This window comes from Embleya sp. NPDC001921, from assembly GCF_053594475.1.
Window position 1 is genome coordinate 1 of the sequence record NZ_JBSFEO010000020.1, and the last position, 115,343, is coordinate 115,343.

Annotated in this window: 95 protein-coding genes (1 of these 95 running past the window's edge); 49 read left to right on the forward strand and 46 right to left on the reverse strand. The window is 70.2% G+C overall.

Annotated elements, in window-relative coordinates; translation table 11 throughout:
- Positions 1 to 95 (forward strand): PLP-dependent transferase (locus ACWCPW_RS23250; protein ID WP_449763660.1); only part of this gene is annotated, 95 nt, incomplete at its 5' end.
- Positions 96 to 412: 317 nt separating this feature from the next.
- Here ACWCPW_RS23250 and ACWCPW_RS23255 read toward each other — a convergent pair.
- The 3 genes from ACWCPW_RS23255 to ACWCPW_RS23265 all read right to left on the reverse strand — a co-directional run bounded on the left by ACWCPW_RS23255 (position 413) and on the right by ACWCPW_RS23265 (position 2,458).
- Complete coding sequence (locus tag ACWCPW_RS23255; protein WP_449763528.1) at positions 413 to 907, reverse strand: hypothetical protein; 495 nt, start codon at positions 905 to 907, stop codon at positions 413 to 415.
- A 256-nt stretch (positions 908 to 1,163) separates the two neighbouring features.
- Entirely contained in the window at positions 1,164 to 1,856 is a 693-nt protein-coding gene (locus ACWCPW_RS23260) for a hypothetical protein (RefSeq protein ID WP_449763529.1), read from the reverse strand.
- The gene (locus tag ACWCPW_RS23265; protein ID WP_449763530.1) at positions 1,853 to 2,458 is read right to left on the reverse strand and encodes a hypothetical protein; all 606 of its coding nucleotides are present in this window, start codon (positions 2,456 to 2,458) and stop codon (positions 1,853 to 1,855) included. The genes ACWCPW_RS23260 and ACWCPW_RS23265 overlap by 4 nt, the downstream gene beginning before the upstream one ends.
- A 338-nt stretch (positions 2,459 to 2,796) precedes the next feature.
- Here ACWCPW_RS23265 and ACWCPW_RS23270 point away from each other — a divergent pair, with 338 nt between their 5' ends.
- From ACWCPW_RS23270 to ACWCPW_RS23285, 4 genes are all read left to right on the forward strand, one after another.
- Positions 2,797 to 3,294, forward strand: coding sequence for a MarR family winged helix-turn-helix transcriptional regulator (locus tag ACWCPW_RS23270; RefSeq protein ID WP_449763531.1), 498 nt, complete (start codon positions 2,797 to 2,799; stop codon positions 3,292 to 3,294).
- A gap of 163 nt (positions 3,295 to 3,457) precedes the next feature.
- Positions 3,458 to 4,681: a threonine ammonia-lyase gene (gene ilvA / locus ACWCPW_RS23275; RefSeq protein ID WP_449763532.1), complete on the forward strand. Its 1,224-nt coding sequence runs from the start codon at positions 3,458 to 3,460 to the stop codon at positions 4,679 to 4,681.
- 314 nt (positions 4,682 to 4,995) lie between these two features.
- Positions 4,996 to 6,027 carry an ATP-binding cassette domain-containing protein gene (locus ACWCPW_RS23280; protein WP_449763533.1) on the forward strand — a complete coding sequence of 344 codons (1,032 nt, stop codon included), beginning with the start codon at positions 4,996 to 4,998 and terminating at the stop codon, positions 6,025 to 6,027.
- A complete protein-coding gene (locus ACWCPW_RS23285; RefSeq protein WP_449763534.1) occupies positions 6,027 to 6,887 on the forward strand; it encodes an ABC transporter permease in 861 nt (286 codons plus the stop codon). The genes ACWCPW_RS23280 and ACWCPW_RS23285 overlap by 1 nt, the downstream gene beginning before the upstream one ends.
- 120 nt (positions 6,888 to 7,007) lie before the next feature.
- Here the strand turns inward: ACWCPW_RS23285 and greA are convergent, their stop codons facing one another.
- Both greA and ACWCPW_RS23295 read right to left on the reverse strand, forming a co-directional pair.
- Complete coding sequence (greA, locus tag ACWCPW_RS23290; RefSeq protein WP_395873297.1) at positions 7,008 to 7,505, reverse strand: transcription elongation factor GreA; 498 nt, start codon at positions 7,503 to 7,505, stop codon at positions 7,008 to 7,010.
- Positions 7,506 to 7,766: 261 nt separating this feature from the next.
- Positions 7,767 to 8,153 carry a DUF4307 domain-containing protein gene (locus tag ACWCPW_RS23295; protein ID WP_449763535.1) on the reverse strand — a complete coding sequence of 129 codons (387 nt, stop codon included), beginning with the start codon at positions 8,151 to 8,153 and terminating at the stop codon, positions 7,767 to 7,769.
- 170 nt (positions 8,154 to 8,323) lie between these two features.
- On the opposite strand from ACWCPW_RS23295, the gene mca reads away from it, so the two are divergent.
- Positions 8,324 to 9,178, forward strand: coding sequence for a mycothiol conjugate amidase Mca (gene mca / locus ACWCPW_RS23300; RefSeq protein ID WP_449763661.1), 855 nt, complete (start codon positions 8,324 to 8,326; stop codon positions 9,176 to 9,178).
- Between the two features lie 121 nt (positions 9,179 to 9,299).
- A complete protein-coding gene (locus tag ACWCPW_RS23305; protein ID WP_449763536.1) occupies positions 9,300 to 9,539 on the forward strand; it encodes a hypothetical protein in 240 nt (79 codons plus the stop codon).
- A gap of 74 nt (positions 9,540 to 9,613) precedes the next feature.
- Here the strand turns inward: ACWCPW_RS23305 and ACWCPW_RS23310 are convergent, their stop codons facing one another.
- Together ACWCPW_RS23310 and ACWCPW_RS23315 are read right to left on the reverse strand one after the other, a co-directional pair.
- Positions 9,614 to 10,309: a hypothetical protein gene (locus ACWCPW_RS23310; protein ID WP_449763537.1), complete on the reverse strand. Its 696-nt coding sequence runs from the start codon at positions 10,307 to 10,309 to the stop codon at positions 9,614 to 9,616.
- Between the two features lie 44 nt (positions 10,310 to 10,353).
- Entirely contained in the window at positions 10,354 to 10,599 is a 246-nt protein-coding gene (locus tag ACWCPW_RS23315) for a hypothetical protein (protein ID WP_449763538.1), read from the reverse strand.
- A gap of 169 nt (positions 10,600 to 10,768) precedes the next feature.
- Here ACWCPW_RS23315 and ACWCPW_RS23320 point away from each other — a divergent pair, with 169 nt between their 5' ends.
- Positions 10,769 to 11,641 carry a helix-turn-helix domain-containing protein gene (locus ACWCPW_RS23320; protein ID WP_449763539.1) on the forward strand — a complete coding sequence of 291 codons (873 nt, stop codon included), beginning with the start codon at positions 10,769 to 10,771 and terminating at the stop codon, positions 11,639 to 11,641.
- Positions 11,638 to 11,826 (forward strand): DUF397 domain-containing protein, encoded by a 189-nt coding sequence (locus ACWCPW_RS23325; protein WP_449763540.1) that lies wholly within the window; start codon positions 11,638 to 11,640, stop codon positions 11,824 to 11,826. Before ACWCPW_RS23320 ends, ACWCPW_RS23325 begins: the two co-directional genes overlap by 4 nt.
- Before the next feature lie 96 nt (positions 11,827 to 11,922).
- Here ACWCPW_RS23325 and ACWCPW_RS23330 read toward each other — a convergent pair whose 3' ends face one another.
- The gene (locus tag ACWCPW_RS23330) at positions 11,923 to 12,474 is read right to left on the reverse strand and encodes a class IV adenylate cyclase (protein WP_449763541.1); all 552 of its coding nucleotides are present in this window, start codon (positions 12,472 to 12,474) and stop codon (positions 11,923 to 11,925) included.
- A gap of 193 nt (positions 12,475 to 12,667) precedes the next feature.
- Here ACWCPW_RS23330 and ACWCPW_RS23335 point away from each other — a divergent pair, with 193 nt between their 5' ends.
- Positions 12,668 to 14,731: a thioredoxin domain-containing protein gene (locus ACWCPW_RS23335; RefSeq protein ID WP_449763542.1), complete on the forward strand. Its 2,064-nt coding sequence runs from the start codon at positions 12,668 to 12,670 to the stop codon at positions 14,729 to 14,731.
- A gap of 350 nt (positions 14,732 to 15,081) precedes the next feature.
- Here ACWCPW_RS23335 and ACWCPW_RS23340 read toward each other — a convergent pair whose 3' ends face one another.
- From ACWCPW_RS23340 to trhA, 3 genes are all read right to left on the reverse strand, one after another.
- Positions 15,082 to 15,711 (reverse strand): TetR family transcriptional regulator, encoded by a 630-nt coding sequence (locus ACWCPW_RS23340; protein WP_449763543.1) that lies wholly within the window; start codon positions 15,709 to 15,711, stop codon positions 15,082 to 15,084.
- Positions 15,683 to 17,281 carry an MFS transporter gene (locus ACWCPW_RS23345; RefSeq protein ID WP_449763544.1) on the reverse strand — a complete coding sequence of 533 codons (1,599 nt, stop codon included), beginning with the start codon at positions 17,279 to 17,281 and terminating at the stop codon, positions 15,683 to 15,685. The genes ACWCPW_RS23340 and ACWCPW_RS23345 overlap by 29 nt, the downstream gene beginning before the upstream one ends.
- A gap of 173 nt (positions 17,282 to 17,454) precedes the next feature.
- Complete coding sequence (gene trhA / locus ACWCPW_RS23350) at positions 17,455 to 18,120, reverse strand: PAQR family membrane homeostasis protein TrhA (RefSeq protein WP_395870344.1); 666 nt, start codon at positions 18,118 to 18,120, stop codon at positions 17,455 to 17,457.
- Positions 18,121 to 18,365: 245 nt separating this feature from the next.
- On the opposite strand from trhA, the gene ACWCPW_RS23355 reads away from it, so the two are divergent.
- From ACWCPW_RS23355 to ACWCPW_RS23370, 4 genes are all read left to right on the forward strand, one after another.
- Positions 18,366 to 20,174, forward strand: coding sequence for a phosphoenolpyruvate carboxykinase (GTP) (locus tag ACWCPW_RS23355; RefSeq protein ID WP_449763545.1), 1,809 nt, complete (start codon positions 18,366 to 18,368; stop codon positions 20,172 to 20,174).
- 220 nt (positions 20,175 to 20,394) lie between these two features.
- Positions 20,395 to 21,156 (forward strand): isoprenyl transferase, encoded by a 762-nt coding sequence (locus ACWCPW_RS23360; protein WP_360311901.1) that lies wholly within the window; start codon positions 20,395 to 20,397, stop codon positions 21,154 to 21,156.
- A 291-nt stretch (positions 21,157 to 21,447) separates the two neighbouring features.
- On the forward strand, positions 21,448 to 22,764 hold the full coding sequence (locus ACWCPW_RS23365; protein WP_449763546.1) for a PhoH family protein: 1,317 nt from the start codon (positions 21,448 to 21,450) through the stop codon (positions 22,762 to 22,764).
- 412 nt (positions 22,765 to 23,176) lie between these two features.
- Entirely contained in the window at positions 23,177 to 23,899 is a 723-nt protein-coding gene (locus tag ACWCPW_RS23370; RefSeq protein ID WP_449763547.1) for an aggregation-promoting factor C-terminal-like domain-containing protein, read from the forward strand.
- Between the two features lie 97 nt (positions 23,900 to 23,996).
- Here ACWCPW_RS23370 and ACWCPW_RS23375 read toward each other — a convergent pair whose 3' ends face one another.
- Positions 23,997 to 25,157 carry a steroid 3-ketoacyl-CoA thiolase gene (locus ACWCPW_RS23375; protein WP_449763548.1) on the reverse strand — a complete coding sequence of 387 codons (1,161 nt, stop codon included), beginning with the start codon at positions 25,155 to 25,157 and terminating at the stop codon, positions 23,997 to 23,999.
- A gap of 319 nt (positions 25,158 to 25,476) precedes the next feature.
- Here ACWCPW_RS23375 and ACWCPW_RS23380 point away from each other — a divergent pair, with 319 nt between their 5' ends.
- Positions 25,477 to 26,784: a TetR/AcrR family transcriptional regulator gene (locus tag ACWCPW_RS23380; RefSeq protein ID WP_449763549.1), complete on the forward strand. Its 1,308-nt coding sequence runs from the start codon at positions 25,477 to 25,479 to the stop codon at positions 26,782 to 26,784.
- A 317-nt stretch (positions 26,785 to 27,101) separates the two neighbouring features.
- Here the strand turns inward: ACWCPW_RS23380 and ACWCPW_RS23385 are convergent, their stop codons facing one another.
- The 3 genes from ACWCPW_RS23385 to ACWCPW_RS23395 form a co-directional block, all read right to left on the reverse strand.
- On the reverse strand, positions 27,102 to 27,626 hold the full coding sequence (locus tag ACWCPW_RS23385) for an alkyl hydroperoxide reductase (protein WP_449763550.1): 525 nt from the start codon (positions 27,624 to 27,626) through the stop codon (positions 27,102 to 27,104).
- Between the two features lie 3 nt (positions 27,627 to 27,629).
- A complete protein-coding gene (locus ACWCPW_RS23390) occupies positions 27,630 to 28,181 on the reverse strand; it encodes a peroxiredoxin (RefSeq protein WP_078976832.1) in 552 nt (183 codons plus the stop codon).
- A 736-nt stretch (positions 28,182 to 28,917) separates the two neighbouring features.
- On the reverse strand, positions 28,918 to 30,405 hold the full coding sequence (locus ACWCPW_RS23395) for an MDR family MFS transporter (protein WP_449763551.1): 1,488 nt from the start codon (positions 30,403 to 30,405) through the stop codon (positions 28,918 to 28,920).
- Positions 30,406 to 30,496: 91 nt separating this feature from the next.
- On the opposite strand from ACWCPW_RS23395, the gene ACWCPW_RS23400 reads away from it, so the two are divergent.
- Positions 30,497 to 31,057, forward strand: a complete 561-nt coding sequence (locus ACWCPW_RS23400) for a TetR/AcrR family transcriptional regulator (protein ID WP_449763552.1) — start codon at positions 30,497 to 30,499, stop codon at positions 31,055 to 31,057.
- A 244-nt stretch (positions 31,058 to 31,301) separates the two neighbouring features.
- Here the strand turns inward: ACWCPW_RS23400 and ACWCPW_RS23405 are convergent, their stop codons facing one another.
- The 7 genes from ACWCPW_RS23405 to ACWCPW_RS23435 all read right to left on the reverse strand — a co-directional run bounded on the left by ACWCPW_RS23405 (position 31,302) and on the right by ACWCPW_RS23435 (position 38,125).
- A complete protein-coding gene (locus ACWCPW_RS23405) occupies positions 31,302 to 32,177 on the reverse strand; it encodes a hypothetical protein (RefSeq protein ID WP_449763553.1) in 876 nt (291 codons plus the stop codon).
- A 54-nt stretch (positions 32,178 to 32,231) separates the two neighbouring features.
- Positions 32,232 to 32,735 carry a SigE family RNA polymerase sigma factor gene (locus tag ACWCPW_RS23410; RefSeq protein WP_449763554.1) on the reverse strand — a complete coding sequence of 168 codons (504 nt, stop codon included), beginning with the start codon at positions 32,733 to 32,735 and terminating at the stop codon, positions 32,232 to 32,234.
- 124 nt (positions 32,736 to 32,859) lie between these two features.
- A complete protein-coding gene (locus tag ACWCPW_RS23415; protein ID WP_449763555.1) occupies positions 32,860 to 33,546 on the reverse strand; it encodes a DUF402 domain-containing protein in 687 nt (228 codons plus the stop codon).
- Positions 33,547 to 33,675: 129 nt separating this feature from the next.
- Complete coding sequence (locus tag ACWCPW_RS23420) at positions 33,676 to 35,091, reverse strand: class II fumarate hydratase (RefSeq protein WP_449763556.1); 1,416 nt, start codon at positions 35,089 to 35,091, stop codon at positions 33,676 to 33,678.
- Positions 35,092 to 35,175: 84 nt separating this feature from the next.
- Positions 35,176 to 35,823: a LutC/YkgG family protein gene (locus tag ACWCPW_RS23425; RefSeq protein ID WP_449763557.1), complete on the reverse strand. Its 648-nt coding sequence runs from the start codon at positions 35,821 to 35,823 to the stop codon at positions 35,176 to 35,178.
- The gene (locus ACWCPW_RS23430; protein WP_449763558.1) at positions 35,820 to 37,316 is read right to left on the reverse strand and encodes a lactate utilization protein B; all 1,497 of its coding nucleotides are present in this window, start codon (positions 37,314 to 37,316) and stop codon (positions 35,820 to 35,822) included. The genes ACWCPW_RS23425 and ACWCPW_RS23430 overlap by 4 nt, the downstream gene beginning before the upstream one ends.
- A complete protein-coding gene (locus tag ACWCPW_RS23435; protein WP_449763559.1) occupies positions 37,313 to 38,125 on the reverse strand; it encodes a (Fe-S)-binding protein in 813 nt (270 codons plus the stop codon). The genes ACWCPW_RS23430 and ACWCPW_RS23435 overlap by 4 nt, the downstream gene beginning before the upstream one ends.
- A 175-nt stretch (positions 38,126 to 38,300) precedes the next feature.
- Between ACWCPW_RS23435 and ACWCPW_RS23440 the strand changes: the two genes are divergently transcribed.
- Genes ACWCPW_RS23440 through ACWCPW_RS23450 form a run of 3 tightly spaced genes read left to right on the forward strand, consistent with a single transcriptional unit; the run spans position 38,301 to position 43,113 of the window.
- Positions 38,301 to 41,078, forward strand: a complete 2,778-nt coding sequence (locus tag ACWCPW_RS23440; RefSeq protein WP_449763560.1) for an alpha/beta fold hydrolase — start codon at positions 38,301 to 38,303, stop codon at positions 41,076 to 41,078.
- Positions 41,078 to 41,974 (forward strand): ABC transporter permease, encoded by an 897-nt coding sequence (locus tag ACWCPW_RS23445; protein WP_449763561.1) that lies wholly within the window; start codon positions 41,078 to 41,080, stop codon positions 41,972 to 41,974. Before ACWCPW_RS23440 ends, ACWCPW_RS23445 begins: the two co-directional genes overlap by 1 nt.
- Positions 41,971 to 43,113 (forward strand): damage-control phosphatase ARMT1 family protein, encoded by a 1,143-nt coding sequence (locus ACWCPW_RS23450; protein ID WP_449763562.1) that lies wholly within the window; start codon positions 41,971 to 41,973, stop codon positions 43,111 to 43,113. The genes ACWCPW_RS23445 and ACWCPW_RS23450 overlap by 4 nt, the downstream gene beginning before the upstream one ends.
- 98 nt (positions 43,114 to 43,211) lie before the next feature.
- On the opposite strand, the gene ACWCPW_RS23455 is transcribed toward ACWCPW_RS23450, so the two are convergent.
- Complete coding sequence (locus tag ACWCPW_RS23455; protein WP_395870393.1) at positions 43,212 to 44,150, reverse strand: hydrogen peroxide-inducible genes activator; 939 nt, start codon at positions 44,148 to 44,150, stop codon at positions 43,212 to 43,214.
- Between the two features lie 224 nt (positions 44,151 to 44,374).
- Here ACWCPW_RS23455 and ACWCPW_RS23460 point away from each other — a divergent pair, with 224 nt between their 5' ends.
- Positions 44,375 to 46,366 carry a ricin-type beta-trefoil lectin domain protein gene (locus ACWCPW_RS23460; protein ID WP_449763563.1) on the forward strand — a complete coding sequence of 664 codons (1,992 nt, stop codon included), beginning with the start codon at positions 44,375 to 44,377 and terminating at the stop codon, positions 46,364 to 46,366.
- A gap of 111 nt (positions 46,367 to 46,477) precedes the next feature.
- Here ACWCPW_RS23460 and ACWCPW_RS23465 read toward each other — a convergent pair whose 3' ends face one another.
- A complete protein-coding gene (locus ACWCPW_RS23465; RefSeq protein ID WP_449763564.1) occupies positions 46,478 to 47,149 on the reverse strand; it encodes a DUF1707 SHOCT-like domain-containing protein in 672 nt (223 codons plus the stop codon).
- Between the two features lie 9 nt (positions 47,150 to 47,158).
- On the reverse strand, positions 47,159 to 48,550 hold the full coding sequence (pdxR, locus tag ACWCPW_RS23470; RefSeq protein ID WP_449763565.1) for a MocR-like pyridoxine biosynthesis transcription factor PdxR: 1,392 nt from the start codon (positions 48,548 to 48,550) through the stop codon (positions 47,159 to 47,161).
- A gap of 287 nt (positions 48,551 to 48,837) precedes the next feature.
- Here pdxR and ACWCPW_RS23475 point away from each other — a divergent pair, with 287 nt between their 5' ends.
- The 4 genes from ACWCPW_RS23475 to ACWCPW_RS23490 all read left to right on the forward strand — a co-directional run bounded on the left by ACWCPW_RS23475 (position 48,838) and on the right by ACWCPW_RS23490 (position 53,988).
- Complete coding sequence (locus tag ACWCPW_RS23475) at positions 48,838 to 49,791, forward strand: DMT family transporter (RefSeq protein ID WP_449763566.1); 954 nt, start codon at positions 48,838 to 48,840, stop codon at positions 49,789 to 49,791.
- A 69-nt stretch (positions 49,792 to 49,860) separates the two neighbouring features.
- Positions 49,861 to 51,519 (forward strand): fumarate hydratase, encoded by a 1,659-nt coding sequence (locus ACWCPW_RS23480; protein ID WP_449763567.1) that lies wholly within the window; start codon positions 49,861 to 49,863, stop codon positions 51,517 to 51,519.
- A 187-nt stretch (positions 51,520 to 51,706) separates the two neighbouring features.
- A complete protein-coding gene (locus ACWCPW_RS23485; RefSeq protein ID WP_449763568.1) occupies positions 51,707 to 52,504 on the forward strand; it encodes an ABC transporter ATP-binding protein in 798 nt (265 codons plus the stop codon).
- Between the two features lie 128 nt (positions 52,505 to 52,632).
- Positions 52,633 to 53,988 (forward strand): FtsX-like permease family protein, encoded by a 1,356-nt coding sequence (locus ACWCPW_RS23490; protein WP_449763569.1) that lies wholly within the window; start codon positions 52,633 to 52,635, stop codon positions 53,986 to 53,988.
- Between the two features lie 113 nt (positions 53,989 to 54,101).
- Here the strand turns inward: ACWCPW_RS23490 and ACWCPW_RS23495 are convergent, their stop codons facing one another.
- The gene (locus ACWCPW_RS23495; protein WP_449763570.1) at positions 54,102 to 57,488 is read right to left on the reverse strand and encodes an AfsR/SARP family transcriptional regulator; all 3,387 of its coding nucleotides are present in this window, start codon (positions 57,486 to 57,488) and stop codon (positions 54,102 to 54,104) included.
- A gap of 206 nt (positions 57,489 to 57,694) precedes the next feature.
- On the opposite strand from ACWCPW_RS23495, the gene ACWCPW_RS23500 reads away from it, so the two are divergent.
- On the forward strand, positions 57,695 to 57,982 hold the full coding sequence (locus ACWCPW_RS23500) for a WhiB family transcriptional regulator (RefSeq protein ID WP_449763571.1): 288 nt from the start codon (positions 57,695 to 57,697) through the stop codon (positions 57,980 to 57,982).
- Here ACWCPW_RS23500 and ACWCPW_RS23505 read toward each other — a convergent pair.
- Positions 57,976 to 60,063 (reverse strand): MFS transporter, encoded by a 2,088-nt coding sequence (locus ACWCPW_RS23505; RefSeq protein WP_449763572.1) that lies wholly within the window; start codon positions 60,061 to 60,063, stop codon positions 57,976 to 57,978. The genes ACWCPW_RS23500 and ACWCPW_RS23505 overlap by 7 nt on opposite strands.
- A gap of 218 nt (positions 60,064 to 60,281) precedes the next feature.
- Complete coding sequence (glpX, locus tag ACWCPW_RS23510) at positions 60,282 to 61,313, reverse strand: class II fructose-bisphosphatase (RefSeq protein ID WP_020556582.1); 1,032 nt, start codon at positions 61,311 to 61,313, stop codon at positions 60,282 to 60,284.
- Positions 61,314 to 61,527: 214 nt separating this feature from the next.
- Between glpX and ACWCPW_RS23515 the strand changes: the two genes are divergently transcribed.
- Both ACWCPW_RS23515 and ACWCPW_RS23520 read left to right on the forward strand, forming a co-directional pair.
- Positions 61,528 to 62,052 (forward strand): DUF4245 domain-containing protein, encoded by a 525-nt coding sequence (locus tag ACWCPW_RS23515; RefSeq protein ID WP_449763573.1) that lies wholly within the window; start codon positions 61,528 to 61,530, stop codon positions 62,050 to 62,052.
- A 369-nt stretch (positions 62,053 to 62,421) separates the two neighbouring features.
- Complete coding sequence (locus ACWCPW_RS23520; RefSeq protein ID WP_449763574.1) at positions 62,422 to 65,166, forward strand: immune inhibitor A domain-containing protein; 2,745 nt, start codon at positions 62,422 to 62,424, stop codon at positions 65,164 to 65,166.
- A gap of 117 nt (positions 65,167 to 65,283) precedes the next feature.
- Here ACWCPW_RS23520 and ACWCPW_RS23525 read toward each other — a convergent pair whose 3' ends face one another.
- From ACWCPW_RS23525 to xseA, 3 genes are all read right to left on the reverse strand, one after another.
- Complete coding sequence (locus ACWCPW_RS23525) at positions 65,284 to 65,538, reverse strand: exodeoxyribonuclease VII small subunit (RefSeq protein ID WP_449763575.1); 255 nt, start codon at positions 65,536 to 65,538, stop codon at positions 65,284 to 65,286.
- Between the two features lie 20 nt (positions 65,539 to 65,558).
- Positions 65,559 to 68,279, reverse strand: a complete 2,721-nt coding sequence (locus tag ACWCPW_RS23530) for an immune inhibitor A domain-containing protein (protein WP_449763576.1) — start codon at positions 68,277 to 68,279, stop codon at positions 65,559 to 65,561.
- Between the two features lie 255 nt (positions 68,280 to 68,534).
- Complete coding sequence (xseA, locus tag ACWCPW_RS23535; protein WP_449763577.1) at positions 68,535 to 69,746, reverse strand: exodeoxyribonuclease VII large subunit; 1,212 nt, start codon at positions 69,744 to 69,746, stop codon at positions 68,535 to 68,537.
- Positions 69,747 to 69,862: 116 nt separating this feature from the next.
- Here xseA and ACWCPW_RS23540 point away from each other — a divergent pair, with 116 nt between their 5' ends.
- Positions 69,863 to 70,129, forward strand: coding sequence for a type II toxin-antitoxin system Phd/YefM family antitoxin (locus tag ACWCPW_RS23540; RefSeq protein WP_449763578.1), 267 nt, complete (start codon positions 69,863 to 69,865; stop codon positions 70,127 to 70,129).
- Positions 70,122 to 70,385 (forward strand): type II toxin-antitoxin system RelE family toxin, encoded by a 264-nt coding sequence (locus ACWCPW_RS23545; RefSeq protein WP_449763579.1) that lies wholly within the window; start codon positions 70,122 to 70,124, stop codon positions 70,383 to 70,385. Before ACWCPW_RS23540 ends, ACWCPW_RS23545 begins: the two co-directional genes overlap by 8 nt.
- An 80-nt stretch (positions 70,386 to 70,465) precedes the next feature.
- On the opposite strand, the gene ACWCPW_RS23550 is transcribed toward ACWCPW_RS23545, so the two are convergent.
- Positions 70,466 to 72,919: a SpoIIE family protein phosphatase gene (locus ACWCPW_RS23550; RefSeq protein WP_449763580.1), complete on the reverse strand. Its 2,454-nt coding sequence runs from the start codon at positions 72,917 to 72,919 to the stop codon at positions 70,466 to 70,468.
- A gap of 24 nt (positions 72,920 to 72,943) precedes the next feature.
- Positions 72,944 to 73,468 carry a (deoxy)nucleoside triphosphate pyrophosphohydrolase gene (locus ACWCPW_RS23555; protein WP_449763581.1) on the reverse strand — a complete coding sequence of 175 codons (525 nt, stop codon included), beginning with the start codon at positions 73,466 to 73,468 and terminating at the stop codon, positions 72,944 to 72,946.
- A gap of 127 nt (positions 73,469 to 73,595) precedes the next feature.
- On the opposite strand from ACWCPW_RS23555, the gene ACWCPW_RS23560 reads away from it, so the two are divergent.
- Positions 73,596 to 74,639, forward strand: a complete 1,044-nt coding sequence (locus ACWCPW_RS23560) for an alpha/beta hydrolase family esterase (protein WP_449763582.1) — start codon at positions 73,596 to 73,598, stop codon at positions 74,637 to 74,639.
- Positions 74,640 to 74,693: 54 nt separating this feature from the next.
- On the opposite strand, the gene ACWCPW_RS23565 is transcribed toward ACWCPW_RS23560, so the two are convergent.
- Positions 74,694 to 75,785: an acyltransferase family protein gene (locus tag ACWCPW_RS23565; RefSeq protein ID WP_449763583.1), complete on the reverse strand. Its 1,092-nt coding sequence runs from the start codon at positions 75,783 to 75,785 to the stop codon at positions 74,694 to 74,696.
- A gap of 148 nt (positions 75,786 to 75,933) precedes the next feature.
- On the opposite strand from ACWCPW_RS23565, the gene ACWCPW_RS23570 reads away from it, so the two are divergent.
- The gene (locus ACWCPW_RS23570) at positions 75,934 to 76,887 is read left to right on the forward strand and encodes a 4-hydroxy-3-methylbut-2-enyl diphosphate reductase (RefSeq protein ID WP_449763584.1); all 954 of its coding nucleotides are present in this window, start codon (positions 75,934 to 75,936) and stop codon (positions 76,885 to 76,887) included.
- Positions 76,888 to 77,067: 180 nt separating this feature from the next.
- Here ACWCPW_RS23570 and ACWCPW_RS23575 read toward each other — a convergent pair whose 3' ends face one another.
- Together ACWCPW_RS23575 and ACWCPW_RS23580 are read right to left on the reverse strand one after the other, a co-directional pair.
- Complete coding sequence (locus tag ACWCPW_RS23575; RefSeq protein ID WP_449763585.1) at positions 77,068 to 77,604, reverse strand: DUF6542 domain-containing protein; 537 nt, start codon at positions 77,602 to 77,604, stop codon at positions 77,068 to 77,070.
- 319 nt (positions 77,605 to 77,923) lie between these two features.
- Positions 77,924 to 78,466, reverse strand: coding sequence for a hypothetical protein (locus ACWCPW_RS23580; RefSeq protein WP_449763586.1), 543 nt, complete (start codon positions 78,464 to 78,466; stop codon positions 77,924 to 77,926).
- A gap of 135 nt (positions 78,467 to 78,601) precedes the next feature.
- Between ACWCPW_RS23580 and ychF the strand changes: the two genes are divergently transcribed.
- On the forward strand, positions 78,602 to 79,675 hold the full coding sequence (gene ychF / locus ACWCPW_RS23585; RefSeq protein WP_395870423.1) for a redox-regulated ATPase YchF: 1,074 nt from the start codon (positions 78,602 to 78,604) through the stop codon (positions 79,673 to 79,675).
- 343 nt (positions 79,676 to 80,018) lie between these two features.
- On the opposite strand, the gene ACWCPW_RS23590 is transcribed toward ychF, so the two are convergent.
- Genes ACWCPW_RS23590 through ACWCPW_RS23600 form a run of 3 tightly spaced genes read right to left on the reverse strand, consistent with a single transcriptional unit; the run spans position 80,019 to position 85,834 of the window.
- Positions 80,019 to 81,464 carry a hypothetical protein gene (locus ACWCPW_RS23590; protein WP_449763587.1) on the reverse strand — a complete coding sequence of 482 codons (1,446 nt, stop codon included), beginning with the start codon at positions 81,462 to 81,464 and terminating at the stop codon, positions 80,019 to 80,021.
- A gap of 56 nt (positions 81,465 to 81,520) precedes the next feature.
- Positions 81,521 to 85,390 carry a caspase, EACC1-associated type gene (locus ACWCPW_RS23595; RefSeq protein WP_449763588.1) on the reverse strand — a complete coding sequence of 1,290 codons (3,870 nt, stop codon included), beginning with the start codon at positions 85,388 to 85,390 and terminating at the stop codon, positions 81,521 to 81,523.
- 6 nt (positions 85,391 to 85,396) lie between these two features.
- Positions 85,397 to 85,834 carry an effector-associated constant component EACC1 gene (locus ACWCPW_RS23600; RefSeq protein WP_449763589.1) on the reverse strand — a complete coding sequence of 146 codons (438 nt, stop codon included), beginning with the start codon at positions 85,832 to 85,834 and terminating at the stop codon, positions 85,397 to 85,399.
- A 674-nt stretch (positions 85,835 to 86,508) separates the two neighbouring features.
- Here ACWCPW_RS23600 and ACWCPW_RS23605 point away from each other — a divergent pair.
- Positions 86,509 to 86,775, forward strand: coding sequence for a hypothetical protein (locus ACWCPW_RS23605; RefSeq protein WP_449763590.1), 267 nt, complete (start codon positions 86,509 to 86,511; stop codon positions 86,773 to 86,775).
- A 73-nt stretch (positions 86,776 to 86,848) separates the two neighbouring features.
- Here the strand turns inward: ACWCPW_RS23605 and ACWCPW_RS23610 are convergent, their stop codons facing one another.
- The 5 genes from ACWCPW_RS23610 to ACWCPW_RS23630 form a co-directional block, all read right to left on the reverse strand.
- On the reverse strand, positions 86,849 to 87,607 hold the full coding sequence (locus tag ACWCPW_RS23610) for a succinate dehydrogenase/fumarate reductase iron-sulfur subunit (protein WP_449763591.1): 759 nt from the start codon (positions 87,605 to 87,607) through the stop codon (positions 86,849 to 86,851).
- The gene (locus ACWCPW_RS23615) at positions 87,607 to 89,535 is read right to left on the reverse strand and encodes a fumarate reductase/succinate dehydrogenase flavoprotein subunit (protein WP_449763592.1); all 1,929 of its coding nucleotides are present in this window, start codon (positions 89,533 to 89,535) and stop codon (positions 87,607 to 87,609) included. Before ACWCPW_RS23615 ends, ACWCPW_RS23610 begins: the two co-directional genes overlap by 1 nt.
- Positions 89,536 to 89,694: 159 nt before the next feature.
- Positions 89,695 to 90,516: a hypothetical protein gene (locus tag ACWCPW_RS23620; RefSeq protein WP_449763593.1), complete on the reverse strand. Its 822-nt coding sequence runs from the start codon at positions 90,514 to 90,516 to the stop codon at positions 89,695 to 89,697.
- A 4-nt stretch (positions 90,517 to 90,520) separates the two neighbouring features.
- Positions 90,521 to 90,844 (reverse strand): hypothetical protein, encoded by a 324-nt coding sequence (locus tag ACWCPW_RS23625; protein WP_449763594.1) that lies wholly within the window; start codon positions 90,842 to 90,844, stop codon positions 90,521 to 90,523.
- A 292-nt stretch (positions 90,845 to 91,136) separates the two neighbouring features.
- The gene (locus ACWCPW_RS23630; protein ID WP_449763595.1) at positions 91,137 to 91,946 is read right to left on the reverse strand and encodes a hypothetical protein; all 810 of its coding nucleotides are present in this window, start codon (positions 91,944 to 91,946) and stop codon (positions 91,137 to 91,139) included.
- 201 nt (positions 91,947 to 92,147) lie between these two features.
- Here ACWCPW_RS23630 and typA point away from each other — a divergent pair, with 201 nt between their 5' ends.
- From typA to ACWCPW_RS23685, 11 genes are all read left to right on the forward strand, one after another.
- The gene (gene typA / locus ACWCPW_RS23635) at positions 92,148 to 94,013 is read left to right on the forward strand and encodes a translational GTPase TypA (RefSeq protein WP_449763596.1); all 1,866 of its coding nucleotides are present in this window, start codon (positions 92,148 to 92,150) and stop codon (positions 94,011 to 94,013) included.
- A 324-nt stretch (positions 94,014 to 94,337) separates the two neighbouring features.
- A complete protein-coding gene (locus ACWCPW_RS23640; RefSeq protein ID WP_395870455.1) occupies positions 94,338 to 95,381 on the forward strand; it encodes an ABC transporter permease in 1,044 nt (347 codons plus the stop codon).
- Positions 95,382 to 95,515: 134 nt separating this feature from the next.
- Positions 95,516 to 97,279, forward strand: coding sequence for an ABC transporter substrate-binding protein (locus tag ACWCPW_RS23645; RefSeq protein ID WP_449763597.1), 1,764 nt, complete (start codon positions 95,516 to 95,518; stop codon positions 97,277 to 97,279).
- A gap of 130 nt (positions 97,280 to 97,409) precedes the next feature.
- Entirely contained in the window at positions 97,410 to 98,396 is a 987-nt protein-coding gene (locus ACWCPW_RS23650) for an ABC transporter permease (protein WP_395870459.1), read from the forward strand.
- Between the two features lie 133 nt (positions 98,397 to 98,529).
- On the forward strand, positions 98,530 to 99,630 hold the full coding sequence (locus ACWCPW_RS23655) for an ABC transporter ATP-binding protein (RefSeq protein ID WP_449763662.1): 1,101 nt from the start codon (positions 98,530 to 98,532) through the stop codon (positions 99,628 to 99,630).
- 44 nt (positions 99,631 to 99,674) lie between these two features.
- The gene (locus tag ACWCPW_RS23660) at positions 99,675 to 100,808 is read left to right on the forward strand and encodes an ABC transporter ATP-binding protein (protein WP_449763598.1); all 1,134 of its coding nucleotides are present in this window, start codon (positions 99,675 to 99,677) and stop codon (positions 100,806 to 100,808) included.
- Positions 100,809 to 101,302: 494 nt separating this feature from the next.
- Positions 101,303 to 102,946, forward strand: coding sequence for a peptide ABC transporter substrate-binding protein (locus tag ACWCPW_RS23665; RefSeq protein ID WP_449763599.1), 1,644 nt, complete (start codon positions 101,303 to 101,305; stop codon positions 102,944 to 102,946).
- A gap of 158 nt (positions 102,947 to 103,104) precedes the next feature.
- A complete protein-coding gene (locus ACWCPW_RS23670; RefSeq protein ID WP_395870467.1) occupies positions 103,105 to 104,034 on the forward strand; it encodes an ABC transporter permease in 930 nt (309 codons plus the stop codon).
- A complete protein-coding gene (locus tag ACWCPW_RS23675; RefSeq protein ID WP_449763600.1) occupies positions 104,027 to 105,037 on the forward strand; it encodes an ABC transporter permease in 1,011 nt (336 codons plus the stop codon). The genes ACWCPW_RS23670 and ACWCPW_RS23675 overlap by 8 nt, the downstream gene beginning before the upstream one ends.
- A 16-nt stretch (positions 105,038 to 105,053) precedes the next feature.
- Positions 105,054 to 106,097: an ABC transporter ATP-binding protein gene (locus ACWCPW_RS23680; RefSeq protein WP_449763601.1), complete on the forward strand. Its 1,044-nt coding sequence runs from the start codon at positions 105,054 to 105,056 to the stop codon at positions 106,095 to 106,097.
- Complete coding sequence (locus tag ACWCPW_RS23685) at positions 106,090 to 107,172, forward strand: ABC transporter ATP-binding protein (protein WP_449763602.1); 1,083 nt, start codon at positions 106,090 to 106,092, stop codon at positions 107,170 to 107,172. The genes ACWCPW_RS23680 and ACWCPW_RS23685 overlap by 8 nt, the downstream gene beginning before the upstream one ends.
- A 78-nt stretch (positions 107,173 to 107,250) precedes the next feature.
- Here ACWCPW_RS23685 and ACWCPW_RS23690 read toward each other — a convergent pair whose 3' ends face one another.
- Positions 107,251 to 109,392: a prolyl oligopeptidase family serine peptidase gene (locus ACWCPW_RS23690; protein WP_449763603.1), complete on the reverse strand. Its 2,142-nt coding sequence runs from the start codon at positions 109,390 to 109,392 to the stop codon at positions 107,251 to 107,253.
- 206 nt (positions 109,393 to 109,598) lie between these two features.
- Here ACWCPW_RS23690 and ACWCPW_RS23695 point away from each other — a divergent pair, with 206 nt between their 5' ends.
- From ACWCPW_RS23695 to ACWCPW_RS23715, 5 genes are all read left to right on the forward strand, one after another.
- A complete protein-coding gene (locus ACWCPW_RS23695) occupies positions 109,599 to 109,799 on the forward strand; it encodes a DUF2304 domain-containing protein (protein ID WP_449763604.1) in 201 nt (66 codons plus the stop codon).
- Positions 109,800 to 109,927: 128 nt separating this feature from the next.
- On the forward strand, positions 109,928 to 110,548 hold the full coding sequence (locus tag ACWCPW_RS23700) for a class I SAM-dependent methyltransferase (protein ID WP_449763605.1): 621 nt from the start codon (positions 109,928 to 109,930) through the stop codon (positions 110,546 to 110,548).
- Positions 110,549 to 110,607: 59 nt separating this feature from the next.
- Entirely contained in the window at positions 110,608 to 111,507 is a 900-nt protein-coding gene (mshB, locus tag ACWCPW_RS23705; protein ID WP_449763606.1) for an N-acetyl-1-D-myo-inositol-2-amino-2-deoxy-alpha-D-glucopyranoside deacetylase, read from the forward strand.
- 10 nt (positions 111,508 to 111,517) lie between these two features.
- Positions 111,518 to 111,910 (forward strand): DUF6113 family protein, encoded by a 393-nt coding sequence (locus tag ACWCPW_RS23710; RefSeq protein ID WP_395870483.1) that lies wholly within the window; start codon positions 111,518 to 111,520, stop codon positions 111,908 to 111,910.
- Positions 111,911 to 112,265: 355 nt separating this feature from the next.
- Positions 112,266 to 115,085, forward strand: coding sequence for a VanW family protein (locus ACWCPW_RS23715; protein ID WP_449763607.1), 2,820 nt, complete (start codon positions 112,266 to 112,268; stop codon positions 115,083 to 115,085).
- A 212-nt stretch (positions 115,086 to 115,297) separates the two neighbouring features.
- Here the strand turns inward: ACWCPW_RS23715 and ACWCPW_RS23720 are convergent, their stop codons facing one another.
- A protein-coding gene (locus tag ACWCPW_RS23720) for a hypothetical protein (protein ID WP_449763608.1) crosses the window boundary here: on the reverse strand, positions 115,298 to 115,343 show its 3' portion. The gene runs 674 nt beyond the window's last position; 46 of the gene's 720 nt are visible here — the last part of the coding sequence; its start codon lies beyond the right edge, outside the window; it ends in the stop codon at positions 115,298 to 115,300.

Sequence of the window (115,343 nt, forward strand, 5' to 3'; positions counted from 1 at the left end):
CCCCGCTGGAAGTCCCCGGCGACCTGGTCCGCCTCTCCGTCGGCATCGAATCCGCCGACGACCTCCTGGCAGACCTGGAACGAGCACTGGGCTGAGCCCGGCGGCCGTCCTGCGGCCCGCGCGCCCTCGAACACCGGGCGGCCCGACGTGGCCGGGCCGGCCGGCATCAGGGCTCGCGGGCCGCCGAGTCCACCGAGCGGGCACAGTTGCTACTTCGGTGCGGGTTGCACGGCGCTACCGGGACACCAGTTGTTCGCATCGTCCGGACGGGTGTGCTTGTTGGCCTTGCCGTTGCCGTCCACACCGACCCGCTGTTTGCACGTCGTGCATTGCCACTGGGATGCCGCTTGCCTGGGGGCCACGTTTTTGCCTTCCCGACGCAGGTACGTGCAGGGGCGCGCCGTTCCTGGATTCAGATGGTGTCCGGACACTGGTAGGCCGCTCCGGGGCGACCACCAGAGCTGTAGGCGTCCTGGAAGTTCACGCGGATCTTCGCCCCGCTGTGCCAGCGGAGTTCCAGGCCGTAGGGGATCGCACCCACCGGGTTCTCCTGGGAATAGCGCGTACTCACTTGCAGGAGCTCGGGACTTCCGCTGTTGACCACCAGAGCGGCCAGCCACTCCTCGATGTCGGCAACCTCGACCTTGGCCCCATCGATCGTGGGCACCGAGTCGACGTGTGCCGGCGGCTCACCCCGAACCTCGGTCTCCGGTTGGGCGTACTGGTCGCCCTGTGCCGACTCCGCGGTGATGCTCAACTCGACCGTGGCCCCGTTCCGCAGCCGGAACGAGACTCCGTACGGACCCGGACGAGGAGCCTTCTGCTCACCGGCCTCGGTGCGGATCGCAACATCGGTGACCGCGCCGGACTGCCTGAGCAGCTCGGCCAACCAGGGCTCAAATCGCACGGGACGCATGAGTACCTCTCGACGGGGGCGGAATTCAGCAGTCTAGATTGGGGGGCCGACTGCTCGCGGGACGTCGAATACGAGGCGAAGTTCTCCTGTGCTCCGCCGGTCGGTCCGGGCGATGGCCGCTCGCCCGAAATCGACCGGCGGCGGGGCGGTCAGGCCTGGTGAACGTCGGCGATGAACGCGTGCGGAACGGGTCGCGTGCCGAACCGTTCCGGTGTCCGAGCGGGTCGGGTGGAGTTGTCGCAGGCGCTCAGCGCGTCGTGTCTGCGCAGGGGGTGCAGGCGGTGATCAGGTTGCCGGTTTCGTCGTAGACGGTGATCGAGATCGGGATGTCGGTCGTGTAGGTCCACAGGTAGGCGACGCCGGGGAGGCCGGGCGGTCGGCTCAGGCGCATCTGTCGGGCGCCCGTGGGGTCGCGCAGTTCGCCGCGGACCGCCGGGGCGGGCATGCTCTGGCCGACCAGGATCGCGACCACCAGGCGTTGACCGGTGGGCGCGTACACGCCCGGGTCCAGGGTCGCCGTGTCCAGCCGGCCGGGCGTGGGCAGGAATCGGCACGTCGAGGGTTCTTCCTCGGCCGTCCCGCCCAGACACCACGACGAACCCCGCTCCGGGCCCGCGTCGCCGATCCACACCGAGCCGCCCAGGCCGACGTCGGTGCGAACTCGCAGTGGCGCGATGTTCTCGATCGGCCCCACGGGCGTGGGCGTCGGCGCCGGCGGCAGACCACTCCCGCCGCCGGTCCCGGGCGTGGCCAACCACAACCCGCCGGCCACCGCGCCGGCCAGCGCGCACGAACCGATCACGTGCCGCAGCCGTCGGCGGTGCGCCCGCCGTCGCACCCGTCGCGCCAGGTTCGCGGGCAGCGGCCGATACGGGAACTCCGGCGGCTCGGGCACCTCCTCCGCGTCCGCCGACCCGGGCGGCGACACCGTCACGCTCATCGGACCGTCTCCGCTCGGACCGTCTCCGCTCGGACCGTCTCCGCCGGGACCGTCTCGACTCGGACCGTCTCCACCCGCACCATCTGTGCTCCGACCGTCTCCGCTCCGACCGTCTCCGCCCGAACCGTCCCCACGCTCGCCCCCGCCCCGGATCCGTCGCGCGAGAGCGTGCCGCCGGCCAGTACCTCGGCCAGCCCGCGCCGCCACGCGCGGGCCACCGTCTCGATCGGCAGCCCCAACGCCTCCGCCGCGTCGTACTCGTCCAGGCGCGCGTACAACCGCAGCACCACGGTGGCCCGCTCGACCCGGCCGAGCCGGTCCAATGTGGTGAACGGCTCGCCCGCGTCGGGGTGTTCGCCGCGATATCCACGCGGTCCCGGACGCCACGGGTCCAGGTACCCGGCCAGCAGCGCCCGCCACGCGGTGCGTACCGGATCCTGGTCGGGTAGCCGGCTCCAGTTCACACAGGTGTGCGCCAACGCGCGCTCGACCCGGCGTTCGGCGCGCTGGCGGTCACCGGTGAGCAGGTCGGCGGCCCGCAGCAGTTGCGCGCCGACGCTGTGGACGAAGACGTCGAACTCGCGAGCGTCGCGCTTGTGCACGGTTCCTCCCGCAGATCCGCCGAGCGGATGTCCGGCCGGCCCGATGCCGTCGCCGCTCACTGTGAGGCTGCCCCGCCCCCGTTCGGGTAGTCGCGAGTCGCGACATGTCGGTCCTCGAGATCGCGCCGCGCACCGCGCCCCAGCCGACGCCGACCGCGGTTCCGCCCGACATCCGGCCGCGGTCGCACCCGCCGGCGACGGCGACGACACCTCCCGGTATATCGGCGCGGCAAAACCCGGGACGGCAATGCGGGGTGGAATCACCCGGTCGAGGCCCGGTGATCCCGGTCCGCGCAATATCCTTCGGAGCACCACATCCGATCGACGAACGAGCGGCGATGACTCCGGACCAGGCCCATGACGACCCCACCGGCTCTGCCGACCCGCTCTACGACCGCCTGCAGCACGAGGTGGCGCTGTTCGCGCGTCGTGCCGAGCAGACCCGGCTCGGCGCCGTCGGCGAACTGCGCAACTCGATGGACCGCGCGGCCTATCTGCTGCTCGGCCGGCTCGAAGCGGGTGGGCCGATGGGCGTCAAGGCGCTCGCGCAGGCGATGACGATCGATTCGTCCACGGTGACCCGGCAGGTCACCCCGTTGGTCGAACAGGGCCTGGTGGATCGGGTGCCCAATCCCGACGACGGTCGCGCCGTACTGCTCGAACTCTCCGCCGAGGGCCGGGACCGGCTGCACCAGGTGCGGCACGCCCGGCAGCGCCTGATGGCGGAGATCTGCGAAGGCTGGAGCATGGACGACCGCGAGCGGTTCACCGAGCTGCTCACCCTCTTCAACGCCTCGATGGAACGCCGCCAGAGCCGGAACCCGTCCGGCTCCTGAACCGGGCCCCAACCGCCTGAACCGCCTCCCGAACCGGCTCCGGAACCGAGGCCCGCACCACCTCCCCAACCCCGGGCCCGACCCGCCTCCCGAACTCCCGTGACCACCGGGACGGGAGGAGACCCAGCGCATCCGCATGTGCGGTTGGTGCGACACTCGGCGTATGAGCAGTCCTGCCCCGGCCACGGTGACCCTGCACGACATCCGGATCGCGCGAAAGATGCTGGAGAGCGTCGTTCGCGAGACCCCGATGAGGTCGTGTCGGGCGTTGACCGACCGCATCGGCGCGCCCGTCCACCTCAAATGCGAGAACCTCCAGCGCACCGGATCCTTCAAGATCCGCGGCGCATACGTGCGGATCGCGGGCCTGTCCGAGTCCGAGCGCGCGCGGGGCGTGGTGGCGGCGAGCGCCGGCAACCACGCGCAGGGCGTCGCGCTCGCGGCCCGCACCCTGGGCGTCGCGTCCACGGTGTTCATGCCGGCCGGCGCGCCGCTGCCCAAGGTGGCCGCGACCCGCTCGTACGGCGCCGAGGTGATCCTGGGCGGCGAGAACGTCGAGCACGCGCTGGCCGCCGCGCGGGCCCACGCGGACCGGACCGGCGCGGTGTTCATCCACCCGTTCGACCACCAGGACGTGGTGGCCGGCCAGGGCACCGTCGGCCTGGAGATCCTGGAGCAGTGCCCCGAGGTCAAGACCATCCTGGTGGGCACCGGCGGCGGCGGCCTGCTGGCCGGAATCGCGGTCGCGGTCAAGGCACTTCGCCCCGACGTCAAGGTGATCGGCGTACAGGCGGCGTCCGCCGCCGCGTACCCGCCCTCGCTCGCGGCGGGCGCGCCGGTCTCGCTGCCCTCGTTCGGCACGATGGCCGACGGCATCGCGGTCGGGCGCCCCGGCGAGGTGCCCTTCGCGCTGATCCGGGAGCACACGGACGGTATCCGTACGGTCGGTGAGGAATCCCTGTCGCAGGCGCTGCTGCTGTGCATGGAGCGGGCCAAGCTGGTGGTCGAGCCGGCCGGAGCCGCGTCGGTGGCGGCACTGCTGGAGGCCGGCGAGCCGATCGAGGGCCCGGTGGTGGCGGTGTTGTCCGGCGGCAACGTGGACCCGCTGCTGATGCTCCGGGTGCTGCGACACGGTCTGGCCTCGGCCGGCCGCTACCTGTCGTTGCGGGTACGGATCCCGGACAGCCCCGGCGCGCTGGCCACCCTGTTGGGTCGCCTGGCCGAGACCGACGCCAACATCGCCGCGGTGTCGCACGTGCGCACCGACGCGACGCTGCGGGTCGGCGAGGCGGACGTGGACCTGCAATTGGAGACCAAGGGCCGCAGCCACTGCGCGGCGGTGGTGGAGGCGCTGTACAGCGCGGGATACACCGTCGGCAAGAGCTGAGGCGACGGCGACGCGGGGCGCCGCCTCGCGCGGCGGAGGTCGCAACAGGCGGCGGGGTGGGGCGAGTCGGCGATGTCGGCGCCGTGTGCTTGGCTGTTGGGCCAAGCCATGTCCGTCCACGGAGGACGCGGCCGAGAGGTATCCGGGGTTCGCCGACGCACGACCAGGCGATTCCGGTGGGCTGTCATCCGGACACGAAGAGTTACGCTTCCGGAGAAAAGCGGTCGCATGCTCGGTGCGTTGGGCGCATGGTGGAGATCTGAATCGATCGGCCCGCCCCCATGCCCCATCCGCACGAGGAGTGATTCACCGACATGCAGGAAGCGATCGTCGCCGAAGGTCTGGTCAAGACCTTCGGCTCGGTCCGAGCGCTCGACGGCGTGGACGTGAGTGTGCCCACCGGCACCGTCCTGGGCCTACTCGGACCGAACGGCGCAGGCAAGACGACATGTGTGCGAGTGCTGACCACCCTGCTCCAACCCGATTCCGGGCGAGCCGTGGTGGCCGGTCACGATGTGCTCAAGAATCCCAACGCGGTCCGCCGCTCGATCGGCCTGTCCGGCCAGTTCGCGGCCGTGGACGAGTATCTGACCGGCCGCGAGAACCTTCGGATGGTCGGCGAGCTGTATCAGCTCAGCGGTCGTGACGCCAAGCGTCGGGCCGACGAACTGCTGGCCCAGTTCGACCTGTCCGAGGCGAGCGACCGGCCCGCCAAGACCTATTCGGGCGGCATGCGCCGCCGGCTCGACCTGGCGGCGGCACTCGTGGTCAGCCCGCCGGTGATGTTCATGGACGAGCCGACCACCGGGCTCGACCCGCGCAACCGCATGGCGCTGTGGCGGGTGATCGAGGAACTCGTCGCGGGCGGCACCACGTTGCTGCTGACCACGCAGTATCTGGAAGAGGCCGACCACCTCGCGAACGACATCGCCGTGGTCGACCACGGCAAGGTGATCGCGCGCGGCACCGCCGACCAGCTCAAGGCCAAGGTCGGCGGCGAGCGGGTCGAGGTGGTCGTACACGACGCGGAGCGCATGGCCGACGCGAGCGAGATGCTGACCTCGTTCGGCAAGGGCGAGTTGGGCGTGGTCAAGCTCCAGCGGCGGATCACCGTACCGGTGACCGGCGGCGCCAAGCTGCTCGCCGAGATCATCCGCGAACTCGACGCGCGCGGTATCGAGATCGACGACATCGGGCTGCGCCGACCCACCCTGGACGACGTGTTCATCGCGCTCACCGGCCATGCCGCGGAGTCCGAGACCGGCAACGGCGCGGGTGGGGACGACGTCGAAGAGACGACCGAGGACGGCCCGCAGCGCGGCCGCGACAAGGCGGTGAAGCTGTAATGGCCGTGCTGACCAAGACCTCCGTAGCCACGCCCGTGGCCCGCGGCGGCGTGGCCCAGTCGCTCCGCGACTCCCTGGTCATCGCCCGCAGGAACCTGATTCGGATGACCAGGATTCCGGAGATGATCCTTTTCGGGGTCATTCAGCCGGTGATGTTCGTGGTGCTGTTCACGTACGTCTTCGGTGGCTCGATGAAGATCGGCGACAGCACCGACTCGGACGTCTACAAGAACTTTCTGATGGCGGGCATCTTCGCGCAGACCGTCACCTTCGCCACCGCGGGATCGGCCGCCGGTATCGCGGACGACATGCAGAAGGGGCTCATCGACCGGTTCCGCTCGCTGCCCATGGCGCGTGGTGCCGTCCTGACCGGCCGTACGGTCGCCGATCTCGCCCAGACGGCCATCACGATGCTCGTGCTCGCGAGCGTCGCCCTCCTCGTGGGCTGGCGCACCGGCTCCGCCGAGCCGACCACCGCCGGGCGGATCATGGCCGGCTTCGGCCTGCTGCTCCTCCTGGGCTACGCCTTCACCTGGATCGGGGCGCTGATCGGCCTGTCCGTACGCACTCCGGAGGCGGCGACCTCGGGAGGAATCATCTGGCTGTTCCCGGTCACGTTCATTTCGAACGCCTTCGTGGACTCCAGTCAGATGACGCCCTGGGTGCGGCACATCGCCGAGTGGAACCCGTTCAGCGCGACGGTGCAGGCGGCCCGAGTGCTGTTCGGCAATCCGGGTGTCGTGCAGTCCGACGCGTGGCCCATGCAGCACCCCGTGTGGGCGTCGCTGATCTGGTCGGCCGTGATCATCGTCATCTTCCGGGCGCTCGCGGTGCGCAAGTACCTCCGGGCGACCGGCTGATGCCTCGCTGAGGATCGAGCCGAGTTCCGCACTCCAGGCCCCGGGAAAGCAAGCGGCCCGGCCCCCGGAATACCGGGAGCACGGGCCGCTTGGGGTCGGCACTCAGCCTGGGGTCGGTGCTCAGCCCTTGTAGGGCTTGGCCGCCAACACCTCGACGCTGGTGCTCTTGCCGTTGGGCAGCGCGAACGTGGCCTTGTGGCCGACCGTCCGGCCGTTGATCGCCTTGCCCAGCGGCGACTGCGGCGAGTAGACGTCCACGTCGCTCACCGCGTCCTCGCGCGAACCGAGCAGGAAGGTCGTGGGGTCGTCCTTGTCGCCGTTGAAGATGACGGTGACGACCATGCCGGGCTCGACGACGCCGTCGTCCGCGGGGGCCTCGCCCACCTTGGCGTTCTGGAGCAGGCCGATGAGCTGGCGGATCCGCAGCTCCTGCTTGCCCTGTTCCTCCTTGGCCGCGTGGTAGCCCGCGTTCTCCTTGAGGTCGCCTTCCTGGCGGGCCTCTTCGATCTTCACGGCGAGCTCGGAACGGCCGGGACCCGACAGGTGTTCCAGCTCGGCCTTGAGCCGGTCGTACGCCTCCTGGGTGAGCCAGGTGACGCTTTCGCTGGTCTGGGTCACGGGGTGCTCCTCGTAGGTCTGCGACAGGGGTTGCGTACACGGTGCGTACGAATGAGGTACACGCGGTCCGACCGGCCGTCCGGGCGGGCCCGGTCGGCGGAGGGGGTCACATATACCAGCGCCCCCTCACCGTCCGCGGTGTGAACACCTCGGGTCGTGAGGGGACGAAGCTTCGAGAGTAACAATCTCCCGACGTCTCGGGCAGTCACGCACACCCGGGTGACACGGGACACGATCGGCCGACGACATCGGCACCGCCGCTCAGCCGACGGTGTGACAATCCTCCAGCTCGGCGGTGTTGGGCCGGCCCATGGTCTGCAGCGTCTCGATGCGCTCGATGTGCTTGTCGCCCTTGGCGAAACGCAGTTCGCGGCGACCCACCTCGGCGCCGCCCACGTCGCGCGAGCGCAGCACGCAGACGGCTTCCTTGTCGCCGTCCTTGCGGATCTCCACCTGGACCTCCACCGAGGAATCCGAGGTGACCTTGAAGCTCGGAATAGACCCGCGTACGCCGGGGTTCGCCACATCGAGGCCGATCCACACCGTCCCGGCCACGAGCACGACCATGAAGACCGCGAACGCGATCCGCAACTTTCGATCGCTTCGGGTGGCGCCCTTGCCGTAACGGGTGACGGGCGTTGCGCTCACCGGGTCTCCTGCGGGACGGGCCCGGGTTTGCGCCCGAGCGAGATCTATCGGCCACTATATGTCCGGTGCAAGAGCGGCCTTCGACAGGTCCCGGCGGTACGACCCGGCGGCTGGGACACGGGGCACGGATGAGGAGCGACGTTCCGGTGAGTGACGATCGGCTGAGGCTGATGGCGGTGCACGCGCACCCCGACGACGAGTCGAGCAAGGGCGCGGCCACCATGGCGCGCTATGTCGCCGAGGGGGCCGAGGTCCTCGTCGCGACCTGTACCGGCGGCGAACGCGGCTCGGTGCTCAACCCCGCTCTCCAGGGCAACCCGGAGATCGAGGCCAACATCCACGAGGTGCGCCGCAAGGAGATGGACGCGGCGCGCGAGATCCTGGGTGTACAGCAGGCGTGGCTGGGTTGGGAGGACTCGGGACTGCCCGAGGGCGACCCGCTGCCGCCGCTTCCGGACGGTTGCTTCGCGGTGCTGGACGTGGACAAGGCGGCCGAGCCGCTGGTTCGGCTGATCCGCGAGTTCCGTCCGCACGTGATCACCACGTACGACGAGAACGGCGGCTACCCGCACCCCGACCACATCCAGACGCACAAGATCACCATGGTGGCGTTCGACGCCGCGGGTGACCCGGACGCGTATCCGGAGTCCGGCGAACCGTGGCAGCCGCTGAAGCTGTACTACAACCAGGGCATCTCGCGCGCGCGGATCGAGGCGCTGCACGAGGGCATGCTCGGTCGCGGCCTGGAGTCGCCGTACGGCGAGTGGCTCGAGCGCTGGGGCGACCGCGACGAGCGCGACATCACCACGCGCATCCCGTGCGCCGACTGGTTCGAGACGCGCGACCGGGCGCTGATCGCGCACGCCACCCAGGTGGACCCGGACGGCTTCTGGTTCCGGGTGCCGCTCTCGGTGCAGCGCGAGGTGTGGCCGACGGAGGACTACGAGCTGGTCCGTTCGCTGGTGGACACGGATCTGCCGGAGGACGACCTGTTCGCGGGCGTACGGGTGGGCGTGCGGCGCTGACCACCCGCGGATGACCGTACGAGGGCCCGGAGCACGATTCTCCGGGCCCTCGGTGCATACGTCCCGCCGATCGGATGTCACTCTTGTTCACAAGGGGTTCCGATCCAGGAGGTAGTTCGTCATGACACCGCTCGCGCTCCAGCTCGCGGTCGAGGAGAGCAAGGTCACGCCCGGCCTGCTCGGGTTCGTGGTGGTCGCCGCGATCGCGGTCGCCACCTGGCTCCTGCTCAAGTCGATGAACAAGCAGCTCAAGCGGGTGGACTTCGACGAGGACGGCAAGCCGGGCAGCACCGCCGACCGGGCGGCCGAGTCCGAGCGGACCGCCGAGTCCAAGCGGGACAAGGGCGCGCCCGTCGCCTGACCGGCCGAATCACCCGCAATCCTTGCCCCGTACACCGTCGGCGGTCGCAGGCGTGGTGCGCGAGGGCGGGGCGGTCACGGGTGTGCGGACTCGGCCCTGTCCGGGTCCTCGGCGTGGTGCGGGATGAACGGCGGATCGTCCCAGTCGGCCACGGGGCCGGTCGGAAGGTCGCGTTCGAGGTCGGCGAGCAGGGCGAACCAGGCGGGTCCGGTGCGTGGTTGCACGGTCGCGAGCGTGCCGTTGGTGACGGCCCACGTCTCCATGATGTCGCCCGGTGGGCGGTGGGCCGGGTCCTCCTTCCCGACGTAGCGAACCCGCCGGTACAGGCGCGGGGGCGGCAACCGGACGATCACCAGTGTCGGCAGCCGGCAGGTGAACTCGACGCCGTTCATGGCGCGCAGGTAGGCGCTTCGACCGTTGACGGCGGTGAGGGTGCCCTCCCGCCCCGTGCGGCCGTCGCGGCACCAGGCGTCCCGGTAGCGCTCGACGAAGGCGGCGGCCTTGTCGATCTCCTCGCCGGTCGACCAACCCGGTACGCGGTGGGCCGTCGTGTCCGGGTGGAGTCTCGGCCGTGCCTCGCGGTAGGGCGGCTCGGCGCGCACCAGGGCGGTCGATGTACCGAAGGCCCACCAGATGGTGGAGGTGTCCGTCGGCTCGGGCCCACTGCGGGCCGGCTCCGGAATGGGAAGCCGCAGCCGCGCGTCCGGCACCCGTTCGAGTGCCGAAATCCCGGCCGGGCCGGGGCGAATGTCGTCGCGATCATCTGTCATCGGGACGGGTCCTTTCCGTTGGGGGCACGAGGGCCCGTCGGCACTCAACGCGCCTGTCCTTCGGCCGCGTTCGCCGGTATCGCTTCGATGCACGCGACGGGCGCCCGCCACTCCAACGCGGACGGCATCCGCGCGTAGGCCGTGGACCCGATGACGTCGACCAGGACGCCGCACACCCCCGACCGGGTGTCGCACACCTGTTTTCCCACCAGCTCGTCCAACAGCCGACGCCCTTCGGGGCTCGGCTCCAGCGCATCAGATTTCACGCGCTGCTGCCCTTTTGTGGACATGCCTGTACCTCCGTTCGCGACGTTCCGTGTGCACGGGGTCGCTGACAGCAGTTTGACTGGAAACCCAACCGGAACGCAACGTTTCCGTAGGAAACGTGCGTCGTGTTCGGATCGGTACCAGGTGTGCAGGCAGAACGGGCACACTGTCGCTGGAGGGAGAGGGGATCACGTGGCCGCAGAGCAGCCGCCGACCGTCCGACGTCGCAAGCTGGGATCGGACCTGCGTCGACTTCGAACGGCAGCGGGGAAGTCACTGGATGACGCTGCCGCAGTCCTCGAATGCCACAAGACCAAGGTGTCGAGGATCGAGAACGGTCGCCTGGCCGTGCGAGCGCGCGATGTCCGAGATCTGTTGGATCTCTATGAGGTGACCGACCCTCAACTACGGGCCACGCTTGAGAGGCTTGCGCGCGAAGGCAAAAAGCGTGGATGGTGGGAAGAATTCGGTACTCTGCTGCCGCCCAAATCCGTTGGCTACCTCGGGCCGGAATCGGATGCGAATTACATCCGGGCGTTTCAGATGGTTCTGATCCCGGGGCTACTTCAGACCGACGAGTACACGCGCGCTGTCGTCAACGCCAACCCGGACTCGAGTCCGGATGCGGTGGAAGCGTTGTTGCACGTCCGCAAGGAGCGGAAGGCGATTCTGACCAGGGACGACCAGCCCGTCCGCTTCTGGGGAATCGTTGCGGAGTCGGCCCTGCGGCTGCCTGTCGGCGGGCGCGGCACCATGGCCGCTCAGCTCTGGCACCTGTGGGACATGACGCAACTTCCGAATGTCACACTCCAGGTACTCCCCGAGTCCAGGGGCGCACATCCGGGAATGAGTGGATCATTCGTGATTTTCTCATTTCCTCTCGTTGGTGACACGGACGTCGTGTACGTGGAGAATCTGACGAGCGCGCTGTACCTCGAAGAAATGACCGACACGCGAAATTTCACTCTCGTTTTCGACGAGCTGCGGTCGATCTCTCTCACGCCTGCGGAATCGGTAGAGTTCATTGAAAACGCGGCCAAGCTACTAGCCAAGGAATCACCATGATAGAAAGCAACGTCGGGCCGTGGCGAAAGTCGAGCTACAGCGACCACTCCGGCGAATGCGTGGAAGTCGCACCGACTCACACGACCACGGATGTGCGTGACGGCAAGGATCCCGGCGTCGGGCGTCTGGCCTTCCCGCCCGCGTCGTGGTCCGCCCTGACCGACGCTCTGCGGCTCGACGCCTGACGAAGCTCGACCGCCGGTCGATTTCGGGCGGACCGTAGTCGCCCGGACTGACCGGCGGAGCACAAGTCGCGTCCGGTGGGAGCGCCGGCCTCTCCGCTACCCGGCGTTCGGGAAGAGGAGGGTGGGCTCGGCGAGGATGTCGCGTCCGGCCTCGCTCTTGTAGATCTCGTCCACGCTGCCGAACCTGGCCTCGGCGTAGTCGAGTTCCACAAGCGCCGCGCCCCCGCGGACGGATGCCTCGTCGGGGCCCTCGATCTCCACGAAGGTGGGGAGATCCGGCCAGGTGTCGAAGTCGAAGGCGACCTCGCCCAGACGCCACTCCTCGCGATAGTTCTCCTGGTAGCGAACCTCCCGGAGGCCCAGCCCGCAGAGGATCTCCGCCATGGCGTGCAGGTCCGCGACCTCGGTCTCGATCTCCGTCGTGCCGTCGATCCTGGTGGAGTCGGTCACCCGCTTGAGGGTGAGCGTGGACCGGGTGCCCTCGTCCCGCAGACGCAGCCACGCACCGCCGTCGAGCGCCTGGCTCTCGAAGATCCAACGCTTGAGGAGAGTCCGGGGAAACGCCTGGACGGCACCCAGCCCGATCAGCTTGTCCCGGAGGCCGGCGACGTCGACGGCCAGGAACTTCGCCTCGTACTCGTGCTTCATCGATCCTTCTTCCCATAGCGGAGCAGGGTGCGTGCACCGGCCGCGACGAGGGCCGGGCCCGTGCGCCGACCGCCGGCCGCAGGCCCCCCGCACACGCCGACGCGGGTCCCCGTGCGATGCGGACGCCGGACTCGACTCGCTCGACGCGGGCCGGTTGGTGGGTCGGTGGGGTTCGGCGCGCGAGGATGGTTCCATGCCGAATCGTCTCGCTGGGTCCACATCGCCGTACCTCCTCCAACACGTCGACAACCCCGTCGACTGGTGGCCGTGGGGTGAGGAGGCGTTCGCGGAGGCCCGCCGCCGTGATGTCCCGATCCTGCTCAGCGTCGGGTACAGCGCGTGCCACTGGTGCCACGTGATGGCCCACGAGTCCTTCGAGGACGAGGCCACCGCCGCGATCGTCAACGCGAACTTCGTCGCCATCAAGGTGGACCGCGAGGAACGCCCGGACGTGGACGCGGTCTACATGGAGGCCACCGTTGCGATGAACCACGGCCAGGGCGGCTGGCCGATGACCGTGTTCGCGACGCCCGACGGCGAGCCGTTCTACTGCGGCACCTACTACCCGAGCGAGGCGCGCCGGGGCATGCCCTCGTTCCGGCAGGTGATGTACGAGATCAACAAGGCCTGGGTCGACCGCAACGACGAGGTGCGCCGCACCGGCCTGCAGATCGCCACCTCCCTGGCCGCCCCGCGCGACCTGCACACGGGAGACGACGCACCCACCGCCGAGGACCTGGACATCGCGCTGACCCTGCTCGCGCGCGAGTACGACCGCGTGCACGGGGGCTTCGGCGACGCGCCCAAGTTCCCGCCGTCGATGGTGCTGGAGTTCCTGCTGCGCCACCACGCCCGGACCGAATCCGAGGCGGCCCTGGAGATCACCCAGGAGACCTGCGAGGCGATGGCCCGGGGCGGGATCTACGACCAACTCGGCGGCGGCTTCGCGCGCTACTCGGTGGACGCGGCGTGGGTGGTGCCGCACTTCGAGAAGATGCTCTACGACAACGCCCAGTTGATCCGGGTGTACACCCATCTGTGGCGGGCCACCGGGAGCGAGTTCGCCCGCCGGATCGCGCTGGAGACGGCCGACTTCCTGGTTCGCGAACTGCGGACCCCCGAGGGTGCGTTCGCCTCCGCGCTGGACGCGGACAGCCCGGACGCCGAGGGCAGGTCGGTCGAGGGCGCGTTCTACGCCTGGACCCCGGCGCAACTGATCGAGGTGCTGGGCGAGGAGGACGGCACGTGGGCGGCCCGCGTGTTCGCGGTCACCGAGGAGGGCACCTTCGAACACGGCATGTCCGTCCTGCAGTTGCTCGACGACCCCGAGGACGTCGAGCGACTGACCGACGTGCGGGCCAGGTTGCTGGCCGCGCGCGAGGAGCGGGCCCGACCGGGCCGCGACGACAAGGTGGTGGCCGCGTGGAACGGGCTGGCCATCGCGGCACTGGCCGAGGCCGGCACCCTGTTCTCCCGCCCCGACCTGCTCGACGCCGCGCTCGCCGCGGCCGACCTGCTGCTCGCGGTGCACCTGGGCGGCGACGAGGACGACGAACTCGGCGACCGGCTCGTGCGCACCTCGCGCGACGGCCGACCGGGCCCGAACGCGGGCGTCCTGGAGGACTACGCGGACGTCGCCGAGGGCTTCCTCACGCTGTACGCGGTGACCTCGGACGACGCGTGGCTGACCTTCGCCGGCGTGCTCGTGGACGTGGTGCTGGGGCACTTCGTGGACGAGGACGGCGCGTTCTACGACACCGCCGACGACGCCGAGGAACTCTTCCGCCGACCGCAGGACCCCACCGACGGGGTCACCCCGTCCGGCTGGACCGGTGCGGCCGGCGCCCTGCTCGGCTACGCGGCGCACCTGGGCTCGGAGGACCACCGCGAGGCCGCCGGACGCGCGCTCGGCCTGGTACGGATGCTGGCCGCCCGGGCGCCGCGGCAGATCGGCTGGGGCCTGGCGGTCGCCGAGGCGTGGTTGGACGGGCCGCGCGAGATCGCCGTGGTCGGCCCGCGCGACGACGACGCGACCTGGGCGCTCTACCTGACCGCGCTGATGTCCACCGCCCCCGGCGCGGTGGTCGCGATGGGCGACCCGGCCGAGGAGTCGCCGGTACCGCTGCTGCGCGACCGGCCGCTGGTGGACGGCCTGCCGGCGGCGTACGTGTGCCGGCACTTCACCTGCGACGCCCCGGTGACCGACCCGGAGCAGTTGGCCGAACAGGTGCTGGCAAAGGCGGTCGCCCGGGCCTGAGCCCGACGCCCGGCCGCGTTGCTCGTCCGCTACGCGGCCGGACCGGCGCGTCCCCTACGGGTCCGGGTCCGCCGGTCGCTCCGCGCCGGGTTGCTCGGCCCCTACGGGGCGGGTCGCACGTCCGCTGCGCGGCCGGGTCCGGGGTCGGGCCGGGCGCTGCGCGTCGGGTTGGTCGTGTGGTGCGGGGGTGGCGGGCGCGTAGCGGACGTGCATCCCGGGCGCGTAGCGGACGGCCCGACCGTGACCGCATAGCGGGCATGCACCCCGGCGCGCCGACCGCCGGCCAACGCAGCCGCCGCGCCGCCGTGCGCGTCACGCGCCCGCCGCCCACCCCACGCCCGCCGCGCCTCTCACGGGCTGTCCCCCAGCCCCCGTTCCAACAGGCCCAGGGACTCGTCGGCCAGTGCGACCAGGTCCCCCGTGCAGCCGTCGCGGGTCCACCCCACGATCGCCTCCGACAGTGCCGCGCCGATCGCGGCGGCGGCGACCCGCAGTTCGAAATCGTCGGCCGAACGCCCGGTCCCGGCGGCGAACGACTCGGTGATCATCGCCCAGGTCTGCATCTGGTGCTCGTAGTTGCGCCGGCGCAGCGCCGGGACCTCCAGGATCAGGGTCATCCGGGTGACCAGTTCCTCGCGGTCCTCCTCCAGGATCTCGCGCAGCGTGTCCAGGATGACGGTGCGCATCACCCGGAGCAGGCTCATGCCCTCGGGCGCGGTCCGCAGGATCTCCACCATCAGGGGGTCGTACTCGTCGGTGAGCACGATGTCCTCCTTGCTGGGGAAGTAGCGGAAGAAGGTGCTGGGCGAGATCTCCGCCGCCTCGGCGATCTGGTCGACGGTGGTCGCGTCGTAGCCGTGTTCGCGGAAGAGCCGGTAGGCCTCCCGGCGGATCGCCTGGCGGGTCTTGATCTTCTTGCGCTCGCGCAGCCCCACGGGTGAGGCGGCCAGGTCACGGATGGAGGACTCCTTCGCGGTCATGCCTCGATTCTCCCGGTCCGGCCGGGCTCGCCGCCGGCGCCGGTGCGTCGGCGATGCGGCGGGGCAGGAAGGTCGCCACCGCGACGCCGAGAACCAGTGCGCTGACGCCACAGATCAGCAGGCTCAGGTTCATGCCGTGCACGAACGCCTCGCGGGCCGAGTCCAGCAGTGCCGGGTCCGCGCCGTGGGCCGACACCTTGGCCGCGCCGCCGATCGAGTCGCGCGCGGCGTCCGCGACCGGGCCCGGGCGTCCGGCGGTGTCGATCCGGTCGACGTAGGCGGACGCGAGCACGCTGCCCAGGATCGCCACCCCGAGCGCGCCCGCCACCTGCCGCAGGGTCTGCACCAGGGCCGATCCCATCCCGGTGCGCTCCGGCGCGAGGTTGGCCATCACCGCGTCCATCGAGGGCACCAGCGACAGGCCCAGGCCCAGGCCGGTCACGGTGAGCCAGCAGGCGGTCCATCCGTACCCGTCGTGCACCGAGCCGGTCGCGCCCAGCAGCAGCCCGCCGCCGAGCACGAACAGGCCGCTCGGGATGACCACCTTGTAGCCGAACCGCGCCGCGAGCTTGGAGCTCGCCAGCGAGGCCACGAACAGCCCGCCCAGCAGCGGCAGCAGTCGCAGCCCGGTGCCGAACGCGTTGTGGCCGTCCACGCCCTGGAACCGCTGCGGGACCAGGAACAACACGCCGGAGATCGCGAAGGACGGCACCAGGGCGGCGACCGTGGCCCACCGGAAGTTGCGGTCGCGGAAGAGCCCCAGATCGATCATCGGCCGCCGGGCCCTGGCCTCACGCACCACCAGGCTCGCGATGAGCAGCGCCGCCGCGCCGAACAGCGTCAGCACGCGCGCGTCGCCCCAGCCCCACTCGGGCGCCTCGATCAGCGCGAAGATCAGCGTGGTCAGCCCCGCGACCACCAGGACGGTGACCGTGATGTCCACCTTGGGGGCGTCGGCCGAGCGCGACACCGGGAGCAGGAATCCGCACACGAGCAGTGCCAGCCCGACCATCGGGATGTTGATCAGGAACACCGAGCCCCACCAGAAGTGCTCGAGCAGCAGCCCGCCCAGGATCGGGCCGAGCGGGATGCCCAGCGCGGTGCTCGCGGCCCAGACCGAGATCGCCTTGCCGCGCTCGGCGGCCGGGAAGAGCGAGGGCAGGATGGACAACGACAGCGGCATGATGAACGCCCCGCCGATGCCCATCAGCGCGCGCGCCGCGATCACCCCCTCGACCGAGCCGACCAGCGTGCCGACCACCGAGCCGACGCCGAATATCGCGAGGCCCACGAGCAGGAAGCGGCGCCGGCCGTAGCGGTCGCCGATCAGTCCGGCCGGAAGCATCAGCGCCGCGAACACCACGACGTACGAGTCGGCGATCCACTGCAGGTCGCCCGTGCTCGCGCCCAGTTGTTCGCTCATCGTCGGCATCGCCACGTTGATGATCGTGGTGTCCAGGCCGACCACCAGGAGTCCGACCACCAGCGCGCCCAGCGCCCACCACCGCCGGGGGTCGGGCGGCTCGCCGGCCTCGTTCGCCCGACTCGGCTCCTGCTTCGTCGCATCCATGACAGTCCCCATCTATTGAGTGCATCTACCTTATGACAGTAGCTCTCAAAATCTAGTGACAGTCAACTTCCTCGGCAAAGAGCAGACCAAGCTCGGGGGAAAACCCGGAAAAGCCCGAAGGCCCACAACTCCGAGCGGAGTCGCGGGCCTTCGGGCCGATGAGTGGAAAGCGATCAGTCGAGCGCCACCAGGGCGACGGCGACGAAGTGGCTCGCGAACGCGAGCAGCGTGAAGGCGTGGAAGACCTCGTGGAAGCCGAACCACTGCGGTGAGGGGTTGGGTCGCTTGATCCCGTAGACCACCGCGCCCAGGCTGTAGAGCACGCCGCCGACGATCACCAGAACCACCACCGCGACGCCGCCCTCACGCATGAACTCGGGCAGGTAGAACACCGCCGCCCAGCCGAGCGCTACGTAGATGGGGGTGTAGAGCCAGCGTGGCGCGCCGATCCAGAAGACCCGGAAACCGATCCCGGCGAGCGCCCCGATCCACACCACCCAGAGCAGGATTTGGTCGCTTTTGCCCAGCAATAGAATGGTCAAAGGGGTGTAGGTACCCGCGATGATCAGGAAGATGTTGGCGTGATCGAGTCGGCGCAGGACCGCCTCGCCGCGCGGTCCCCAGTTGCCTCGGTGGTAGACCCCGGACGTGCCGAAGAGCATCGCCGCGGTCAGTGCGAACACGCCACACGCTATGCGGGACTTGGTATCCCCGGCCAGGGCGACCAGGACGATGCCGGAGGCCACGGCGAGGGGAAAGGTCCCCGCGTGGATCCATCCGCGCAGCTTGGGTTTGATGGGCGTCAAGGGCGCCGTCAAGGCGTGCGCGTCCACACTCATGTCGCCGAGTGTACTTACGCCCACGTAGGTTACTGGTAAGTACGGAGTGAGACGCATCACGGGAGATCTTGTCCCGGAGGGGCGCGAAACCGCACGTCTTTGGGGTTTTCGGTCCGGTACGGGGCACAACTTCCAGGTGGGGACCTGTCCCGGGCGGTTCCGCGTTCGGATGACCGGATAAAATCCCCGCAACCCTCAACCCCGACGCCGGGGACTCGCCGTCCCAGGCGCGAAATGGAGCGATCGTGGCCAACGAGGTCCCGACGAAACACAGGCAGCTGCTCGACTGGGTGAGCGAGATCGCCCGGCTGACCCAGCCCGACCGAATCGAATGGTGTGACGGTTCGGAAGAGGAGTACCAGCGCCTCGCCGACCTCCTCGTCGAGAAGGGCACCTTCCGCAAGCTCGACGAGAACAAGCGCCCCAACAGCTACTACGCGACCTCCGACCCTCGGGACGTCGCACGCGTCGAGGACCGGACCTACATCTGCTCCGAGAAGGAGGAGGACGCGGGTCCGACCAACAACTGGATAGCTCCGGCCGAGATGCGCACCAAGCTCGGCGGCCTGTTCGCCGGCTCGATGCGTGGCCGCACGATGTACGTGGTGCCCTTCTGCATGGGTCCGGTCGGCTCGCCGCTGTCCGCCTACGGCGTGGAGATCACCGACTCCGCCTACGTCGCGGTCTCGATGCGCACGATGACCCGAATGGGTCAGGCGGTGCTGGACTTCCTGGGCACCGACGGAGAGTTCGTCAAGGCCGTGCACACCGTCGGGGCCCCGCTCGCCGAGGGCGAGGCGGACGTGCCGTGGCCGTGCAACAGCGAGAAGTACATCACGCACTTCCCCGAGGACCGGGAGATCTGGTCCTACGGCTCGGGCTACGGCGGCAACGCGCTGCTCGGCAAGAAGTGCTACGCGCTCCGGATCGCGTCCGTCATGGCGCGCGACGAGGGCTGGATGGCCGAGCACATGCTGATCCTGAAGCTCACGCCTCCCTCGGGCGCCGAGCCGAAGTTCATCGCCGCCGCCTTCCCCTCCGCGTGTGGCAAGACCAACCTGGCGATGCTCCAGCCGACCATTCCGGGCTGGAAGGTGGAGACCGTCGGCGACGACATCGCGTGGATGCGGTTCGGCGAGGACGGCCGGCTGTACGCGATCAACCCCGAGGCGGGCTTCTTCGGTGTCGCGCCGGGCACCGGCGAACACACCAACGCCAACGCGATGAAGACCATGTGGGGCAACTCGGTCTTCACCAACGTCGCGCTCACCGACGACAACGACGTCTGGTGGGAGGGCATGACCGAGGACGAGCCCGCGCACCTGATCGACTGGAAGGGCAACGACTGGACTCCCGAGTCGGAGACCCCCGCCGCCCACCCCAACGCGCGGTTCACCGTCCCCGCGTCGCAGTGCCCCACCATCGCGCCCGAGTGGGAGGACCCCAAGGGTGTGCCGATCTCGGCCATCCTCTTCGGCGGTCGGCGCGCCAGCGCGGTTCCGCTGGTGACCGAGTCCTTCGACTGGCAGCACGGTGTCTTCCTCGGCGCGAACGTGGCGTCGGAGAAGACCGCCGCGGCCGAGGGCACGGTCGGCGAGCTGCGCCGCGACCCGTTCGCCATGCTGCCGTTCTGCGGCTACAACATGGGCGACTACATGGCGCACTGGCTGGACATCGGCCAGGCCACCTCGGCGGACAAGCTGCCGAAGATCTACTACGTGAACTGGTTCCGCAAGGACGCCGACGGCAAGTTCGTCTGGCCCGGCTTCGGTGAGAACAGCCGCGTGCTCAAGTGGATCGTCGAGCGCCTGGAAGGGCTCGCCGACGGTGTGGACTCCCCGATCGGCGTACTGCCGACGCGCGAGTCGCTGGACCTCAAGGGTCTGGACCTCACCGACGCCGAGCTGGACCTGCTGCTGAGCGTGGACCGGGAGATCTGGAAGCAGGAGGCCGCGTTGGTCCCCGAGCACCTGGAGAAGTTCGGCTCGCACACCCCGCAGGGACTGTGGGACGAGTACAACAAGCTGGTCGCGCGACTCGACGCCCGAGGCTGACTCGACGTCGAAATACCGGTACGCTCCGGGCCCGGCGGGATCTCTCCCGCCGGGCCCTCGGCGTTCGGAAAGCCACCCTCGGATGAGCGCGCGACACGCCGTCCGCGAGCCGACCTTCACCGCATCTTCACGCCCGCCCTCCGCCGCGTGACGTCGAGCGGGTGTCGGACGGGAGTAGGGTTTTCGGCGCGGGTGATCACGGACGGAGGAGCAGGTGGACATGGGCCTGCGGGACCTCGCATACGGCGCATACGGCAAGCGCATCGAGGCGTCGCTCGACCGTACGGTGATACCGCGTCACGTCGGCGTCATCCTGGACGGCAACCGCCGCTGGGCGAAGGCGTACGGCGAACAGGTGGCCGAGGGGCACCGCAAGGGTGCCGACAAGATCCACGAGCTGCTCACCTGGTGTGAAGAGGTCGGCGTCGAGGTGGTCACGCTGTGGCTGCTGTCCACCGACAACCTCAATCGGCCGCCGGAGGAGCTGGCCGATCTGATGGTGATCATCGAGAACGCGGTCACCGATCTGGCCGCCGCCCGGCGCTGGCGGGTGCACCCGGTCGGCGCACTGGACCTGCTGCCCGAACACACGCGCGAGGTGCTCAAGCGCTCCGAGACCGAGACCGCGGACCTGACCGGCGTGTTCGTCAACGTCGCGGTCGGGTACGGCGGTCGGCACGAGATCGCGGACGCGGTGCGCTCGCTGCTCGTGGAGCACGCCGGCAAGGGCACCTCGATCGAGGAACTGGCCGAGGTGCTGGATGTCGAGCACATCGCCGAGCACCTCTACACCCGCGGCCAGCCCGATCCGGACCTGGTCATCCGAACCTCGGGTGAACAGCGGCTGTCCGGTTTCCTGTTGTGGCAGAGCGCGCATTCGGAGTTCTACTTCTGCGAGGCCTTCTGGCCGGACTTCCGCAAGGTCGACTTCCTCCGGGCGCTGCGCGACTACTCCGCCCGGCACCGCCGCTACGGCGCCTGACGCCTCGTCATCGTGCCTGCGCAGACCCGGGATTCCATCGGCATGTGATCATCCGGTTTGTGTTGGAGTCCCCGCGGACGGGAATAACCCCGTCGGGCCGGCGCACATCATGTGGGCCGGTGCGATATGTGGGTGACACCCCGTCACCTGCCCGGGAGGCCCTTCCGTGCACTACACGCTCCACAGTTCACGGCGACAGGAGGGCCGGGCACCCGGCCTTCGGGCCGGGGCCCGGACTCCGAGCGATCAGGGCGCACGGTGCGCGTGCCCTGAGAGGGGGCGAGGCACTCCGTGGCCACGATCCAACGCCGTGCTCCGCAGCACCGGACGTATGTCCTCGACACCAGCGTGCTCCTTGCCGATCCGTCGGCGCTCTTGAAGTTCGACGAGCACGAGGTGGTTCTTCCCGTCGTCGTGATCACCGAGTTGGAGGCCAAGCGGCACCACCCGGAGCTGGGTTACTTCGCCCGTCACGCGCTGCGGATGCTGGACGAACTGCGCACGCAGTACGGCCGCCTGGACGCCCCGGTGCCGATCGGGGAATCCGGCGGCACGCTGCGGGTGGAGCTCAATCACATCGACGCGACCGTGCTCCCACCCGGATTCCGGCTGGGCGACAACGACTCGCGCATCCTGGCGGTGGCCAGGCACCTCATGGCCGAGGGACACGATGTGACGCTGGTGTCCAAGGACGTGCCGATGCGGGTCAAGGCATCCGCGGTGGGACTGAGCGCGGAGGAGTACCGCGCCGAACTGGTGAACACGTCGGGCTGGACGGGGATGGCCGAACTCCAGGTCGACTCGGCCGACATCGACGCCCTGTTCGAGCGCGATCGCACCCACATCGAGCAGGCCGCCGACCTGCCCTGCCACACCGGACTGGTACTGGTGTCCGAACGCGGCAAGGCGCTCGGCCGGGTCACCGCCGACAAGCAGGTCCGCCTGGTGCGCGGCGACCGGGACGTGTTCGGCCTGCACGGACGCAGCGCCGAGCAGCGGATAGCTCTCGACCTGCTGCTCGACCCGGACATCGGCATCGTGTCGATGGGCGGCCGGGCGGGCACCGGCAAGTCGGCGCTGGCGATGTGCGCGGGCCTGGAGGCGGTGCTGGAGCGCAATCAGCACCGCAAGGTGATGGTCTTCCGTCCTCTGTACGCGGTCGGCGGCCAGGAGCTCGGATACCTGCCCGGCACCGAGAACGAGAAGATGAGCCCCTGGGCCCAGGCGGTCTTCGACACGTTGTCGGCGGTCACCACGTCCGACGTGATCGAGGAGGTGGTCGCGCGCGGGATGTTGGAGGTGCTGCCGCTCACCCACATCCGCGGCCGGTCGCTGCACGACGCGTTCGTGATCGTGGACGAGGCGCAGTCCCTGGAGCGCAACGTGCTGCTGACCGTGCTCTCGCGGATCGGCAGCAATTCGCGGGTGGTGCTCACCCACGATGTCGCGCAGCGGGACAACCTGCGGGTCGGTCGGCACGACGGGGTGGTCGCGGTGGTGGAAAAGCTCAAGGGGCATCCGCTGTTCGCGCACGTGACGCTGACCCGGTCCGAGCGCTCACCCATCGCGGCCCTGGTGACCGAGATGTTGGAGGACCTGCCGGGCTGACGGATGCCCTGGTGGGAGACCCGGAGGCAACGGTTGTGCCGGCCCCGTCGGCGACGTCTCGACTGCTTCGAGACGTCGACGGCGGGGCCTCGCCGTGTCCGCATATTCCGGGTGGAAACGGTCTCGGGCGAAAAGGGAAAAAGCTTGGCCGTTCCGGGAGTTGTGATGTTCGCCACGTCCCGGGAAATTGCTTCCGAATGTTTGGCTGAGGCAGGCTGCTGGACTTGTAAGACCCCCGCGTACGGCTGTGCCCGACAACTCAACACATGACCTGCTGTACGCCGCCCACGCAGGCGCCGGGTGAACCACTCGGCGCAGGGGCCGAAGCACTCCCTTCGGGAGTGTGGGAAGACCGGGGGTTGGATTCGTTCGCCGCTTCGCTCGCGGTGCGCGCCTGCCGGAAGGAACGTGTGTGAGCCGGATCTCGGTTCGGGGGATAGCCGTGGCATCCGCCACCGCTGTCACGGCCGTTGGCGCCGTCGTCGGATTCAGTGGCACGGGCGTTTCCGCGTCCGCCGACGCCCAGACGGTAGACGAAGCGAGCACGACGAAGCTTCTCGAGGTTCCTGCCGCCCCCCAGGCGCAGCAACTGAGCACGGGTATCACCCACCAGGCCGACGCGCAGACCGCCGCCTACGACGAGGCGCAGCGTGTCCAGGCCGAGGAGGCCGCCCGGGTCAAGGCCGAGCGCGACGCCGCCGAGAAGGCCGCCGCGGAGAAGGCCGCGGCCGAGAAGGCGGCGGCGGACAAGGCCGCGGCCGACAAGGCCGAGGCCGACCGCAAGGCCGCCCAGGAGCGCGCGGCGCGTTCGGAGAACCGCGGCGCGGTGGAGAAGGTGTCGGCGTCCGCCGCCGATGCCCAGGCGATCGCCAAGTCGATGATGAGCGCGAGCGCGTATACGTGCTTCAGCAACATCGTCACCAAGGAGAGCGGCTGGCGGGTCGACGCGACGAACAAGTCGTCCGGCGCGTACGGCCTGATGCAGGCGCTGCCCGCGAGCAAGTACGCCTCGGCCGGCTCCGACTGGCGGACCAACCCCGCGACGCAGATCAAGTGGGGTCTGAGCTACATGAACGAGCGCTATGGCAGCCCGTGCCAGGCGTGGACGTTCTGGCAGTCCCACCACTGGTACTGAGTGGGCCGCGAGTCGAGCGACTCGCCCATGAGTTCGGATCGAGCCCCGCACGCCGTCAGGCGCGCGGGGCTCGGTCGTGTCCGGTGTCGACCGGGCCTCAGATCCGCTCGATGATCGTGCCGGACGCGTTGGCGCCGCCCGCGCACATCGTCACCAGCGCGAACTGCTTGTCGGTGCGCTCGAGTTCGTGGAGCGCGGTGGTCAGCAGCCGGCCGCCGGTGGAGCCGACCGGGTGGCCGAGGGCGATCGCGCCGCCGTTGACGTTGACCTTGTCCAGGTCGGCCTTCTGCACCTGGGCCCAGGACAGGACGACGGACGCGAAAGCCTCGTTGACCTCGAACAGGTCGATGTCGGACATCGACATCCCGGAGCGGGCGAACAGCCGCTCGGTCGCGTCGTTGGGACCGTCCAGGTGGTAGTGCGGGTCCGCGCCGACCATCGCCTGGGCGACGATCCGCGCGCGCGGACGCAGGCCCAGCGCGCGGGCCTTGTCCTCGTCCATGATCAGCAGCGCGGCGGCGCCGTCGGAGATCTGCGACGAGTTGCCCGCGGTGTGGATGCCGTCCGGCAGCACCGGCTTGAGCTTGGTCAGGCTCTCGATCGTGGTGTCCCGCAGGCCCTGGTCGCGGTCGACCAGGACGGTCTCACCGGTGGGCTTGCCCTCGGCGTCCAGTACGGGGGCCTCGATCGTGATCACCTGCGACGTGAACCGGCCCTCGTCCCACGCGCGCTTGGCGTTGGCCTGTGAGCGCACGCCGAGGGCGTCCACGTCGGCGCGGGTGATGCCCCGGTTGCGGGCGATCCGCTCGGCGGCGGTGAACTGGTCGGGCAGGTCGATCGCCCAGTCCTCCGGCTTGGACTTCTGGCCGGGCTTGGCGGTGTGCCCCAGCGGGTTGCGGCTCATCGACTCGATGCCGCAGACAACTCCCGCGTCGATGGCGCCGGTCGCGATCAACCCGGCGATCAGGTGCACCGACTGCTGGGCCGATCCGCACTGGCAGTCGATCGTGGTGCCGCCGGTGCGGGTCGGCAGTCCGGCGTACAGCCACGCGTGCTTGACGATGTCGCCCGACTGCTCGCCGGCCTGGGTGACGCAGCCGCCGATCACCTGGTCGACGAGTTCGGCGTCGATCCCGGCCCGTTCGATCAACCCGCGCTGGGCGGCGGCGAGTAGCTGCACCGGGTGCAGACCGGCGAGCCGGCCGTTGCGCTTGCCGATGGGCGTGCGCACGGCTTCGACGATGACGGGGTTGCCCATGAGGTCGCTCCTAGCGAGTCCTGAGTGGCCGGTCCTCGGGGCCGGGCCACGGGTGGCGACGCATTGATCCAGCCTGGTCTCACCCTGCCCCAGGTGTATGACTAAGTCAAGGATATGATCGAGGCGGCCGGGGCTCCCGATCCTCCCGGAACCTGGGATTCTCCCGACCGCCGGCTCGCCCCGCTCCGGACGCCCCCGCTCCGCGCCGGATCGCCCCGTGCCCTTGCGTCGGGTGGGTTCGTTGGGACCGGTGGGGCCGAGGGGGACTACCGGAACGTGAGATTCCGCATGGGATTCCCAGGCGTACTACGCTTGGCACGTGTTGAGCGATCGAGCGGGTGCGGAGCGTCACATCAGGCCGCGAGCGGATCGACGCGCGGAGATCATCAGACACGCCTGTGCGCTGTTCGCCAAGCGGGGCTACGGGGCCACCACCGTCCGCCAGATCGCCGAGTCCGCCGACATGCTCTCCGGCAGCCTGTACCACCACTTCCCGTCCAAGGAAGCGATGTTGCTCGAAGTGCTCGACACCTTCTTCGCCGACATCATGAGCCGCCAGCGGGCCACCGTCGAGCGCGGTGACGACCCCATCGCGACGCTGCGCGGCCTGCTTCGGGACAGCCTCGAAGTGATCGGCAACAGCCCCGACGCGGCGATCGTGGTGGTCGGCGAGTCGCGCCGACTCTCCCGCAGCGAGGGCTTCGTCTGGCTCTCCGATCGCACCGCCGAGGCGTCCATCCTGTGGGGCCGGGTGCTGCGCCGGGGCATCGAGGACGGCAGCCTGCGTCGGGACCTGCACCCCGTGCTGCTGTCGCTGATGCTGCAATCGGCGGTGTGGGGGATGGCCCAGTGGTACCGGCCGAGCGGGCGCTACGACCCGGACGCGGCCGCAGGACGTCTCGTGGACGTGTTCGTGCGCGGCATCGTGCGGCCCGGGCGCTACGCCTCGCAGCGGATCTGCAATCTGCTCGGCCCGGCCCGCTACACGGTGCCGACGCTGCGTCGGGTCGGCCCCGTCGAGGACGCCAGGGTCGAGGCCGAGCGCCGGATGGCCCGGGTGCCGCGCCGGACCGACGCGCGCACCCGGATCCGGATCGCCTCGAACCTGCTCTTCGAACAGGACGGGTACGCGGGCACCACGGTGCGCCGGATCGCCGACCTGGCCGGCGTACCGGTCGGCAGCCTCGCCCATCACATCGGTTCCAAGGAGCAGTTGCTGGCCGAACTGCTCGGCGAGTTCCTCGGCGACCTGCGCACCGCGTTCGACAAGGACGCGGCCGCGCAGCCGACGCCGGTGGAGCGATTGGCCGGACTGATCGGGCGGACCGTGGAAGCGCACGCGTGCCACGGCGTGTCCACCGTGCTGGCGATAAACGAGGTGCGCGGCGACGAGTTGCCCGCGAGCCGCCTGGCCGCGCAGCGCGCGAAGGTCTCGGACACCTGGACCCGGGCGCTGTCCGCCGGCATCCGCTCCGGCGACTTCCACCCGGACCTGGACCCGGTGTTCACCCAGCGTGTGCTGCGCACGGCGATCTCGACCGGAAGTCGGATCTATCGCGGGATGGGGGTCCGGGACGCGGTGGGCCTGTACCGGGAGGTCGCGCTGGTGGGGATGGGGGCGGCGTGAGCGCGCGGTACGGGCTGTCCGGGCCCGGTCTCGGGCCCGGCTCCGGGCCTGGGCCCGTTCGGCTTCGGCGGGTGACTCGGCTGCGCGGGCTGACCCGGCTGTGGTGGGCGACGGGTGCCTTGTGGGTGACCCGTTCGCGGTGGGTGATTCGCTCTCGTCCGGTGTCCAGGTCGCGCGCGAGGCGATGAGCGCGCGGCGGGGACGGGAACGCACGAGAGCCCGCCCCCGGGGTGGGGACGGGCTCTCGTGGTGGTGCGGTGTCGTGGTGCCGTGGCGTGCTGCCGTGGCGTGTTCGCCGGCGGGCGATCAGGGCGTGCTCAGCCCTGGTCGGTCTCCAGCGTCACACCGACCGCGTGGATCACGGCGGCGATCTTGATCGCCTCCTGGATCGTCTCGCGGGGCACGCCCTCCTTGCGCAGGACCTGCTCGTGCGACTCCAGGCACCGGCCGCAGCCGTTGATCGCCGAGACGGCCAGCGACCACAGCTCGAAGTCGGCCTTCGGGGCACCCGGGTTGGCCATCACGTTCATCCGCAGCCCGGCACGGAGGTTGCTGTACTCCGGGTCGCCGATGAGGTGCATCGAGCGGTAGTAGACGTTGTTCATCGCCATGATCGCGGCAGCGGCCTTGGCGGCGGTGAACGCCTCCTCGGACAGTCGGCTCTTGGCCTCGGGTTCGAGTTCGGCGAGCACCTTCGGGCTGCGCGTGGCGATGGCGCAGGCGAGGACGGTGCCCCACAGCGTCTGCTCGGCGAGCTTCGAGTTGCCGACGACCGAACCCAGGTTGAGCTTGAGGTCCTTGGCGTATTCGGGCAGAGCGGCCTTCAGGACGTCGAGACCCATGGATCAGGCGTCCATCAGCTTGGCGGCGTCGAGGGTCTCGCCGCCCTTCTGCCAGTTGCACGGGCACAGCTCGTCGGTCTGCAGCGCGTCGAGGACCCGCAGGACCTCGTCGGGGTTACGGCCCACCGAGCCGGCGGTGACCATGACGAACTGGATCTCGTTGTTCGGGTCGATGATGAAGACCGCGCGGTCCGCGACACCGTCGGCGTTGAGCACGCCGGCGGCCGAGGACAGCTCGCGCTTGAGGTCGGACAACATCGGGAAGGGCAGGTCGGTCAGGTCCGGGTGGTCCTTGCGCCAGGCCAGGTGCACGAACTCGGAATCCACGGATACGCCGAGCAGCTGCGCGTCGCGGTCCTGGAAGTCCTCGTTGAGGCGGCCGAACGCGGCGATCTCGGTCGGACACACGAACGTGAAGTCCTTCGGCCAGAAGAACACCACGCGCCACTTGCCGTCGTAGGACTTGTTGGTGATCTGCTCGAAGGCCTTGTCCGCCTCCAGCGACACGACGCCGGTGAGGTCGTACTCGGGGAACTGGTTACCGACAGTAAGCACTGGATCTCCTCCGCGAAGGGGCCGGACAGGCAGGTTCACCCGCCCGGTCGGACGTACGGTGATCACGATGCCACGGCCAAATTGATAGATGAAATAAGCAATGCCTCAACCATTGATCGTGATCACCTATCAGTGCGTGTGCGGCGGGAAACGCCCAGCTCGACGCACACGCTCGCGCGTTCGACCGCCGATCGGAGGTCACCGTGGGCGGCGGAGGAGGAGCATACGCGCCGATCCGTCGAACACCGAATCGTGACATTGGGATGATCTTGCGATCGGCGGGGCGGGGTCGGGCGGGCCTGCGTCGTGTGCGCCGAGTGGGTGACGGGATGGATTACGCGTGGTGACGGGGGCGGCGGCACTACGGCGAACCGGGCATGGCCACGGCTTCGGCGGAGGGTTTGATCCTTTGGGATGTCGCTACCTGGTCGCAGGCTGGGACCGAGGAAGCCGGCGGCGGCCGCCTCGTCCATCAGCATGGCCCGCTTCGGTTGTGGGATCAGGTGGAGGATGGGCTCACCGTGTGGCAGGAGGTCGGTTCGCCCGACCAGTCCGAGTTCGGGCTCACTGTGGCTGCCGACCTGACCCAAACCGTGTGGATCGGGGGGCGTGACGGGCCCTCCTGGCCGCTTCCGGTTCGAAAGGGCGCGTGTCGTGGGGTGTACGGGCTTCGGGCGCCGACGACTGTTCGCCGAATGACGTATGTGTTCACCGGGACCCGGGACCCGCGCTTCGATCAGCGCGCATGTGCTCGCGTCTTCGACGGGTGGCTGTCCGCTGCCGGAGTGGGCCGGCCGGGCAGGAGGAGGCACAGCGGGACGGCGATGGCGGTGAAGGCCACCGACCACCCGAAGGCGACGCCGAAGCCGTCGGCCACGGCGCCCGGGGTGTGCGCGCCGGCGGTGGTGTGCTGGAGGACGACGGCGACGGCGGCGGTGCCCAGCGAGCCGCCGACCTGCTGGGAGACGCGGGTGATGATGCCGGCGTCGGGGATCTCCCGATGTGCCAGGCCGACGTAGGCGGCGCCGGTGAGTGCGATCGTCGCGGCGCCCAGGCCGACGCCGCGGACGAACAGGGCTGCCATGAGCAGGACTTCGCCGGTGTCGGCGGTGACCGCGGTGAACGGCACGGTGGCCGCGGCGGCGACGGCGAATCCGACGAGGGCGACCCGGCGGGAGCCGAGGCGGTCGGTGTACGTGCCGGCCAGGGTGCGTGAGCAGAGCACGCCGACGCCCTGCGGGATGAGCAGCAGTCCGGCGCCGAGGGCGTCCTGGCCGCGGACCTGCTGGAAGTACAGCGGCAGCAGCAGCATCGCCCCGTACAGGGTGATGCCGGCCAGGAAGCCGAGGCCGGCGGCGGAGGCGAGCGCGCGATGCCGGAAGAGCCGCAGGTCGACCAGGGCGCCGGTGGTGGTGCGGGTCAGCGCCCAGGCGGTGAAGCCGCCGACCAGGGCGAGTCCGCCGATCAGCGGGACGAGGACCTCCGCGGCGGCGACGCCCGCGCTGCCCTCGACCCGGGAGAGGCCGTAGACGACCGCGGCGACGCCGGGGGAGAGCAGGAACAGGCCGATCACGTCGAGCCGGGCCCGGGGGCTGTCGAGGGCGGGTCGGTCCTCGGGCAGGTTGCGCCGGGCGAGCCAGGCGCCGACGGCACAGAAGGGGACGTTGACCAGGAACAGCCAACGCCAGTCGGCCAGATGCAGGATGAGGCCGCCCAGGACCGGGCCCAGGATCGGGCCGAGCGAGGCGGGCAGGGTGACGGCGGCCATCACCCTGCCGATGTTGCGGCCCTTGGCGGCCTGCATGATCAGCGTGATCATGAGCGGCATCATGATGCCGCCGCCGACGCCCTGGACGACGCGGAAGGCGATCAGGGCGGCCGCGTTCCAGGCGAGCGCGCACAGGAGCGAGCCGAGCAGGAATATGCCCAGGGCCGCGATCCACAGGCGTTTGCCGCCCAGGCGGGACTGGGCCCATCCGGCGATCGGCATGGTGGCGAACATGGCCAGCAGGTAGCCGGTGCTCACCCACTGGATCGTGGACAGCGGGGCGTCGAGTTCGCTCGCCAGGTCGTTGAGGGCGACGCTGACGACGGTGGTGTCGAAGACCACGGCGAGGGCGCCCACGATGAGGGTGAACGCCATGCGCCACACGGCGGGGTCCACCCGGTCGGGGTCCGACGCCGTGGGCGCGGCTTCGGCTTCGGGTTCTCGGGGAGCACGCACGGACGACCACCTAAGATATAGAGTCCTATCTTACGCGTCCGACGATAAGGCGCCGAGATAAGATAGGCAAGTCTATCTAAGGGAGATGTCGATGGCCGAGCGGCGCCGCGGGGCGGCACTGGAGAAGGCGCTTCTCGACGCGGCCTGGGCGGAGCTCACCGACAACGGCTACGCCGGCTTCACCATGGACGCCGTCGTCCGGCGCGCGGGCACCAGTCCTCCCGTGCTCTATCGCCGCTGGTCCGACCGTGACGATCTGGTCCGGGCGGCCATCGTGCACGCCTTGGAGGAGAGTCGCCTCGACGTCCCCGACACGGGGAGCCTGCGGGAGGACGTCCTCACCCTCATGCGGGAGATCAACGCCACCCGCGTCGAATTCGCCACCGTCATGAGCGCGCATCTGGCCAACTATCACCGGGAGACCGGCACCAGCCCGAGCGACCTCCTGGGGACGGGGCGGCAGGACGCCGTGGACGTACTCTTCGACCGCGCCGTCGAGCGCGGCGAGATCAAGCCGGAACGCCTCACCGAGCGCGTCAAGTCCCTCCCCTTCGACCTGCTGCGCCACGAGATCCTGACCACCTTCGTTTCCGTGCCCGACCACGTCCTCGAAGAGATCGTCGACACGATCTTCCTGCCCCTGGTGCGCTGACCGACAGCACGGGCACCCGCGCCGGCGGAGACGGCCGAAGTCCTCGCCGGCACGGGTCCACCCGCTGCCCCGGTCCCGGTGATCGGATCGCTCTTCCGGCGCATCCGCGACGGCGTGAACAGCCCGGTCGAGGACACCGTGCGGAAGATCATCGGCCGCCCGGGCCGCTCCTTCGCCGACTTCCCGGCCGCCACTCCCCAGCGCGGCGGTCCGGACGGGCCGGACGGGACCCGCCCGCGCGGTCTCACATCGGGTGGGTGCGCCAGAAGTCGACGGCCTCCAGGAAGGTCGGATCGGTGACCACCCGGAGCACCTGCTCGTTGCCCACCGGCGGCGCCGAGTCGGTGCGCTCGTCCCGGAACAGCGTGAACATCACCTGGGCACCGTGATATTCGAAGTGCGCGATCGGGGTGGACGGGGCCGCGTCCGCTGCCTTCTCCCCGGATTCGCCGCCCTTGACGGTCGCGATGTGACCCACCGAGACCACGCTCCCGTCCGGCAGCCGCCCCTCGGCGCATGGAAGCGGCGGGTTCTGCGGCGCCCGCTCGGCACACGGCCTGTTTCCGGCCAACCAGGGGCCGTCGCCCGGCCGGGCCTGCGCCGTGGCCCCGGCCGGGCCGATCGGCGGGTCGACCCGGACGGTGATGTTGTACGTCTTGTCGCCCGAGACCAGCCGGTAGGAGTGCACGCCGTCGTCCGGAATCACCATCCGGCCCGCGTCCGCGGGCAACAACCCGGTGAGCACGTCCGCGAGCTTCTGCTTGAAGGCGTAGCGCAGTTCGGCCTCGGCCCGAGTGGGTTCCTTGACCCTGCCCTTCTCCGTCGGCGGCACGTGCACCGTCGGATACGCCGTCGTCGGCGCGGCCAGCGGCTGGTCCGTGGGCCAGTTCGCCGGAATCAACGGCAACTCGCCGGACCGCGAACCGCCCGCCCGGGTCGTGTCGGTGCCGGCCCACGGCGCGAGCAGCAGGGTCGGCGCGGCGATCGCGGCGACCGAACCCAGGCCCACCGCGCCCATCACCGCGCGGGAGCGCAGCCGGAGCCGACGGCCCCGGCGCACCGCGCCCGGGACCAGGTCGGGCAGCGGAGGCAGCTCCGCCGTGGCTCGATCCAGCACCATCCGAAACTCCCGATCCGTACCGTGCGTACCGTCTTGACGCGGCATGGCGATCCCTCAGCTTTCCGTCGCGTACAGGTGGAGGTCTCCGAGTTCGGCCCGGAGCTTGGCCATCGAACGGGCGCACTGGCTCTTCACGTTGCCGGTGCTGCAGCGCAACAGCGCGGCGACGGTCTCCACGCTCAGGTCCTCCCAGTAGCGCAGGATGACCATCACGCGCGGCTTGGGCGGCAGCGTCGCCAGTGCCGCGAGCAGGGTCAGCCGCAGATCCGGGTGCCCTTCGACCTCTCGCGTCTCGGACGCCAGTTCGTGCGCCGCGTGTTCGCGCCGCCGGCCGCGCTGCTCGCTCAGGAAGGTGCGGCTGAGCACGGTCTTGGCATACGCGTCCAGGTTCTCCGCGCGGCTCGCCCGCCTCCAGTGCCGAAACAGCTTGGCCAACGTGGTCTGGGCCAGGTCCTGGGCCCGGTCGGCGTCGCCGCACAACAGGTACGCGGTGCGATAGAGCTGGTGTTGGCGCGCTCGCGCGTACTCCTCGAAATCCCGCTGTCCCGCCGTCGGCATCTCCGCCCCCTTGGTGTCACCCCGTTCAGAGCAGCCGACGGGCGAAAGGGTTGCAGCCGGATCCGCGCGAATGCGAAAAAAGAAATCGGGCCCGACCGGAGTCGGGCCCGAGCGTGGTGTTCGGCTAGGCGATGCGGACGTTGTCCGCCCAGTCGTCCGGGAGTTGCGGCAGCGGCCAGGCCGGGTCCGGGCGCCAGTTCTCCCACCCCTGGTCGAACGGCGCGCCCCAGGCCCGGATCGCCTCGACGGCGGCCCGGCCCTCCGCCTCGATCGCAGCGACCTGCTCGTCGGTGAGCCGACCCGCCTCCCGGGAGGCGGCCAGTTCGTCCTGGTCCTTGTACTCCCAGCGCCGGTCCGGGGTGACCCACACGTCCAGCACGTGGTCCTCGGTGTCCACGCCGCCGGCCCACCGGGTGCGCGGGCGTTCGAGGTTGACGTACCAGCCGGAGAAGCGCCAGTCGGCCTGCCAGAACAGCCAGACCGACCACGGTTCACCGGGCCGGGCCAGCATCAGCACCCCCGTCCCGGTCCACTCGACGATCGAGGGGATCCGGCCGAGTCGGAATCTGCGTTCGATCGGGGCCGTGCGGATATCGGATCCGTCCGGCAACATCGGCTTGACCCGTGAAGTGCCGCCGGCCAGCCAGACGGCGAGCTGGTCCGGGTCGTCGCGGACGACGGTCACCGGACGACAGTCCAGGACCTGATCGCCGCGCAGATAGCGCCACAACACCTGGTCGCCGGGAGACCAGGTGCCGGGCGCGTGACGGGGATCCTCGAAGTGCTCGTGTATGCGCAGGATGTTGGACATGACCTTGATTTACCCAGCGCCCGTGACACCTGACCGTGAGTCATGTTACGGGTGGGTCATCATGCGAAGAACATCACGGGTGCGGGCGTGCACACCCATCGCCGTGTGTGCGTCGCGCGACGCGTGGCGTCACGGTCGGGTCATCCCGAGCACGTCCAGCGCCGCGTCGAGTTCGGCCTCGGTCAGCCGCCCCTCGCGCACGTGCCCGCGCTCGATCACCACCTGCCGGATCGTCTTGCGCTCGGCCAGCGACTGCTTGGCGATCCGCGCCGCCTCCTCGTAGCCCAGGAAGCGGTTCAGCGGGGTGACCACCGACGGCGACGACTCGGCGTACTCGCGCATGCGCTCCACGTCGGCCTCGACGCCGGCCACCGTGCGATCGGCCAGCACCCGGCTCACGTTGCCCAGCAGCCGGATCGACTCGAGCAGGTTGCGGGCGATCACCGGCAACATCACGTTGAGCTCGAAGTTGCCCGCCGCGCCGCCGAAGGCCACCGCCGCGTCGTTGCCGATCACCTGCGCGACCACCTGGCCGACCGCCTCCGGGATCACCGGATTGACCTTGCCCGGCATGATCGAGCTGCCCGGCTGCAGATCCGGCAGCCGGATCTCGGCGAGCCCGGTGCGCGGTCCCGAACCCATCCAGCGCAGGTCGTTGACGATCTTGTTCAGGCCGACCGCGATGGTGCGCAACTGGCCGGACAGCTCGACCAGTGCGTCGCGCGCGCCCTGCGCCTCGAAGTGGTCGCGCGCCTCGGTGAACGCCAGTCCGGTGGAGGCGGCGATCTCCGCGATCACCCGCGCCGAGAACCCCGGCGGGGTGTTGATGCCGGTGCCCACCGCGGTGCCGCCCAGCGGCAGTTCGACCACCCGCGGCAGGCTCGCCTGCAACCGCTCGACGCCGTAGCGCACCTGCGCCGCGTACCCGCCGAACTCCTGCCCCAAAGTCACCGGTGTCGCGTCCATCAGGTGCGTGCGACCGGACTTGACCACGTCGGCGAACTCGGTCGCCTTCGACTCCAGCGTGGACGCCAGGTGGTCGAGCGAGGGAATCAGCGCGTGGGTGACCGCTATCGCCGCCGCGATGTGGATCGAGGAGGGGAACACGTCGTTGGACGACTGGGACGCGTTGACGTGGTCGTTGGGGTGTACGTCCCGACCCAGTCGCTCGGTCGCCAGGGTGGCGAGCACCTCGTTCATGTTCATGTTCGAGGAGGTGCCCGAGCCGGTCTGGAACACGTCCACCGGGAACTGGTCGGCCCACCGGCCGGTCACGACCTCGGCCGCGGCCTGCTCGATCGCCTCCGCGACGTCCTTGTCCAGCACGCCGAGTTCGGCGTTGACCCGTGCCGCCGCGCCCTTGATCCGGGCCAGCGCCTCCACGTGCGCGGGCTCCAGCCGCTGCCCGGAGATCGGGAAGTTCTCGACGGCGCGCTGGGTCTGCGCGCGCCACTTGGCGGCGGCGGGCACCCGTACCTCGCCCATCGAGTCGTGCTCGATCCGGTATTCGCCGGTCGGATCTGCGGTCGGTGCTGCCTCGGACATCGCTGCGGCCTCCTAGAAAGCGTTCCAAGGCCACAACGGCTCGTCGGCCCGACCTTGTTCCTGACGGGGTGTCCCGACGGGTGGCTACCCGATCACCAGGACGTGCAACGTGCGCGGCCCGTGCACGCCCTCCACCCGCCGGAGTTCGATGTCGCTGGTCGCCGAAGGGCCGGAGATCCAGGTCTGCGGCCGGCGCGGGTCCAGCCGGGCGATCGCCTCCGGCACGGTGCCCACGATCTGGTCCGCGCGCACCACGCACAGGTGGTAGTCGGGCAGCAGGGTGAGCACCCGGCGACCCTGGTCCGGGCCGGTGTCCAGGACGATGGTGCCGGTCTCGGCGATGGCGAGCGCGCATCCGGTGGCCACCGCGTCGATCTCGCCGAGCGTGTCCCGACCGAGCTCGGGCGAATCCACCACCAGTTCCACGCCGAGCCGGGCCAGCCAGGAGAGCCGCCTCCCGCGGGGCACCACCAGCCGGGTCACGCCCGCCTGGCGCAGCAGTTCGCTCGCGCCCAGCAGCAGGTCGCGGGTGTCGTGCACGCGCAGCACGCGGGCCTCGTAGTCGGCGACCCGCTCGGCGAACCGGCCGACCACGTCCAGGCCCGCCGGACGCTCGCGCCGATACGCCCGACGCACCGGCGGCGGCTTGGGCCGGTCGTCCAGGGCGGTGCGCAACCGGTCCAGGATCACCGTACGGGCCTCGCGGTCCGCCTCGTATCGCTCCACCGTCATTCCTCCAGACCACCGTCGGTGCGCTTGTGCCAGGCCCGGAACGACTCGGGCGGCGGCGCGGGCGCGTCCCGTTCGGCGAACCACGCACCGACCGGGCCGGTGAACCGCTTCGGCAGCGGGACCCGACCGATCACCCCGTGCCTGGTGAACCGCGCGCCGACGCCGGCCACGTGCTGCGCGAAGCCGATCCGCCACGGCTTCTCGAAGGTCCACCGCACGGCCTTCATGCCGGCGTCCTCGGCCCGGTCGTGCGGACCGCGCCCGCCGTCCACAACCTGTGCACGAAGGTGCACGAGCACCTCGGGGATGTCGATCCGCACCGGACAGGCGTCGAAGCACGCGCCGCACAGCGAGGACGCGAACGGCAACGACGCGGTCTGCGCGTCCACCCGGTGCCTGGCGATCCCGCGCAACTGCGGGGTCAGGATCGCGCCGATCGGCCCGGGATACACCGAGCCGTACGCGTGCCCCCCGGTGCGCTCGTACACCGGGCACACGTTCAGGCAGGCCGAGCACCGGATGCAGCGCAGCGCCTGCCGACCCACCGGGTCGGCCAGCACGTCCGAGCGGCCGTTGTCGAGCAGGATCAGGTGGAAGTCCCGCGGCCCGTCGCCGGGCGTCACCCCGGTCCACATCGAGGTGTACGGGTTCATCCGCTCACCGGTCGAACTGCGCGGGAGCAGTTGCAGGAACACCTCCAGATCGCCCCACGTGGGCAACAACTTCTCCACACCCAGCACGGTGATCAGCGTCCGCGGCAGGGTCAGGCACATCCGCCCGTTGCCCTCCGACTCGACCACGCACACCGTGCCGGTGTCGGCGATCGCGAAGTTGCCGCCGGAGACCGCGACCTCGGCCCGCAGGAACTTCTCCCGCAGATGCCGGCGCGCGGCGGTGGCCAGCGCACCCGGCTCGTCGCTCAGCCGCTCGGGCGCGGGCCGGCCCACCCTGCCCATCTCGCGGACGAAGATCTCCCGGATCTCGGCCCGGTTGCGGTGGATCGCGGGCACCAGGAGGTGCGACGGCAGGTCCTCGCCGAGCTGCACGACGAGCTGGGCCAGGTCGGTCTCCCACGCGTGGATGCCCGCCTGGGCCAGCGCGTTGTTCAGCTCGATCTCCTCGGTGGCCATCGACTTGACCTTGACCACCTCGTCCACGCCCTTGGCCCGGACGATCTCCACCACGATCGCGTTGGCCTCGGCCGCGTCCCGGGCCCAGTGCACGACGCCGCCCGCCGCGCGGACCGACACCTCCAGACGTTCGAGGTGGGCGGGCAGCCGGGCCAGCACGTCGTCCTTGATCGCCTCGCCGGCACGCCGGAGCAGTTCCCAGTCCGGCAGTTCCGCCACCGCCTCGTCGCGCCGGGTCCGGATGGTGTGCGTGGCCTCGCGCAGGTTCGCCCGCTGCACGTCGTTCGCCAACTCGGCGCGCGCGGCCTCGGGGAAGGGCGGCATCCCGACGAACGTCGGTTCCCGGCGTACGGGCGCGGTCATCGCGTCACCTCCGGTCCCAGGGCCCGCGCCGCGTCGAACCCGGACTCGGTGCCCGACGGCCCGTACGGCGGCACGTCCGGCAGCGCCGCGGTGTGCGCCAGGATGTCCGCGAGGTGCAGTACCCGGATGCCCGCGTGTTGCCGCGAGGCGAGCCCGCCGATGTGGGTCAGGCACGAGTTGTCTCCCGCGCACAACACCTGGGCGCCCGATTCCAGCACGGCGGTCACCTTGTCGTCGCCCATCGCCGCCGAGGTTTCCGCGTTCTTGACCGCGAACGTGCCGCCGAACCCGCAACACTCGTCCGCCCGCGGCAGGTCCACCAGGGTCAGGCCGCGCACCGCGCGCAACAGCCGGGTCGGCCGGTCGCCCACCCGCAGCAGGCGCAGCGAGTGGCAGGTGGGGTGGTACGCGACGCTGTGCGGGAAGTAGGCGCCCACGTCGGTCACCCCGAGCACGTCGACCAGGAACTCGCTGAACTCGTACACCTTGGCCGCCACCCGCGTGGCGCCCGCCGGCAGCGTGCCGCCCGCCTCCCGGGCCACGCTCGCGTGGTACTCGCGCACCATCGCGGTGCACGACCCGGACGGCACGATCACCGCGTCGTAGCCCTCGAAGGCGTCCACGAAGGACCGCACCAGCGGCACCGCGTCCGCGCGGTACCCCGCGTTGAAGTGCATCTGCCCGCAGCACACCTGGCCGTACGGGAACTCCACCTCGTGTCCGAGGCGCCGCAGCACCCGGACCACGGACTTGCCGGTCTCCGGAAAGAGCGTGTCGTTGAAGCACGTGACGAAAAGGGCAAGGCGCACAATTGACCTCCGCGATCGACTGTACGGACGTCCCCCGGCGGGCGCCCGGCCAAAGCCGCCGCACGCGTCCGGTCGTGTGAACCCGAGGGCGCGGTGTGTCACGGCCGGGTCGGGGGGTTGTTCGACCGGGGGCCTTGTGCCCGACCTGCGAGGTCGCACCACGTAGGGTCGGCGCATGAGCCTCCGGACGGCATTCGGCCGCCCCTTCGCCGTCGCCCGTTCGCGGTTGACCACGCGTCGATCCCGTGTCCTGGCCGGTGTCCTCGCCCTGGTGGTGGTGATCATCGCGGTCGTGGGCGTCGGCACCCTCGTCGGGGACGACGCGGCGACACCGGTGCGCAGCAGCGAGCAGCGCCTGGACGTCGCCGCCGGGCCGGGCGATCCGGCCAGGATCGGCATCGACACGACCTTGTTCCTGCCGCCGGGAGTGCGCGAGCGCGCGCCCGCCGTGCTGCTCGCGCACGGATTCGGGGGCAGCAAGGCCGAGTTGCGCCGGGACGCGGAGGCGTTGGCCCGTTCGGGGTACGTGGTGCTGACCTACTCGGCGCGCGGCTTCGGCGCCTCGGCCGGGCAGATCATGCTGGACCAGCCGGACTACGAGGTGGCCGACGCACGGGCGCTGATCGACTGGCTGGCCGCCCGGCCCGAGGTGCGCCTGGACGGACCGGGCGACCCGCGGGTGGGCATCGCGGGCGCCTCCTACGGCGGCGCGCTCGCGCTGCTGGCCGCGGCCCACGACCCGCGGGTGGACGCGATCGCGCCGCAGATCACCTGGCACGACCTCGCCGGCGCGCTGTTGCCGAACGCGGCGGGCGGCGGGCCCGCCGACGGGGTGTTCAAGAAGATGTGGGCCGGGCTGTTCTTCTCGTCCGGGACCAGCCCGCTGGGCGGCCTGGCCCCGATGGACGCGAACACCGGCTGCGGGAGGTTCGCCGAGCGGGTGTGCGCCATCTACCGCGAGGTGGCCGTCGGCGGGAAGTCCACGCCGCAGGCCGTCGACCTGCTCCGCCGGGCCAGTCCGGCGTCCGTGGCGGACCGGATCGCGGTGCCCACGCTGCTGATCCAGGGCCAGAACGACTCGCTGTTCCCGCTCGACCAGGCCGACCGCAACGCCGCCGCGATCGCGCGCAACGGCGCGCCGGTGGAGATGGTGTGGACGGCCGGCGGGCACGACGGCGGGCGGCCGCAGAGCGCGATGGTGCACGATCGTGTCACCGGCTGGTTCGACCGGTGGCTGAAGCCGGCGCAGGCCGCGCCGAAGGCCGGTACGCCGACCGCCGCCGGGTCGTTTCGGGTGACCCGCTCGGGCGGCGTGGACAGCGCCACGCGTGAGCAACGGCTGCGGATCGCCGACACCGACCGCTATCCCGGCCTCGACGGCACCCGGCAGCGTGCGGTCGCGCTGGCCGGGCCGGAGCAGACCGTGGCCAATCCGCCGGGGGGTGCGCCGACCTCGGTGTCCGGGCTGCCCGGGCTCGGGGCGCTGGCCGGCGCCGGCAGCCTGGGCGCGCTCGCGTCGAGCGCGGGCGATCTGGGCGGGATCGCGTTCGACCTTCCGGGGCAGAGCGCGTTCTTCCAGAGCGATCGCTTCGACCAGAGCACCTGGATCACCGGCTCGCCGACGGCACGCGTACGGGTCTCGGGCGCGGACGACATCGTGTTGTTCGCCAAGCTCTACGACGTCGCGCCCAGCGGCGGCACCGTGCTGCCGCACCAGCTCGCGGCGCCGATCCGGGTGACCGGCGCCGCGGCCGGGCGGGATGTGGAGATCCGGCTGCCCGCGATCGACCACCAGGTCGACTCGGGTCACCGGTTGCGCCTGGTGCTCACCGCGACCGACCTGGGCTTCGCGTCGCCGAACGCGCCCGCGAACTACCGGGTCGCGCTCGCCGGTCCGCTGACCGTGCCGTCGGTGCCGCAACTGCACGTGGCCGCGACCGGCTACCCGTGGTGGACGTGGGGCCTGCCGCTGATCGCCGTACTCGTCGCGGGTGCGCTGTTGCTCACCGGGCGGCGGCGGGCCGTCGCCAAGGCCCCGGACCCGGCGTTGGCCGAGGTGCCGCTGCGGATCCACGGGCTGACCAAGCGCTACAAGGGCGGCAAGCTCGCCGTCGACGACCTGTCCTTCCACGTGGAGGCGGGCCAGGTGCTCGGCCTGCTCGGGCCCAACGGCGCGGGCAAGACCACGACGCTGCGGATGTTGATGGGGCTGATCCTTCCGGACGGCGGCGAGATAAGGATCTTCGGCCGGGTGGTCGTCCCCGGGGCGCCGGTGTTGTCCCGGCTCGGCTCGTTCGTCGAGGGTCCCGGCTTCCTGCCGCACCTGTCCGGGCGGGAGAACCTGTCGCTGTACTGGCGCGCCACCGGCCGCCCGCACGCCGACGCGCACTTCGACGAGGCGCTGGAGATCGCCGGTCTGGGCGAGGCGCTGGATCGCAATGTGCGCACCTATTCGCAGGGCATGCGGCAGCGGCTGGCGATCGCGCAGGCGATGCTCGGCCTGCCGGACCTGCTCGTGCTGGACGAACCCACCAACGGGCTCGATCCGCCGCAGATCCGGGCGATGCGCGACGTGCTGATCGGCTACGCGGCCACCGGCCGCACCGTGGTGGTCTCCAGCCACCTGCTGGCCGAGGTCGAACAGACCTGTACGCACGTCGTGGTGATGCACCGGGGCCGGCTGATCGCCTCCGGTCCGGTCGAGGAGATCGTCGGCAACGGCAACACGCTGGTGATCGGGACACCCGTCCCGGACCTGGCGATCGCGACGCTGAAGGATCTGCCGGGCGTCGGCTCGGTGGAGCCCGAGGAGGGTGGTGTGCTCGTGCATCTCGCGGGCGCGCAGGCCTCCGTCCTGGTGGCCGAACTGGTCGGCGCGGGCGTCGCGGTGGACCGGGTGACCGCGCGCCGCCGCCTGGAAGACGCGTTCCTGACGCTCATTGGGGAGTCCTGATGACCCGTACGCTCCCCGACCTGCCGACCGACGAGGGCGCGCACCCGGTCCCGGGCGCGGCGCACGCGCACGGTTACCGGCCTCGGCACACGCTGCCCGTGTGGGTGGAGACCGTGCGTCAATTCCGGCGCCGGCGCACGTTGTTCATGATCGGGCTGCTGCTCGCGCTGCCGTGGATCCTGGTCGCCGCGTTCAAGATCGGCGGCGATCCGTCGGCGGACGCGGTGCCCACGCTGGTGGACGTGGCTACCAAGAGCGCGCTCAACTTCACCGCGTTCACGCTGTTCGTCTCGACCGGCTTCCTGCTGGTCGTGGCGGTGGCCCTGTTCTGCGGCGACACCGTGGCCAGCGAGGCGAGTTGGTCCTCGCTGCGATATCTGCTGGCGGCGCCGGTGCCGCGGGCGCGGCTGCTGCGGGTCAAGCTGGTGGTCGCTCTGGGCTACAGCGTGCTGGCCCTGGTGCTGCTGCCGCTGATGGCGATGATCGCGGGCACGATCGCGTTCGGCTGGGGTCCGCTGGACCTGCCGGTGGGGGCCTCGCTGCCCACCGGCGAGGCGCTCGCGCGGATGTCGGTCGTGGTCGTGTACGGCGTGGTGGCGCAACTGGTGGTGATGGGCATCGCGTTCTGGCTGTCCACGGTCACCGACGCGCCGCTGGGCGCGGTGGGCGGCGCGGTCGGGCTGGTGGTGGTCTCCAACATCGTGGACGCGGTGACGGCGCTCGGCTCGTGGCGGGACTACCTGCCCACGCACTGGCAGTTCGCGTGGGTCGACGTGCTCCAGACCGACCCGCAATGGGACGGCATGATCAAGGGCGGCGCGGTCTCGGTCGCGTACGCGGTGGTCTTCCTGGCCCTGGCCTTCCGGCACTTCGGACGCAAGGACATCGTGTCGTGACGGCTGCTTCGACTCCGGTGATCACGGGCCGCGAGCCGGGATCGTTCGCGCGGTCGGTGCTCGCGGAGCGGCATCCGGCGCTGATCGCGCGGGTGCGGGAGGCGTTCCCCTGGCCGCCGGAGCGGGGGCGGGCGCTGGACGCGCTGCTCGACGAGATCACCGACGGGGTGATCACGCCGCTGGGGCCCGAAGCGCACGACGGTGGCATGTGGGATGCCGCCCACCTGGGCCGCTCGTGGTTCGACGTGCCGTTCCTGTGGGCGGAGAGCTACTTCTATCGCCGACTGCTCGCGGCGACGGGCTACTTCGAGGACGGGCCGTGGCGCGGGGTCGACCCGTTCGCGCCGTTCAAGCGCGACGAGTTGCGCGGCGAGGTGGTGGACGAGGAGTTGGCCGCGCTCGACGGCCCCGGCGCGGAGTCGGGCGACGCGCTCCTGCACGGCGCGTTGTGGGGGAACCGGGCCGACCTGGGCTTTCGCATCTCCTCCTCGGCCGACGACCGCGCCCGGTCGCCCCTGATCGCCGACGACGGCGGCCGGCTGTGGTCCCTGCTCCCGATCGGCGGCGCGGCCGAGGTGCACCTGATCGCGGACAACGCCGGCCGCGAGTTGATTCCGGACCTGGTGCTGCTCGACCACCTGTTGCACACGGGGCGGGCCGCCGAGGCCGTGCTCCACCTCAAGCCGCATCCGTACTTCGTCTCCGACGCCACCACCGCCGACTTCCTGGCCGCGCTGGACCGCCTGCGGACCGCACCCGGCCGCGCCCGCGAGATCGGCAGCCGCCTGTGGTCGGCGCTGGGCACCGGTCGACTCGCGGTGGGCGCCCACGCGTTCTTCTGCGCGCCTCTCCCGTATGACGCGATGCCCGACGACCTGCGCCGGGACCTTGCGAAGGCCACCGTCACCATCCTCAAGGGCGACCTCAACTACCGCCGCCTCGTGGGCGACCGGCTCTGGCCGGCCACCACGCCGTTCGCCGAGCGGGTCGCCCACTTCCCCGGCCCCACGGCCGCCCTGCGCACCCTCAAGTCGGACGTGGTGGTCGGCCTCGACACCGCCACGTCGACCGCCTTGGAAGCGAGCGGGCAGGCCTGGCGCACCAGCGGCACACATGCGCTGATCCAGGTGAGCGGCTGACGACCGAACCGTGACGCGACAGGCGGCCGGGACCCACGGTCGCGCGGACTCCTCGTCCCGCACCACCGCCGGAGCGCACCCACCCGCGCGCTGATCGTCTACCCCGCCACCACGCGCACCGGCAACCCGCCGACCGCGCGGCGCAGTGCGATCGCCAGGTCGGCGAACTCCTCGCCCCGTCCCGTGCTGGAGCGCATCACCAGGCCGATGGTGCGGTACGGGGCCGGCGCGGCGAACCGGGAGACGGCGAGCTGTGAGCCCGGCCGGGTCTCCACGTCGATCGCGGTCTGCGGCAGCAGGGTGACGCCCAGGCCGCCCGCGACCAACTGCACCAGGGTGGGCAGGCTCGCCGCGCGGGTCGCGCCCGCCTCGCCCGCGCCCACCTCGCGGCACACGTCCAGCGCCTGGTCGCGCAGGCAGTGGCCCTCGTCCAACAGCAGCACGTCCAGCCCGCGCAGCGCGGCCCGCGGCACGTCCGCGCGGTTCGCCAACTCGTGCCCCTCGGGCACGATCAGGGTGAAGTCCTCCTCGTAGAGCGGGATCTCCTCGACGCCCGAGATGCCCGAGGGCAGCGCGAGCAGCAGCAGGTCGAGCCGACCGCTGGTGAGGCCGTCCAGGAGCGAACCGGTCTGCTCCTCGTGCACGTACAACCGCAGGTCCGGATACTCCTCGCGGACCAGCCGCAGCAGCGCCGGCAGTACGTACGGCGCGACCGTGGGGATCACGCCCAGGTGCAGCGGCCCGGTGAACGGGCGTCGGGCGGACTCCGCCTCGTCGACCAGGTCGGCGAGCGCGTCCAGCACCCGCCGGGTGTGCCGCGCGACCCGCTCGCCGGCCGGCGTGAGCAGGACGCGGCGCGTGGTGCGCTCCACCAGTTGGGTGCCCAGCGCCTCCTCCAGCGCGGCGATCGCGCCCGAGAGCGCGGGCTGACTGGTGCCCACCGCGGCGGCGGCGTCCCGGAAGTGCAGGTAGTCGGCGACCGCGGAGAAGGCCCTGAGCTGCGACAACGTCGGCGTACGAGTGCTGATGGGAACCACCTGTGAAGTGCGTGCGAACGGCCGGTCCCGCCGTTCCTCCACGATAGGGCAACCGGTTCGACCGGCCCGGACCCGCGCCGGCGGCCCGCCGGCACGGGCGGGTTTGTCACCTACATGCCTTCATTTCCCCTCTACCCACCGGTAGCTTGCTCTCGCTCCACAGAGCCCAAGTCCCCTTTGGGTGGCTCGTGCGTGTTCCTTCCATGCCACGAAGGCGAGGGTGCATGTCCACATTCGAGCGTGTGCGCGACAAGGTCCTACCGGTGGCGCTGATGGCGACCCTGATGGGTCTCACCGGCGGCCTGACGGCGGGCGGATCGGCCGGCGCGGCGCCGGCGGCCCCGGTGGCCGCCGCGTTGTCCCCCCAACTGGAGGCGATCCGGCAGGCCGAGGCCCAGGCGCTGTACGGGAGCCCCGGGATCAAGCCGTTGGCCGAGCGCAAGACCTCGCTGATCTCGCTCGGCGACAGCGAGATCGCCGGCGAGGGTATCGGCGTGTACGAACCCGGCACCGACGGTCCGGACAACTGGTGCCATCGGTCGCCGGACGCGGCCATCCACCGGACCGGGATCCCGGCCGACGTGACGTACAACGTCGCGTGTTCGGGAGCGTCCACGGTCAACATCCGGATCGGCGGCACCAAGCAGTACGCCGACGAACTCGTGCAGTCGGACAGCCTGGCGATCAAGGCGCGCAACACGCGCGTACGGCTGATCCTGCTGGTGGCCGGCGCCAACGACGACATCCAGTTCGGCCCGACCATGACCGACTGCGTGACCAGGCGGGTGTTCTTCCAGGGCGAGTGCTACGGCACCTACCAGCCCGGCTGGCAGGCGCGGGCGGACGCGATGCGGCCCAAGGTCGAGCAGACCGTCCGCGATCTGAAGACCACCATGGCGGACGCCGGCTACCAGAGCGGCGACTACAAGCTGGTGCTGATGGGCTATCCCTCGCCGATCGCCCCGGACGTCGAGGACAACCCCGACTTCCCGGGCTGGTACCGCGGCGGTTGTGTGGGCTACCTGCGCGACGCGGCGTGGGGGCGGAACGAGGCGGTGCCGATCTTCGAGCGGGCCGAGCGGCAGGCCGCGGCGAACACCGGCGTGACCTACCTGGACAACTCGCGGCTGTTCCACGGCCACGAGGTCTGCACCGACAACACCTGGGCTCGCGGGCTGTGGTTCGCCGGCCCGGACATCTTCGACGAGAACACCACCCGGCAGAGCTTCCACCCCAACGACCGGGGCCACCTGGCCTTCGCGTCCTGCCTCACCCAGCTCTACAACTCCGGGTGGAACCAGGCGAGCTGCGCGGACTCGGCAAGCACGGGAGCGGTCACGCTGTACCAGGGCGTGCTCAGTGCCGACTTCCGGCAGTTGCGCAACGAGGGCACCGGATTGTGCGCCGACACGTACGGCTTCTCGTCGCGCAATTACACCCCGGTGAATCTGTGGCCCTGCCACGGCGGACGCAACCAGGGCTTCCGGTACGACGCCGCGAACCAGTCGCTGCACACCGAGCTCAGCCAGGACCGGTGTGTGGATCCGCTCGGTGGCGGCCGAACCTCCGGCACCGCGCTGGTGTTGTGGAACTGCAACGGCGGCGGCAACCAGCGCTTCGTCGAGGTCGCGGGCACGCTGCGACCCGCGGACACCCCGTCGTTGTGCGTCGCGGCGGCATCGGCGGCGGAAGCGACCCTGGGCGCCGCGCTCGTGCTGGCCGGATGCGACGGATCGGCGGGGCAGCGCTGGGTGAAGGAGCCCGCGCAGTCGGTGCGCTTCGCCGAACTCAAGGCCGGGGGCACCGCCAAGTGCCTGGACGTGGACGGCGGCACGATGACCGCCGGCCGGGCCGTGCTGGCCTGGGACTGCACCGGCAACGACAACCAGAAGTGGTGGCGCAACCCCGCCACGGGTCAGGTGCACAGCCTCAAGGACCCGGCGTTCTGCCTGGACAACCGTGGGGCCACGGCGGCGGGCGCGGGGGTGGGCATCTGGCGCTGCAACGAGGCCCAGGGCGTGTACCTGAACAACCTGCGCTTCGATGTGGACGCGGACGGCCGACTGGTCAGCCGGGTCTCCGGTCTGGCCGCGACCGCGCCGGCGGGCAACGGCGCGATCACCCAGCAGCCGGTCGGCACCTCGGCCGCGCAGCGCTGGACGGCGGGCGCCTCGGTGCCGCTGCCGTACACGGTGATCCCGTACGACGCCTACTGATCGCTGCTTTTGCGGCATCGCGGCATCGCGGCATCGCGAGATCGAGGGATCGCCGGATCGAGCACGCGGCCTCCGCCCGGAACGCGGGCGGGGGCCGCGGCACGTCGCGGGTCAGTCGGTGTCCTTGCGGAAGCGGTCGATCTCGCGCCGGGGTTCGCCGTCGCGCTCGCGAGCGCGCTGCTCCTTGCGGCGCTTCGCCTTGACCACCACGCCACCCATGATCGCCATGCCCTTGATCACCACGACCGGAGCGCGCGGGTCGTCGGTGTACTGCTCGTGCACCTCGAAGCCGCCCATGAAGCCGAATCCGTGGTCGCGGACCGTGACGCCCTCCGGGATCCGGATGTCGATGCCACCCCAGAGCGTGAAGACGTTGATCACCAACTCGGGTTCGTCGAACACCGCGTCGGTGAGGTCGATGTCCACACCGCCCATCACCGCGACCGCGTTCAGCTTCGCCCCCGCGCGCCAGCGGCCCTTGCGGGTGGAACTGCTCCAGAACGCGAACATGTTCGAGCGGGCCGGGCGCGGCGGCACCGAGTTGGCCGCCGCGGGCTCGTAGCCGACCGGGGCCGGTGCCGGGAGATCGGCGATCAGCGGTTCGAGCTGGCGCAGCGTCTTCGCGGCCAGCGCCGCGTCCACCCGCTCGGCGTGTTCGTCGGCGGTCAAGCGGCCTTCCGCGAGCGCGTCCCGCAGTACGTTCACGTAGCGGTCGCGGTCGGCGTCGGAGGCCCGCAGCTCGGGGGTGGGCGGCTGGGCGCGACGCTCTGGGCTGTTGTCCACGAGGTAAATCTAGCCCGGGGGTGCATTCGCCGGGAGTACGGAGCGGGCGAGCAGCCGGACCGCTTCGCGCAGGCGGTCGGGGGAGAGCCCGGCGTAACCGATGATCACGGCGGGCGGGCCGGGCGCGAACGCGCGCAGATCGGCCATCGGTTCCACCCGCACACCGTGCTCGCGGGCCCGGCGCACGGTGGCCGACTCGTCCGATCCGGGCGGGAGTTCGACGCACAGGTGGATGCCGGCGGAGATGCCGTGCACTCGCGCGGCCGGCAGGTGCTCGGCGACGGCCTCGGCCACCGCGTCGCGCCGGATCCGGTAGTGCGCGCGCATCGCCCGCAGGTGGCGCTCGTAGGCACCGGTGGCCAGCATCCGGACCAGGGTCAACTGGGGCAGCATGGCCGAGCCGAGGTCGGCGTTGGTCTTGAGGTCGTGGATCCACTCGATCAGCGGGGCCGGCAGCACCGCCCAGCCCAGTCGCATGCCCGGCGCGAGCGCCTTGCTGGTCGAGCCCAGGTGCACCACCCGGTCCGGGGCCAGCCCCTGGAGGCAACCGACCGGGTCGCGGTCGTAGCGGAACTCGGCGTCGTAGTCGTCCTCCACGATCAGCCCGTCGTGCGCGCGGGCCCACGCGACCAGGGCCGCGCGCCGGCGCGGGGACAACACCACGCCGGTGGGGTACTGGTGGGCCGGGGTGACCAGCACCGCGCGGGCACCGGTGCGGGCCAGCGCCTCGACGTCGATGCCCTCGGCGTCGGTGCGCGCGTACGCGACGGTCAGGCCGTGGGTGGTGAAGATGCCGCGCTGGCGGTCGCTGGAGGGGTCCTCCACCGCGAGCACGTCCCGGCCGAGCCGGCGCAGTGCCTGGGAGACCAGGGACAGGCCCTGGGCCACGCCGTTGACCACCACGATGTGCTCGGGCCGGGCCTGCGCGGCGCGTACCCGACCCAGGTAGTCGGCCAACGCGGCGCGCAACTCGCCCGCGCCGGACGGGCCGGGGTAGTCGAACGCGGTGTGCGGGGCGGTGTGCAGCACGTGCCGGGTCGCGGCCGACCACGCCGCGCGCGGAAACGCGGACAGGTCGGGGACGCCGGGCTTGAGATCGTGGGTGATCGGGATCGCCGGGCCCGCGTCGCCCGCGTCCGCCGGTTGCGGCGCCGTGCACGCCGAGGTGACCCGGGTGCCCGACCCGTGCCGCGAGGTCAGATAGCCCTCGGCGACCAGTTGCTCGTACGCCTCGACCACCATGCCCCGGGAGACGCCCAGGCTCTCCGCCAGCGCCCGGGTGGACGGCATCCGGAAGCCGGCCGGAAGTCGACCCGAGCGGATCGCGGTGCGCAGGCCCGTCTGCACCTGGGCGCCGAGCCGGCCGGCCGATCGGTCGAGGTGGACGAGGAGTTCGCGCACTGGGGATACCTGCCCCTCGGGGTTCGCCGGGTCGGATCGTGTCGGCGAGGTTCGGTTCCGGCTCGGTTCGGTCGGTTCGGTCGGCTCGGCTCGGTTCGGTCGGTTCGGTTCGGTTCGGTTCGGTTCGGTTCGGTTCGGTTCGGTTCGGCAGTCTCGCGGAATGTCCGGGGCGGGTCGGACGTCGGGGCCGGCTCCGGTTGGTCCGTCGGCGATCCGGAATTGGTCCGGTTTCTCGACCCGGAAGTGGCTCTGCCGGGGAATCCACCCGCTTCCTAACGTTACGTCACATGAAGTCATCCGCGATGTCCCCCCGCTCGATCGGCCTGGTCTGCGCGGCCTCCGCACAGGGCTTGATCGGGGCCGCCGCCGGGGTCTCCGCCGTGTTGGCGGACTATCCCGTGACCGGCGGTCAGATGCTCCGCTACGCGGTGGCCGCGCTCGTGCTGTTCGCGGTGCTGCGGCTGCGCCGGATCCCGCTGTTGCGCCCGACCCGGCGTGAGCTGGTCCGGCTGGGGCTGCTCTCGTTGTGCGGGCAGACCCTGTTCAACCTGTTCCTGTTCGCCGCGCTGGACCGGGCGGATCCGGCCACGGTGGGCAGCATCCTGGGCGCCACACCACTGCTGCTGGTACTGGCCGCGCCGCTGTCGGGCGGGCGGCGGCCGAGCCGGTCGGTGCTGGTCGCCTCGATCGTGGTGGTCGCGGGGGCGGCGGTGGTGCAGGGGTTCGGCGGCGGGACGGCGGCGGGCCTGGTCTTCGCCTGCGGGGTGGCGCTGTGCGAGATGGGCTTCACGCTGATCGCGGTGCCGCTGCTGCCCCGGCTGGGGGCCTGGCGAATCGCCGCCTACGCGACCGCGATGGCGATTCCGCAGATGCTCGTGGTCGGGATGTTCACCGACGGGAGCGAGCTGATCCGGATGCCGTCGGGGACCGAGCTCGCCGCGCTGCTCTACCTCGCGCTGCCGCTCACCGCCGGCGCGTTCCTGCTGTGGTACTCGGCACTGGCCCGGATCGAGCCGGAGCGGGCCGGGCTGTTCATGGGCCTGGTGCCGGTGACGGCGGCGCTGTCCGGCCTGGCCCTGGGCACCGGCGCGCCCACCTGGGCACAGTTCGGCGGTGCGCTGCTGGTCGGCGTGGGCGTGGTCCTGGGCATGCGTGCCGAACGCGGCGGCACGGAGCCCGAAACCGGCCCGGTCCGGGAGCCGGCCGCGCGATTCCCGCTGCCGGCGACCTCGAAGCCGTGACCGGTTCGGGGCCGCTCTACCCTGGACGAGGCCCCGTACCGGATGAGCACCGCATGAGTGAGGATCACGATGCCCGCCCCTGAGAACACCTTCAGCGCCTACACGGATCTGCTGCCGCTGGGGCAGGACACCACGCCGTACCGGCTGCTGACCGCCGATGGCGTGTCCACGTTCGAGGCGGGTGGGCGCCGGTTCCTCAATGTCGACCCCGAGGCGATGACGCTGCTCGCCCGGACCGCGATGCGGGACATCTCGCACCTGCTGCGGCCCGGGCACCTGGCCCAGGTCGCGCGGATCCTGGAGGACCCCGAGGCGTCGGCCAACGACCGCTTCGTCGCGCTCGACCTGCTCAAGAACGCCAACATCGCGGCCGGCGGCGTGCTGCCGATGTGTCAGGACACCGGCACCGCGATCGTGATGGGCAAGCGCGGCCAGCACGTGCTCACCGACGGGCGGGACGAGGAGCACCTGTCCCGCGGCATCTCCAACGCGTACACCGAGCTGAACCTGCGCTACTCGCAGATGGCCCCGCTGACCATGTGGGACGAGAAGAACACCGGCAACAACCTGCCCGCCCAGATCGAGCTGTACGCGACGCCCGGCGAGGCGTACAAGTTCCTGTTCATGGCCAAGGGCGGCGGCAGCGCCAACAAGTCGTACCTGTACCAGGAGACCAAGGCCGTCCTGAACCCGCAGAGCATGCTGCGCTTCCTGGACGAGAAGATCCGCTCGCTGGGCACCGCGGCCTGCCCGCCGTACCACCTGGCGATCGTGGTCGGCGGCACCAGCGCCGAGCACGCGCTCAAGACCGCGAAGTACGCCTCCACCCGCTACCTCGACACGCTGCCCGGCCAGGGCTCGGCGCTGGGCCACGGCTTCCGCGACGTCGAGTTCGAGGCCGAGGTGTTGAAGCTGACCCAGCAGATGGGCATCGGCGCGCAGTTCGGCGGCAAGTACTTCTGCCACGACGTGCGGGTGATCCGGCTGCCCCGGCACGGCGCGTCCTGCCCGGTGGCGATCGCGGTGTCCTGCTCGGCCGACCGTCAGGCGCTGGCCAAGATCACCGCCGAGGGCGTGTTCCTGGAGGAGCTGGAGACCGACCCGGCCAAGTACCTCCCGGACACCACGCACGAGGACCTGGACGACACCGTCGTGCAGATCGACCTCAACCGGCCGATGAGCGAGATCCGCGCCGAGCTGTCCAAGTACCCGGTCAAGACCCGGCTGTCGCTGACCGGCCCGGTCGTCGTCGCGCGCGACATCGCGCACGCGAAGATCAAGGAACTGCTCGACGCGGGTCAGCCGATGCCGCAGTACCTGCGCGACCACGCGGTGTACTACGCGGGCCCGGCCAAGACCCCCGAGGGCTACGCGTCGGGCTCGTTCGGCCCGACCACGGCAGGCCGGATGGACTCCTACGTCGAGCAGTTCCAGGCGGCGGGCGGCTCGTTCGTGATGCTGGCCAAGGGCAACCGCAGCAAGCAGGTCACCGACGCGTGCAAGACGCACGGCGGCTTCTACCTCGGCTCGATCGGCGGCCCGGCGGCGCGGCTGGCGCAGGACTGCATCAAGAAGGTCGAGGTGCTGGAGTACCCGGAACTGGGCATGGAGGCGGTCTGGAAGATCGAGGTCGAGGACTTCCCGGCCTTCATCGTGGTCGACGACAAGGGCCAGGACTTCTTCGCCGACGTCACCACGCCGACCTTCCAGATCAACAAGCGCGGGTGAGCCGATCGGCCCGGGGGCGCTCGTCCCCGGGCCGATCCGCAGCGCGCTCACGCGGTGCCGGACGCGCCGCGGAGCGCGGCGGCGAGCCGGACCGCCCGGCGCGACCCGGCGCGGCTGCCGGCGGCCGGTGCCGCACGGTCAGCGCACGGTGCTCGGGCTGCCGGCGGGCCCGGCCACAGTCGTGGACATGACGACGACACACGTACCCGCGGACACCGCCGGCCACCTCGACAGCGCCGCCGACCCGTCCCGAACGGCCCTGCGCCTGACCGACGTTCGCAAGACCTACGGCACCGGGGACAACCTGGTGACCGCGCTCGACGGGGTCTGTCTCGCACTGCCGGCCGGCACCTTCACCGCGGTGATGGGCCCGTCCGGCTCCGGCAAGAGCACGCTGCTCCAGTGCGCCGCGGGCCTGGACCTGCCGGACACCGGCACGGTGCACGTGGACGGCGAGCCGCTCGCCCGGGGCGGCGAGGCCGCGCTGACGAAGTTCCGGCGCGAGCGGATCGGCTTCGTCTTCCAGCAGTTCAACCTGCTGCCCACGCTGACCGTGCTGGAGAACACCGTGCTGCCGCTGAGACTGGCCGGGCGGCGGGTGGACCGGGCCGCGGCGATCGCGGTACTGACCCGGATCGGCCTGGGCGGGCGATTGCACCACCTGCCCGCGCAGCTCTCCGGCGGCCAGCAGCAGCGGGTGGCGATCGCCCGGGCCCTGGTGACCCGGCCCAAGGTGGTGTTCGCGGACGAGCCGACCGGATCGCTGGACACCCGCAGCGCGCGGGACGTGCTCGGGCTGCTCCAGGAGGCGGTGACCGGGCACGGACAAACGCTCGTGATGGTCACCCACGACCCGGTGGCCGCCGCCTACGCGGACTCGGTGCTGTTCCTGGCCGACGGGCGGATCGTCGGCCGACTGCCGCAGCCCACCGCCGACGCGGTGGCCGCGCGGATGACCCGACTGGCGGACCGGGCCGCGGGCTGAGGCTCCGGCCCGCCCCGCCCGTCGTGTCCCGCCCGTCCGATCCCGTCTTTCCTGCCTCGCCGTCCCGTTCCGCCGTCCTGTTTCTCCCGGGCGCGCCGCGCGTCGACCGTTCCGAAAGGTCCCCGATCATGTTTCAGCTCGCCTGGCGCTCGTTGCGCCAACGCTCCGGCGCCTTCGCCGCGAGCTTCCTCGCGATGTTCCTCGGCGCGGCGATCCTGATGAGCTTCGCCTCGATGCTGGATACCGCGCGCGGACCGGGTGTCGACGCCGCGAGCGAGGAGACGTTGTCCAACATGGGCACCATCGTCGGCGGCTGGGGGCTGCTGCTCGTGGTGTTCGCGGTCACCTCGACGCTGACCATGGCGGTCCGGCAACGGGCCGCGGAGACCGCGCTGCTCAAGAGCGTCGGCGCCACCCCCGCGCAGATCGGCCGGATGATCGTCGGCGAGACGCTCGTGCTCGCGGTCCTGGCCGCGACGCTGGCGGCACCGGTCGGCGCGCTCGGCGGCGGCACGTTGTTGTCCCTGCTGCGCGACACCGACCAGGTCGCGGGCGGCGTGGACTACGCCTTCGGCGGCACGGCGCTGGGCATGGGATACGGGATCACCGTGGTGGCCTCGGTGTTCGCCGCGCTGTTGACCACCCGACGGGCCACCCGGGTGCGGGTCGCCGCGGCGACCACCGACGCCCGGGTCGACGACGGGCGGATGGGCCGGGCCCGGATCGTCACCGGCACGCTGGCCCTCGTGGTGTCGGTGTCGCTCGCGCTGACCACCGTGACGGTGATGCACGGCAAGGGCAGCGACGCGATGCAGAGCGCCGGTTCGGCCTCGATCTTCGCCTCGATCGCCCTCGCGCTGTTCGCACCCTGGCTGATCCGGCGGATCACCGCGCTGATCGCCGGACCGCTGGAGCGCCGGGGTGTGGTGGGCCACCTGGTGGTCACCAACCTGCGGCGACGCGGCACGCAGTTCGCCGGCGCGCTGGCGCCGATCATCCTGTTCGTCGGGATCGGTACGGGGACGTTCGCCCTGGTCGACATCGACAACGCCGCGCTGGCGACCGAGGGACTGGCCAAGACCAACGAACAGCGCAACATCGAGACGCTCAACTTCGTCGTGGTCGGCATGATCGTGCTCTTCGCCTGCATCCTGCTGATCAACGCGCTGGTCGCGACCGTGAAGCACCGCCGCCGCGAGTTCGGCCAGGCCCGGCTCGCCGGTGCGGACCGGCGCCAACTGCTGGCCGTCGTCGCGGTCGAGGGCGCGGTGCTGACCGTGGCCGGCGTCGGCCTGGGCATCCTGGCCGGTCTGGCCACCATCGTGCCGTTCAACTACGCCCGGACCGACACCCTGCTGCCGACCGTCGCGCCCTGGATCTGGCCCGTGTTCGCACTGGTCGCGGGGGCGGTCACGGTGTCGGCCGCGGTCGGTACGGCGCGCCGCACGATGCGCGGCCGGGCGATGGAGGCGATCGCCGGCTGAGCGGGCGCGCGCGGTCGGGACGGACGCGGTGGGGTCCCGGCGCGGCCGGGGCGGGGGACGTACGGCGGGGACGGTCGCGCGGGCGACCGTCCCCGCTTCGCCGTTCGGCGGCGTCAACCGTGCGCGCGAACCGCCGCCACCGCCTCGTCCCGGTCGAGCGCGGCGCCACGGGCACGGGCGTCCGCGAACCCCGGATCGGTCACCGCCGCCCGGATCGCCGCCTCGGTGGCGGACGCGTCGACATCCACCCGGTTCCCGCCGCGCAGCACGCTCGCCGCGCCCAGCAGCAGGCCGGCCCGCGCGCCGTCCCCGACCAGTGCCGCCGTCTCGGCCAGCCCGAGCACCGCCGCCGCAGCCGCCGCCGCGGTGAACGACGGGGTGAGCGCGGCCTCCAGAGCCGCGACCTGACGCTCGCGCGCGGTCGCCGTGTCGCCCTCCGCCGCGGCGATCCGACCCAGGCCGCCCAACGCGCGCGACCGCGTCTCCAGGTACCACGCAGGTGCCTGGGCATCGCCGTACAGGGCCTGCCGGTACAGCCGGGTCGCCGCCGCCGGGTCCCCGGTCAGCCGGGCCACGTCGCCCTGACCGCGCAGCGCCACCCGGACCTTCACGGGTGCCCCGGCGCGGCGGGCGAGTTCCTCGGCCCGGGCGTACTCCCGCCGGGCCGGCTCGAGTCGGCCGGCGCGCAGGTCCAGGTCGGCCCGACAGTTGAGGAAGTCCACCAGGTCCTCGGTCGAACCCAGGTCGGCGGCCAGTTCGACGGCCTCGTCGATCAGTGCCGCGGCGCCGGCCGGATCACCGTGCCAGTCGGCGAGCTGGGCCAGCGGTTCGAGCACGTTGGCCAGTCCCCATCGGTCGCCCAGCGCGCGGAACAGGTCGGCCGCCTCGGTCAGCGGTTCGCCCGCCGCCTCGGTGTTCCCGACGAACAGCGCGGAATAGCCGGTGCCCAGCAGCCCGACCGCCTTCGCCCACGGGCTGTCGGCGGCCTGCGCCGCGTGTGCGTCCGGATCGGCCCGATCCGGACCGCCGACCAGGGCCCACTGCACCATCAGCGCGGGATGGCGCAGCGGGCGGCGGATCCCGGACATGATCGCGGCGGCCCGGTCCAGCGCCGCCTCGACCACCGCGCCGTTGCCGGCCGCGGGGGCCGCCGCCGCGTTCAGCACACACAGGAGGTACTCCTCGTCGAGGTCGGCCGCGACGGCCGGTTCCCCGGCGAGACCCGAACCGATGCCCGGGTCGAACCCTGGGCCGACGCCCGGGTCGAACCCTGGGCCGACGCCCGGGTCGGACCCCGAACCGACGCCCGAGGCGGTCGCCCGCTCGATCCCGGACCCGTCGGGCGCCCGCAGGCCCACCGCGACCGCCAGGTCCGCCGCCCCGCCCCGCAGGCGCGCCGTCAACGCCTCGAACAGCTCGGTGGACCGCGCCGAACTCGCGCCGCGCCGGCCGCCCAGCCACCACGACCACGAGAGCGCCGCGTGCAGCCGCAGCGCGAGCCGCAGGTCGGTGCGGATCGCCCAGCGCAACGCCGCGTCGGTGTTGGCGTGTTCGGCGGTCAGCCGGCGCAGCAGCGCGAGCTGACCGGGTCCGCGCAGCCCCGCGTCGGCCTCGCCGGCCAGCGCCAGGAAGTAGTCCGCGTGCGCACGCCGGATCCGCTCCTCCTCGCCCGCCTCGGCCAGCCGCGCGGCGCCGAACGCGCGGATCGTCTCCAACATCCGGAATCGGCCGCCGTCCCCGTCCGCGAGGGTGACCAGCGACTTCTCGGTGAGTCCGGCCAGCAGGTCGTCCGCCTCGTCCTCGGACCCGCCGCACACCGCGGCGACCGCGGCCAGGGTGGCGCCGCCGGTGAACACGGTGAACCGGCGGGCCAGCGCGCGCTCGTCCGGATCGAGCAGATCCCAGCTCCACTCGACCACCGCGTGCAGCGTGCGATGCCTGGGCGCGGCCGTACGGCTGCCGCGCGAGAGCAGCCGGAACCGGTCGTCCAGGCGCGCGGCGACCTCGGTCAGCGGGAGGGTGCGCAGGCGGGCCGCGGCGAGTTCGATGGCGAGCGGCAGGCCGTCCAGCGCGGCGCAGATCCGCGCGACCTCGGGCGCGGTCTCCGCGGTGACCGCGAAACCGGGCCGTACGGCGGCGGCCCGGGCGGCGAACAGTTCGATCGCCGGGGCGGCGCGCAGCGCGTCCAGATCGGCGTCCGGGTCGGGCAGCGCCAACTCCGGTACCGGGCACAACACCTCGCCGGTGATGCCCAACGGTTCCCGTCCGGTGGCCAGGATCCGCACGTCGGGACACTCGTCGAGCACCCGGTGGGCGAGTTCGGCCGCGGCGCCCACGACGTGCTCGCAGTTGTCCAGGATCAGCAGCAGCCGGTGGCCGGCGAGTACCGAGACGATCCGCGCGCCGGGATCGCCCTCGGCGGCCGACGCGGTCACGCCGCCGGCCTCGCGGATGCCCAGCGCGCTCGCCACCACGTGCACCAGTGCCGCGTCGTCGGCGGCCCGGGTCAGATCCACGAAGCACACGTCGTCCGCCGTGCGGGCGGCGGCCTCGATCGCCAGTCGGGTCTTGCCCGCGCCGCCGGGCCCGGTCAGGGTGAGCAGCCGCGCCGCGGTTCCCGACCCGGTCAGCCGGGCGAGTTCCGCCTCCCGGCCGACGAAGCCGGTCAGCCGGCCCGGCGGCGGGGTGAACACCGGTCCGGGCAGGTCCGGTTCCGGTGCCTGTGGGGGCGCGCTCGGCGCACCGGGGCCGCGCGGGGCCGGAATCTCGCCGCGCAGCACGGCGACGTGTACGGCGGCCAGCTCGGGGGAGGGGTCGGCGCCGAGTTCGTCCGCGAGCACCCGACGCAGGTCCTCGTACACCTCCAGCGCCTCGGCCTGGCGGCCGGTGCCGTGCAGCGCGCGCATCAGCAGCCCGCGCGGACGCTCCCGCAGCGGATGCGCCTCGACCAGCACGTGCAACTCCGGGACCACCCCGCGCAGTGCGCCGATCGCGATCTCGGCCTCGAGGTGATCCTCGGTCGCGGCCACCCGAAGCTCCTCCAGGCGGGTGGCCCGCGCCCCGGCGAACGGCACGTCCGCCAGCGCCGGCCCCCGCCACAGCCCGATCGCCTCGCCCAGCAGCGCGGCGGCGGACGCGTGCTCACCCGCCGCCAGCGCCGCCCGCCCGGCCCGCACCAGTCGTTCGAAGCGATGCGCGTCCACCGCCTCCGGATCCACCGCGACGCGATAGCCGGTCGCGTGGAACTCGACGAGTTCGCCGCTGCCGCCGTGGGCCCGCAGCCCGCGCCGCAGGCGGGAGACGTGCGACTGCAACGCGTTCGCGGCGCCCGCGGGCGGGTCCTCGCCGTAGAGCCCGTCGATCAGTCGTTCGGTGGGCACGATGTGCCCCGCGTCCAGGAGCAACAGCGCGAGCAGCGCCCGCGCTCCCGGTCCGCCGGCGGCGATCGGGCTCCCGTCGGGGAGTCGAACCTCAACGGGTCCCAGGATGCCGAAGATCATGCCGCGATTATCGCTGCCCGGGATCGCGGCGGCGGGTCGTCGGTCAGGTCGGTGTGCGGCCCGGGAGCGCGTGCCGCGGAGCGTGTCGTTCCGTGGATGTCCTTGACGTTTCCTTGTGGTTACTTGTCGTCGCGTTGTCGCGCCGGCGCGCATGGGGCGGTTCGCCCCGGGTAGGCGACTGACACACCCGACCCGAGGAGAGCAGCGTGACGGAACGGATCGACATAATTCGCGGAGCCCGCACCGCGACCTGGACGCCCCCGGTGGCGGGCGCGTGCGCGACCGCGGATCGGCAGTTGTTTCTCGGATATCCCGGTGAACCCGTCGTCGCCCGTCTCGCCCGCGAGGAGGACGCCAAGCGCGTCTGCGCGCGCTGCTCCGTCCTGCTCGAATGCCGCGCGAGCGCGCTGGCCGAGACCAACCCGGTCGGTGTCCGGGGCGGCCTGACCCCGAACGAGCGCGGCGCCGTGCGTCGACGCCGCGCCCATCACTGACCCGCCGTCGGCCCGCGCGTCGGTCGGTCCGCGTGCCGGTCGGCCTCGCCGACGATGTGATCGTGCGGGGTGTCGGTGGTCAGTCGCGCCAGCTTGCGCAACAACGCGGTCAGTTCCTCGGACTGTTCCGGTGACCAGTCCGCCATCACCTCGGTGAGGATCTGCCGACGGGCCTCGACCAGCGCCTCCAGCGCCTCGTGGCCCTGGGCGGTCAATGTCATCGTGCCCTCGCCCAGCCGCTCGATGTAGCCGGCGAAGGTCAGCTCGTCGGCGTACCGACGGACCCGGTCCGGGGCCTCGTGCAGCCGGTGGGCGAGGTCGGGGATCGAGATCGGGCCCAGTTGGTCGAGCTGCACGAGTCCGTACGCGCACGGCACCGACAACTCGACGCCCGAGCGCTGGATCATGCGTTCGTAGCGCGACCAGCCGTTCTCCCGGTGCACCATCTGTGCCATCGCGCGCTCGATCTCCTCCACCGAACTGCGCGCGGTGGGCGACATCGGCGGCGTGGGCTCGGCCTCGCGGGTGGCCTCGCGCAGCGGGACCTCCCGGAGCAGGAAGGACAACAGGAACGCGATCAGCACGATGCCCGAGGCGACCAGGAACACCGTCTGGAGCGACTCGGCGTAGGCGTGGATGAAGCCGGTCTTGGACGCCGGCGGCAGCTTGTTCAGGTCTGCCGGGTTGATCGCGGACGGCGACTCGGCGCCGGTTCCCGGCGGCATGCCCTCGCCGCGCGCGGCGGCCTCGCGCAGGTGCACCGTGAGTCGGTTGTTGAAGATCGTGCCGAAGATCGCCGCGCCGAACGAGCCGCCGATGGAGCGGAAGAAGGTCGCGCCGGCGGTGGCCACGCCCAGGTCCGAGTAGGGCACCGAGTTCTGTACGGCCAGCACGATGACCTGCATGACCAGGCCCAGTCCGATGCCGAAGACCAGCATGTAGAGCGAGGACGCGGCGGTGGTGGTGAACTCGTCCATCCGCGACATCAGGAACATGCCGACCGCCATCACGGCGGTGCCCACGATCGGGTAGATCTTGTATCTGCCGGTCCGGCTGATCAGTTGCCCGCTGACGATCGAGGTGACCAGCAGGCCGCCCATCATCGGCAGCAGCCGCAGGCCCGACTCGGTCGGCGTGGCGCCGTTGACGACCTGCATGAACAGCGGCAGGAAGCTCAGCCCGCCCATCATCGCGAAGCCGACGATGAAGCCGATGCCGGCGGTCACCGAGAAGATCCGGTTGCGGAACAGCTTCAGCGGCAGCACCGGCTCCCGCGCGCGCCGCTCGACCGCGACGAACCCGGCGAGCAACAGCACCGCCGCGACGCCCAGTCCGATGATCTGCGCGGAGACCCACGGGTAGGTGGTGCCGCCGAAGGTGCTGAGCAGCACCAGGCAGGTGGTACCGCCGGCCAGCAGCGTGATGCCGAGGTAGTCGATGCTCGGCCGGGTGTGCATCTCCTTGGTGTGCAGCGCGGCGGCGATCACGGCCAGCGCGATCAGGCCGATCGGCACATTGATGTAGAACACCCAGCGCCAACTGAGGTTGTCCACGAAGAACCCGCCGAGCAGCGGCCCGGCCACCGAGGTGACCCCGAACACCGCGCCGAACAGGCCCTGGTAGCGCCCGCGCTCGCGGGGCGGCACCACGTCGCCGATGATCGCCTGGGACAACACCATCAGGCCGCCGCCGCCGAGCCCCTGGATCGCGCGGAACGCGATCAACTCGAACATGCCCTGCGCGATGCCGCACAGCACCGAGCCGATCAGGAAGATCACGATCGACGCCTGGTAGAGCTTCTTGCGCCCGAACAGGTCGCCGAGCTTGCCCCACAGCGGCGTACTCACCGTCGACGCGAGCAGGTACGCGGTGACCACCCACGACAGGTGGTTGAGCCCGCCGAGGTCGCCGACGATGGTCGGCAGCGCGGTCGACACGATGGTCTGATCGAGCGCGGCCACCAGCAGCCCGAGCATCAACCCGGTCAGGACCAGCCCGAGTCGGGGCGCCGCCTCGGTCTTCGCCCGGCTGCCGCCGTTGCCTTCGGCGGTTTCGGCATGCCTACCGCGCGGCGCGCTCATCCGGGGGCCTCCTCGATCGATGCTCAAGGAGAATCCCCACAAACAGGTATAAAATCCGCACCTATTCGTGGGACGGCCCGTCCGATCGAACACCGGCCGAGTCGCGGGCCGACCGCCGGCCGCGTCGCGTATCGAACGCCGACCGAGCCGTATCCAGCCCGGCCGGCGTTCGAGGCCACCTCGGTCGGAGGCCGGGTCAAACCCCCGGCCGCACGGCCTTAACGCGCGTGGTCGAAGTCGATCGCGCTGTACGCCCGCAGCTTCGCGAGCCGGTGCTGGCTGTCGATCTGGCGGATCGTGCCGCTCTTGGAGCGCATCACCAGCGACGACGTGAGCGCCGTGCTCGAGCGATACCGCACGCCGCGCAGGAGTTCGCCGTCGGTGATGCCGGTCGCCACGAAGAAGACGTTGTCGCCGCGGACCAGGTCGTCGGTCAGCAGTACGCGCGACAGGTCGTGCCCCGCGTCGATCGCCTTCGCCCGCTCGGCCTCGTCCTTGGGCCACAGGCGACCCTGGATCACGCCGCCCATGCACTTGATCGCGGCCGCGGCGATGATGCCCTCCGGCGTACCGCCGATGCCGAGCAGCAGGTCGACGCCGGTGCCGTCCTTGGCCGCCATGATCGCGCCGGCCACGTCGCCGTCGGTGATGAACTTGATCCGGGCGCCGGCCTCGCGGATCTCCTTGACCATCGAGTCGTGGCGGGGCCGGTCCAGGATGCAGACCGTGACGTCCTCGACGGCGCTGTGCTTGGCCTTGGCCACCCGACGGATGTTCTCCGCGATCGGCGCGGTCAGGTCCACCACGTCGGCCGCCTCGGGGCCGGTGACCAGCTTCTCCATGTAGAACACGGCCGAGGGGTCGTACATGCTGCCCCGCTCGGACACGGCCATCACCGCGACCGCGTTGTTCATGCCCTTGGCGGTCAGCGTGGTGCCGTCGACCGGGTCGACCGCGACGTCGCACTCGGGCCCGGAGCCGTCGCCGACCCGTTCGCCGTTGAACAACATCGGGGCGTCGTCCTTCTCGCCCTCGCCGATCACCACGACACCGTTCATCGACACGGTGTGGATCAGGCTGCGCATCGCCTTCACGGCGGCGCCGTCCGCGCCGTTCTTGTCACCTCGACCGACCCAGCGACCGGCGGCCATCGCGGCGGCCTCGGTGACCCGGACGAGTTCGAGGGCGAGGTTGCGATCCGGGGCTTCCGGCGCGACCTCGAGCTGCGGGGGTACAGATTGGTCCGTCATCTGGCGGGCCTTCCTGTAGGGGAACCGGTCCGTAACCACGAGGGGTGCCCTGATCCCCGGGAGCCGTGCGTCATCGGTGCGGGTGGCACGGCGATAGCGCGGCCCCGAGTCCGGACTGGTTCCAACGGGATTGCCCCGATGTTATCGGTGAGCGGTGTTATCGGTGCAGGTAGGCCGTGCAAAACGAGCCGGCCCGCAATGCGACCATGTTCGGGTGGCGACAAAGTCGGGTCGAGAGACCGTCCGGGACATGGTCCTTTCCCTCGGAGCATGCGGCCTCGTGGTCGGCGCGCTGTTCCTGGTGGCACCGCACAACGGCGAAGATCCGGTGAAGCGGGTGCAGTACGAGCAGTCCTTCCGCCAGGCGGCCCGGGTCTCGCCGTATCCGTTGCTCGCGCCGCAGGGTCTGAGCGAGCGATGGCGCGCGACGTCGGTGAACTACTCGGGCTACGACCGCAACCAGACCACGTGGCACATCGGCTTCATCAACCCGAACGACATGTACGCGGCCGTCGAGCAGACCAACGGCTTCACCGACGAACTCGTCCGGGACAAGGGCAAGCGCGGGCAGCCGATCGGCAACCGGGACGTGGCCGGCGAGCAGTGGAAGGCCTACGACGGCCCCAAGTACCGCTCGCTCGTCCGTGTGCGCGACGGCGTGACCACGATGGTCACCGGCAACGCGACTTTCGAGGATTTGACCGTTCTCGCCGCATCCCTGCGAACTGCCGCCCCGTAAGCCGATGGCCGGCGGATCCGCCGGCCATATCGGGGCGACTCGGGCGCCCGGGTGAACAGGATGTGCAGCGGCTTGTAAAGAGATTGTAAAGACCCCACGCTCTCCTCTGCCCCGCGCGTTACTCCCGCCCCTAGGGTCCGGAAGCCCGGTCGAACACGAGTCGGCATCGTCGTGACCCGATGGTTGCCCTCGCGTGTCCGCCGGGCTTTCCGAGCCGTCCCGATGTCGTGTGCGCTTGATCAGATCCCGCGCGACGTCGCTTTGCGTCCGGGGGGTCGCCCCCCGGTCGGAAAGGGGAGCACGTTGAGTCCAGCGATACCCGGGAGGGGCCCGACGCCCCCGAGCGGCGCCCGGCGGGTCAAACGCCGTGTGGCGCTGTTGTCCGTTTCCGCACTGGCGATCACGGGGCTGGCGGCCACGACCGCGCCCTCGACGTCGGCCGCGCCTACGCGCGTCGATACGACGAAGGCGGTGTGGAATCCGGGCCCCGAGGACCACTACGTCAACTCCGTCGACGCGGCGATCGACACCAGCGCGCTGCCCGGCGACCCGGCCAAGGCCGCGTCGCTGAAGGCGCAGAACGCCGCGGCCGACCGCAAGAACTCCGACGGCAACCCCCGTGCCGCCGCCCAGATCAAGGAACTCGAGGCCGAGGCCGGGCGTACCGGCAAGAGCCCGGCCGAGATCAAGGCCGAGCGCAGCGGCAAGCCCGTCGACGCCAAGCAGACCGCGAAGCTGCTCACCGTCCTGGTCGAGTTCAACGACAAGGCCAACGACGACTTCTCCGGTTTCAAGCGACCGACCAGCGTCTCGGATCCGACCTGTGTGACCGAGCCTCCCGGCACGGTCAAGAACGGGCCGCTGCACAACCGGATCCCGAACCCGGCGCTGAACCCGAACGACAACAACTCGCAGTGGGTGCCGAACTTCGACCAGGCCCACTACAACAAGATGCTCTACTCCAAGGAGGGCATCACCGAGCGCATGCGCACCGACCTCACGGGGCCGGACGGCAAGCCGGGCATCAGCCTCGCGGGCCAGACCATGCGCAACATGTACGAGGAGATGTCGGCCGGGAAGTACTCGGTGTCCGGCGAGGCGACGCCGTGGATCAAGGCGCCGCACTCCGAGGCCTGGTACGGCGCGGGTGCCTGCGGCAACGCGCAGCAGGACAACAGCGGCAGCCCGGCCAACCCGCTCGGCGCGCAGCAGCTCGCCATCGACGCGGTCGACGAACTGGCCAAGCAGCAGCCGACGTTCCCGTGGGCCGACTACGACAAGGAAGACCCGGGCGACGCCGACCACGACGGCAACACCCAGGAGTCGGACGGCGTGGTGGACCACCTGGTCCTGGTGCACGCGGGCAAGGACAAGTCGGCCGGTGGCGGTGCCGAGGGCACCTACTCCATCTGGGCGCACGCGAGCACCGTGCTCTTCGGTCACCAGGTGCCCGGCAGCAACATCAAGATCGCGAACTACATCGTGCAGCCCGAGGACTCGGGAGTGGGCGTGTTCGCCCACGAGTTCGGCCACGACCTGGGCCTGCCCGACCTGTACGACAACTTCAGCGCCGGTCAGACGGACCTGAACTTCTGGGACCTGATGTCGGCCGGTTCGCACACCGGTGCGCTGTTCCAGTCGCAGCCCGCGCACATGGGCATCTGGGACAAGTACGCGCTCGGTTGGCTGACCCCCGACCTGGTCAAGGTCGGTGACCGACCCAAGGTCGCCACCCTGGGCCAGGCCGCCAAGACGCCCAAGGGCACCTCGCGGGGCATCCGGGTGAACCTGCCGAACAAGCAGGTCAAGGTCGGTACGCCGCACGGCGGCCAGAACATGTGGTACTCCGGCCAGGACCAGGCTTGGTCCGACATCCGGATCGAGCGGAACATCGCGGTGCCCGCGGGCACGGACGTGAAGTTCTGGATGTGGAACGACTACGTCATCGAGCAGGACTGGGACTTCGGCTTCGTCGAGGTGTCCACCGACAACGGTGCCACCTGGAAGCAGCTCGCGGTCAAGGACGAGTCGGGCAAGCTGGTCAGCACGCCGCCGGACTACCCGGACCCGACCAAGAACCTGGCCACGTTCCGCAAGACCAGCGGTCTGACCGGCGACAGCGGCGGGTGGCGGCACGACAACGTCGACCTGACCCCGTACGCGGGCCAGAGCGTCAAGCTGCGGCTGGACCTGAACACCGACGCCGCGTTCATGGAGAAGGGCTGGTTCGCCGACGACTTCTCGCTGACCAACGGCGGCACCACGGTGTGGTCCGACGACGTGGAGAGCGGCGACAACGGCTGGACCGCGGTCAAGGGCACCAACGCGATCACCAAGGGCGAGGGTTGGGGTCGCACCGGCGGCACCTTCGAGCGGGAGCAGTACTACCTGCTCGAGTGGCGCAACCTGTCCGGCTTCGACGAGGGCCTGAAGTACGCGTACACCGGGGGCGTCAACGGCAAGACCAACCGGGTGCCGTACAACGCGCCGGGCATGCTGGTCTGGCTGCGCGACAACCAGTACCAGAACAACGGCGTCAACTTCAACATCGACAACGGGCCCTCGTGGGGCCCCAAGGGCGAGCTGTTGATCGTCGACTCGCACCCGGACCCGCTGCGCTACACCGGCGAGGCCGCGGCGCAGTTCCCGCAGGTCGACCCGAACACGCCGAACATCGAGCGGCGCAACGTCTTCGCCAACCTGCCGACCCGGCCGCAGGCCGCGAACGCGGCGTTCGGCTTCGTCAAGACGTCGCCGTTCACGGACTGCATCCCCGGTACCGCGTACTGCACGTCGTTCCCGGCGCAGGCGCCGGTGACGCTGTTCACCGACACGGTGGGCTGGGCACCGGGCACCGAGCTCTACAAGGGTCGGGTGCTTCCGAAGGACCGCTACGGCTCGACCGTGGTGCCGGCGAAGGCGCCGTACTCGACCAAGGTCACCAAGGCGGACGGTTCGCTGGACCGGGACAACTTCGGCAAGCTGTTCCACGGTTCCGAGCTGGGCACGGGCAACCCGGGCTTCGACAAGGGCTACGGCGTGACCGCGCTGCCGGTGCTCCCGCTGCCGGGCAACTCCGGCGCGGTGGTCTGGATCCTGCCGGCGCAGAAGTAGCCGCCGCCGCGCACGTGTACCTCGCGTGCGGGTAGCCGCGTTGCGGTCGCAACAAAAGGGGCGCTCCCGAATTCGGGAGCGCCCCTTCCGCCGTGCGCGGCGCGCGGCGCCAGCGGGTCAGTCCTCCTCGACCACCTCGTCCGACGCGGCGCCCGCGCGCTCCGCCCGGACCGCCGCGTCCAGCCGGGCCCGGGCGCCGTCGAGCCACTGCTCGCACACCACGGCGAGTCGCTCGCCGCGCTCCCACAGGGCCAACGACTCCTCCAGGGTGATGCCGCCGGTCTCCAGGCGGCGCACGACCTCGATCAGCTCGTCACGGGCCTGCTCGTAGGCCGGTGCCTCGTCCGGCGCGGGTGCGGTCTGCTCGCTCATGCCGCCAGCCTAAGGCCGGATCACGGGCGGGCCGACGTGACCCGCACGGCGGCGCCGCGGTCCGGACGCTCCCTCGACAGCGGCGCGACCAGCGTGGCCGAGGCGCCGTAGGCGAGGTCGGGGCCGGGATCGCCGGTGCCGAGCACGGAGCCCTTGTACGGCACGCCGTAGTGCGCCGGATCGGGCGCGCCGTCCGCGTCGGCCACACGGGTGCTGTACGGGCCGCGCGCGGGCACCACGGTGGACCCGTCGGTGAAGCGGTCCACCGGCACGCCGTCGACGTACTCGACGCCCGGCGCCCAGCCGCGGTCGTCGCCGAACGCGCGGACCGGTTCGCGGGGCGCGAAGTCCTGACACCACGCGCCGTTGCCGTGACACGCCCCGAACGCCGGGGTGGGCAGGAAGCCGAACGCGGCGTCCGCGGACTGCGCCCGACTCTCCAGGTTCTTCCGGGGATTGCTCTTGACCAGGTAGTGCTCGCCCGCCTCGCCGGTCCACCGGCGCGGATCCGGATGCGCGTCCACGAGCAGCGTCTGGCCCTTGGCGCCGTAGCTGGGCGGCGCGCCCAGATTGAATCTCACGCCGTTGTTCTGGTACTCGGCGTCGCGCAGCCACACCAGCATGCCGGGCACGTCGTAGGCCAGTCGGCGCACCCGCACGCCGCGAGCGTCGCTGTGCTCGGCGGTGTACGCGTACCGCAGGCCCTGGTCGAAGCCGACCGGCGCGCGCCACTCCATCAGGTAGTACTGCTCGCGCTCGACCTCGCCGGAGGTCCGGCCCCAGCCGGCCCCGCGGGTCACCGTGTTGGTGCCCTTGACCGGGGTCCAGCCGTTGTCGCCGCTCTCCACGTCGTCGGACCACACCGTGGTGCCGCCGTTGGTCAGCGAGAAGTCGTCGGTGAACCAGCCCTTCTCCATGAACGCGGCGTCGGTGTTCAGGTCCAGCCGCAGCTTGACGCTCTGGCCCGCGTACGGGGTCAGGTCGACGTTGTCGTGCCGCCACCCGCCGCTGTCGCCGGTGAGGCCGTTGACCTTGCGCAACTCGGCGAGGTTGCGGTTCGGGTCGGGATAGTCGGGCGGGGTGCTGACCAGGTTGCCCGCGTCGTCGCGCACGGCGAGTTGGGTCCAACTCGCGCCGTCGTCGGTGGACACCTCGACGAAGCCGAAGTCCCAGTCCTGTTCGATGGTGTAGTCGTTCCACATCGAGAAGGTCGCGGACCCGCCGGCGGGCACCGCGAGGTCGCGGACGAGTCGGGCGTCGGACCATTCCTGGTCCCGCTCCGAGTACCACATGTTCGCGCCGCTGTGCGGGGTGCCGATCCGGACGCGTTCGGCGGGCAGGTCCACCCGGACCGCGGCGAGGGTGCCGGGCGCCGGGTCGGCGGCGGCGCCGAGCGAGACGGTACGCGCTTCGCCGCCGACCGGGACCACCGGCGGATCGATCCAGCCCAGCACGTACTTCGACCACGCGCCCAGGTGCGCGGGCATGGTCTGGAACAGCGGCCCGGCGTGCGAACCGGAGGACATCAGGTCCCAGAAGTCGACGTCGGTCTCGCCGCCGCTGAAGTTGTCGTACAGGTCGGGCAGGCCCAGGTCGTGGCCGAACTCGTGGGCGAACACGCCCACTCCGGAGTCCTCGGGCTGGACGATGTAGTTCGCCACCTTGAGGTCGGTGCCCGGGATGGGGTGTCCGCGCAGCACGGTGCTCGCGTGCGCCCAGATCGCGTAGGTGCCCTCGGCGCCGCCGCCCGCCGACTTGTCCTTGCCCGCGTGCACGAGCACGAGGTGGTCGATCACGCCGTCGGGCTCCTGGGTGTCGCCGTCGTCGTCGGCGTCGCCCGGGTCCTCCCGGTCGTAGTCGGCCCACGGGAGGTTCGGCTGCTGTTTCGCCAGCTCGTCGACCGCGTCGGTGACGAACTGCCTTACTCCGCGCGGGTTCTGCGGACTGCCACTGTTGTCCTGGCGGATCGCGCCGCAGTGGCCGGCGGCGTACCAGGCCTCGGAGTGCGGCACGCTCACCCAGCCCGCGGCCTCACCGCCGATCGAGTACGCGCCGTGCGACATCTCCCGGTACATGTTGCGCATGGTCAGCCCCGCGAGGCTGACGCCGGGCCGGCCGTCCGGGCCGGTGAGGTCGGGACGGACCCGCTCGGTGATGCCCTCCTCGGAGTAGAGCATGCGGTCGTAGTGGGCCTTGTCGAAGTCCGGGACCCACAGCGTGTTGTTGTCCCGGCCGGCGACCGCCGGGTCCGGGAGCAGGTTGTGCCGCGGACCGTTCTTGACCGTGCCCGGCGGCTCGGTCACGCAGGTCGGGTCCGCGACGCTCGTCGGTCGGCTGAAACCGGAGAAGTCGTCGTCGGCGTGGTCGTTGAACTCGACCAGGATGGTCAACAGCCGGGCGTCCCGGGTGCCGGCCCCGGCCTGGGCGCGTGGGCTGACCCCGGTCCGGGCCGCGGCCGCCTCGGCCCGGGCGAGCCGGCGAGCGGGAGCGGGGTTGCCGGCGGCGAACTTCCGGTCGTACTGCCGGGCCCGCCGGTCCGCCGCGAGCGCACGCTCACGGACCTCGGGGGACACGCCCGGCGGGCCGTCCGGCGGCAGCGGGTCCCTGGGCGCGACGTAGTTGACGTAGGAGTCGGCGGCTGACGGATTCCACCGCGCGGGCGAGTCGTCGGCGGCGGCCACGGAGGACGTGGCGACGCCGGAGAGCAACAGTGCGGACGCGGCGAGCAGATGACGCAACACACGCGCAAACTAAGCCGTTTTCGCCGCCGATCGGGTGAGACATGACTTCTTGTCATACGAACGGGTCAATGCTGGGGATTTGTGGGCAGGCGCGGCGCGCGGCGTGGTGCGGCGTGGCGATCGGGGTGGGGCGGGTCGACGGCGGGACTCTCGGTGGGTGGCCGGTGGGTGGCCGGTGGGGTTGCCGGTCGGGTCGGTGACGGGCCGGTGACGGGCTTGTGGACGGGTTTGCCGACGGGCGCGCCTTCGGGGCGATCAGTCCTTCGGGACGACCACGTCGAAGCGTCCGGCCGCCACCCGGGCGGTCAGCCGCTCGCCGGCCGCCACCTCCGCGGGATCCCGTACGGCGTGCCCGTCCGCCCGCTGCAACACCGCGTAGCCGCGCTCCAGGGTGGCCGCGGGGGAGAGCGCGACGACCCGCGCGCGGGTGTGCGCGAGGTCGCTCTCGGCGCGGTCCAGGAGGTGGCGCAGGGTGCGCCGGGAGCGGTCCACGAGGGCGGCCACCTCCTCCGCGCGCAGGTCCACCATGCGCTGCGGGTCGGCCAGCACCGGACGCGAACGGGCGGCCCGCAGCCCCTGGTACTCCCGATCCAGCCGGGCCCGCAGCGCGAGCCGCCCCCGATCGCGCACCTGGTGCACCCGGTGCATCTCCTCGCGGATGTCCGGCACGATCCGCTTCGCGGCGTCGGTGGGCGTGGACGCCCGATAGTCGGCCACCAGGTCCAGCAGGGGCGAGTCCGGCTCGTGCCCGATCGCGCTCACCACCGGCGTCGTGCAGGCGAAGACGACCCGTACCAACTCCTCGCTGGAGAACGGCAACAGGTCCTCCACGCTGCCGCCGCCCCGGGCCACCACGATCAGGTCGACGTCGGGGTCCGCGTCCAAAGCACGGATCGCCTCGACCACCTGCGACACCGCGCTCACCCCCTGCACCGCGACGTTGCGCACCGCGAACCGTACGGCGGGCCAACGCCGCTTGGCGTTCTCCAGCACGTCCCGCTCGGCCGCCGAGGCGCGCCCGCAGACCAGCCCGACGCGATGCGGCAGGAACGGCAGCGCCCGCTTGTGCCGGGGATCGAACAGCCCCTCGGCGGTCAGCGCCCGCTTGAGCTGCTCCAACCGGGCCAACAACTCGCCGATCCCCACCGGCCGGATCTCCGCGGCCCGCAACGACAACGTCCCACGCGCCCGGTACCAGTCCGCCTTCGCGTGCACGACCACCCGCGAACCCTCGGCCACGATGTCCCCGACCGCGTCGAAGACCTTCCGATAGCAGGTCACCGAGATCGACACATCCTGCTCGGCATCGCGCAGCGTCATGAACACCACGCCCGCCCCCGGCCGCCGACTGAGCTGCGTGATCTGCCCCTCGACCCACACATCGCCCAGCCGATCGATCCACCCCCCGATCAACCGAGAGATCTCGGCCACGGGCAGGGGCGCGTCGGCGGAAGTCGTGAGAGCCATCCCCAGAGGCTAACCGGCCCACCGCCCGCCCGGGACGACGCGCGCCGAGGCCGGCGACTCGCACAACGGGGGATGCGCGCTTGTGTACACATGGGACACCAAGTACACTTGGTTCCATGAGTCGGATGCCCATAGAGTCCATCCGCGACGTGCGCGCGCACCTGGCCGAGGTCGTGGAGCGGGCGGATCGCGACGACATGCCCACGGTCATCACGCGCCGCGGCAAAGAGGTGGCCGCGGTGGTGTCCATCGAGGTGCTTCGGAAGTACCAGGAGTGGGAAGAGCGCGAGATCAATCGGGTCATCGACGAGCGCATGGCCAATCCGGCGGCCGGGATCCCGATCGAGGATGTCATGAGGGAGACCCTGGCGCGCAGTGAGTGAATACCGCACCGTCTTTCGACCCGAAGCGCAGGCCGAACTTCGAAAGATCCCTCGCGACATGGCGCTGCGCATCCTGGTCAAGCTGACCGAGTTGGAGAGCAATCCGCTCGGCTTCAACACCACGGCACTCGTATCGCAGCCGGAGCGCCGCCGCCTGCGCGTCGGCGACTACCGCGTCGTCTACACGATCGACAGCGGCGAGCTGGTGGTGTGGGTGATCCCCGTCGGGCACCGCTCGACGGTCTACGACACCTGAATCGCCGGCTCGAGGAGCGCACGCCCCGATCGGCGAGAACCTCCCGTGGTCCGGGTCTCCGTCGTGGCTGTGGCCTTCGGCTATTCCGGCAAAGGCAGTTCGAACCAGACCGTCTTGCCGTGGCCGGACTTTCGGCTGCCCCAGCGTTCGGCGAGTTGGTTGACGAGTTGGAGGCCGCGGCCGCCCTCGTCGGTGTCCTCGGCCTCGCGCATGCGGGGGAGAGTGGTGCCGGCGTCGGCGACCTCGCACAGCAGCCCCCGGCCGCGCAGCAGACGCAGTCGGATCGGGCCCACGCCGTAGCGCAGCGCGTTCGTGACGAGTTCGCTGACCAGCAGCTCGGTGATGTCGACCAGCGGGTCCAGGCCCCACTCGTTGAGGGTCTTGCGGCTGAGTTCGCGGGCGCGCGAGACCACCGCGGGTTCGGCCGGCAGCCACCAGGAGGCGACCGAGTCCTCGGCGAGCGCGTCCAGGCGGGCCACGAGCAGGGCGACGTCGTCGAATCCCGGCTCCTCGTGCACGTCCGCGACCACCTTGTCCGCGGTCTGCTCGAGGGTGCCCAGGGGGCCCGCCACGGCCTTGCAGAGCAGGTCGATGCCGACGTCGAGCGAGCGATCGCGGGTCTCCACCAGGCCGTCCGTGTACAGCACCAGGGTGCTGCCCGACTCGACCGCGAAATCGCCCTGCTCGAAGCCGAGGCCGCCCACGCCCAGCACCGTTCCGGGCGGGTTGTCGACCACGCGCGGCCGGCCGCCCGGCGGCACCAGGACCGGCGGCATGTGTCCCGCGCTGGCGAACTCGCAGGTGCGGGCCACCGGGTCGTAGACCACGTAGACGCACGTCGCGTAGTGCAGCTCGCCCAGACCCACCACGATGTCGTCCAGGTGCCCGAGCACCTCGGCCGGCGGCAACTCCAGGCCCGCGAGCGTGCGTACCGCGGTGCGCAGTTGGCCCATCACCGCCGCCGCGTGCACGCCGTGTCCCATCACGTCGCCGACCACGAGCCCGATCCGGCCGCCGGACAGCGGGATCACGTCGTACCAGTCGCCGCCGACCTCGGTCACCGAACTGCCCGGCAGGTAGCGGTGCGCGACCGTGATGCCCGGCAGCGCGGGCAGGTTCTGCGGCAACAGGCTGCGCTGGAGCATTACCGCGGTCTCGCGCTGGTGGTGGTACAGCCGCGCGTTGTCCACCGACACGGCCGCGCGCGCGCCCAGTTCGGTGGCGAGTGTGAGGTCGTCCGGGTCGAACGCGGGTCGGCCCTCGCCGCGCCCGAGCAGCATCGTGCCGAGCACCACGCCCCGGGCGCTGAGCGGCACCACGATCATCGTGTGCAGGCCCAGCGCGCGGGCGGCCTCGGCCCGGCCGGGATCGTGGATCAGCTCGTCGTACATGTCGTCCTGCACATTGCGCATCAGGTACGAGCCGCCCGTGCGCAGACATCGGCCGAAGGTCGAGTCGGCCGCGTAGACCAGGGTGCTGCCCTGGCGGAGCAGTTCGTCGGTGTAGCGCCCCGGCCGCGCGCCGCGCGAGGCCACGCGTTGCAGGCGGGCCTTCTCGGCGTGCGCGCCGGGCGGGATCTCCTCGCCCTGCACGATCGCGTCGAGCAGGTCCACCGCGGCCAGGTCGGCGAAGCCGGGCACCACCGACGCGGTCAGCTCCTCGGCGATCCTGGGGATGTCCAGGGTGGCGCCGAGCCGGGTGCCCGCCTCGTTCAGCAGCGCGAGCCGCTTGCGCGCGGCGTCCACCTTGACCATCGCGTAGTGCCGCTCGGTCACGTCGATCAGCGAACAACTGATGCCCAGGATCCGGCCGCCGGGCGCCTCCAGCCGGTTGTACGACATCGACCACACGGTGCGCGGGCTGCCGTCGGTGGGGATCGGGCCGAAGATCCGCGAGTCGACCACGGGCTCGCCGGTCTCCAGCACCCGCTGCTGGATCGTGCGCACCCGCTCGGTGTCCATCCCGGGACGGACCTCCTCGAGCCGGCGCCCGATGTGTTCCTCGACGGGCAGCCGGTTGATCGCGGCGAGCGCGTCGTTGACCGCGACGTAGCGCAGGTCGGCGTCGAAGATGCCCACGCCGATCGGCGACTGGTCGAACAGCGCCTCGCGGATCGCCAGGTCGGCCTCGACCTTGCGCACCACCGTCGAGTCCATCGAGGTGATCAGGACGAACCGGTTCCCGGCCAGGTCCTCGGCGAAGGCCGCACGCGACTCCACCGTGCACAGCGTGCCGTCGCCCCTGCGCATCGTGTACGCGCCGGCGAAGACGTCCGCGCCCGCGACGGCCTGTCCCGTCGCGGCCTGCTGTGCGGCGGTGAACGGCGGATGCACCAGGTCGACCGCGCGGGCGCCGAGGATGTCCTCGCGTCGATAGCCGAACAGCTGCTCGGCGGCGGCGCTCCACATCACGATCCGGCCCTCGGCGTCGAGCACCCACGTGGCCGAGGGGACGAGATCGAACAGGGACCCGGGCGCCGTGGATCGCCGGGTCGCGTCCCCCGGATTCCGATCGGCTTCTCGGCGCTGCTCCATGGACGGCGGATCCCTTTGTCGCTGCTACTCCGGACCGTTTTCCCGGTTGATCACGTTCTCAAGCCCGGCCCCCGGGTGTGGCCGGGCCGATCCGACAGGTGTTCTCGGCGGCATTTCGGGGCCTGTGGACCGGTTGTCCGACTCGGCCGCGACCGGTTTCGCGAGCACCTCCGCGACCAGTTCCGCGGCCGGGCGATCGGGGGCCAGCCAGTCGAGCCCGGACACCTCGCCGGAGCCGAGCCAGCGCAGCGCCGAGTGGTCCTGGAGCGCCCGGGGCTCGCCCGCGACCAGCTCGGCGAGCCACACGTGCAGCACATACCCTCGCGCGAGCGGCCACGCGCCGGGCAGCCGGCGCACCGGTCGCACCGTCGCGCCGAGCTCCTCGTGGCACTCGCGAACCAGGGCGGCGGCCTCGCTCTCGCCCGGCTCGACCTTGCCGCCGGGGAACTCCCAACCGCCCGCCAACTCGGCCGGCGCGCTGCGGCACGCGGCGAGTACGCGCCCTCGGTGGAGGATCGCGGCGCCGACGACGATGCGGGTCCCGGTCATGGCGGACAACTCTACGTGCCGAGCGGTCCGCGTATGAGGCAACCTTGGACGGTTCGCGAACGTCTGTCTCGGGGGACAGGCTTGCGAAATGGACCGGATCCGGACCCGGATCGCACAACGAGGTGGGGTGGCTGTGGCCGGTTTCCGGTGTACCAGCCCGCGGGTGTGCCGGGTGCTCGCGGTGTTCGCCGCGGTCGCGGCGGTGCTCGCGGTGTTCGCGCTGGCCCGGTTGACGGCCCGGCAGAGCGGCCCGACCGCGGCGACCGGATCCGCCGCCGCGGACACCGGATGCGACGGGCGGGACCGGCAGGGGTGGGTGACCGTGCCGGTGTCCTTCTCCGGCGAGACCTACCGGGTCCAGGCGTACGTCCCGCGCGGCTACGACGGCGCCCGGCCGCGACCGCTGGTGCTGAACCTGCACGGCAGCAACAGCACCGGCGCGGCGCAGATGGCGATCACCGGTCTGGGTGCGTCCGCCGAGCGCCACGGCTTCGTCGTGGCGATCCCGGAGGGCGGCCTGAGCTACCCCGGTGGCACCGGCGGGCGGGCCTGGAACATCCCCGGCCTACCGCTGTACGGCGGCCATCCGGCCGCGGTCGGCGGCCGGGACGAGGTCGGCTTCGTCGGGGCCACGCTGGACGCGCTCGGCCGCTCGTTGTGCCTGGACGACCGGCGCGTGTACGCGACCGGGTTCTCCGGCGGCGCGCGGATGACCTCGCTGTTGGCCTGCACGCTGAGTCGGCGGATAGCGGCCGTGGCACCGGTCGCGGGCCTGCGTGCGGACGGCACCGACGGCGCGCGGCCGGCGCCGTGCCGACCGATCCGCCCGGTCCCGGTGCTGACCTTCCACGGCCTGGCCGACCAGGCCAACCCCTACGACGGTGGGCGGGCGTCGCGCTGGACCTATTCGGTGACCGAGGCGGCGCGGCGCTGGGCGGCCATCGACGACTGCCCGAGCACGCCGGTACGCACCCGCGTGTCCCGGCACGTCGAGCGCACGGCGTACACCGGCTGCGCGGGCGGCACGGCGGTGATCCTGTACACGCAGACCGACGCGGGGCACACCTGGCCGGGCGCGGCGGGCACCGAGGTGCGCGGCTTCGGCCGGATCAACCAGGAGATCTCGGCCAATGAACTGATGTGGGCGTTCTTCTCCGCGCACACGCTGTGAGGGGTGCGCGCGGTGCCCGGGGATCCGCGCGGCGACACCGTGCCGAAGCGCCGTTCAGGGCCTCGGCCGCAACCGATCGAAGCCGTGCATGATCGCGCGATGCGCGGGACGCTCCACCAGCACCGTGAGCAGCCAGCCGAGCAGCACCGCCAGCGCACCCAACGCGAGCAGTTGACCCACCGCGCCGACGCCGTGGTCCTGGAGTCGGCGCATCACCACGTAGCCGATCGACTGGTGCACCAGGTACATCGCGTAGGTGATCCCGGCCGTCCACTCCAGCACGCGACCCGCCCACGCGGGCACGAACCGGTTCCAGTCCGGCCCCAGCGCCGCGACGCAGATCGCGGCGATGCCCAGCGCGAGTCCGACGGTCCAGGAGGCGTGCCGGGTCTGGCACAGGTGCACGAACGAGCACGCGCCGAGCAGGGACACCGCGTGCGGGCCGCGGACGCGATGCCGGGACCACAGGTGCACGCCGATGCCGGCGACGAACAGGTGCACGCGGTAGAGCCCGAACCCGTCGTAGAGCGTGCGGAACGCCTCCGATTGCAGGTGCAGCCGGACCGGCAGCAGGAACAGTTCGAGGCACAACACCAGCCACAACGTGCGCACCGTCGCGTCCCCGTGCACCCGGCGCGAGCGCCACAGCGCGAAGATCGCGGTGAACCACAACAGTTGCAGCGGAATCGTCCAATAGGCCGCGTCCACATAGGCGTACGACTGCGGTTTCCAGTTCCAGAGCATGGCCAGGTTGGCGAGCACGTCGCGCAGGTTCGGCGCGTACCATCCCGGCGGCGCGCACAACCGCAGGAACAGCGACGTGCCGAGCACCCCGACGAGGAACGCCGGCAACATCCGCGCCATCCGGCCGACCCACCAGCGCACCACGTCGCCCTTGCGCAGCGAGACCGCCGCGAAGTAGCCGGACACGACCAGGAGCAGGCTCGCGCCCAACTGGTACGGAAAGACGAACGGACGTGCCGCCAGTTCGGGATGCCACTGCCGGGCCAGATACGTGCCGTGGAACAGCAGCACCAGCCCCACGAACGTCACCCGCAGCAGATCCCAGCTCACCCGGCGCCGCTTCGCGGACTCCGGTCGACGCGACGTGTCGTTTCCGGGCCGTTCCGCTGAGCTGAAGGGCATCCGACGTCTTCCCGTGGACGGCGTGGGTGAACCTGGTCCTGTCCGGGGCGCGGCGCACCGAAGGCCGGCCTCGACAAAGGACCCTATTACGCGCGCTTTGCCGCCCGGGCCCAGGTGGCGCACGCGTGGCCGCCCGTACGATGGACACATGTCGTCAACCAGCCGCGTCCTGCTCGCCGCCCCCCGGGGGTACTGCGCGGGCGTCGACCGAGCCGTCGAGACCGTCGAGAAGGCCCTCGATCTGTACGGTGCGCCGGTGTACGTGCGCAAGCAGATCGTGCACAACAAATACGTCGTCGAGACGCTGGAGAAGCGCGGGGCGATCTTCGTGGACGAGACGGCGGAGGTGCCCGAGGGCGCCACGGTCGTCTTCTCCGCCCATGGTGTGGCTCCCGTGGTGCACGAGGAGGCGGCGGCCCGTTCGCTGCGCACGATCGACGCCACGTGCCCGCTCGTGACCAAGGTGCACAAGGAGGCCGTGCGCTTCGCCGAGGAGGGCTACGACATCCTCCTGATCGGCCACGAGGGCCACGAGGAGGTGATCGGCACCGCCGGCGAGGCGCCCGACCACATCCACCTGGTGGACGGCCCCGAGGGCGTCGCGAACGTCGAGGTGCGCGACCCGTCGAAGGTGGCCTGGCTGTCCCAGACCACGCTGTCCGTGGACGAGACCGTCGCCACGGTCAAGGAGCTGCGCAAGCGGCTCCCGCTGCTGATCGACCCGCCGAGTGACGACATCTGCTACGCGACACAGAACCGCCAGGTCGCGGTCAAGCAGATCGCCGCCGAGTCGGACCTGGTGATCGTGGTCGGCTCGACCAACTCGTCCAACTCGGTGCGGCTGGTCGAGGTCGCGCTGGAGGCGGGCGCCCGGGCGTCGTACCTGGTCGACTACGCGGAAGAGCTGAAGGACGAATGGCTGGAGGGGGTCGGCACGGTCGGCGTCACCTCCGGCGCGTCGGTGCCCGAGGTGCTCGTGGACGGCGTGCTCGCGTGGCTGGCCGAGCGCGGCTTCGGCGACGTGCACATTCACCGGTCGGTGGAGGAACGTCTGCAGTTCGCGCTGCCGCAGGAGCTGCGCCGGGACCTGCGCGACGCCTGAGGCGGAGCGCGGGGGCGCGTGGGGCGTGACATCCGGTTTGCGGGAGTTGTTCGTGGCGGGCCTGTCCGAGGGATCGGACGGGCCCGTCGGCGTTTCGGCGTGAGCGGGCCCGCCCCGGCGCGCGGGTCGCGGGCTCGCGGGTTTCGCGGTTCGACGGTTCGCGGTTTCGCGGGTTTCGCGCTACGGGTGGTCGGCCGCGCGGCGTTTGACCAGGACGACGACGGCGGCCAGGGCCGTACCGCCCCACAGCAGGCCGGCCTTGAAGGACAGCGCGGTGATCAGGTCCAGGCCCACCCGGGCGAGATAGCTCTCGTGCGTGTCGCCGCCCAGCAGGGTGCTCACGAGCGCGACGGTCGTGGCGAACGCGATCGGCGGCGTGATGATCGCGGCGGCCCAGTCCTGGACGCGCACCTTCCAGGCCACGAAGACCGAGGCGACCAGGAACGCGAACCCGAACACGAAACCCAGCCGATCGGTGGCCAGGTGGTCGACGAGGCCGCCGAGCAGGGTGCCGCCGAAGCCGAACACGGCCGCGCCGGCGGCGGTCAGGCCGCTGCCGGACGGGCGGTATCCGCCGGGCGCGCCGTTCGCCCGCCGCGAGGGGCCGCCGGGGCGACGAGGTCGGGGCTGAGGGCCCGTGCGCTCCCGGGGCGGTTCGCGGTCGGTGGGTGTCGAGGTCGGTGGAACCGGCGCGGCCGAACCGGGTCGACGGCGCACGGCGTCACCCCGTCCCGGCGCCGGCACGGGAGGCCTTTTCCGAGGGATCCGGGTCGATACGGGACGCGCTCCCGCTCGGCTGCGCTGTTCCATCCACCCAAGGTATTGCCGCATCACGGTCAAAACCGTCCAAGAACACGAAAAACCTCACTCCGCCCGTGTCGAATCGTCCGCCCGGTCGCCGCTCACCTCGTCCTCGACCGATCTGTTTCCTGCCCCCGATTTCCCGGGTTCACCAGGGAGGACGCTTTCTCGGCCGGGATTGGTGGCAGTTCGGGCCGAGCAATTCACCCGGGTCGTCACGGGGGCGCGGCATCGGTCACGCCCGGGCGCCGCTCTCCACCATGTCCACGGCGCGAACCACCTCGGCGGTGCCCAGCACCTGGACCGGGAGGCCGCGCGAGGCGGCGTACCAGCGCAGGTCCACGGCCAGGTACGGCAACTTCTCCTTGTCCAGGAAGTTGATCGTGTGCTGCTTGCGGCCGCCGGCCCGCATCGCGCAGCGCACCACCGCGTAGCACGGGGTGTCACCCGCGTTGGCCTTGAGCTTGACCTCGACCGAGGAGATCTCCTCCCAGCGCAGGCCGCGCGTGCGGAACAGGCCGTGGAAGACCAGACCGTTGGGGCCGATCGAGAGCTTGCGGTACTGGTAGAGCGCGAACCCGAGGAGCACGAAGAGGCTGAGCCCGCCGTACAGGGCCACGGCCACGACGGTCGGCAGTTCGAGGTCGGCCAGGTCGAAGAAGCCGAGCGCGATCGGGATGAACGCGGTGAACAGCAGGACCCGCATGGGCTTGGACTCCCACAGGACGCCGTCCATGAGCTGCCTGCGGTTGTGATGGGTGTGCGAGGTGCGGCTCATCGATGTCCCCGTCGTTGAGTGGCCGGCGTACGAAACCAGGGATGCTACTGGCCACAGGCCACCACCTACACTTTCCGCAGGCGCTTGTATGTCCGCAGCGCGCCACATCGATCGCCGAGAAGCCAGGGAATCCAGTTGTCGCTCACCATCGGAATCGTCGGCCTGCCCAACGTCGGCAAGTCGACGCTCTTCAACGCCCTGACCAAGAACGACGTGCTCGCGGCGAACTACCCGTTCGCGACCATCGAGCCGAACGTGGGCGTGGTGGGCGTACCGGACCCGCGTCTGGACAAGCTGGCGGAGATCTTCGGCTCGGCCAAGAAGGTCCCGGCCACGGTCGACTTCGTGGACATCGCGGGCATCGTGCGCGGCGCCTCCGAGGGTGAGGGCCTGGGCAACAAGTTCCTCGCCAACATCCGCGAGTCGGACGCGATCTGCCAGGTCATCCGGGTCTTCACCGACCCGGACGTGGTGCACGTCGACGGCAAGATCTCGCCGGTCGACGACAAGGAGATCATCGAGACCGAGCTGATCCTGGCCGACCTGCAGACGATCGAGAAGGTCCTGCCGCGCCTGCAGAAGGACTCGCGCCTGCAGAAGGACAAGGTCGCGGTCGCCGCCGCCGTGGAGAAGGCCAAGCAGGTGCTGGAGGCGGGCACCACGGTCTTCGCCGCCGGCCTCGACCCGGAGCCGCTGCGCGAACTGCACCTGCTCACCGCCAAGCCCTTCCTGTACGTCTTCAACGTCGACGAGGACGAACTGGTCAACGAGGAGCTCAAGGACGAACTGCGCGAGCTGGTCGCGCCGGCCGAGGCGATCTTCCTGGACGCCAAGATCGAGTCCGAGCTGATCGAGCTGGACGAGGCCGAGGCGCTGGAGCTGCTGCAGAGCCTGGGCCAGGAGGAATCCGGCCTGTCCATCCTGGCCCGGGTCGGCTTCGACACCCTGGGCCTGCAGACCTACCTCACGGCCGGCCCCAAGGAGGCCCGCGCCTGGACCGTCGCCAAGGGCGCCACCGCCCCCGAGGCGGCCGGTGTGATCCACACCGACTTCCAGCGCGGCTTCATCAAGGCCGAGGTGATCGGCTTCGACGACCTGGTCGAAACCGGCAGCCGCGCCGAGGCCCGCACCAAGGGCAAGGCCCGCATGGAGGGCAAGGACTACATCATGCAGGACGGCGACGTGGTCGAATTCCGCTTCAACGTCTGAGCGGACGTTGACGCGATTCATCCAGTACGCGAGTTCGGGGCCGAACCTTCTCGTGAGTTCGGCCCCGTCGTCGTCCCCGTGCGGGCTCGGCGCCGGGTGCGCCTGCGAGCGGTGTCCGTGCCATCCGGTAGGTACATTTTCACGCTGCGGCGCAATGAATTGCCCGGGCTCATGACTCTCGGCAAGGAAGGCATGCCCCACGCGATGCAGTTCGCGGGGCAGCAGTGGAGCGCACGCAAGACGCGTTGCCCTCCTGCGCGATCCGACCGGCTGTCCGAGCAGAAATCAGGGCGCGCGTTCTGTTCCGACGGCAGCCAGTGGACGGTGACAAGACTTTGACAGATCACTCGTCCTGGAACGGCGGGATCTGACGCATAGCCAGCACCGTGCCGTCTCGGCTGATCGAGACCACGCCGTTCCACTTTTGGTCCCAGAGCGTCCCGTGCGGCTTGGTCCTCCACACGTGGACCCGTTGCCGGTAGGCGGCGACGTCGGCGTGCCGCTTGTCTTTCTCTCTGGTGACGAGGACATCGAGTATGTCTTTCGCGACGCCGGAGAATGCCTGAACCCGTTCGCCGTTGAGCCGGAAGACATGATCCGTGCCTTCGAACTTCTCGCCCAACAGCGTGTAACGGGCGTCCTGGACGCTGCCGGACGCGGCGTGTGCGAAGCCTTGGAAGAAGTCACGGCCCTGGCGTGCGGTGAGAAGCGCGGCGGTGGATTCACCGTCGCCGGCGAAAGCGGTGATTCCGGCGGCCCCGACCCGGGCCAGGGCGCGCTGGAACCACTCGTAGTAGTCGCGACCGACTTGGCATCCGGGTTCGGAGGTGTCGGGTTCTCGGCCCTTGCCCGGCTTGAAAATGCCAATGCCCGGGTTTCTATCACCCACAGGCAAGCCGATGTCGGCCGTGGGCGTGCCGTCGGGGATGTGCAGCCAGCCGCCGGGCCCATCGGCGTGCAGAACGTGGACGGTGAGCGGGTCGTTCAGGGAGATCTCCGTGCTGAACAGCAGGGCCGGGGTTTGGTTCCAGTCTCCGATGTGCACCCCGTCCGCATGAACCGCTGCGGACGCGAGTTGCTCATACGCTTTCTGCCGGTCACTGTGGTTGCCCTTGCACGCGATCGGGAAGACACGTGAGGATTCGCCTGGTTTCCAGACTTCGGCGAAGAACTGTGGGCGGTAGTGGTAGCCGACGGTTCGCGTTTTCGCTTTGTCCCGGCTGGTCAATGTCCAGCCGGCGCGCAGCGCGGTGTCGGCGCGGACGATTGAGACGCTGTAGTCGGGATAGCGCCGGGTAAGGATTTCCTCACTGACGGCCGATGCGAAGGCGTATCCCAACTCCTCGGATTGCAGGGCCTTGTAGTACATGGCAATCCTTTTTCCCTCCTCGGACACCTCGAGATGGGTTCCAGCATTTGCGCTCAATGCTTGGCAGTACTTGAGGCTGCCCCAGTGTTCAGCCAGACCGCGCGATGCGCCGCGCTGGGACAGCGTGAGCCCGCGACCGAGATGGTGCAGTATGTCCCAAAGCGTCAGTCGCACTGAGATGCCGAGTTCCTGACTGGGGAGCGGGAGCAGTCCCGACTTGCGGCGCAGTGGTGCGTAGGTCTCGCCCGGCTTTGTCTTGCCCTCCTCCTGCCGCTTCTGGAATTTCTCTCGGCGCTCACGTTCCTTGTCAGCGGCAGCTTCTTCGACCTTTCCCGCGAGCCCTCGTGTTGAATGCACCGTTACGGTCACGTTCCGCTTGAGCCTGTGCAGGACCTCTTCGGTCTTCGGAATGCTTGTCACGACTGCCCCTCCTCGGGTCGGGATGTCCGGCCGGCAGCACGGGGCTGGCCGGTCATTCAGTCGAACAGTGGCGCCAGTGCGTGAGGGCCCGCGAGAATGCGCCACGCGGGAATGCGGATGACTCGCTTGACGCTGCCGGCCTTTGATCCCGAGCCACCGGATGGCAGCTCCATTAGCAGGCCTGCCCGCTCGTGCATCAAGCGCAGGTGCCGTGCCGGATCACGGCCGTGTGGTGCTCCAGTGTCGACCAGTACAACGGTGTTGCCCTCTGGCGCGGTGAACAAAAGGTCGATCCGCTGTCCTCCGACCATGGCGTCGCGTTCCAGTTCGACGACGCCTCGCGAGGCGAGGAGCTGCTGCACGATGTCGGTCAGCTCCCTGTGTCGCGGATCCGGCCGCGGGCTTGGCTCCGGTACGGGAGCCTGGGGTGTGTCGACAATTCCTGCCCGATCCCAAAGGACCGCGCGTGATGACAACAGGTGGGGGAGGCCGGTCTGCTGCTGCCAGTAGCCATGGTCGCCCACGGTGATCAACTGGGACTTGGCACGGGTAATTGCGACGTTCCAGAGGTTCACCTGGCGCGCCACCCAATGAGCTGTCCGCGGCGGTGTGTTGGCGGTCGCTACCGGGCTGAGAACCATCACATCGCGCTGACCTCCCTGGAAGGCATGCACAGTGCCCACCCGCACCCGGTCGCTGCCGACCATGCGCTCCAGGGCGTCCTTCTGCGCGCGGAAGGGTGTTACCACACCCACCGTCGCGGTCCCTGGTAGCCGATGCAGCAGGTCTTTCACGACTTCGGCTACGGCGGCGGCCTCGGATGGGTTGTGCCACGACTTTCCGCCGGGCCCGCGTGCTGATTCGCTGAATGGAACGTTCGCCCAAGCCAGTACGGCGATTGTTCCGGTGTCCGTGAGGTCGATCGCGGGTACTTGTTGGCGCACATCGGTCAGGATCTCCAGCGCGCCGGAGTAGCAATGGCTGTTGACGACGTCGGCAATCTGAGGGTGGCAGCGGTAGTGCTCGTCGAGGAGCAGTGCAGAGTCGCCGTTCTGCGCGGCAGCATGGTAGGAGGAGTGGACGTGGTAGGCGAGTCGGCGGTCCTCCAGCCAGGCCGCGCTCAGACCGGCCCTGACACGCGCCTGACGCTCTTGTTCCGGTGAGATGCCGGGGATGTGGCTCAGCTGCATCGGATCACCGATGATCAAAGCCCGCCGGGCGCGGAACAGCAGGGGCAGCACAGCAGCGATGGAGCACTGGCTTGCTTCGTCGATGACGACCAGGTCGAAGAGCTTTGCGGTTGGCCGTAGCTGACGCACCGCGTGCGTGGTGATCGCCCACCCTTTCAGGTGAGGCAGCAGATTCAACTGGCTACGCTGGGTTCCCGAGTGGTTCCGCAGCGTCTGAAGTCGCTGGTTCAGCAGCGACCGCCCGCGGCTGAGTGCCTCCGCCGACGCTGCCGCGCACAACTCTGCCGACAGTTCGGCGCGTGTGGCCACGCAGTCCGCGCGAGCCTGACGTACGGTCTCCTCGTCGTAGGCGAGCCGGGCGGGCGTGAGCTCACGCACCTGCCGCTCCAAATTCGTCAAATCCACCAGGCCGCTGAGGACTTCCGGAACGATAGGCCGTGCGCCGACCCAGGCCGGCAGCTGTGTGGTCATCTCTGGGTCGACAGCCGAAACGAACGCATTCATCGCACGCTTCCGCTGCCGGCGACCCCACCAGCTTTTCGCCGTCGCTGCCCTGCGGGCCCGTGCTTCCCAACGGGTGAGCGCCGAGTGGTCGTCGGTCGTCCACATCCGTGCGAGGAGCGGCAGCGGGAGATCGATCTTCTTGGCGAGCTGCGCACGCTGCTCGAGCATCCGGGCCAGCAGCATCTCACCCTCCACCTGTCGGCCGGCCTGGTCGCGCAGACTGACGGCGCCGGAGCGGAGGTTGCGGAGTTCACCCGCAACCGTGGCCGAACTGCGGTTGGCCCGGGGAGGCGGGTCCGACAGCAGTTGCTCCAGCTTTTCGGCCTCCTTGATCAAGGCAGCGACGTTGCCGGTACGCATCAGCAGGCCAGGAGCAAGTTCGTCACACCGCTGGGCGACGACGTCCACAGCCTCGTTGTTGGTAGACGCCACCAAGACCGACTCACCGGCCGCAACGCACGTGGCAACCACCGCAGTGACGACCTCGCTCTTCCCTGTCCCGGGCGGGCCGGTGGCCACGGTCAGGGGCTGCGTCATTGCCGAGACGACCACTTGCTCCTGACTCTCGTTGGCCGGTCCGGCCGTTACCACGAGTACCGGATCAGTTTCGGACACGGAGGCGGTGCTGTTCAGAAGAGCATCGAGAGCGGTACCGGGGATCTCGTCTGTTCGAGTAGAGATAGTCAGTAGGTTCTCCACCAGTCCGTCGGTGGCGAAGCGCTCCACGCCGGAGGGGGCCAGGATTACCGCTGTGTTGTGTGCTCCTGGGCGCAGCGCCTTGTTCACGGAATCCGCACACAGTGCGGAGACATCGAGGGGTTCGAGCTCCGGCAGTCCGAGTGCAGTGAGCAACTCCCGTATGGCTTTGAGCATCTGCGCGTCATTGCCGTGCTGCCACGTCGGCTGCCACCGAGCGAGCAACTGGGCAGCCTCGTCCTCGGAGAGGAGTTCGGTTACCACCTTGGTGTGAAGGGAAGGCACCCCGCTCGGACGGAGCACGGTGCGCCCGCTCTCATTCGGAGCTGGCTCCATCTGCTGAATGAGCAAGGGTGCGATGCCTACATCTGTGCCTCGACCACCGTCGCCACGGGAAGGAAGGGTGACGGCCGGATATCCGTACCAATACTCGTGTTGATCGGCAGCCTCTGACCTGCCTTTCGTCGTGTCCTTGCTCGACGTGTGTGTACCAGGAAGGCCCGCCGGAGCCGGCAGCTCAGAACCCAGACCGGATTGAATGGTCTCGGGCCCTTTTCCCACGAGGAAATACTGCGAATTGCGTTTGGCCCGCCGGTTGGGCAGCATGCTCGCCGCAGCCTGTGCGCTCAAGCACTGGGCGTAGTAGTGGAGCAGCCGCTTCCAATCGTTGGTATTCCGAGTGTCAGCCGCGGCCTGCGCGCGAGCCTTGAGCAGAGCGGTCGAAAACCCTGTTGGCTCATCGGGTAGTGCGGGGAGACTGACCGGACGAGCCACCGACCGGGCGAAGTACAACGTGTGAGTGGCCCGGATGGTGGACTTGGTTGGGCGCTGCTCCTTGGGCACATCCTTGCGCCCCATCCGCGCGGTCAAATAGTCAAAGAGGTCATCAGGAGAAATCCATCCGCCGTCTTTGATCCGCCCATTCCGCAATCCCTCGACGATTTCGCCGGTGAACCGTGAGGTGCCGAGCGTCGATCCTTCCGGAGCCATGGCGGAGGCGGCTTGGAGCGCGTCCGAAGCGGTGATGAAGTAGACACCAGTGGGTCGGAGCACGGTGCTGCGTTCCGGCTCAGCCGCTTCCTCACTGTTGTTTCCCTTGGCGCGCCAGCCTTGGACGACCGAGCCGCTCGCGCAACAGTCGAGCAGGACGATCTTGGAGGCAGCGCGGCAGGACTGCAGGGATCGTTCGAGGAATTCCGCCGACACCGCAGTACGAGGGAGGTCGGTGCGATCGCTGTCGCGGGTGAGGAAGTACAGCTGATTGTCTGCTTCGCAGAACTCGCCGTGCCCGCTGAAGTACAGCAGCGCACTCTCGCTCTGCTGCCGCTCCTCAAGGAATGACTCGATGGCATGCAGCATCTCTGTACGCGTCGGATCAGCCACCACAGCGCAGTCGTTGTACTGGCCGATCTCCGTACTCTCCAGGACGGCTTGCATGTAGTGCAGATCGGCACGCACTGCCGCGAGGTCGTGGTAACCGTCACTGTCGTACGTCGACACACCGATCAACATGGCGTACCGGTCGTTGTTGCGCACCCTCGGTCAGCCCGCCGTGGAGGCGTCGTCCCGGCCTGGGCCGGTGTCGACCGTATTCCCGTCCGCCGGTGGGGAGCCGCCGGCCAGGAAGCGATCGACGCAGTCCTCGTCCTCACGGGCCTCGCGGCCCGTGATCCGCATCCTGGCCCCATCGGGTCGAGCCACGATGATGGTGCGTTGCGGTACCTTGGCCAGCCAAGTCTGGACGCAGGCTGCCGCGAACGAGCCGGAACTCAGGGCCAGACCGATGACGCCCACAACGTCGCCACCCTTGTCGGTGTCCGCGGAGGGTCCGGTCGAAGGTAGGCGCAGCGAGGCAGTCGGATCGGCCTCGGACACTTCGGCCAGCAGTTCGCGGGCGTCACTGCGCGCCCGCAACGGATCCTCGTCGACCACAGAGATCAGCAGCTGCCGCCGGCCTTGGCCGTCGCTGTCGTTGCCCATAGGTTCCCCCGCTCTGTCAGGCTGCGACATGAATGCTTCGCGAACGTACCGGAGCAGATGCATGTGGAACGTGAACTTTCCGAATCCTTCAGATAGTTGACGCAAAACCCACTTCGCTCCCGCAGCGCCTGACGGCTCCGGACGGCCGGGCTTCTTGCGGAGGTCTCAGACCTACGGACGCCTGCTGCACAGTGCAAGGGAACGTTTTCGTGTAGTCCTGCAGAACGCCACAGGATCCGCGCGCTCCGATATGACGCCTCAGCGCTTGGAGAAGGTGAACCCGTCCGACTGCACGCAAACCGCATAGAGGTTCGTGAGGCGTGCTTGAGTTGCATGGTGCCGGGATGGAGCTCCCGTGCTGGGTCCTGCCGGGATGGCCGTCCGAGATTCCGCGTTTCCGCAGGGGCGGGTTCACGAGCGAAGGGACTATATGGAGCCGAGCGAGGCCGGGTGCCTCTCCTGCCAGCAGGAGGCGCTGTTCGCGGAGTCGCCGGCGCGGGAGCGGGTCGCGTTCGACGCGCACTGGCGGGTGGCGCACGCGTTCGACAGTGCGCTCGAAGGGTGGTTGGTGCTGGCTCCTCGACGGCACGTCGAGTCGATCGTGGAGTTGACCGAGGCCGAGGCGGGTGCGCTCGGGACCTGGCAGGTCGCGCTCGCGCGGGTATATGCGCGAGGTGACCGGCTGTACGAAGACCTATGTGGCGCAGTTCGCCGAGCGCGAGGGGTTCGCGCACGTGCACTTCCACATCGTGCCACGACCGCCCGACCCGGCGCCGGAGCTGCGCGGGCCGGGCGCGTTCGCGATGCTCGGGCGTCCGGAGGGCGAGCGGGTCGCGGCCGAGCGGATGGATGCGTTGGCCGACGCCCTGCGCACGGCCTTGAGTACCGCTTCGAGCGCCCCGGCGCCGAGCCGACCGACGATTTCCGGTCGGCCCGCCTGACCGGCGGCCCCGACCGCGGCTCTTCGGCCGGCGAGCGGCCCCCGACCCGATTCGAGCCGAGAGCCGCCCTCCGTCAGTCCCCGGACCCCCGCCGCCGGATCTTGTTGCCCAGCCAGACCAGTGGGTCGTACTTGCGGTCCGCCACGCGCTCCTTCATCGGAATCAGCGCGTTGTCGGTGATGTGGATGTTCTCCGGACACACGTCCGTACAACACTTGGTGATGTTGCACAGACCCAGGCCGTGCTCCTCCTGGGCGGCCTTCTGCCGGTCCGCGACGTCCAGGGGGTGCATGTCCAGCTCGGCGATCCGCATCAGGAAGCGCGGGCCGGAGAAGGCGGCCTTGTTGTCCTCGAAGTCACGGATGACGTGGCAGGTGTTCTGGCACAGGAAGCACTCGATGCACTTGCGGAACTCCTGCGAGCGCTCGACGTCGACCTGCTGCATCCGGTACTCGCCCGGTTCCAGGCCCGCCGGCGGCGTGAACGAGGGCACCTGCCGGGCCTTGGCGTAGTTGAACGACACGTCGGTGACCAGGTCGCGGATCACCGGGAACGTGCGCATCGGGGTGACCGTGACCACCTCCTCCGGCGTGAACGTGCTCATCCGCGTCATGCACAACAGCCGGGGCCGGCCGTTGATCTCGGCGCTGCACGAACCGCACTTGCCCGCCTTGCAGTTCCACCGCACCGCCAGGTCCGGCGCCTGGGTGGCCTGCAGGCGATGGATGATGTCGAGGACCACCTCGCCCTCGTTCACCTCGACCTTGAAGTCGCACAGCTCGCCGCCGGCCTCGTCGCCGCGCCAGATCCGAAAGTCCGCCTTGTAGGACATCAGCCGTCCTCCCCGGGAAGTTCCGCGTCGGTCAGGTACTTCTTCAGCTCGTCGCGCTCGAAGAGTTCGAGCAGGTCGGCACGCATCGGTACGGCCTCGCTCCGGGTCAGGGCCACGGACAGGTGCTCCGCGTCCGGGTCGACGATCGAGCACGCGAGCACCACCCGACGCCACTGCGCGGACATCCCGGGGAAGTCGTCGCGGGTGTGCCCGCCGCGGCTCTCCTGGCGTTCCAGTGCCGAGCGCGCCACGCACTCGCAGACCAGCAGCATGTTCCGCAGGTCCAGGGCCAGGTGCCAGCCCGGGTTGTACTGCCGGTGGCCCTCCACGCCCGCCTTGGCCGCGCGCGCCTTGAGCTCCTCCAGGCGGGTCAGCGCCTCGCTCATCTCGCCCTCTTTGCGGATGATGCCGACCAGGTCGTTCATGGTCTGCTGGAGCTCCTGGTGGACCGTGTACGGGTTCTCCGCGCTCTCCACGGCGAACGGCGCGAGCGCCTCGGCGGCGGCCGCGTCGATCTGCTCCGGGTCGGCCTCGCGCCGCGCCTCGCCGATCTCCTCGGCGTAGCGCGCCGCGTGCTCGCCCGCCCGACGGCCGAACACCAGCAGGTCGGACAGCGAGTTCCCGCCGAGCCGATTGCTGCCGTGCATGCCGCCGGCGACCTCACCGGCCGCGTACAGGCCGAGCACGCCCGGCGTCGCGGCGGTGTCGGGATCCACCGCGATCCCGCCCATCACGTAGTGGCAGGTGGGTCCGACCTCCATCGCCTCGGCGGTGATGTCGACGTCGGCCAGCTCCTTGAACTGGTGGTACATCGAGGGGAGTTTGCGGCGGATCTCCTCGGTACCGCCCGCCATCCGGCCGACCACGGTCAGGAACACCCCGCCGTGCGGCGACCCCCGGCCCGCCTTGACCTCGGAGTTGATCGCACGGGCGACCTCGTCCCGGGGCAGCAGCTCGGGCGGGCGCTTGTTGTTCTCCTGGTCGTTGTACCAACGGTCGCCCTCGGCCTCGGACTTGGCGTACTTCTCCTTGAACACGTCCGGGATGTAGTCGAACATGAAGCGCCTGCCCTCGGAGTTGAGCAGCACTCCGCCGTCCCCGCGCACCGACTCGGTGACCAGGATCCCCTTCACCGACGGCGGCCAGACCATGCCGGTCGGGTGGAACTGGACGAACTCCATGTTGATCAGCGGCGCGCCCGCGAGCAACGCGAGGGCCTGCCCGTCCCCCGTGTACTCCCACGAGTTCGAGGTCACCTTGAAGCCCTTGCCGATCCCGCCGGTGGCCAGTACGACGGCCGGCGCGTCGAACACCGTGAAGCGGCCCGACTCGCGCCAGTAGCCGAACGCGCCGGTGATCCGGTTGCCGGTCTCGGAACCCGCGTCCGGGACGGTCAACAGGCGGGTGATCGTGCACTCCTGAAAGACCTTCAGCCGTGCCTCGGGATCCCCGAACTCGCGCTCGTCCTGCTGTTGCAGGGCGACGATCTGCTGCTGGAGGGTGCGGATCAGCTCCAGGCCGGTGCGGTCGCCGACGTGCGCCAGCCGCGGATACTCGTGGCCGCCGAAGTTGCGCTGACTGATCCGGCCGTCCGCGGTGCGGTCGAACAGCGCGCCCCAGGACTCCAACTCCCAGACGCGGTCCGGGGCTTCCTTCGCGTGCAGTTCGGCCATCCGCCAGTGGTTGAGGAACTTGCCGCCGCGCATCGTGTCGCGGAAGTGCACCTTCCAACTGTCCTGCGAGTTGACGTTGCCCATCGAGGCGGCGATCCCGCCCTCGGCCATCACGGTATGGGCCTTGCCGAACAGCGACTTGCAGACGACGGCGGTGCGCAGGCCGCGCATCCGGGCCTCGATCGCGGCCCGCAACCCGGCGCCGCCCGCGCCGATCACGACCACGTCGTACGAATGACGTTCCACTTCGGACACGAGTGCCACTCCTGTACTGGGCTGGGCCGGGGTGTTTCCGGTGGTGCTTGGGCTCGGGAGCGTTTCCACGGGGGTGAGTCGCCGCGCGAGGCGGGCGAACTCGGAACAGGCGCGCTCGAACCGGCGAAGCTTGAGCGAGCGCGCTCGGAGCGGGCGCGCTCAGAAGAAGCGGGGGTCGTCGAAGGCGCCGCTCGCGATCAGGTACACGTACAGATCGGCCAGCGCGACGCTGAACAGCGAGGCCCACGCGAGTTCCATGTGCCGGCCGTTGAGCCTGCTGACGAAGCCCCACAGGCGGTAGCGCACCGGGTGCTTGGAGAAGTGCTTGAGCTTGCCGCCGACGATGTGCCGGCACGAGTGGCAGGACAGCGTGTACGCCCAGATCAGCAGCACGTTGGCGAGCAGCACCAGCGTGCCGAGCCCCATGTGCCCCCAGGCGCCGTGCTCGTCGCGGAACGCGATCAGCACGTCCCAGGACAGGATCACCGCCACGATCGTGGCGAACCAGAAGAAGTAGCGGTGGACGTTCTGCACGATCAGCGGGAACCGGGTCTCACCCGAGTACGAGCCGCGCGGCTCGGGGACCGCGCACGCCGACGGCGACGCCCAGAAGCCCCGGTAGTAGGCCTTGCGGTAGTAGTAGCAGGTCAGCCGGAAGCCCAGCGGGAAGATCAGGATCAGCAGCGCGGGGGACAGGCCCCACCAGTCGCCGAACAGCGGCGCGTTCGCGCTCATCGGCATGCTGTCGCACTTGGACGCCAGACACGGCGAGTAGAACGGCGACACGTACGGCTCGGCGAAGTAGTCGTCGTTCGCGAACGCGCGCCAGGTCGAATAGACGATGAACGCGGACAGGATGGACACCGTCACCGCGGGCGAGAGCCACCAGCGGTCCGTGCGCAGATGCCGGGCCTGGATCTGTGCCCGGCCGGGCGCGTTGGTGCCGGTACCGCCGGCGGGTCCCGTCGTCCCTGTAGCCAAGACGTCACCTTCCTGTGCGGCGGGGCGGTCGCATGCCACCCACGCCTTCGTCGTCCGCGTCCGCGAAGAGGACCGGGTCGTAAGGCAGGTCGGACATCACTTCGGTCGGCGTCGGGACGGGAACGACCGCCGGTTCGCTCTCGGCGACGGTCTCGGCCAGGAAGCCGAGACTGCTCCGCGCCCGTTCCACGTCGTCGCCGAGTCTGCGGACGCCGTACGTGTCGCCGAGCGTGCGGCGCAGAGCGCGCACCGCGCGTGCCAGATCGTCGAGCCTGCGCCTGGCCAGAGCCAGGTCCTCCTGCGCCCGATTCGTCAAGATCGCGCTCACCTCCTGCTTTTCCGGCGCCACGTCGTCGGGGGCCGGGGGATGGGGATGGTGTTGCGGACTTGCCATTGATTCCCGAGGTGGGATCGTCGGCAGTCTGGCGCGAACGATCAATCGATGGAAAGTGTTTCGAGGATCTGATGCATCACAGATCGGGAAAACATGATCGACGACAAAAAGATCACCGGAATTCGATCTTCGAGGAACAAGATCGAATTCCGGTGATCAGGACGAACGGGGTTCGAGGGTCTCGGCGGCGCGCGGAAAAGTCGAGGTTTAACGATCTTCGCGAGGCTTAACGATCCTCGATGCGCATCGTCGCCGCCGGACTGGATTCCACCCGGGCCCGGGTCGCGCCGATTCGCGGCCGGCCGGGAAGAATGCGTTCCGCTTCGGCGAGCGCCTCGCGCGCGGCGACGATGTCGCCCTCGGCGCACACGCACAGCGCGAAAGTGCACAACGCGTCGGCGTGCCCGGCGCGGGACGAACGCTTTTCGGTGGCCACCAGGCGTTTGGCGGCCCGTACCGCCTTCGGCGCGTTTCCGTGCAACACCATCAGCAGCGGTTCGTCGTCCTCGGATTCGAGCCGGATGGTCGCTCCGGAGGGGTGCGTATAGGAATCACCGGGTTTGCGCAGCGCCTCCTCGGCGGCGGCCAGGTTGTCCGCGAGCGGCACCGTGCCCATGATCAGCGCCTGCACCATCACCTCGCCGAACAGCGCGCGGGCGGTGTCCCAGGCCGGGTGGCTCGGTCCGATCCGGTCCAGGTAGGCCCGGGCGACGGCCGCCGCGGCGGCGTCGTCGGCGTGCGCCTCGAGCGCCTGGACCCGGGCGAAAGTGCGATAGGGCTCACTTTCGGGCCCCTCGGGAATCAGATCGGCCAATTGTTCGACCATTGCGACATCACCGTCGCGATACGCCTCGGTGGCCCGCTCGTACAGCAGCCGGGCGCGCCCCGCCGGGGTGCCCTGATCGGACGGTGGGGGCGTCTCACCGGCCCCCATATCGGAGGGAACGGGGCCAAAGGTCCCGTCCTGCCGGTCGGCGGCCCGTCGGGACCACCGCTTGCGGATGCGCTCGTTGAAGGACTCGCCAGACTCGCTCACACCTACGGATTCTGCCCTGTGGGGCCTTCGAACGGCGGTCGACGGGCGCCGGGACCGAGCGCGGGACGCTCCTCCCCGTACGATTGACCTTGGCGCCGAGGAGGCAGGCCGGTTCGCGCGACGCTTATCGCGCGGCTGAGGAGGCTCGCGGTCGCCGGCCCGTCCGTAGCATCCCCGACTGAAGCCGAGAGACACGCAGCCGTGCCCACGCGCCATGACATCCGCAACGTCGCCATCGTCGCCCACGTCGACCACGGCAAGACCACCCTCGTCGACGCCATGCTGAAGCAGGCGGGCACGTTCAGTGCCCACCACCAGATGGACGATCGGGTGATGGACTCCAACGACTTGGAGCGCGAGAAGGGCATCACCATTCTCGCGAAGAACACCGCCGTCGCCTATCACCCCAAGGACGGTGGCCCCTCGGTCACCATCAACATCATCGACACGCCCGGCCACGCCGACTTCGGCGGAGAGGTGGAGCGCGGACTGTCGATGGTGGACGGTGTCGTGCTGCTCGTCGACGCTTCGGAAGGCCCGCTTCCGCAGACCCGCTTCGTGCTCCGCAAGGCGCTCGCGGCGAAGATGCCGGTCATCCTGTGCATCAACAAGGTCGACCGTCCCGACTCGCGCATCTCCGAGGTCGTCGACGAGACCTACGAGCTGTTCATGGACCTGGACGCGACCGAGGAGCAGATCGAGTTCCCCATCGTCTACGCGTGCGCGCGGGACGGTGTGGCCACCCTGGTGCGTCCCACCGACGGCACCGTGCCCACCGACAGCGACAGCCTGGAGCCGTTCTTCCAGGCCATCCTGGACTCCATCCCGGCCCCCGAGTACGACGAGGGCGCGCCGCTCCAGGCACATGTGACCAACCTGGACGCGTCCAACTTCCTCGGCCGGATCGCGCTGTGCCGCGTGCACCAGGGCACGATCCGCAAGGGCCAGCAGGCCGCGTGGTGCCGGCACGACGGCACCATCGAGCGGGTCAAGATCACCGAGCTGCTGATGACCGACCAGCTCGAGCGCAAGCCCGCCGAGGAAGCCGGTCCCGGCGACATCATCGCGATCGCCGGTATCCCGGAGATCATGATCGGCGACACCATCGCCGACCCCGAGGACCCGCGCCCGCTGCCGCTGATCACGGTGGACGAGCCCGCGATCTCGATGACCATCGGTACCAACACCTCGCCGCTGGTCGGCAAGGGCGGCAAGGGCCACAAGGTCACCGCGCGCCTGGTGAAGGACCGCCTGGAGCGCGAGCTGGTCGGCAACGTGTCGCTGCGCGTGCTGCCCACCGAGCGTCCCGACACGTGGGAGGTCCAGGGCCGCGGCGAGCTCGCCCTGGCGATCCTGGTGGAGACCATGCGCCGGGAGGGCTTCGAGCTCACCGTCGGCAAGCCGCAGGTGGTCACCCGCGAGGTCAACGGCAAGATCCACGAGCCGGTGGAGCGGTTGACCATCGACTCGCCCGAGGAGTACCTCGGCGCGATCACCCAGCTCCTGGCGTCCCGCAAGGGCCGCATGGAGACCATGACCAACCACGGCACCGGCTGGATCCGGATGGAGTTCGTGGTGCCCGCGCGTGGCCTGATCGGCTTCCGCACCGAGTTCCTCACGGACACCCGGGGCACCGGCATCGCGCACAGCGTGCACGAGGGCTACGAGCCGTGGTTCGGCGAGATCCGGACCCGCAACAACGGCTCCCTGGTCGCCGACCGCGCGGGTGTCGCGACGCCGTTCGCGATGATGAACCTGCAGGAGCGCGGCCAGATGTTCGTCGAGCCGACCACCGAGGTGTACGAGGGCATGATCGTCGGCGAGAACTCGCGCGCCGACGACATGGACGTCAACATCACCAAGGAGAAGAAGCTCACGAACATGCGCTCGTCGACCTCCGACGAGACCGAGAAGCTGATCCCGCCGCGCAAGCTGTCGCTGGAGCAGGCGCTCGAGTTCTGCCGCGAGGACGAGTGCATCGAGGTGACCCCGGAGACCGTGCGCATCCGCAAGGTCGTTCTCGATCAGAAGGAGCGTGGCCGCTCGGCCTCGCGCGCCAAGCGCTGATCGTTTGACGGTCGCCCTCGGCGACCCGAAACGAGCCGGTGACCTGCGGTCGAATCCGCAGGTCACCGGCTTTTCGCATGCTGAGACCAAGTCGATATCTTTGCCCGGTTATATTCGTTATGTTGGCTATGTGCGCGAAATAATCGATCAGCAATCGATCAACTTCGAACTTTCAAAGAAACGTAAATGTTAATTACTTTTCGTTTCAAGGTTTACTCTGACTGCCTCTTGACGTCCGGGTAATTGGGTTGCGAGAGTCCGTGCGGCCACCAAACCAAACGGCACTCGGTCGAACCCGACCTCACCTCGGGGGTATTTGCGGCAATGACCATGCAACCCCAGCTGGTCCCGGAAGCGGGCGGACCCCCGGCTTCAGGGGAACCCGGCGCGATGCTCGACAAAACGGGCGTCGGCGCCGTACCGAAAGAGATCGTCGGGCGCTCGCCGAGCCAACTGGCGTGGCGGCGCTTTCGCAAGGATCGTATCGGTATGGTCTCGACGGCCATAGTGGTTTTCTTTTTCGTGATCGCTTTTGCCGCGCCCTTGATCTCGAAGCTGTACGGCAAGAACCCTTACACGCGTTACGGCCAGACCGAGCCCGGGCTGCTCAACTCCCGCGGGTTCCCGATCGCGCCCAACGGTGGCATGTCCGGGGAGTACTGGTTCGGCATCGAGCCGACGCTGGGCCGGGACGTGCTGACCCAGCTCGTCTACGGCATCCGGACGTCCCTGCTGCTCGCGGTCATCGTGGTGCTGATCGTCACGATCATGGGCACCATCCTGGGGATCACGGCCGGCTACCTCGGTGGCCGTACCGACTACGTGATCAGTCGGGTCATCGACACCCTCCTGGCGATGCCCTCGCAGTTGTTCTTCATCGCCTTCACGCCGATCGCGCTCGCGCTGTTCGTGAGCGACCGCGAGACCACGCCGACCTGGCTGCGGGCCACGGCGCTGATCATCGTGCTGTCGCTGTTCGGCTGGTGCCGGATCGCCCGCATCCTGCGCGGGCAGGTGCTGTCGATGCGTGAGCGCGAGTTCATCGAGGCCGCCAAGATCAGCGGTGCGAGCTCCAGGCGGATCATCTTCCGCGAGCTGCTGCCCAACCTGTGGACCCCGATCCTGATCGTCGCGACGATCGAGGTGCCGACCTACGTCACCACCGAGGCGGCGCTCTCCTTCCTCGGCGTCGGCATGACGGAGCCGACCCCCGACTGGGGCCGGATGATCCACAAGGGCTTCGAGAACATGCAGAGCGACGTCACGTACATGGCCTTCCCGGCCGCCGCGATGGTGATCTTCGTGCTCGCCTTCAACCTCTTCGGCGACTCGGTCCGCGACGCGTTGGACCCCAAGGCCAACCGATGAGGGGGCGTGGTCGCGTCCCTGGTCGACGCGCATAAACCGCGTTCCGTCACGGCCTTCGCGTCTGCTTCTGGCACTTCCTTGCATGCCGTAAGGCACCAGCCGGGTGAACCCGGATCACTTGATGAGGGGATTACATGACAACGACCGGGAAGCACCGGTTCGCCGCGTTGCTCGCAGTGGGGGCCCTCGCGGTCTCGGCGTCCGCGTGCAGCAGCGGCGGCGGGGACGAGAAGGAAGAGCAGGGCAAGCCGCAGGCCAAGACCGCGGCCGTCTCGGTGGGCACGGCCGCCGATTCGAAGGGGCCCGCTCCCGAGATCCCCGGTGCCAAGAAGGGTGGCGTGGCCGGCGTCCTCAACCGCAGCGGCTTCGCGCACCTGGACCCCCAGCGCGCGTACGTCAGCAACCTGATGACCATCTCCGAACTGGTCTCGCGGCGCCTGACCTTCTACAAGAAGGAGGGCGACAAGACCACGCTCGTCGGCGACCTCGCCACGGACCCGGGCACCACCACCGACGGTGGCAAGACCTGGAAGTTCACCCTGAAGGACAACCTCAAGTACGAGGACGGCACGCCGATCGTCGCGGCGGACGTCAAGTACGGGGTGGAGCGCTCCTTCCACAAGGCCTACAACCAGGGCCCCAAGTGGGTGCAGCAGTGGCTCACGGGCACCGAGAACTACTTCGAGGTGTACGAAGGCCCGTTCAACGGCAAGGAGTTGGGTCCGGACAAGATCGAGGTGCCGGACGCGAAGACGATCATCTTCAAGCTGACCGAGGCGCACCCCGACTTCCCGTTCGCGGTCGCCATGGGCACCTCCTCGCCGATGCCGAAGGCGAAGGAGACCAAGGACGACAACGACCGCAAGCCGTTCGCGAGCGGTCCGTACAAGATCACCACGCACGAGCCGGACAAGGCCCTGATCCTGGACAAGAACACGAACTGGGACCCGGCGACCGACGCGATCCGGCACCAGTACGTGGACCAGTTCAAGTTCGAGCTCGGGGTCGCGGCTCCGCAGCAGTTCCAGCGGCTGACCGCCGCGTCCGGCAGTGACGCCGCCGCGTTCACCCTCAACGAGCGCCCCGACGCCAACTTCGCGCAGCAGATCGCGACCGACCCGGCGCTGAAGAACCGGGTCACCGACGCCGTGGGCCCGTACACCAACCGCTGGGACATCAACAACAAGCGGATCACCGACGTCAACGTGCGCAAGGCGATGTTGACCGCGTTCCCGCGCAACTCGGCCCGACTGGCCGAAGGCGGCCCGACCGCGGGCGACTTCGCGAACTCGCTCGCCTCGGTGACCCAGCTCGGCTTCGCGCCGTACAAGAGCCTGTTCGACGGTCTGCCGCCGGACGGTGACCAGGCCAAGGCCAAGCAGATGCTGGAAGCGGCGGGCAAGGTCGGCCAGAAGGTCGTCTTCTGCTTCACCACGTCCAAGACCCAGCAGGAGCGCGCGCTGCCCATCATCGACTCGCTGAACAAGGCGGGCTTCCAGATGGAGCGCAAGGAGATCTCCGACAAGGAGTACTACGACGTCATCGGCAAGCTGGACACCCCCTGCGACCTGTACTGGGCCGGCTGGGGCGCGGACTGGCCGACCGGCGCCACCGTCTACACCCCGGTCTTCGACGGTCGCAAGGTCGTCGACGACGGCGAGAACTACTCGCAGTACAACAACCCGAGCGTGAACACGGAGATCGACCGGATCCTCAAGATCACGGACGTGAACCAGCAGGCGGTCGAGTGGATGAAGCTGGACCAGAAGATCATGGAAGACGTGCCGACGATCCCGTACCTGTACCAGCGGCACCGTCTCGTCTACGGCCCGCAGATCGGTGGGGCCGGGCTGAACATCCACGGTGCGATCGACCTGCACAACGTCTTCGTCAAGTAGTAGCCGTCAGCCCCTCTTCCGGTTGATCCGACGGTGAAGCGTTCGGTCCGGGACCCCGAGACGGGGGTCCCGGACCGACGCGGCGGGACGGATCCACCCCCTGGGCACATCGCGGAGGAAGCCCGGCCTCATGCTTCGATTCCTGGTCCGTCGGCTGATCGGCGTAGTGGCGATCCTGCTCGTCGTCAGCGGCATCACCTTCTATCTCTTCTTCGCGGCCTCCGGCGCCGACGACGTCGTACGACTTTCGTGCGGTCGCAACTGCACGCCGGAGATGCGCGAAGTCGTCCGGCAGAACCTCGGCCTGGACAAACCCCTCATCGAACAGTTCTGGATCTTCATCTCGGGGATCTTCACGGGCCGGACCATCGGCGACAAGGCGTGCGACGCGCCTTGCCTGGGCTACTCGTTCGCCAACAACGAGAACGTCTTCGACAAGTTGTCCGACCGTTTCCCGGTGACCCTGTCGCTCGCGATCGGCGCGATCCTGCTGTGCACCACGATCGGCATCGGGATGGGCGTGCTGGCCGCGCTCAAGCGCGGCAAGACCACGGACAAGGTGACCACCGGCGTCGCACTGCTCAGTGGCTCCGCCCCGATCTACGTTCTGGGCCCGCTGTTCATCTACGTCTTCGTGCAGCAACTCGGATGGCTCGACCGACCGACGGACCCCCCATCGTTCTTCGGTGATCCCGGAGGATGGGCATCCGCTCTGCTGCTGCCGTGGATCTGTCTGATGACGATCCATATGGCGATGTACTGCCGCCTCACCAGATCCACCATGGTCGACGTGTTGTCCGAGGACTACGTCCGAACACTCAAGGCCAAGGGCCTGTCCGGACGCAGCGTCTACTTCAAACACGCCTTCCGCGGCGCGCTCAGCCCGATCGTCACCGTCCTGGGCGTGGACATCGGCGTCCTGATGAGCGGCACGATCATCACCGAGTCCACCTTCAGCCTGCACGGCATCGGCATGCTCGCGGTGACCTCGGTGGTCGACTCGGACCTGCCGATGATGATGGGCGTGGTGATGGTCGCGGCCACCTTCACGATGCTCGCCAACCTCGCGGTGGACATGGCCTACGCGGCCATCGACCCCCGGGTGCGGCTGTCATGACGGGCGGCCCGCGATGAGACTCCGCCGCGGCGCGGCCACCGGACCCGCCGAATCCCAAGCATCCACGAAGCCCACCACGCCCGCGGCATCCACGGATGCCGCGGTCCCCGACGAACAGGCCCGGGAGCAGGACATGGCCGCCGGCACCGACACCACCGACGGCACTCCGAGCCTGGTCAAGCAGCGGGATTCGAGCCCCTCCGGCGACCGGCCCGACGCGTTCCTGTCGGTCCGGGACCTGCAGGTCCACTTCAACACCGAAGACGGTGTGGTCAAGGCCGTCGACGGGTTGTCCTTCGACGTCGAGAAGGGCCGCACGCTCGGCATCGTCGGCGAATCCGGATCGGGCAAATCGGTCTCCTCGCTGACCATCCTGGGACTGCACAACCGGGAGCGGACGAAGATCCACGGCGAGATCCGGTTCGACGGCCACGAGTTGGTCCGGATGCCCGAGCGCAAGCTGCGCGACCTGCGCGGGCGCCGGATCTCGATGATCTTCCAGGACCCGCTGACCGCGCTGTCGCCCTTCTACACGGTCGGCGAGCAGATCGCCGAGTCCTACCGCCGGCACACCGGCGCCAATCGACACGACGCGCACGCGCGGGCCATCGAGATGCTGGACCGGGTCGGCATCCCCAACCCCAAGACCCGGGTGAACGACTACCCGCACCACTTCTCCGGCGGCATGCGCCAGCGCGCGATGATCGCGATGTCCCTGGTCTGCGACCCCGACCTGCTGATCGCCGACGAGCCGACGACCGCGCTCGACGTGACGGTCCAGGCGCAGATCCTCGATCTGCTGCGGGACCTGCAGGACGAGTTCGGCACCGCGATCCTGTTCATCACGCACGACCTGGGCGTGATCGCGTCGATGGCACACGACGTGCTCGTGATGTACGCGGGCCGCAGCGTCGAGAAGGGCACCGTGCGCGAGGTGCTCAAGAACCCCCGCCACCCGTACACGTGGGGCCTGCTGTCGTCGATGCCCAATCTCTCGGGCGACGTCGGCATCCCGCTGCGGCCGGTCCGCGGCACTCCGCCGAGCCTGTTGTCCCCGCCCTCGGGATGCCCGTTCCACCCGCGCTGCGACTACGTCGACACGGTCGGCGGCGACCGGTGCTCGACCGAGCGCCCGCCGCTCGCCCTGGTGGACGGTCGCGGCGCCGCGTGCCACCTGAGCGCCGAGGACAAGCAACGGATCTTCATCGACGACGTCCGCCCGCTGCTCGGCTGACCGCCCAAGCCCGGCCGACGACGGTAGAAAGCAGGAGAACGACGATGACCGAGACGATCAGCGAGTCCCCGGCGCCGACCCCGGACCCCGCGCCCGCGTCGCCCGGCGAGGCGCTGCTCGACGTGCGGGGCCTGGTCAAGTACTTCCCCGTCAAGGGGGGCGGTCTGGTCCGCCGCAAGACGCTGCACGTCCGCGCGGTCGACGGGATCGACCTGTCGGTCACCGCGGGGGAGAGCGTGGGCCTGGTCGGCGAGTCCGGCTGCGGCAAGTCCACGACCGGCCGGCTGATCAGCCGGCTGCTCGAACCCACCGGCGGCACGATCCACTACGACGGCAAGGACATCACGCACGCCACCCGGCGGCAGATCGCGCCGATCCGCACCGAGATCCAGATGATCTTCCAGGACCCCTACTCGTCGCTGAACCCGCGACAGACGGTGGGCGCGATCATCGCCTCGCCGATGGAGGTCAACGGGATCGACCCCGAAGGTGGCCGAAAGAAGCGGGTCCAGGAGCTCCTCGAGCGGGTGGGCCTGAACCCCGAGCACTACAACCGCTTCCCGCACGAGTTCTCCGGCGGGCAGCGGCAGCGCATCGGCATTGCCCGCGCGCTCGCGCTGCAACCGCGGCTGATCGTGGCCGACGAGCCGGTCTCCGCGCTCGACGTGTCGATCCAGGCGCAGGTGATCAACCTGCTCCAGGGTCTGCAACGGGACCTGGGCATCGCGTTCGTGTTCATCGCGCACGACCTCGCGGTGGTCCGGCACTTCTCCCAGCGGGTGGCGGTGATGTACCTCGGCAAGATCGTGGAGATCGCCGACCGCACCTCGCTGTACTCGAACCCGCACCACCCGTACACGCACACCCTGCTGGCCGCGGTGCCGGAGGCGGACCCGGACAAGGGCTCGAACCGGACACGGGTGCACGCCTTCGGGGACATGCCCTCTCCGATCAACCCGCCGTCGGGGTGCCGGTTCCGAACCCGCTGCCCCAAGGCGCAGGACGTGTGCGCGAGCGAGGAACCGCCGTTGATCGGGATCGAGACCCTGCTCCAGGGCCATCGCGTCGCGTGCCATTTCCCCGGACCATTGGAGGCCACCGCGAAGGCGGAGGAGGAGATGCCCGAGGAGCGGATCGAGGCGGCCCTGGAAGCGGGCATCACCTCCGACCCGGAGTAACGACCCGGCCCCTCTATCGCACTCCGGAACGGGATGCCACCGATTTGGTGGCATCCCGTTCTTCGTGCTTTCCTGCAGGTCAGCTACGCGCGTTGAACCGGATCGCACGTGCCGGCGGAGGCCGTCTCGGCCGAGCGAGTGTCGTCACGCTCAGTAGCGTTTCTCGCTTTGTGAGACGAGGTAGGGGCGTCGTATGGGTGTTCGTTCATCGGACTGTATGCTCCGGGCAGCGGTACATGGTGTCCGTTTGATACGGCTTCATTACTGGTCTCATATGTCTGGGTTTCGAGATTGATCACAGATTTACGTGATCAAACTGAAACCTGCAGGGGATTGGTCACAGCCAATCGGTGACGGATAGTGGATCCGCTTGTGCTCGGAACCTGGTCACGCGCTCGGGGGCGCCGACTCTACGAGCAGCTGTGACGGACGCTTCCCGGATGGGACGCCCCGTTGCACTTCACTTCGGTAGTGATTCCATGAGGAGGCAACCCATGCGCGGAACAACGCGCGTGAAGTGGGTCGTGGGTATGGCCGTTCTCGGCCTGGCCGCGACTGCGTGTGGCAGCAGCGATGACGACAAGGGCAGCAAGGGCGGCAGCGGGCTCCCCGCCGGCTACTACTCCGCCAGCAGCACCGAGCCGCAGAACCTGATTCAGCCGGCGAACTCGAACGAGACCGGTGGGTTCTACCCGCTGCAGCTCATGTTCCGCGGTCTGTACACCTACGACTCGAAGACCGGCCAGCCCGTGCCGGCCATGGCGCAGTCGGTGGACAGCCCGGACTCGACGAACTACACCGTGAAGCTCAAGCCCGGGTGGACCTTCCACAACGGCGAGCCGGTCACGGCGAAGTCCTTCGTCGACGCTTGGAACTGGGGCGCCAACTCCGAGAACAAGCAGATCAACTCGAGCTGGTTCGCCAAGATCGAGGGCTACGACGCGGTGCACCCGGAGAACGGTGCGCCGACGGCCAAGGAGATGTCGGGCCTGAAGGTGGTGGACGACAACACGTTCACCATCAAGCTCACCCAGGCCGTCTCGTCCTTCAAGGCGAGCCTCGGCTACGTGGTCTACTCGCCGCTGCCGCAGGAGTTCTTCAAGGACCCGAAGAAGTACGGCGAGGCGCCGATCGGCAACGGTCCGTTCCAGCTCGACACCGCCAACGGCGGCTGGAACCACAAGAAGTCGATCACCGTGAAGAAGTACGACAAGTACGTCGGTGACGACAAGCCGAAGTCGAACGGTGTGCGTCTGGAGATGTACACCACGTACGACGCCGCCTACACGGCGCTGCGCGACAACAAGCTCGACGTGATCGACCAGATCCCGACGGCGGCGGTCGGCAGCTTCAAGAAGGACCTGGGCGAGCGCGCGATCGAGGCCCCGCAGTTCTCGATCCAGAAGATCGGCTTCCCGCTGTACGACGCCGGCTGGGGCGCCCCGGGCAAGGAGAAGGTCCGTCAGGGCCTGTCCATGGCGATCGACCGGGCGAGCATCGTCAAGGCGATCTACAAGGGCGCCGAGCAGCCGGCGACCGACTGGCTGGCCCCGAACATCCCGGGTTACAGCAAGGACATCACCGGCGAGCTGACCAAGTACGACCCGGCCAAGGCCCGTGAGCTGGTCACGGCCGGCGGCGGCATCCCCGGTGGCAAGCTGACCATCGCCACCAACGCGGACGGCCCGCACAAGGAATGGGTCACCGCGGTCTGCAACAGCATCAACGAGTCGCTGAAGCAGCCGGGCGCCTGCGAGCCGAAGCTGTACCCCGAATTCAGCGTGGCGCGCAAGGACATCACCGACAAGAAGATGACCGGCGCGTACCGCACCGGCTGGCGTGCGGACTACCCGTTCCCGGACAACTTCCTCGCGGACGTCTACCTGACCGGTGCCGGCTCCAACGACTCGGGCTACTCCAGCCCGGTGTTCGACGACCTGGCCAAGCGCGCGATGGCCGCCCCGGACCAGAACGACGGCGTCAAGCTCTGGCAGCAGGCCGAGCAGCAGATGGCGAAGGACGTTCCGTCCATCCCGCTGTGGTACTACGTGACCAAGGCCGGCTCCTCGACCAAGGTCTCCAACGTCCAGTTCGACCCGTACGGCAACCCGGTCTTCACCGAGGTCACCGTCAAGTAGTGATCCGGACATGAACCGGCGCTGACATCGGTCCGGCCGCACCCCCCGGGTGCGGCCGGACCTTGCCGGTGGCGGCCGGACCGGCGACGTGCGATCCGCGGCGCCGGTTGCTGGTCCGATCCCTCGCTTCGGGCCGACGACGACAGCAGGAGGCTGGCATGGGGCGATATGTCGTACGGCGACTGCTCCAGATGATCCCGGTGTTCATCGGGACCACGTTCTTGATTTATTTCATGGTGTACCAGCTCGGTGGCGATCCCATCGCAGCCATGTTCGGCGACAAGGGTGCCGACCCTGTCTTCGTGCGCCAGATGCGGGAAGAGTTCCACCTGAACGACCCGCTGATCGTGCAGTACTGGTACTACATCACCGACCTGCTCCAGGGTGATTTCGGGACGAGCTTCAACGGCCGTCCCGTCGCGGACGAACTCAAGCGAGCCTTCCCGGTGTCGATCCGGCTCGCGATGATCGCATTCGCGATCGAGGTCGTCGTCGGTGTCGGCCTGGGCCTGCTGTCCGGCCTGCGCCGCGGCAAGTTCGTCGACACGCTCGTTCTCGCCGGCACGCTGGTGGTCATCTCGATCCCGGTCTTCGTGCTCGGCACCGTCGCCCAGTTCTGGCTGGGTTCGGAGTGGGGCATTTTCGAGGCCACCGCCACCGTGGGCGACGCGACCTGGAGTCAGCTCCTGTTGCCGGGCATCGTGCTCGGCTCACTTTCCTTGGCCTTCGTCGCCCGACTCACCCGGACCAGCGTCGCTGAGAACATGCGCGCCGACTACGTCCGGACCGCGACCGCCAAGGGTCTTCCGCGTCGGCGGGTGGTCACCCGCCACCTCCTGCGCAACTCGCTCATTCCCGTGGTGACGTTCCTCGGTGCGGATCTCGGCGCCCTGATGGCCGGCGCGATCGTGACCGAGGGCATCTTCAACGTCGACGGTGTCGGCCGCCTGATCTATCTCGCGGTCACCAAGCACGAGAGCGCGACAGTGGTCGGCGCGGTGGCGGCGCTGGTGATGATCTACCTGGTCATGAACCTGATCGTCGACCTGCTGTACGCCGTCCTGGACCCGAGGATCCGGTATGCCTGACATGAACAAGCAGCAGCGCGAACAACTGGGGATCAGCAGCGACGAGCAGCCCCAGTCCGCCATCGAGCTACCCGGAATGCTGCTCGCGGACGAAGAGGGCACGACCCTGGAGAAGCGCGGCGCCTACGCGGCGCCCGACGTGCAGGGACCGCAGGACAAGCCGCGCGGGGCCTGGGCCGAGGCGTGGCGCGAACTGCGCAACAGCCCGAGCTTCTACGTGTCGGGCGTGCTGCTGCTCTTCCTGGTGTTCATGGCTTGCTTCCCGGGCGTGTTCACGAACATCGACCCGCGGCACTGCCCGATCCTGGACACCAACAAGGACCCGTCCGGCGACCACTGGTTCGGCACCAACGTCCAGGGCTGCGACGTGTACGCGCGTACCGTCTACGGCGCCCGCGCCTCGATCATCGTCGGTGTGGCCACGACCGCGCTGATCGTGGTCATCGGCGGCCTCGTCGGTGCGCTGTCCGGCTACTTCGGCGGCTGGCTGGACACCATCCTGGCCCGCATCACCGACATCTTCTTCGGCATCCCGCTGCTGCTGGCCGCGCTCGTGTTCATGAGCTCGGTCAAGGACCGCACCGTGTGGACCGTGGTGACCGCGCTCGGTGTCTTCGGCTGGATGCAGATCGCGCGCATCATGCGCGGTTCGGTGATCACGGTGAAGAAGTCCGACTACGTGGTCGCCGCCAGGGCGCTCGGCGCCGGCACCCCGCGGATCCTGGGTCGGCACGTGCTGCCGAACGCGATCGCCCCGGTGATCGTGGTCGCGACCATCTCGCTCGGCACCTTCATCGCCACCGAGGCGACGCTGTCCTTCCTGGGCATCGGGCTGCCGCCCACCGAGATCTCGTGGGGCGCGGACATCAGCTCCGCGACCACCGCGCTGCGCGACTCGCCGTACCAGCTGATCTTCCCGTCGATCTTCCTCTCGGTCACGGTGTTCAGCTTCATCCTGCTCGGCGACGCGGTGCGCGACGCCCTCGACCCGAAGCTCCGCTGAGGGAGGGGACAGACAAGTGACGACGATCGACACGAAGAACAAGCCCGAGGGCTCGGGCTCGGCCGCCGCCGCGCCGCTGCTCGAAGTGGACAACCTCCACGTCGAGTTCCGCACCCGCGACGGCGTGGCCAAGGCGATCAACGGTGTCTCGTACGACGTCAGCGCCGGCGAGACGCTCGCGGTGCTCGGCGAGTCCGGCTCCGGCAAGTCGGTGACCGCGCAGACGATCATGGGCATCCTGGACATGCCGCCGGGGCATATCACCGGTGGTGAGATCCGCTTCCACGGCAAGGACATGCTCAAGATGTCCAAGGAGGAGCGCCGGAAGATCCGCGGCCAGAAGATCTCGATGATCTTCCAGGACGCGCTCTCCGCGCTCAACCCGGTGTACTCGGTCGGCTTCCAGCTCGCCGAGATGTTCACCGTGCACCGCGGGATGTCCAAGAAGGACGCCAAGCTCAAGTCCATCGAGTTGATGGACCAGGTGCGCATCCCGGCCGCCAAGGAGCGGGTGAACGACTACCCGCACCAGTTCTCCGGCGGTATGCGCCAGCGCATCATGATCGCGATGGCGCTCGCGCTGGACCCCGAGCTGATCATCGCGGACGAGCCGACCACGGCGCTGGACGTGACCGTGCAGGCGCAGGTGATGGACCTGCTCGCGGAACTCCAGCGCGAGCGCAACATGGGCCTGATCCTGATCACCCACGACCTCGGCGTGGTCGCCGACGTCGCGGACAAGATCGCGGTCATGTACGCGGGCCGGATCGTCGAGCAGGCGCCGGTGCGCGAGTTGTACCGGCAGCCGACCCACCCGTACACCAAGGGTCTGCTCGAGTCGATCCCGCGCCTGGACCACAAGGGTCGCGAGCTGTACGCGATCAAGGGCCTGCCGCCGAACCTGATGCGGATCCCGTCCGGCTGCGCGTTCAACCCGCGCTGCCCGTACGCGCAGGACGTGTGTCGCAGCGAGGTTCCGCCGCTGCACGAGATCTCGGTCGGGCGTGGCAGCGCTTGCCACTTCTGGGAGACCGTGATGGAGGGAGAAGTCCGTGGCTGAGTCCGCGAGCGGCGCGACCGCCGCCGATGTGCGCAAGGTCGTCAAGCCGGTGGCCCAGGGCGAGCCGATCCTTCAGGTGCGGGGGCTGGTCAAGCACTTCCCGATCACCCAGGGCATCCTCTTCCAGAAGAAGATCGGCGCCGTCAAGGCCGTCGACGGCGTCACCTTCGACCTGATGAAGGGCGAGACCCTGGGTCTGGTCGGCGAGTCGGGTTGTGGCAAGTCGACGGTGGCCCGACTCCTGATGAACCTGGAGTCGATCACCGCCGGCAGCGTCCTGTACAAGGGCGACGACCTGGCGAAGCTGTCCGGTCGCGCGCTCAAGGCGGTGCGCCGCAACATCCAGATGGTCTTCCAGGACCCGTACACCTCGCTGAACCCGCGGATGACGGTGGCCGACATCGTCGGCGAGCCGTACGACATCCACCCGGAGGTCGCGCCCAGGGGCGACCGCAAGCGGCGGGTCCAGGAACTGCTGGACCTGGTGGGTCTGAACCCGGAGCACATCAACCGGTATCCGCACCAGTTCTCCGGCGGTCAGCGCCAGCGCATCGGGATCGCCCGCGGCCTCGCGCTCAACCCGGAGATCATCATCGCGGACGAGCCGGTCTCCGCGCTGGACGTGTCGGTGCAGGCGCAGGTGGTCAACCTGCTGGAGAAGTTGCAGAACGAACTGGGTCTGTCCTACCTGTTCATCGCGCACGACCTCTCCGTGGTGCGGCACATCTCGGACCGCGTCGCGGTGATGTACCTCGGGCGGATCGCCGAGATCGGCACCGACGCGCAGATCTACGACCACCCGACGCACCCGTACACCCAGGCGCTGTTGTCCGCGGTGCCGGTGCCGGACCCGGACGGCCGCGAGCACCGCGAGCGGATCATCCTCACCGGTGACGTGCCCTCGCCGGCGAACCCGCCGTCGGGCTGCCGGTTCCGCACCCGCTGCTGGAAGGCGCAGGACATCTGCGCCGAGCAGGAGCCGTTGCTGGAGATCCGCAAGGGCCTCTCCGGCCTGGGCGCGCACGACAGCGCGTGCCACTTCGCCGAGGAGAAGGACATCGTCGGCGCGTCCTGAACCGCGCACCGACCCGACAGTGCCCGCCGTTCCCGATCGGGAACGGCGGGCACTGTCGGGTGTCCGGGCGGCTTCGGGTCAGCCGTCGCCGTCGGTCGCCGGACGCGCCAGGGCGCGGCGCAGGAAGTCGACCTGGAGGAGCAGGAGGTTCTCGGCGACCTGCTCCTGCGATGTCATGTGGGTGACCCCGGACAGCGGCAGCACCTCGTGCGGGTAGCCCGCCGCGAGGAGCGCGCCGCTCAGCCGCAGGGTGTGCGCCGCGACCACGTTGTCGTCGGCGAGGCCGTGCACCAGCATCAGCGGGCGGCGGGTCGCCGCCACTTCGCCCGGCTCGGTCCCCGAGACCAGCGAGTTCTCGCGGTACACCTCGGGCCGTTCGCTCGGCAGGCCGAGATAGCGCTCGGTGTAGTGCGTGTCGTACAGCGCCCAGTCGGTGACCGGCGCGCCGGCGACCGCCGCGTGGAAGACGTCCGGGCGGCGCAGCACGGCCAGCGCCGCCAGGTAGCCGCCGTAGGACCAGCCCCGGATGCCCACCCGCGTGGTGTCCAGCCAGGGCCGCTCGGCGGCGACCGCCCGCAGCGCGTCCACCTGGTCCTGGAGGGTGGTCGGGCCGAGGTCGAGGTGGACCGACTTCTCCCACTCGGGGGAGTGCCCGGGGGTGCCCCGGCCGTCCGCGACGAGCACCGCGAAGCCTTGGTCGGCGAACCACTGCGAGGTCAGGTGCGGGTTGCGCGCGGCGAGCACGCGCGGGCCGTGCGGGCCGCCGTACGGGTCCATCAGGACCGGCAGCCGCTCGCCGGAGGCGGGGTCGAACCCGGTCGGCAGGAGCAGCGCGCACGGGATCTCGCGGGCCCCGGCGCGGAGCAGCTCGACCCGGGCGGTGAGCACCGGGGTGGCCGCGTGCGAGGCGACCTCGGCGAGTTCGGCGCCGTCCCGGTGCACGGTGACCCGGGTGCCGAAGCGGTCCAGCGAGGCGGACAACAACACCGTGGTGTCGCCGGAGCGCACCGCGCTGTGCCAGCCGGGCTCGGTGCTCACCCGGGTGACCCCGTCGGCGGCGACCCGGTACACGTGCACCTCGCCGATCTCGGCGGCGCTCGCGTCGGTGCCGGCCGACGCGGTGATCAGCACGTCCTCGTCGGCGATGTCCAGGATCGTGCGGACGAACAGGCGCCGGTCGGTCAGCTCCTTGTCCGCGACCACCACGCGGCGCGCGCCGTCGGCGTCGACCAGCCGGACCAGCCGGCCGTCCGGCGTCCACGCGGGTACGCCGGGGACCAGGTCGATCCACACGTCGTCGGTCTCGGTGTGCAGCTCGCGGGTGGTTCCCGAGGCGACGTCCACGGCCAGGGTGAGCAGCCGCTTCTGGTCGCGCGGCTGCACGCTCAGCAGCGGGTCGCCGCCGGCCGACCAGTGCACGCTCGCGAGGTAGGGGTACGCGTCGTGGTCCCAGCCCAGTTCGGTGCGGGTGCCGTCCAGAGTGATCAGCCACGCGCCGACCTCGGCGTTGGCGGTGCCGGCGGCCGGATAGGCGACCCGGGTCGGCGCGGCGGCGGGGTTCGCGGGGTCGCCGATCCACCAGCGGTCCACCGGAGCGTCGTCGGCGCGCGCGGCGATCAGCGCGGAGCCGTCGGGGGCCCACCAGTAGCCCCGGAACCGGGACATCTCCTCGGCGGCGATGAACTCGGCCAGACCCCACGTGACGCCGTCGCCGTCCGGTTCGGCCAGCGCGACGTCGAGCGAGCCGTCGGCGGTCACCACGCGCAGCGCGCCGCCGGCCACGTAGGCGATGTGCGTGCCGGTGGGGGAGGGCCGCGGATCGATCACCGGGCCGGGCACGGCCAGCTCGCGCGGGGCCTCGCCGGTGGCGAGGGAGACCGCGAACAGCCGGCCCGAAAGGGTGAAAGCGGCCAGGTCGCCCGCACTGTCGAGCGCGTAGCCGACGATGCCGGCCGCCCCCTCGCGACTGCGTTCGCGCCGGGCCCGCTCCTCGGCGGAAAGGTCCTCGGCGGCGCCGCCGAGCAGGACCGCGGGATCGGCCACCAAGCGCTCGACGCCGGTGAGCGGATCCAGCGTCCACAGGCACGTGGTGGAGTCGTCGGCGGCCTTGGACCGCAGGAATGTGATCCGGCGGTCGGCGATGCCGAAGCCGCGCGGAGCGCCTTGGGTGAAGCGCTGCGTGCGGGCGTATTGCCGGGGAAATGTGATCTCCGAGCTCATGCGCCACAGCGTACGGGGCGGTGACGGCGGGAGGAGGGGAGACCGAGGGAGAGTGCGCACGGCCGTACGAACACCACCTCGCGCCCGCTGAACGAGTGAACGCCGTTCGTGACCGTTGGCTTACAGTCTGTGTGTAGACATGTCCCTTTGGGTCCTATGGCCGGTTTCCCCGAGTCGGCCCCGGACCCCCTGCGCACAGGAGGTGCGTGACTGTGGTGGTGTCCGTCTCCGCCGTGCTGCTGCTCGGTGTCACCGTGGTCTTCCTCGTCCGGAAGTCCTCCCTCCGGCCCGTTCACGCGATCGTCTGCGCGTTGCTCGGCTTCTATCTGTCGACGACGTCCATGGCCCCCTCGATCCGGGACGCGGGCATGAGCTTCGCGGGAGTGGTGAACGGCATCCACTTCTGACCCGGTCGCGAGATCGATCTTCGACGCGCCCCGTTTCCCGACGGCGCCTCGTCGGCGCGGGCCCGGGGGCGCTCCCGGTGCGGCACATCGCGGTGGTGGGTTCGGCGGGCTTTGTAGGCTCGTCTGCCATGACCAATCGATGGCTGGCCAATACCGGTGGCACCCGAGGGCCCGAGTACGCCGAGCGGTTTCGCAGGCTCGCCGCCGAAGGGCGGGACCTGCACGGCGAGGCGCGGTTCTGCGACGAGCTGCTGGACGAGCCCGCGCGCGTGCTGGACGCGGGCTGCGGGACGGGGCGCGTCGCGATCGAGTTGGCCCGGCAGGGCCACGAGGTGGTCGGCGTCGACCTGGACGCCTCGATGCTGGCCGAGGCGGAGGCCGCCGCTCCCGGGCTGACCTGGGTGCTCGACGACCTCGCCGATCTGGAGCCGCGGCCGCTCGGCGGACGCGGGAGCTTCGACCTGGTGGTGGCCGCGGGCAACGTGATGATCTTCCTGACCCCGGGTACCGAGGCCGAGGTCGTGCGCGGGCTGGCCGCGATGTTGCGGCCGGGCGGCGTGCTGGTCGCCGGCTTCAGCCTGGCGGGCGGCCCCGACGGGGTCGGCGCGACGCTCGGCGTCGACGAGTACGAGGCCGCGTGCGCGGCGGCCGGGCTGGTCCGGCGCACCCGGTACGCCGGGTGGGCGCGCGAGCCGTGGATCGAGGGCGGCGACTATCTGGTCGCCGTGCACGCGATGCCGACCGGCTGACCCGCGACCGCGGGGGTCGCCCCCCGGGCACGTCGGTTCGGCTGCGTAGGCTGTCGAACATGACCGAACGCACCGAGGCCCCGCTGCGGCTGTTGCTCGTGCACGCCCATCCGGACGACGAAGTGATCAACAACGGCGCTTCCATGGCGCGCTACGCGGCGGAGGGCGTGCACGTCACGCTCGTCACCTGCACACTCGGCGAGGAGGGCGAGATCCTGGTCCCCGAGCTGGCCCACCTGGCCGCCGACCGCGAGGACGCGCTCGGGCCGCATCGGATGACCGAGATCGCCGATTCGATGAAGGTGCTCGGCATCGCCGACCAGCGCTTCCTGGGCGGTCCGGGGCGCTACCGCGACTCCGGGATGATGGGCGTGCCGAGCAACGAGCGGTCCGACTGCTTCTGGCAGGCCGACGTCGACGAGGCCGCCGCGCACCTGGTGCCGGTGATCCGCGAGGTGCGCCCGCAGGTGCTCGCCACCTACGACGAGCGCGGCGGCTACGGTCACCCGGACCACATCCAGGCGCACCGGGTGGCCCTGCGCGCCGCCGAGTTGGCCGCCGACCCGACCCACGCCGAGGGCGAGGGCGAGTCCTGGACGATCGCGAAGATCTACTACAACGTGATGCCCCGGTCGGTGCTCAAGGCGGGCATCGAGCGCATGGTGGAGGCCGGCCAGGAGGTGCCCTTCACGGTCGTCGAGGTCGACGAGCTGCCGTTCGCGGTGGACGACGACCAGGTCACCACGGCCGTGGACGCGGGCGAGTACGTGGGCGCGAAATTCGACGCGCTGCGGGCCTACCCCACCCAGGTCTCGGTCGAGGACGGCTTTTTCGCGCTGTCCAACAACATCGGCCAGAGCATCATGTCGGTCGAGCACTATCGACTGGTCCGCGGCGACCTCGGGCCCACCGGCCCGGACGGCCGTGAGGACGACCTGTTCGCCGGACTGCGCCCGTAAGGTAGCCCTCGTGCCACAGAAAGCCGGCCGCGTCGCGGCATACGTCGTGCTGTTCCTGCTCGGCGTGGTGATCGCCTTCATCGGGGCGTTCACCCAGGCGGCCTACCCGCCCGCCGGACTGATCGTCGCGCTCGCGGGCAGCGGCGCCCTGTTCGTCGCGGGCGGTTCGCTGTTCAAGGCGAAGGCCGGGGCCGTGGTGCCGGTGGCGGGCTGGATGTTGACCGTATTGTGGCTGGCGAGCTGGACCAAGCCGGAAGGCGACTGGATCTTCGTCAGCGGGTTCCTGTCCTACATCTACCTGCTCGGTGGCACCATCTTCGGTGTCGCCTCGGCCACCTACCCCTGGGGCGGCATCAAACCCGTCCTTCTTTCGGGTGAATCGGTGAAGACGCATACGAGGTGAGGCCCTTGCGCGGCCATGCTTGCCGACGGCGCGTGTCATGCGGCACGCGACGATGCGGGGTACCGGTGCGGCGGGAGCGCAGTATTGTGTTTGCCGAGGTGCGGTGCGTGTCATGCCCTGTCCACAGGGCCGTCGCGACCGACTCCTCTAGCCCGTCGTACCGGGCAACCTCGGTGGCCGAGTTCGTCCACTCGCCTTCGATGGGGAGCAGGAAAACCCTCGAAGGCGGTGTCACGACCCGCACGCGGCGTGTGTCAACGCACCGTCGTCGCACTTTCCTGGATACCGTCCGACCCCGGGCGGGGGCGGCCGTGCGCCGCCACGCAACCTTCAGCTGTCGGAGAGCTCGTTCTTCGTGAGTAACGACCAGCCCCCCACGCCCGACGACCCGGGCGCGCAGCCGCGCCGCGACGACCTCGGCGGTGATCCGCATCCGTTCTTCGGACGGGTCGGCCGGCAGTCGCAGGCAGCGCCCGCTGCCCGCGAGCGATCCGTCGCGCCCGCGTCGTCCCCCCATCCATCCCCCGATCCGTTCGGGGACGACGACGAGTTCGCGTCGTGGTTCGACGACGAACCGCCCCGGCCCGCGCCCGTCGCGGGGCCGCCTGGTGGCTCGTCGTGGCCCAGCGCGGACGACGATGTGCCACCGGTCGCGGAGTCGCCTCGGCACGCGGCCCCGCAGTTGGGACCCAACGGCCTGCCCCAGCGTGTTCCCGGCGCCTCGGGAGCCAGGAGCCTGACGGCCGACGGGACGGGCGCACCCGGCCCCGTGCCGTTCTCGGACGGGCCGCCGCCGTTCGTGCCGGCGCAGCCCGGACAGCCGCCGGCCCAACCCCGACCGGCGGCACAACCGGGATCGGGCATGCCGGCCGGCCACACGGGCGAGCCCGGCCCGGGCGCGCCCGGTGCCGGCCTGGACGACGCCGGCTACGGCCCGCCGCCCGGGACCGAACCGGTCGTCCACCCGGTCGAGCCGGCCGCGGCGCCGGCCGAGAGCGGCGCGCTGCCCTCGCGGGTGGGTCGCCGCCGACTGATCGCCGGCTTCGGCACGCCCGAGGCGGCGCCGGCCCCGGTCGCGCCGACCGAGGAGGCGGACGCCGAGTCGGGCGACCAGACCATGACCACCCGGGTCAGCATCAAGATCCCCGGGTCGCGGCCGATCCCGCCGGTGGTGCTGCGCGGCCAGGCCCCGCTGCCCTCGCAGGAGGCGCCGCGGTGGACCCGGGACGGCGAGGGCGAGGGACCGTACGAGTACCAGACCCGGCAGGAACAGGACGCCGCCGAGCACGGGTTCCCGCAGTACGGCACCACCGACGCGCACGCGACGGAGACCGGCGCGGGACACCCCGACGACCCCGGGGAGCACCGTGAGGAAGCGCGGCCGGCCCCGGCGCGACCCGCGCGGCGCAAGCCGAAGGCGCTGATCGCGTGCGCGGCCGGGCTCGCCGTCCTCGGCGGGGTGTACGGCGCGTCGCTGGCCTATGCCGGTGGCGGGGTGCCTCGCGGCACCTCCGTGCTGGGCGTCAACATCGGCGGCCAGTCCCGGGACGAGGCGGTCCGTACACTCGAACAAAAGCTCGGTGACCGCACCACCAAGCCGATAAAGCTCACCCTGGGGGGCAAGCAACTGGAGCTCTCCCCGGCGGTGGCCGGACTGCTCCTGGACGCCCGGGCGACGGTCAGCGAGGCGTCGAAGGGCGGGATGAACCCGCTGACCTCGGTGCCCGCGATGTTCGGCAAGACCCGGGAGACGGCGCCGCGTACGGTGGTGGACCCGGTCAAGCTGGGTGCCGAGCTGGAGGCGCTCGCCGCCGAGGCCGGTGGCGCGCAGACGGACGGCGGGATCTCGTTCGCGGGCGGTCAGGCCGCGGCGGTGGCCCCGAGCAAGGGCAAGGTGCTGGACACCCCCGCCGCGATCAAGCTGGTCGAGGCGGCCTTCCTGCGCGGCACCGGTCCGGTCGAACTGCCCACCAAGGCCGCCGACCCGAAGGTCAACCAGGCCGAAGTGGACCGTGCCATGCGCGAGTTCGCGGTGCCCGCGATGTCCGGACCGGTCACCCTGACGGCCGGCAACAAGAGCCAGAAGCTGACCCCGGCCGTGCTCGCCAAGTACCTCACGATGGTCCCGGACGGCAGCGGCAGGCTGCAGCCCAAGATCGACGTGAACGGGTTGCAGGACGAACTGGGGCAGACCTTCTCCTCGGTCGGCGAGAAGCCGAAGAACGCCACGTTCAAGGTCGAGGGCAAGTTGGCGGCCGGGGCCAAGGTGTCCGTGGTGCCGTCCGTGGCGGGCAAGGGCGTCTCCGGCGCGACCGCGGCCGACGCGCTGCTGTCGGTGCTGGCCAAGACCGGCGCGGCGCGGACCGCGAAGGTCAACCTGGGCCCGATCGAGCCCGAACTGACCACCGAGGCCGCCAACAAGCTCGGCATCACCGAGGTGATGTCGACCTACACGACGAACTACCCGTACGCCGCGTACCGGTTGACCAACATCCACCGGGCCGCCGACCTGATCACCGGCTCGGTGATCAAGCCCGGCGACACCTGGAGCCTGAACAAGACGGTCGGCGAGCGCACCGCGGAGAACGGCTTCGCCAAGGGCACGATCATCAACAACGGGCGCTTCCAGACCGACTTCGGCGGCGGCGTCTCGCAGGTGGCCACGACGACCTTCAACGCGGTGTTCTTCGCCGGGCTCAAGGACGTCATGCACCGCCCGCACAGCTTCTGGATCGACCGCTACCCGGCCGGCCGCGAGGCCACCGTGGCGTGGCCCTCGCTCGACCTGAAATTCCAGAACGACTCCGGGAAGAACGTCTATTTGGAGTCCACGTACACCGACTCCACGGTGACCGTGACGCTGCTCGGGACACGCAAGTACAGCGACATCAAGGCCGAACCCGGCACCAAGTACGACGTGGTCAAGCCCAAGTCGGTGGTCGACAAGTCGGCCGGCTGCGTGGAGCAGGCCGCGTCCGACGGGTTCAAGATCGACGTGACCCGGGTGTTCTTCCAGGGCGGCAAGGAGACCGCGCGGGAGAAGTTCCACACCAAGTACGACCCGGCGGACAAGATCACCTGTGATCGCACCGGCGGCGGCGAGGGCGAGGGGCAGGGCCGCACCGCGGACTCGCCGCCGGCGGGCGGGCTGCCGGTGCGCGCCTCCGACGACTGACCGACCGAACGAGGACCGACCGGGCGAGGACCGACCGGCGGGTCGTCGCCGGACCCGGGGGTCCGGACACGCGCGGCACACGCCGGACGGGCTCGACGAGCCCGTCCGGCGTCGTGTCGTCCGGGGCGGGATCGTCGCCGGGCGGACTCGGTCCAGGGACGGAGCGGGCCCCGGGCGGGATCGGGTCCGGGTCGGTTCGGGCCCGGGCCGGTTCAGTCCCTGGGGCGACCCACGTCTCGGGACAGGTCCAGGGCCAGG

Excerpts from the sequence above, each read along its gene's own strand:
- ACWCPW_RS23260 (WP_449763529.1), bottom strand. The coding sequence starts at position 1,856 with ATGAGCGTGACGGTGTCGCCGCCCGGGTCGGCGGACGCGGAGGAGGTG.
- ACWCPW_RS23270 (WP_449763531.1), top strand. The coding sequence starts at position 2,797 with ATGACTCCGGACCAGGCCCATGACGACCCCACCGGCTCTGCCGACCCG.
- ilvA (WP_449763532.1), top strand. The coding sequence starts at position 3,458 with ATGAGCAGTCCTGCCCCGGCCACGGTGACCCTGCACGACATCCGGATC.
- ACWCPW_RS23280 (WP_449763533.1), top strand. The coding sequence starts at position 4,996 with ATGCAGGAAGCGATCGTCGCCGAAGGTCTGGTCAAGACCTTCGGCTCG.
- ACWCPW_RS23285 (WP_449763534.1), top strand. The coding sequence starts at position 6,027 with ATGGCCGTGCTGACCAAGACCTCCGTAGCCACGCCCGTGGCCCGCGGC.
- mca (WP_449763661.1), top strand. The coding sequence starts at position 8,324 with ATGGCGGTGCACGCGCACCCCGACGACGAGTCGAGCAAGGGCGCGGCC.
- ACWCPW_RS23305 (WP_449763536.1), top strand. The coding sequence starts at position 9,300 with ATGACACCGCTCGCGCTCCAGCTCGCGGTCGAGGAGAGCAAGGTCACG.
- ACWCPW_RS23310 (WP_449763537.1), bottom strand. The coding sequence starts at position 10,309 with ATGACAGATGATCGCGACGACATTCGCCCCGGCCCGGCCGGGATTTCG.
- ACWCPW_RS23315 (WP_449763538.1), bottom strand. The coding sequence starts at position 10,599 with ATGTCCACAAAAGGGCAGCAGCGCGTGAAATCTGATGCGCTGGAGCCG.
- ACWCPW_RS23325 (WP_449763540.1), top strand. The coding sequence starts at position 11,638 with ATGATAGAAAGCAACGTCGGGCCGTGGCGAAAGTCGAGCTACAGCGAC.
- ACWCPW_RS23330 (WP_449763541.1), bottom strand. The coding sequence starts at position 12,474 with ATGAAGCACGAGTACGAGGCGAAGTTCCTGGCCGTCGACGTCGCCGGC.
- ACWCPW_RS23335 (WP_449763542.1), top strand. The coding sequence starts at position 12,668 with ATGCCGAATCGTCTCGCTGGGTCCACATCGCCGTACCTCCTCCAACAC.
- ACWCPW_RS23340 (WP_449763543.1), bottom strand. The coding sequence starts at position 15,711 with ATGACCGCGAAGGAGTCCTCCATCCGTGACCTGGCCGCCTCACCCGTG.
- ACWCPW_RS23345 (WP_449763544.1), bottom strand. The coding sequence starts at position 17,281 with ATGGATGCGACGAAGCAGGAGCCGAGTCGGGCGAACGAGGCCGGCGAG.
- trhA (WP_395870344.1), bottom strand. The coding sequence starts at position 18,120 with ATGAGTGTGGACGCGCACGCCTTGACGGCGCCCTTGACGCCCATCAAA.
- ACWCPW_RS23360 (WP_360311901.1), top strand. The coding sequence starts at position 20,395 with ATGGGCCTGCGGGACCTCGCATACGGCGCATACGGCAAGCGCATCGAG.
- ACWCPW_RS23375 (WP_449763548.1), bottom strand. The coding sequence starts at position 25,157 with ATGGGCAACCCCGTCATCGTCGAAGCCGTGCGCACGCCCATCGGCAAG.
- ACWCPW_RS23385 (WP_449763550.1), bottom strand. The coding sequence starts at position 27,626 with ATGGGTCTCGACGTCCTGAAGGCCGCTCTGCCCGAATACGCCAAGGAC.
- ACWCPW_RS23400 (WP_449763552.1), top strand. The coding sequence starts at position 30,497 with ATGGCCGAGCGGCGCCGCGGGGCGGCACTGGAGAAGGCGCTTCTCGAC.
- ACWCPW_RS23405 (WP_449763553.1), bottom strand. The coding sequence starts at position 32,177 with ATGGTGCTGGATCGAGCCACGGCGGAGCTGCCTCCGCTGCCCGACCTG.
- ACWCPW_RS23410 (WP_449763554.1), bottom strand. The coding sequence starts at position 32,735 with ATGCCGACGGCGGGACAGCGGGATTTCGAGGAGTACGCGCGAGCGCGC.
- ACWCPW_RS23415 (WP_449763555.1), bottom strand. The coding sequence starts at position 33,546 with ATGTCCAACATCCTGCGCATACACGAGCACTTCGAGGATCCCCGTCAC.
- ACWCPW_RS23420 (WP_449763556.1), bottom strand. The coding sequence starts at position 35,091 with ATGTCCGAGGCAGCACCGACCGCAGATCCGACCGGCGAATACCGGATC.
- ACWCPW_RS23425 (WP_449763557.1), bottom strand. The coding sequence starts at position 35,823 with ATGACGGTGGAGCGATACGAGGCGGACCGCGAGGCCCGTACGGTGATC.
- ACWCPW_RS23430 (WP_449763558.1), bottom strand. The coding sequence starts at position 37,316 with ATGACCGCGCCCGTACGCCGGGAACCGACGTTCGTCGGGATGCCGCCC.
- ACWCPW_RS23440 (WP_449763560.1), top strand. The coding sequence starts at position 38,301 with ATGAGCCTCCGGACGGCATTCGGCCGCCCCTTCGCCGTCGCCCGTTCG.
- ACWCPW_RS23445 (WP_449763561.1), top strand. The coding sequence starts at position 41,078 with ATGACCCGTACGCTCCCCGACCTGCCGACCGACGAGGGCGCGCACCCG.
- ACWCPW_RS23460 (WP_449763563.1), top strand. The coding sequence starts at position 44,375 with ATGTCCACATTCGAGCGTGTGCGCGACAAGGTCCTACCGGTGGCGCTG.
- ACWCPW_RS23475 (WP_449763566.1), top strand. The coding sequence starts at position 48,838 with ATGAAGTCATCCGCGATGTCCCCCCGCTCGATCGGCCTGGTCTGCGCG.
- ACWCPW_RS23480 (WP_449763567.1), top strand. The coding sequence starts at position 49,861 with ATGCCCGCCCCTGAGAACACCTTCAGCGCCTACACGGATCTGCTGCCG.
- ACWCPW_RS23485 (WP_449763568.1), top strand. The coding sequence starts at position 51,707 with ATGACGACGACACACGTACCCGCGGACACCGCCGGCCACCTCGACAGC.
- ACWCPW_RS23490 (WP_449763569.1), top strand. The coding sequence starts at position 52,633 with ATGTTTCAGCTCGCCTGGCGCTCGTTGCGCCAACGCTCCGGCGCCTTC.
- ACWCPW_RS23495 (WP_449763570.1), bottom strand. The coding sequence starts at position 57,488 with ATGATCTTCGGCATCCTGGGACCCGTTGAGGTTCGACTCCCCGACGGG.
- ACWCPW_RS23505 (WP_449763572.1), bottom strand. The coding sequence starts at position 60,063 with ATGAGCGCGCCGCGCGGTAGGCATGCCGAAACCGCCGAAGGCAACGGC.
- glpX (WP_020556582.1), bottom strand. The coding sequence starts at position 61,313 with ATGACGGACCAATCTGTACCCCCGCAGCTCGAGGTCGCGCCGGAAGCC.
- ACWCPW_RS23525 (WP_449763575.1), bottom strand. The coding sequence starts at position 65,538 with ATGAGCGAGCAGACCGCACCCGCGCCGGACGAGGCACCGGCCTACGAG.
- xseA (WP_449763577.1), bottom strand. The coding sequence starts at position 69,746 with ATGGCTCTCACGACTTCCGCCGACGCGCCCCTGCCCGTGGCCGAGATC.
- ACWCPW_RS23540 (WP_449763578.1), top strand. The coding sequence starts at position 69,863 with ATGAGTCGGATGCCCATAGAGTCCATCCGCGACGTGCGCGCGCACCTG.
- ACWCPW_RS23550 (WP_449763580.1), bottom strand. The coding sequence starts at position 72,919 with ATGGAGCAGCGCCGAGAAGCCGATCGGAATCCGGGGGACGCGACCCGG.
- ACWCPW_RS23555 (WP_449763581.1), bottom strand. The coding sequence starts at position 73,468 with ATGACCGGGACCCGCATCGTCGTCGGCGCCGCGATCCTCCACCGAGGG.
- ACWCPW_RS23565 (WP_449763583.1), bottom strand. The coding sequence starts at position 75,785 with ATGCCCTTCAGCTCAGCGGAACGGCCCGGAAACGACACGTCGCGTCGA.
- ACWCPW_RS23570 (WP_449763584.1), top strand. The coding sequence starts at position 75,934 with ATGTCGTCAACCAGCCGCGTCCTGCTCGCCGCCCCCCGGGGGTACTGC.
- ACWCPW_RS23580 (WP_449763586.1), bottom strand. The coding sequence starts at position 78,466 with ATGAGCCGCACCTCGCACACCCATCACAACCGCAGGCAGCTCATGGAC.
- ACWCPW_RS23600 (WP_449763589.1), bottom strand. The coding sequence starts at position 85,834 with ATGGGCAACGACAGCGACGGCCAAGGCCGGCGGCAGCTGCTGATCTCT.
- ACWCPW_RS23610 (WP_449763591.1), bottom strand. The coding sequence starts at position 87,607 with ATGTCCTACAAGGCGGACTTTCGGATCTGGCGCGGCGACGAGGCCGGC.
- ACWCPW_RS23640 (WP_395870455.1), top strand. The coding sequence starts at position 94,338 with ATGACCATGCAACCCCAGCTGGTCCCGGAAGCGGGCGGACCCCCGGCT.
- ACWCPW_RS23645 (WP_449763597.1), top strand. The coding sequence starts at position 95,516 with ATGACAACGACCGGGAAGCACCGGTTCGCCGCGTTGCTCGCAGTGGGG.
- ACWCPW_RS23650 (WP_395870459.1), top strand. The coding sequence starts at position 97,410 with ATGCTTCGATTCCTGGTCCGTCGGCTGATCGGCGTAGTGGCGATCCTG.
- ACWCPW_RS23655 (WP_449763662.1), top strand. The coding sequence starts at position 98,530 with ATGGCCGCCGGCACCGACACCACCGACGGCACTCCGAGCCTGGTCAAG.
- ACWCPW_RS23660 (WP_449763598.1), top strand. The coding sequence starts at position 99,675 with ATGACCGAGACGATCAGCGAGTCCCCGGCGCCGACCCCGGACCCCGCG.
- ACWCPW_RS23665 (WP_449763599.1), top strand. The coding sequence starts at position 101,303 with ATGCGCGGAACAACGCGCGTGAAGTGGGTCGTGGGTATGGCCGTTCTC.
- ACWCPW_RS23670 (WP_395870467.1), top strand. The coding sequence starts at position 103,105 with ATGGGGCGATATGTCGTACGGCGACTGCTCCAGATGATCCCGGTGTTC.
- ACWCPW_RS23675 (WP_449763600.1), top strand. The coding sequence starts at position 104,027 with ATGCCTGACATGAACAAGCAGCAGCGCGAACAACTGGGGATCAGCAGC.
- ACWCPW_RS23690 (WP_449763603.1), bottom strand. The coding sequence starts at position 109,392 with ATGAGCTCGGAGATCACATTTCCCCGGCAATACGCCCGCACGCAGCGC.
- ACWCPW_RS23700 (WP_449763605.1), top strand. The coding sequence starts at position 109,928 with ATGACCAATCGATGGCTGGCCAATACCGGTGGCACCCGAGGGCCCGAG.
- mshB (WP_449763606.1), top strand. The coding sequence starts at position 110,608 with ATGACCGAACGCACCGAGGCCCCGCTGCGGCTGTTGCTCGTGCACGCC.